At 27.1% G+C, this 115,343-nt stretch carries 117 protein-coding genes, 1 tRNA gene, 3 riboswitches and 1 other annotated feature (1 of these 122 cut by a window edge); of the genes, 15 read left to right on the top strand and 103 right to left on the bottom strand.

The window, feature by feature from the left end:
* The 4 genes in view from J2Z53_RS08350 to J2Z53_RS08335 are tightly spaced (at most 19 nt apart) and all read right to left on the bottom strand, a layout consistent with a single transcriptional unit that may run on beyond the window.
* On the bottom strand, window positions 1–617 hold the 5' portion of the coding sequence (locus tag J2Z53_RS08350; protein ID WP_209797033.1) for an extracellular solute-binding protein. 394 nt of this gene lie to the left of the window's left edge; 617 of the gene's 1,011 nt are visible here — the first part of the coding sequence; the start codon lies at window positions 615–617; the stop codon falls past the left edge of the window.
* A complete protein-coding gene (locus J2Z53_RS08345; protein WP_209797032.1) occupies window positions 601–1,389 on the bottom strand; it encodes a DUF3919 family protein in 789 nt (262 codons plus the stop codon). The genes J2Z53_RS08350 and J2Z53_RS08345 overlap by 17 nt, the downstream gene beginning before the upstream one ends.
* Window positions 1,390–1,408: 19 nt before the next feature.
* Entirely contained in the window at window positions 1,409–2,806 is a 1,398-nt protein-coding gene (locus J2Z53_RS08340) for a sensor histidine kinase (protein ID WP_209797031.1), read from the bottom strand.
* Window positions 2,793–3,470 carry a response regulator transcription factor gene (locus J2Z53_RS08335; protein WP_209797030.1) on the bottom strand — a complete coding sequence of 226 codons (678 nt, stop codon included), beginning with the start codon at window positions 3,468–3,470 and terminating at the stop codon, window positions 2,793–2,795. Before J2Z53_RS08335 ends, J2Z53_RS08340 begins: the two co-directional genes overlap by 14 nt.
* 425 nt (window positions 3,471–3,895) lie before the next feature.
* On the opposite strand from J2Z53_RS08335, the gene J2Z53_RS08330 reads away from it, so the two are divergent.
* Complete coding sequence (locus tag J2Z53_RS08330) at window positions 3,896–6,535, top strand: cation-translocating P-type ATPase (RefSeq protein WP_209797029.1); 2,640 nt, start codon at window positions 3,896–3,898, stop codon at window positions 6,533–6,535.
* 79 nt (window positions 6,536–6,614) lie between these two features.
* Here the strand turns inward: J2Z53_RS08330 and J2Z53_RS08325 are convergent, their stop codons facing one another.
* The 3 genes from J2Z53_RS08325 to J2Z53_RS08315 all read right to left on the bottom strand — a co-directional run bounded on the left by J2Z53_RS08325 (window position 6,615) and on the right by J2Z53_RS08315 (window position 10,002).
* Window positions 6,615–7,991, bottom strand: coding sequence for an aldehyde dehydrogenase (locus J2Z53_RS08325; RefSeq protein WP_209797028.1), 1,377 nt, complete (start codon window positions 7,989–7,991; stop codon window positions 6,615–6,617).
* A 30-nt stretch (window positions 7,992–8,021) separates the two neighbouring features.
* A complete protein-coding gene (locus J2Z53_RS08320; RefSeq protein WP_209797027.1) occupies window positions 8,022–8,738 on the bottom strand; it encodes a DUF3298 and DUF4163 domain-containing protein in 717 nt (238 codons plus the stop codon).
* Window positions 8,739–8,949: 211 nt separating this feature from the next.
* Window positions 8,950–10,002, bottom strand: coding sequence for an anti-sigma-I factor RsgI family protein (locus J2Z53_RS08315; RefSeq protein ID WP_209797026.1), 1,053 nt, complete (start codon window positions 10,000–10,002; stop codon window positions 8,950–8,952).
* 152 nt (window positions 10,003–10,154) lie between these two features.
* On the opposite strand from J2Z53_RS08315, the gene ispF reads away from it, so the two are divergent.
* Window positions 10,155–10,628, top strand: a complete 474-nt coding sequence (ispF, locus tag J2Z53_RS08310) for a 2-C-methyl-D-erythritol 2,4-cyclodiphosphate synthase (protein WP_209797025.1) — start codon at window positions 10,155–10,157, stop codon at window positions 10,626–10,628.
* A 145-nt stretch (window positions 10,629–10,773) separates the two neighbouring features.
* On the opposite strand, the gene J2Z53_RS08305 is transcribed toward ispF, so the two are convergent.
* Window positions 10,774–12,099, bottom strand: coding sequence for a Na+/H+ antiporter NhaC family protein (locus J2Z53_RS08305; protein WP_209797024.1), 1,326 nt, complete (start codon window positions 12,097–12,099; stop codon window positions 10,774–10,776).
* 87 nt (window positions 12,100–12,186) lie between these two features.
* A riboswitch (SAM riboswitch) is annotated at window positions 12,187–12,353 on the bottom strand.
* A 122-nt stretch (window positions 12,354–12,475) separates the two neighbouring features.
* On the bottom strand, window positions 12,476–13,150 hold the full coding sequence (locus J2Z53_RS08300) for a hypothetical protein (protein ID WP_209797023.1): 675 nt from the start codon (window positions 13,148–13,150) through the stop codon (window positions 12,476–12,478).
* Between the two features lie 169 nt (window positions 13,151–13,319).
* Here J2Z53_RS08300 and J2Z53_RS08295 point away from each other — a divergent pair, with 169 nt between their 5' ends.
* Together J2Z53_RS08295 and thrS are read left to right on the top strand one after the other, a co-directional pair.
* The gene (locus J2Z53_RS08295) at window positions 13,320–13,724 is read left to right on the top strand and encodes an HNH endonuclease (RefSeq protein ID WP_209797022.1); all 405 of its coding nucleotides are present in this window, start codon (window positions 13,320–13,322) and stop codon (window positions 13,722–13,724) included.
* A 43-nt stretch (window positions 13,725–13,767) separates the two neighbouring features.
* Window positions 13,768–13,979 (top strand) — a binding site (T-box leader).
* 72 nt (window positions 13,980–14,051) lie between these two features.
* Entirely contained in the window at window positions 14,052–15,983 is a 1,932-nt protein-coding gene (gene thrS, locus J2Z53_RS08290) for a threonine--tRNA ligase (protein WP_209797021.1), read from the top strand.
* A gap of 64 nt (window positions 15,984–16,047) precedes the next feature.
* Here thrS and J2Z53_RS08285 read toward each other — a convergent pair whose 3' ends face one another.
* The 13 genes from J2Z53_RS08285 to J2Z53_RS08225 all read right to left on the bottom strand — a co-directional run bounded on the left by J2Z53_RS08285 (window position 16,048) and on the right by J2Z53_RS08225 (window position 28,574).
* Window positions 16,048–17,421 (bottom strand): PTS fructose transporter subunit IIC, encoded by a 1,374-nt coding sequence (locus J2Z53_RS08285; protein WP_209797020.1) that lies wholly within the window; start codon window positions 17,419–17,421, stop codon window positions 16,048–16,050.
* A 14-nt stretch (window positions 17,422–17,435) separates the two neighbouring features.
* Window positions 17,436–18,281, bottom strand: coding sequence for a class II fructose-bisphosphate aldolase (locus tag J2Z53_RS08280; RefSeq protein WP_209797019.1), 846 nt, complete (start codon window positions 18,279–18,281; stop codon window positions 17,436–17,438).
* Window positions 18,282–18,305: 24 nt separating this feature from the next.
* A complete protein-coding gene (locus J2Z53_RS08275) occupies window positions 18,306–18,755 on the bottom strand; it encodes a PTS sugar transporter subunit IIA (RefSeq protein WP_209797018.1) in 450 nt (149 codons plus the stop codon).
* 20 nt (window positions 18,756–18,775) lie between these two features.
* Window positions 18,776–20,620: a BglG family transcription antiterminator gene (locus J2Z53_RS08270; protein ID WP_209797017.1), complete on the bottom strand. Its 1,845-nt coding sequence runs from the start codon at window positions 20,618–20,620 to the stop codon at window positions 18,776–18,778.
* Between the two features lie 207 nt (window positions 20,621–20,827).
* Entirely contained in the window at window positions 20,828–21,403 is a 576-nt protein-coding gene (locus J2Z53_RS08265) for a 5-formyltetrahydrofolate cyclo-ligase (RefSeq protein WP_234925809.1), read from the bottom strand.
* A 43-nt stretch (window positions 21,404–21,446) separates the two neighbouring features.
* Entirely contained in the window at window positions 21,447–22,115 is a 669-nt protein-coding gene (locus J2Z53_RS08260; protein ID WP_234925808.1) for a response regulator, read from the bottom strand.
* Between the two features lie 50 nt (window positions 22,116–22,165).
* Window positions 22,166–22,498, bottom strand: a complete 333-nt coding sequence (locus tag J2Z53_RS08255; protein WP_209797016.1) for a sensor histidine kinase — start codon at window positions 22,496–22,498, stop codon at window positions 22,166–22,168.
* Window positions 22,499–22,570: 72 nt separating this feature from the next.
* Complete coding sequence (locus J2Z53_RS12960; RefSeq protein ID WP_327786708.1) at window positions 22,571–23,467, bottom strand: Spo0B domain-containing protein; 897 nt, start codon at window positions 23,465–23,467, stop codon at window positions 22,571–22,573.
* A 17-nt stretch (window positions 23,468–23,484) separates the two neighbouring features.
* On the bottom strand, window positions 23,485–23,697 hold the full coding sequence (locus tag J2Z53_RS08245; RefSeq protein WP_209797014.1) for a hypothetical protein: 213 nt from the start codon (window positions 23,695–23,697) through the stop codon (window positions 23,485–23,487).
* Window positions 23,698–23,888: 191 nt separating this feature from the next.
* Entirely contained in the window at window positions 23,889–25,487 is a 1,599-nt protein-coding gene (locus J2Z53_RS08240; RefSeq protein ID WP_209797013.1) for a leucine-rich repeat domain-containing protein, read from the bottom strand.
* A 190-nt stretch (window positions 25,488–25,677) separates the two neighbouring features.
* Window positions 25,678–25,833 carry a hypothetical protein gene (locus tag J2Z53_RS08235; protein ID WP_209797012.1) on the bottom strand — a complete coding sequence of 52 codons (156 nt, stop codon included), beginning with the start codon at window positions 25,831–25,833 and terminating at the stop codon, window positions 25,678–25,680.
* Window positions 25,834–25,905: 72 nt separating this feature from the next.
* Entirely contained in the window at window positions 25,906–27,732 is a 1,827-nt protein-coding gene (gene glmS, locus J2Z53_RS08230) for a glutamine--fructose-6-phosphate transaminase (isomerizing) (protein ID WP_209797011.1), read from the bottom strand.
* Window positions 27,733–28,313: 581 nt separating this feature from the next.
* Window positions 28,314–28,574 carry a GIY-YIG nuclease family protein gene (locus tag J2Z53_RS08225; protein WP_209797010.1) on the bottom strand — a complete coding sequence of 87 codons (261 nt, stop codon included), beginning with the start codon at window positions 28,572–28,574 and terminating at the stop codon, window positions 28,314–28,316.
* A 194-nt stretch (window positions 28,575–28,768) separates the two neighbouring features.
* Here J2Z53_RS08225 and J2Z53_RS08220 point away from each other — a divergent pair, with 194 nt between their 5' ends.
* The 3 genes from J2Z53_RS08220 to J2Z53_RS08210 are packed head-to-tail and all read left to right on the top strand — an operon-like array spanning window position 28,769 to window position 32,836.
* Window positions 28,769–29,224, top strand: coding sequence for a MarR family winged helix-turn-helix transcriptional regulator (locus J2Z53_RS08220; RefSeq protein ID WP_209797009.1), 456 nt, complete (start codon window positions 28,769–28,771; stop codon window positions 29,222–29,224).
* Window positions 29,225–29,238: 14 nt separating this feature from the next.
* On the top strand, window positions 29,239–30,978 hold the full coding sequence (locus J2Z53_RS08215; protein WP_209797008.1) for an ABC transporter ATP-binding protein: 1,740 nt from the start codon (window positions 29,239–29,241) through the stop codon (window positions 30,976–30,978).
* Window positions 30,965–32,836 carry an ABC transporter ATP-binding protein gene (locus tag J2Z53_RS08210; protein ID WP_209797007.1) on the top strand — a complete coding sequence of 624 codons (1,872 nt, stop codon included), beginning with the start codon at window positions 30,965–30,967 and terminating at the stop codon, window positions 32,834–32,836. Before J2Z53_RS08215 ends, J2Z53_RS08210 begins: the two co-directional genes overlap by 14 nt.
* A 92-nt stretch (window positions 32,837–32,928) precedes the next feature.
* Here the strand turns inward: J2Z53_RS08210 and J2Z53_RS08205 are convergent, their stop codons facing one another.
* Window positions 32,929–34,248, bottom strand: coding sequence for a collagen-like protein (locus J2Z53_RS08205; protein WP_209797006.1), 1,320 nt, complete (start codon window positions 34,246–34,248; stop codon window positions 32,929–32,931).
* A 194-nt stretch (window positions 34,249–34,442) separates the two neighbouring features.
* Between J2Z53_RS08205 and J2Z53_RS08200 the strand changes: the two genes are divergently transcribed.
* Window positions 34,443–34,518: transfer RNA gene (locus J2Z53_RS08200), tRNA-Met, on the top strand.
* Between the two features lie 32 nt (window positions 34,519–34,550).
* Here J2Z53_RS08200 and J2Z53_RS08195 read toward each other — a convergent pair.
* Window positions 34,551–35,183: a cyclase family protein gene (locus J2Z53_RS08195; RefSeq protein ID WP_209797005.1), complete on the bottom strand. Its 633-nt coding sequence runs from the start codon at window positions 35,181–35,183 to the stop codon at window positions 34,551–34,553.
* Window positions 35,184–35,315: 132 nt separating this feature from the next.
* Window positions 35,316–35,419: riboswitch (TPP riboswitch) on the top strand.
* A 34-nt stretch (window positions 35,420–35,453) separates the two neighbouring features.
* Here J2Z53_RS08195 and thiT point away from each other — a divergent pair.
* Window positions 35,454–36,152, top strand: a complete 699-nt coding sequence (gene thiT, locus J2Z53_RS08190) for an energy-coupled thiamine transporter ThiT (RefSeq protein WP_209797004.1) — start codon at window positions 35,454–35,456, stop codon at window positions 36,150–36,152.
* Window positions 36,153–36,228: 76 nt separating this feature from the next.
* Here the strand turns inward: thiT and J2Z53_RS08185 are convergent, their stop codons facing one another.
* From J2Z53_RS08185 to cdaA, 47 genes are all read right to left on the bottom strand, one after another.
* Window positions 36,229–36,735 carry a GNAT family N-acetyltransferase gene (locus J2Z53_RS08185; RefSeq protein WP_209797003.1) on the bottom strand — a complete coding sequence of 169 codons (507 nt, stop codon included), beginning with the start codon at window positions 36,733–36,735 and terminating at the stop codon, window positions 36,229–36,231.
* A gap of 308 nt (window positions 36,736–37,043) precedes the next feature.
* Window positions 37,044–38,390: a phosphoglucosamine mutase gene (glmM, locus tag J2Z53_RS08180; protein WP_209797002.1), complete on the bottom strand. Its 1,347-nt coding sequence runs from the start codon at window positions 38,388–38,390 to the stop codon at window positions 37,044–37,046.
* Between the two features lie 97 nt (window positions 38,391–38,487).
* The gene (locus tag J2Z53_RS08175) at window positions 38,488–38,784 is read right to left on the bottom strand and encodes a YerC/YecD family TrpR-related protein (RefSeq protein ID WP_209797001.1); all 297 of its coding nucleotides are present in this window, start codon (window positions 38,782–38,784) and stop codon (window positions 38,488–38,490) included.
* Between the two features lie 87 nt (window positions 38,785–38,871).
* Window positions 38,872–39,699, bottom strand: coding sequence for an AIM24 family protein (locus tag J2Z53_RS08170; RefSeq protein WP_209797000.1), 828 nt, complete (start codon window positions 39,697–39,699; stop codon window positions 38,872–38,874).
* A gap of 124 nt (window positions 39,700–39,823) precedes the next feature.
* A complete protein-coding gene (gene fliN / locus J2Z53_RS08165) occupies window positions 39,824–40,087 on the bottom strand; it encodes a flagellar motor switch protein FliN (RefSeq protein ID WP_209796999.1) in 264 nt (87 codons plus the stop codon).
* Window positions 40,088–40,090: 3 nt separating this feature from the next.
* Window positions 40,091–40,975, bottom strand: coding sequence for a FliM/FliN family flagellar motor switch protein (locus J2Z53_RS08160; RefSeq protein WP_209796998.1), 885 nt, complete (start codon window positions 40,973–40,975; stop codon window positions 40,091–40,093).
* Window positions 40,976–40,990: 15 nt separating this feature from the next.
* Window positions 40,991–41,752 (bottom strand): flagellar hook-basal body complex protein, encoded by a 762-nt coding sequence (locus J2Z53_RS08155; RefSeq protein WP_209796997.1) that lies wholly within the window; start codon window positions 41,750–41,752, stop codon window positions 40,991–40,993.
* A 10-nt stretch (window positions 41,753–41,762) separates the two neighbouring features.
* Window positions 41,763–42,536, bottom strand: a complete 774-nt coding sequence (locus J2Z53_RS08150; protein WP_209796996.1) for a flagellar hook-basal body complex protein — start codon at window positions 42,534–42,536, stop codon at window positions 41,763–41,765.
* A gap of 10 nt (window positions 42,537–42,546) precedes the next feature.
* A complete protein-coding gene (locus J2Z53_RS08145) occupies window positions 42,547–43,254 on the bottom strand; it encodes a sigma-70 family RNA polymerase sigma factor (RefSeq protein WP_209796995.1) in 708 nt (235 codons plus the stop codon).
* A 17-nt stretch (window positions 43,255–43,271) separates the two neighbouring features.
* The gene (gene flhA, locus J2Z53_RS08140; RefSeq protein WP_407927656.1) at window positions 43,272–45,317 is read right to left on the bottom strand and encodes a flagellar biosynthesis protein FlhA; all 2,046 of its coding nucleotides are present in this window, start codon (window positions 45,315–45,317) and stop codon (window positions 43,272–43,274) included.
* Between the two features lie 23 nt (window positions 45,318–45,340).
* Window positions 45,341–46,411 (bottom strand): flagellar biosynthesis protein FlhB, encoded by a 1,071-nt coding sequence (flhB, locus tag J2Z53_RS08135; RefSeq protein ID WP_327786707.1) that lies wholly within the window; start codon window positions 46,409–46,411, stop codon window positions 45,341–45,343.
* A gap of 108 nt (window positions 46,412–46,519) precedes the next feature.
* Window positions 46,520–47,272 (bottom strand): flagellar biosynthetic protein FliR, encoded by a 753-nt coding sequence (locus J2Z53_RS08130; RefSeq protein ID WP_209796993.1) that lies wholly within the window; start codon window positions 47,270–47,272, stop codon window positions 46,520–46,522.
* 1 nt (window position 47,273) lies between these two features.
* Window positions 47,274–47,543, bottom strand: coding sequence for a flagellar biosynthesis protein FliQ (gene fliQ, locus J2Z53_RS08125; RefSeq protein ID WP_209796992.1), 270 nt, complete (start codon window positions 47,541–47,543; stop codon window positions 47,274–47,276).
* 10 nt (window positions 47,544–47,553) lie between these two features.
* Window positions 47,554–48,222, bottom strand: a complete 669-nt coding sequence (fliP, locus tag J2Z53_RS08120; protein WP_209796991.1) for a flagellar type III secretion system pore protein FliP — start codon at window positions 48,220–48,222, stop codon at window positions 47,554–47,556.
* Window positions 48,206–48,595 (bottom strand): flagellar biosynthetic protein FliO, encoded by a 390-nt coding sequence (locus J2Z53_RS08115; RefSeq protein WP_209796990.1) that lies wholly within the window; start codon window positions 48,593–48,595, stop codon window positions 48,206–48,208. Before J2Z53_RS08115 ends, fliP begins: the two co-directional genes overlap by 17 nt.
* Window positions 48,596–48,627: 32 nt before the next feature.
* Window positions 48,628–49,341: an OmpA/MotB family protein gene (locus J2Z53_RS08110; protein WP_209796989.1), complete on the bottom strand. Its 714-nt coding sequence runs from the start codon at window positions 49,339–49,341 to the stop codon at window positions 48,628–48,630.
* On the bottom strand, window positions 49,331–50,146 hold the full coding sequence (locus tag J2Z53_RS08105; protein ID WP_209796988.1) for a motility protein A: 816 nt from the start codon (window positions 50,144–50,146) through the stop codon (window positions 49,331–49,333). Before J2Z53_RS08105 ends, J2Z53_RS08110 begins: the two co-directional genes overlap by 11 nt.
* 16 nt (window positions 50,147–50,162) lie before the next feature.
* Window positions 50,163–51,008: a flagellar hook-basal body complex protein gene (locus J2Z53_RS08100; protein ID WP_209796987.1), complete on the bottom strand. Its 846-nt coding sequence runs from the start codon at window positions 51,006–51,008 to the stop codon at window positions 50,163–50,165.
* 26 nt (window positions 51,009–51,034) lie between these two features.
* Window positions 51,035–51,505 (bottom strand): flagellar hook assembly protein FlgD, encoded by a 471-nt coding sequence (locus J2Z53_RS08095; RefSeq protein WP_209796986.1) that lies wholly within the window; start codon window positions 51,503–51,505, stop codon window positions 51,035–51,037.
* A 10-nt stretch (window positions 51,506–51,515) separates the two neighbouring features.
* Window positions 51,516–52,940, bottom strand: coding sequence for a hypothetical protein (locus J2Z53_RS08090; protein WP_209796985.1), 1,425 nt, complete (start codon window positions 52,938–52,940; stop codon window positions 51,516–51,518).
* Window positions 52,941–52,950: 10 nt separating this feature from the next.
* Window positions 52,951–53,391, bottom strand: a complete 441-nt coding sequence (fliJ, locus tag J2Z53_RS08085; protein ID WP_209796982.1) for a flagellar export protein FliJ — start codon at window positions 53,389–53,391, stop codon at window positions 52,951–52,953.
* Between the two features lie 13 nt (window positions 53,392–53,404).
* Window positions 53,405–54,712, bottom strand: a complete 1,308-nt coding sequence (gene fliI / locus J2Z53_RS08080; protein WP_209796980.1) for a flagellar protein export ATPase FliI — start codon at window positions 54,710–54,712, stop codon at window positions 53,405–53,407.
* Between the two features lie 8 nt (window positions 54,713–54,720).
* Window positions 54,721–55,473 (bottom strand): FliH/SctL family protein, encoded by a 753-nt coding sequence (locus J2Z53_RS08075; protein ID WP_209796978.1) that lies wholly within the window; start codon window positions 55,471–55,473, stop codon window positions 54,721–54,723.
* Window positions 55,466–56,518, bottom strand: a complete 1,053-nt coding sequence (fliG, locus tag J2Z53_RS08070; protein ID WP_327786706.1) for a flagellar motor switch protein FliG — start codon at window positions 56,516–56,518, stop codon at window positions 55,466–55,468. The genes J2Z53_RS08075 and fliG overlap by 8 nt, the downstream gene beginning before the upstream one ends.
* Window positions 56,519–56,530: 12 nt before the next feature.
* Window positions 56,531–58,060 carry a flagellar basal-body MS-ring/collar protein FliF gene (gene fliF, locus J2Z53_RS08065; protein WP_209796975.1) on the bottom strand — a complete coding sequence of 510 codons (1,530 nt, stop codon included), beginning with the start codon at window positions 58,058–58,060 and terminating at the stop codon, window positions 56,531–56,533.
* Between the two features lie 25 nt (window positions 58,061–58,085).
* Window positions 58,086–58,388 carry a flagellar hook-basal body complex protein FliE gene (gene fliE / locus J2Z53_RS08060; protein WP_209796973.1) on the bottom strand — a complete coding sequence of 101 codons (303 nt, stop codon included), beginning with the start codon at window positions 58,386–58,388 and terminating at the stop codon, window positions 58,086–58,088.
* A gap of 12 nt (window positions 58,389–58,400) precedes the next feature.
* Window positions 58,401–58,805 carry a flagellar basal body rod protein FlgC gene (gene flgC / locus J2Z53_RS08055; RefSeq protein WP_209796972.1) on the bottom strand — a complete coding sequence of 135 codons (405 nt, stop codon included), beginning with the start codon at window positions 58,803–58,805 and terminating at the stop codon, window positions 58,401–58,403.
* A gap of 5 nt (window positions 58,806–58,810) precedes the next feature.
* Window positions 58,811–59,134, bottom strand: a complete 324-nt coding sequence (locus tag J2Z53_RS08050) for a flagellar basal body protein (protein WP_209796971.1) — start codon at window positions 59,132–59,134, stop codon at window positions 58,811–58,813.
* A 213-nt stretch (window positions 59,135–59,347) separates the two neighbouring features.
* A riboswitch (cyclic di-GMP riboswitch) is annotated at window positions 59,348–59,431 on the bottom strand.
* A gap of 258 nt (window positions 59,432–59,689) precedes the next feature.
* Window positions 59,690–60,832, bottom strand: a complete 1,143-nt coding sequence (flgL, locus tag J2Z53_RS08045; protein ID WP_209796970.1) for a flagellar hook-associated protein FlgL — start codon at window positions 60,830–60,832, stop codon at window positions 59,690–59,692.
* A gap of 84 nt (window positions 60,833–60,916) precedes the next feature.
* Window positions 60,917–62,080, bottom strand: a complete 1,164-nt coding sequence (flgL, locus tag J2Z53_RS08040; RefSeq protein ID WP_209796969.1) for a flagellar hook-associated protein FlgL — start codon at window positions 62,078–62,080, stop codon at window positions 60,917–60,919.
* Between the two features lie 113 nt (window positions 62,081–62,193).
* On the bottom strand, window positions 62,194–62,517 hold the full coding sequence (locus J2Z53_RS08035; RefSeq protein WP_209796968.1) for a flagellar protein FliT: 324 nt from the start codon (window positions 62,515–62,517) through the stop codon (window positions 62,194–62,196).
* Between the two features lie 14 nt (window positions 62,518–62,531).
* Entirely contained in the window at window positions 62,532–64,022 is a 1,491-nt protein-coding gene (fliD, locus tag J2Z53_RS08030; protein ID WP_209796967.1) for a flagellar filament capping protein FliD, read from the bottom strand.
* Between the two features lie 15 nt (window positions 64,023–64,037).
* Window positions 64,038–64,424 carry a flagellar export chaperone FliS gene (gene fliS / locus J2Z53_RS08025; RefSeq protein ID WP_209796965.1) on the bottom strand — a complete coding sequence of 129 codons (387 nt, stop codon included), beginning with the start codon at window positions 64,422–64,424 and terminating at the stop codon, window positions 64,038–64,040.
* Window positions 64,425–64,434: 10 nt separating this feature from the next.
* The gene (gene csrA / locus J2Z53_RS08020) at window positions 64,435–64,647 is read right to left on the bottom strand and encodes a carbon storage regulator CsrA (protein ID WP_209796964.1); all 213 of its coding nucleotides are present in this window, start codon (window positions 64,645–64,647) and stop codon (window positions 64,435–64,437) included.
* A 1-nt stretch (window position 64,648) separates the two neighbouring features.
* Window positions 64,649–65,026 carry a flagellar assembly protein FliW gene (gene fliW / locus J2Z53_RS08015; protein WP_209796963.1) on the bottom strand — a complete coding sequence of 126 codons (378 nt, stop codon included), beginning with the start codon at window positions 65,024–65,026 and terminating at the stop codon, window positions 64,649–64,651.
* Between the two features lie 10 nt (window positions 65,027–65,036).
* The gene (locus J2Z53_RS08010) at window positions 65,037–65,951 is read right to left on the bottom strand and encodes a flagellin N-terminal helical domain-containing protein (RefSeq protein WP_209796962.1); all 915 of its coding nucleotides are present in this window, start codon (window positions 65,949–65,951) and stop codon (window positions 65,037–65,039) included.
* Window positions 65,952–65,962: 11 nt separating this feature from the next.
* On the bottom strand, window positions 65,963–67,261 hold the full coding sequence (gene flgK / locus J2Z53_RS08005; RefSeq protein WP_209796961.1) for a flagellar hook-associated protein FlgK: 1,299 nt from the start codon (window positions 67,259–67,261) through the stop codon (window positions 65,963–65,965).
* A 9-nt stretch (window positions 67,262–67,270) separates the two neighbouring features.
* Window positions 67,271–67,678 (bottom strand): flagellar protein FlgN, encoded by a 408-nt coding sequence (locus J2Z53_RS08000; RefSeq protein WP_209796960.1) that lies wholly within the window; start codon window positions 67,676–67,678, stop codon window positions 67,271–67,273.
* A gap of 5 nt (window positions 67,679–67,683) precedes the next feature.
* Complete coding sequence (flgM, locus tag J2Z53_RS07995) at window positions 67,684–67,953, bottom strand: flagellar biosynthesis anti-sigma factor FlgM (protein ID WP_209796959.1); 270 nt, start codon at window positions 67,951–67,953, stop codon at window positions 67,684–67,686.
* Between the two features lie 131 nt (window positions 67,954–68,084).
* Window positions 68,085–68,393 (bottom strand): FliM/FliN family flagellar motor switch protein, encoded by a 309-nt coding sequence (locus tag J2Z53_RS07990; protein ID WP_209796958.1) that lies wholly within the window; start codon window positions 68,391–68,393, stop codon window positions 68,085–68,087.
* A gap of 11 nt (window positions 68,394–68,404) precedes the next feature.
* Complete coding sequence (locus J2Z53_RS07985; protein ID WP_209796956.1) at window positions 68,405–68,827, bottom strand: YaaR family protein; 423 nt, start codon at window positions 68,825–68,827, stop codon at window positions 68,405–68,407.
* Complete coding sequence (locus J2Z53_RS07980; protein WP_327786705.1) at window positions 68,817–69,512, bottom strand: transglycosylase SLT domain-containing protein; 696 nt, start codon at window positions 69,510–69,512, stop codon at window positions 68,817–68,819. Before J2Z53_RS07980 ends, J2Z53_RS07985 begins: the two co-directional genes overlap by 11 nt.
* A 179-nt stretch (window positions 69,513–69,691) precedes the next feature.
* Window positions 69,692–70,759, bottom strand: a complete 1,068-nt coding sequence (gene buk, locus J2Z53_RS07975; RefSeq protein WP_209796954.1) for a butyrate kinase — start codon at window positions 70,757–70,759, stop codon at window positions 69,692–69,694.
* 32 nt (window positions 70,760–70,791) lie between these two features.
* Window positions 70,792–71,700, bottom strand: a complete 909-nt coding sequence (gene ptb / locus J2Z53_RS07970; RefSeq protein WP_209796953.1) for a phosphate butyryltransferase — start codon at window positions 71,698–71,700, stop codon at window positions 70,792–70,794.
* Between the two features lie 221 nt (window positions 71,701–71,921).
* Entirely contained in the window at window positions 71,922–73,517 is a 1,596-nt protein-coding gene (locus J2Z53_RS07965) for an NAD(P)/FAD-dependent oxidoreductase (RefSeq protein ID WP_209796952.1), read from the bottom strand.
* Between the two features lie 10 nt (window positions 73,518–73,527).
* Window positions 73,528–74,802: a CdaR family protein gene (locus J2Z53_RS07960; RefSeq protein WP_209796951.1), complete on the bottom strand. Its 1,275-nt coding sequence runs from the start codon at window positions 74,800–74,802 to the stop codon at window positions 73,528–73,530.
* Entirely contained in the window at window positions 74,772–75,626 is an 855-nt protein-coding gene (gene cdaA, locus J2Z53_RS07955) for a diadenylate cyclase CdaA (RefSeq protein ID WP_209796950.1), read from the bottom strand. Before cdaA ends, J2Z53_RS07960 begins: the two co-directional genes overlap by 31 nt.
* 165 nt (window positions 75,627–75,791) lie before the next feature.
* Here cdaA and J2Z53_RS07950 point away from each other — a divergent pair, with 165 nt between their 5' ends.
* Window positions 75,792–76,799: a hypothetical protein gene (locus J2Z53_RS07950; protein WP_209796949.1), complete on the top strand. Its 1,008-nt coding sequence runs from the start codon at window positions 75,792–75,794 to the stop codon at window positions 76,797–76,799.
* Between the two features lie 60 nt (window positions 76,800–76,859).
* A complete protein-coding gene (locus J2Z53_RS07945) occupies window positions 76,860–77,465 on the top strand; it encodes a cell wall hydrolase (RefSeq protein ID WP_209796948.1) in 606 nt (201 codons plus the stop codon).
* Window positions 77,466–77,503: 38 nt separating this feature from the next.
* Here J2Z53_RS07945 and J2Z53_RS07940 read toward each other — a convergent pair whose 3' ends face one another.
* The 11 genes from J2Z53_RS07940 to J2Z53_RS07890 form a co-directional block, all read right to left on the bottom strand.
* Window positions 77,504–78,961, bottom strand: coding sequence for an NADP-dependent glyceraldehyde-3-phosphate dehydrogenase (locus J2Z53_RS07940; protein ID WP_209796946.1), 1,458 nt, complete (start codon window positions 78,959–78,961; stop codon window positions 77,504–77,506).
* 198 nt (window positions 78,962–79,159) lie between these two features.
* A complete protein-coding gene (locus J2Z53_RS07935) occupies window positions 79,160–79,462 on the bottom strand; it encodes a hypothetical protein (protein WP_209796944.1) in 303 nt (100 codons plus the stop codon).
* A 267-nt stretch (window positions 79,463–79,729) separates the two neighbouring features.
* The gene (locus J2Z53_RS07930; RefSeq protein WP_209796943.1) at window positions 79,730–81,280 is read right to left on the bottom strand and encodes a nitrite/sulfite reductase; all 1,551 of its coding nucleotides are present in this window, start codon (window positions 81,278–81,280) and stop codon (window positions 79,730–79,732) included.
* 351 nt (window positions 81,281–81,631) lie between these two features.
* The gene (locus tag J2Z53_RS07925; protein ID WP_209796942.1) at window positions 81,632–82,492 is read right to left on the bottom strand and encodes an ABC transporter ATP-binding protein; all 861 of its coding nucleotides are present in this window, start codon (window positions 82,490–82,492) and stop codon (window positions 81,632–81,634) included.
* Between the two features lie 130 nt (window positions 82,493–82,622).
* Window positions 82,623–83,819 carry a beta-aspartyl-peptidase gene (gene iadA, locus J2Z53_RS07920; RefSeq protein WP_209796941.1) on the bottom strand — a complete coding sequence of 399 codons (1,197 nt, stop codon included), beginning with the start codon at window positions 83,817–83,819 and terminating at the stop codon, window positions 82,623–82,625.
* Window positions 83,820–83,937: 118 nt separating this feature from the next.
* Window positions 83,938–84,585, bottom strand: a complete 648-nt coding sequence (locus J2Z53_RS07915; protein WP_209796940.1) for a biliverdin-producing heme oxygenase — start codon at window positions 84,583–84,585, stop codon at window positions 83,938–83,940.
* A gap of 234 nt (window positions 84,586–84,819) precedes the next feature.
* Window positions 84,820–85,350, bottom strand: a complete 531-nt coding sequence (locus tag J2Z53_RS07910) for a chromate transporter (RefSeq protein WP_209796939.1) — start codon at window positions 85,348–85,350, stop codon at window positions 84,820–84,822.
* Window positions 85,351–85,887, bottom strand: coding sequence for a chromate transporter (locus J2Z53_RS07905; protein ID WP_209796938.1), 537 nt, complete (start codon window positions 85,885–85,887; stop codon window positions 85,351–85,353).
* A 194-nt stretch (window positions 85,888–86,081) separates the two neighbouring features.
* Window positions 86,082–86,762, bottom strand: coding sequence for a fructose-6-phosphate aldolase (gene fsa / locus J2Z53_RS07900; RefSeq protein ID WP_209796937.1), 681 nt, complete (start codon window positions 86,760–86,762; stop codon window positions 86,082–86,084).
* Window positions 86,763–86,781: 19 nt separating this feature from the next.
* The gene (locus J2Z53_RS07895; RefSeq protein ID WP_209796935.1) at window positions 86,782–89,187 is read right to left on the bottom strand and encodes a glycyl radical protein; all 2,406 of its coding nucleotides are present in this window, start codon (window positions 89,185–89,187) and stop codon (window positions 86,782–86,784) included.
* Between the two features lie 15 nt (window positions 89,188–89,202).
* Window positions 89,203–90,105, bottom strand: a complete 903-nt coding sequence (locus tag J2Z53_RS07890; RefSeq protein ID WP_209796934.1) for a glycyl-radical enzyme activating protein — start codon at window positions 90,103–90,105, stop codon at window positions 89,203–89,205.
* Window positions 90,106–90,278: 173 nt separating this feature from the next.
* On the opposite strand from J2Z53_RS07890, the gene J2Z53_RS07885 reads away from it, so the two are divergent.
* Window positions 90,279–91,043: a DeoR/GlpR family DNA-binding transcription regulator gene (locus J2Z53_RS07885; RefSeq protein WP_209796932.1), complete on the top strand. Its 765-nt coding sequence runs from the start codon at window positions 90,279–90,281 to the stop codon at window positions 91,041–91,043.
* 78 nt (window positions 91,044–91,121) lie between these two features.
* On the opposite strand, the gene ptsP is transcribed toward J2Z53_RS07885, so the two are convergent.
* From ptsP to J2Z53_RS07855, 6 genes are all read right to left on the bottom strand, one after another.
* Window positions 91,122–92,741, bottom strand: coding sequence for a phosphoenolpyruvate--protein phosphotransferase (ptsP, locus tag J2Z53_RS07880; protein ID WP_209796930.1), 1,620 nt, complete (start codon window positions 92,739–92,741; stop codon window positions 91,122–91,124).
* 529 nt (window positions 92,742–93,270) lie between these two features.
* Window positions 93,271–94,308 carry a ribonucleotide-diphosphate reductase subunit beta gene (locus J2Z53_RS07875; protein ID WP_209796929.1) on the bottom strand — a complete coding sequence of 346 codons (1,038 nt, stop codon included), beginning with the start codon at window positions 94,306–94,308 and terminating at the stop codon, window positions 93,271–93,273.
* Between the two features lie 20 nt (window positions 94,309–94,328).
* A complete protein-coding gene (locus J2Z53_RS07870) occupies window positions 94,329–96,560 on the bottom strand; it encodes a ribonucleoside-diphosphate reductase subunit alpha (protein ID WP_209796928.1) in 2,232 nt (743 codons plus the stop codon).
* A 349-nt stretch (window positions 96,561–96,909) separates the two neighbouring features.
* Entirely contained in the window at window positions 96,910–97,266 is a 357-nt protein-coding gene (locus tag J2Z53_RS07865) for an arsenate reductase family protein (RefSeq protein WP_209796927.1), read from the bottom strand.
* A 48-nt stretch (window positions 97,267–97,314) separates the two neighbouring features.
* Complete coding sequence (locus J2Z53_RS07860; RefSeq protein WP_209796926.1) at window positions 97,315–99,177, bottom strand: sensor histidine kinase; 1,863 nt, start codon at window positions 99,175–99,177, stop codon at window positions 97,315–97,317.
* A complete protein-coding gene (locus J2Z53_RS07855) occupies window positions 99,155–99,838 on the bottom strand; it encodes a response regulator transcription factor (RefSeq protein WP_209796925.1) in 684 nt (227 codons plus the stop codon). Before J2Z53_RS07855 ends, J2Z53_RS07860 begins: the two co-directional genes overlap by 23 nt.
* 192 nt (window positions 99,839–100,030) lie before the next feature.
* Between J2Z53_RS07855 and J2Z53_RS07850 the strand changes: the two genes are divergently transcribed.
* The 3 genes from J2Z53_RS07850 to J2Z53_RS07840 all read left to right on the top strand — a co-directional run bounded on the left by J2Z53_RS07850 (window position 100,031) and on the right by J2Z53_RS07840 (window position 103,686).
* Entirely contained in the window at window positions 100,031–100,771 is a 741-nt protein-coding gene (locus J2Z53_RS07850; RefSeq protein ID WP_209796923.1) for an ABC transporter ATP-binding protein, read from the top strand.
* Window positions 100,771–102,342, top strand: a complete 1,572-nt coding sequence (locus J2Z53_RS07845; protein WP_209796921.1) for a putative ABC exporter domain-containing protein — start codon at window positions 100,771–100,773, stop codon at window positions 102,340–102,342. Before J2Z53_RS07850 ends, J2Z53_RS07845 begins: the two co-directional genes overlap by 1 nt.
* A 486-nt stretch (window positions 102,343–102,828) precedes the next feature.
* Window positions 102,829–103,686 (top strand): YitT family protein, encoded by an 858-nt coding sequence (locus J2Z53_RS07840; protein ID WP_209796920.1) that lies wholly within the window; start codon window positions 102,829–102,831, stop codon window positions 103,684–103,686.
* A 43-nt stretch (window positions 103,687–103,729) separates the two neighbouring features.
* Here the strand turns inward: J2Z53_RS07840 and J2Z53_RS07835 are convergent, their stop codons facing one another.
* The 15 genes from J2Z53_RS07835 to rpsM all read right to left on the bottom strand — a co-directional run bounded on the left by J2Z53_RS07835 (window position 103,730) and on the right by rpsM (window position 115,337).
* A complete protein-coding gene (locus J2Z53_RS07835) occupies window positions 103,730–104,290 on the bottom strand; it encodes a Fe-S-containing hydro-lyase (RefSeq protein WP_209796918.1) in 561 nt (186 codons plus the stop codon).
* A 15-nt stretch (window positions 104,291–104,305) separates the two neighbouring features.
* Window positions 104,306–105,148, bottom strand: a complete 843-nt coding sequence (locus J2Z53_RS07830) for a fumarate hydratase (protein WP_209796916.1) — start codon at window positions 105,146–105,148, stop codon at window positions 104,306–104,308.
* 163 nt (window positions 105,149–105,311) lie between these two features.
* On the bottom strand, window positions 105,312–105,968 hold the full coding sequence (locus J2Z53_RS07825; protein WP_209796914.1) for an N-acetylmuramoyl-L-alanine amidase: 657 nt from the start codon (window positions 105,966–105,968) through the stop codon (window positions 105,312–105,314).
* Between the two features lie 135 nt (window positions 105,969–106,103).
* Window positions 106,104–107,708 (bottom strand): Na/Pi cotransporter family protein, encoded by a 1,605-nt coding sequence (locus J2Z53_RS07820; RefSeq protein ID WP_209797063.1) that lies wholly within the window; start codon window positions 107,706–107,708, stop codon window positions 106,104–106,106.
* Window positions 107,709–108,022: 314 nt separating this feature from the next.
* Complete coding sequence (rpsI, locus tag J2Z53_RS07815) at window positions 108,023–108,415, bottom strand: 30S ribosomal protein S9 (RefSeq protein ID WP_024615630.1); 393 nt, start codon at window positions 108,413–108,415, stop codon at window positions 108,023–108,025.
* A gap of 29 nt (window positions 108,416–108,444) precedes the next feature.
* On the bottom strand, window positions 108,445–108,879 hold the full coding sequence (gene rplM / locus J2Z53_RS07810; protein ID WP_209796912.1) for a 50S ribosomal protein L13: 435 nt from the start codon (window positions 108,877–108,879) through the stop codon (window positions 108,445–108,447).
* A 161-nt stretch (window positions 108,880–109,040) separates the two neighbouring features.
* Window positions 109,041–109,778, bottom strand: coding sequence for a tRNA pseudouridine(38-40) synthase TruA (truA, locus tag J2Z53_RS07805; RefSeq protein ID WP_209796910.1), 738 nt, complete (start codon window positions 109,776–109,778; stop codon window positions 109,041–109,043).
* Window positions 109,779–109,793: 15 nt separating this feature from the next.
* Window positions 109,794–110,594 carry an energy-coupling factor transporter transmembrane component T family protein gene (locus J2Z53_RS07800; protein WP_209796909.1) on the bottom strand — a complete coding sequence of 267 codons (801 nt, stop codon included), beginning with the start codon at window positions 110,592–110,594 and terminating at the stop codon, window positions 109,794–109,796.
* Window positions 110,595–111,467, bottom strand: coding sequence for an energy-coupling factor transporter ATPase (locus tag J2Z53_RS07795; protein WP_209796907.1), 873 nt, complete (start codon window positions 111,465–111,467; stop codon window positions 110,595–110,597). It abuts the gene before it with no gap.
* Window positions 111,452–112,297: an energy-coupling factor transporter ATPase gene (locus J2Z53_RS07790; RefSeq protein ID WP_209796905.1), complete on the bottom strand. Its 846-nt coding sequence runs from the start codon at window positions 112,295–112,297 to the stop codon at window positions 111,452–111,454. The genes J2Z53_RS07795 and J2Z53_RS07790 overlap by 16 nt, the downstream gene beginning before the upstream one ends.
* Before the next feature lie 225 nt (window positions 112,298–112,522).
* The gene (gene rplQ / locus J2Z53_RS07785) at window positions 112,523–112,864 is read right to left on the bottom strand and encodes a 50S ribosomal protein L17 (protein ID WP_209796904.1); all 342 of its coding nucleotides are present in this window, start codon (window positions 112,862–112,864) and stop codon (window positions 112,523–112,525) included.
* Between the two features lie 12 nt (window positions 112,865–112,876).
* Window positions 112,877–113,824 carry a DNA-directed RNA polymerase subunit alpha gene (locus J2Z53_RS07780; RefSeq protein ID WP_209796903.1) on the bottom strand — a complete coding sequence of 316 codons (948 nt, stop codon included), beginning with the start codon at window positions 113,822–113,824 and terminating at the stop codon, window positions 112,877–112,879.
* A gap of 93 nt (window positions 113,825–113,917) precedes the next feature.
* The gene (gene rpsD / locus J2Z53_RS07775; protein WP_209796901.1) at window positions 113,918–114,538 is read right to left on the bottom strand and encodes a 30S ribosomal protein S4; all 621 of its coding nucleotides are present in this window, start codon (window positions 114,536–114,538) and stop codon (window positions 113,918–113,920) included.
* Window positions 114,539–114,566: 28 nt separating this feature from the next.
* Window positions 114,567–114,956, bottom strand: a complete 390-nt coding sequence (gene rpsK, locus J2Z53_RS07770) for a 30S ribosomal protein S11 (protein ID WP_209796899.1) — start codon at window positions 114,954–114,956, stop codon at window positions 114,567–114,569.
* A 15-nt stretch (window positions 114,957–114,971) separates the two neighbouring features.
* A complete protein-coding gene (rpsM, locus tag J2Z53_RS07765; protein ID WP_209796897.1) occupies window positions 114,972–115,337 on the bottom strand; it encodes a 30S ribosomal protein S13 in 366 nt (121 codons plus the stop codon).
* Window positions 115,338–115,343: the final 6 nt, after the last annotated feature.

Genomic DNA, 115,343 nt, shown 5'->3' with positions numbered 1-115,343 from the left:
TTATACTTTTTTTCTCCTAATGCCTCATTTAGATAAGCTATAAAACTATGTCCAGTACCAGATGTTAATGGATTAGGTAATGCTATTTTTCCTTTAAACTTTGGATTTGTTAAATCTTCAAAGCTTTCAGGTAGAGGTATTTTTTTACTCTTAAATTTTTTGTCCCATATTTCTTTATTTATAACTATTGAAAAAGGATGAACCTCAAAGGCTGCTCCATTTCCATATTCTCCATTTAAAATCTTAGATATATTTTTATCATTAGGTGATGTATATCTTTTTATTATATTATCTTTTGCAAGCCTTTTTAAACTAAGTCCTGTTCCACTTAAAAATATATCTGCTTTAGGTGAAAATTTTTCATCTTCTATTCTAGATACTGCCTCTTGAGTTGGAAGTTGTATATATTCATAAGAGCAATTAGTTTTTTCCTTAAAAAGTTCTAATATAGATTTAGTTTCCTCTCCACGTAAACAAGAGTAAACAACTAAATGTTCATTGCTAAGGTCTGGAACTGAAGGAACTATACTTCTTTTAAGACAAAATACTGATGTAATTAAAACAATACTTATAAGAAACACCACCATTATAGTTTTAAACTTAATTTTTAAATTCATTTATAGCACCTTCCATATAAATTTTTTTACCATTATCATCAGCTAAAAATTGAATAACAATATAATTTTTATATACATCAATAAATACTAAATTATTTGTTTTATTTTCTAAGTCTTTATTTATTTTTATTTTAAGAGTATAAAGTTTTTTATCATTTATATTAGTTTTATTTAATTTAACTCTATCATTCATTGGAATTAACTTAGATAATTCTTTAGCTAAATTTAATTTTTGTTTTTTATTTAAATAAAATTTTTTATCTTTATCTATGCAATATATACTTGATTTATTAGCATTTAAAATATCAATTAAATGCTCATAAGTATTGAAGTAATTAAATAACACTCTATGTAACATATTTATTAAATATGAATTTGCACTGTAAGTATGTCCATCAAAAGTTAATTTGTTATTTAGAGAAAATTTATCAACTTTATTATTGTTATAAAATATCTCTCCATCAACTGTATAAGATGAATTATTACTTTCAACTACTTCATGTTTATTGGAAGATGAATTTTTTATTGTATTAATTAAATCTAAAATATGATCTATTTCAAGTTTACTTGTAATTATTGTTTTTCTATAGAAATCTGTATGTATTATTATTTGCTTTGGTATTGATGTATTTAAAGATTTTACTGCTGAAGCTTCATTTTCTACAATTGTTAACTTATCATAAACAGTATTAAAATTACCTAATAAAACTACAAAAATTATAATTATTATTGTAACTGCACCAGCTATTAAATATTTAATATAATTTTTCATTTGAATATCCTTTCATATATTAATTAGAAGAGTACTTATAAAAAATTATTGTACAGGTTGTACCTGAATATAATTCACTCTCAATTTCAAATGTTCCATGTTGATTTTTCATTATATCTTTGCATATTTTTAGTCCAAATCCTGTACTTGTTTCACTAATTGGATTTTTTGTATCAAATCCAATTCCATCATCTTTTATTTGTATTTCAAATCTATCCTCATACTTAAAAGAATTAATTGTTAATATTTCACAACCACTATATTTTATAGCATTATCTAATACATTTAAAAAAACCTGCTTTGTTTTATTGTAATCTCCATAAACAAAATGAGTAATACAATTATTTTCAACAATTATATGATATTTATCTAACCTATGCTGCAATATAGAAATACATTCACTAACTATTTTATTTAAATTAATGAATTCATTTGTAATTTGAAAAGAATCCTTTTCACTTTTTGCAATAGCTAATATTTCATTTACTAAATCTAAAAGCCTCTCTCCCTCTTGTTTTATAAAATACGAACTTTCATCTATTTGTTCTTTGTCATTTAATTTTGGCATAACATCTGAAAAACCAATTATTGAAGTTAAAGGTGTTTTAAATTCATGAGATATATTATCAAAAAATTCCTTCTGATTTTTGTAAGACTTCTTTATTTCTTTTATATATATATTTATATTTTCACTCATTTCATTAAAGGCATTTGCAAGTACTTCTACTTCATCTCCACTATTTATCAGTACCTTTTCATCATAATTTCCATTAGAAATCCTTTGAGAATAATCAGTAAGCTTAATTAATGGTTTTGTAAGTCTTTTTGCAAACATATAGAATAAAATTATACCTAATATCATAAAAAATAATGCAACAATAAATACAATATAAAAGGCCTTCCTTACTATTGTATAAGTTGATATATCCTTAAAAACAAACCTTACTACTCCACAAACTTTATTTTTATAAAATATTGGTGAAGAAATAAATATGTATGGAACTCCATCTATATTCTTTGTTATATAAGCCTTATTTCCATTAGTTGCTTCATCTATATCTTTATAATATCTTAATATATCCTTATCTGATGTAGTATCATATATTAATTTTTGGTATTCATTAAAAAATTGAACTCTAACATTAAATCTCTCTTTAAGCTCATTGCATATATATGGACCATAATCATCAATAATAGTATTAATATTAGAATCCTTATTTTCATTAATTATATTTTGAATGTATATTTGAGCTGATTTACTTTCTGCAATAAGTGAATTTATGGAACTATTTAATAGATTTGCAGTTAATATTTTAAATGTTATTATACATATAAAAACAATTATAGGAAAAAGAATAAAAATGCTTGTTATAATAATTTTACTCTTTATATTTAATTTAATTTTATTCAAATTCATCTATCTTATATCCTAATCCATATATAGTTTTAATGTATCCTTGACAAGATCCAAGTTTTTTCCTAAGTCTTTGTATTAACATATCAACTGCCCTTGTTGTTCCTTCAAAATCATATCCCCAAACTTTAGTTAAAAGTTCATCTCTTGAAAACACCTTTCCACGATTTTCACATAAATAAGTTAATACCTGAAATTCTTTATAAGTTAGTTCAATTGGTTCCTTATCTATTAAAACTTTTTTTTCTTTTAAAAATAATTTTATTTTACCTAAATTTAGTATCTCTTTTTCAAAATTTTTCTCAATGTTAAATAAACGTTTCTTTATTACATTTATTCTTAAAAGAAGCTCTGTACTATTAAATGGTTTAGTTATATAATCATCTGCTCCTAATTGTAGTCCTAAAAGCTTATCACTTATATTACTTTTTGCTGTTAGCATAATTATTGGAATATCTTTTATCTTTTTTATTTTATGTATAAGATTAAAACCATCTATATCTGGAAGCATGGCATCTAAAATTATTATATCTGGTGAATCCTTTATTATTGTATCTAATGCACAAACTGCATTTTTTGCTAAAAATACTTCATACCCTTCAACTTCTAAAGTAATTTTTAGTAATCTTAAAATACTAAATTCATCATCTACTGCAAGTATTTTCATTTTTCTACACTCCCCTTAATTTATTAAACACACTCTAATAAATTATAACAATAAAACTATTTACATACTGTTTAATTTATTGTTTAATATTTTAATATTTCTTTAAAATATTCATATTTTATTTTTATTTTTTGATTATTTTATCAATTTCTTAAATACATAATAAATATAAAATAATTTATTATATATCCTATTGACATTTTTAGTATATAGATTTATGCTAAGTATAATAACTTAATACCTTAAGAGGGAGTAGTGTTAAATATAACATCAACATTCTCGGTATATATTATGCCTGGTGTTATATACCCTAGTGGTTACGAGACTTTTAATATAAATTATGATTTTTTAAATCATAACTTATATTAAAAGTCTTTTTTGTTATGATAATAAAATTTAATTTGTTTGAAAGGAGTAATTTTTTAATGGAAAAATTTTTTAACAAATCTATTGAAGATGTTCTTCACAATTTTGGAACTACCAAAGATGGTTTAAATGATAATGAAGTAACTCTTTATAGAGAAAAATTTGGTGAAAACATATTAAATGAAAAAAAGAAAAAAAGCACTCTAGAGGTATTTTTTGAACAGTTTAAAGATCTATTAGTTATAATACTTATTATTGCTGGTATTGTTTCTATTGCAACTGGAAATGTAGAAAGCACTATTGTAATATTTGCAGTTATAATTTTAAATGCAATACTTGGTACTGTACAACATGTTAAAGCTGAACAATCTTTAAATAGTTTAAAAGCCCTTTCAGCTCCTAATGCTAAAGTTTTAAGAAATGGAACAAAAATTGAAATTCCTTCTAAAGATGTAGTTCCTGGAGATATTTTAATTCTTGAAGCTGGAGATTTAGTAGTTGCTGATGGAAGAATTATTGAAAACTTTTCTCTTCAAGTAAATGAAAGTGCATTAACTGGTGAATCAGACAGCATTACTAAAACTGACGAAGTAATAAATGAAGATGAACTTGCACTAGGAGATCAAAAAAATATGGTATTCTCTAGTTCTCTTGTTACTTATGGACGTGCATTAGTTGTTGTTACTGCTACTGGTATGAGTTCAGAACTTGGTAAAATTGCTACACTTATGGAACAAACTCAAGAAAAGAAAACTCCTCTTCAAATAAGTTTAGATGATTTTTCAAAAAAACTTGCTATTGTTATACTACTAATTTGTGTTGTTGTTTTTGGATTAAGCGTATATAGAAATACTCCAATACTTGATGCGTTAATGTTTGCTGTTGCCCTTGCAGTTGCTGCAATTCCAGAAGCTTTAAGTTCTATAGTTACAATAGTTTTAGCCCTTGGAACTCAAAAAATGGCTAAGGAACATGCAATAATTAAATCTCTTAAAGCTGTTGAAGGCTTAGGTTCTGTATCAATAATTTGTTCAGATAAAACTGGTACTCTTACTCAAAATAAAATGACAACTAAACAAATTTTTGTTGATGGTAAATTAATAAATTCCGAAGGCTTAGATTTAACAAATGAAGCTGAACAGTATCTTTTAAATAATGCAGTTTTATGTAATGACTCAACTTCAATAGATGGACAAGAAATCGGTGATCCAACAGAAGTTGCATTAGTAAATCTTGCTCACATATACAATTTAAAAGAAACTGCCATAAGAGATGAATTTAAAAGATTAAAGGAAATTCCTTTTGATTCAGATAGAAAACTTATGAGTACAGTTCACGAAATTGATGGAAAAACTATAATGTTTACTAAAGGTGCTTTTGATGTTTTATTAAGTAGAGTTACTTCTATTAAAACTTCAAAAGGTGTTAGAAAAATAACTGAAGATGATAAACAAAATATAATAGATACAAATATGGAACTTTCTCAAAATGGTTTAAGAGTTTTAGCTTTTGCCTATAAGGAACTTCCAGAACTTCGTGATTTAACTTTAGATGATGAAAATAACTATACTTTCTTAGGATTAATATCAATGATTGATCCTCCAAGAGTAGAATCTGCTGAAGCAGTTAAAGATTGTATATCAGCTGGTATTAAACCAATTATGATTACTGGTGACCATAAGATTACAGCTTCTGCAATTGCTAAACAAATAGGAATTCTTCAAGATGGAGATATGGCAGTTACTGGTCTTGAAGTTGATAAAATGAGTGATGAAGAATTAAATAGAAAGCTTGAACACATAGCTGTTTATGCAAGAGTTTCTCCAGAGCATAAAATTAGAATAGTTAATGCTTGGCAAAATAAAGGTAAAATTGTTGCTATGACAGGTGATGGAGTTAATGATGCTCCTGCTTTAAAACAATCTGATATAGGTATTGCAATGGGTATTACAGGAACTGAAGTTTCAAAGGATGCTGCATCTATGATACTTACAGATGATAACTTTGCAACTATAGTAAAGGCTGTTACTAATGGAAGAAATGTTTATGCAAATATAAAAAATTCAATTAAGTTTTTACTTTCTGGTAATGCATCTGGAATAATTGCAGTTCTTTATGCATCACTAATGGCACTTCCAGTACCATTTATGCCAGTACACTTACTATTTATAAATCTTTTAACTGATAGTTTACCTGCTATTGCAATTGGTGTAGAAAAACCTACTAAAGATCTTTTAAAGGATAAGCCAAGAGATAGCAAAGAATCTATTTTAACTAAAGATTTTGTTTTTGATATAGGTCTTGAAGGTTTAATAATTGCAATATTTACATTAGTTGCATTCCATATAGGACTTGAAACTAGTGCTGCTGTTGCAAGTACTATGGCTTTTGCAACTCTTTGCTTAGGTAGATTGTTCCACGGATTTAATTGTCGTAGTAAATCTTCAATATTTAAACTTGGATTAACTACAAATAAATATTCAATATATGCATTTTTAACTGGTGCAGTACTTTTAACTTTAGTATTATTTGTACCACCACTACAAAGATTATTTGCAGTCTCTAAACTTTCACACACTCAAATGGGACTAATTTATCTTTTAGCTTTCTTACCAACTGTTATAATACAAGGTATAAAAGTGTTTAAAGAAGCTTTCTCAAAGGATTCTAAAGAGGAAGAAGAAGTACATCACGCTTAAATAAAAATTAGGCTACTGTCTAAATAATTTTAAATAAATGGGAGGTATATAAATTTACTTTTATATACCTCCTTAATTATTATTTCATAATTTTTCTAACTAAATTTATTCTATCTCCAAAGGGTGCAAACCTAAGTGGAAATTCTATAAATGTTCCTCTCTTTATAACAGTTTTTCTGTGGGTAAATGTATCAAAACTTGCCTTTCCATGATACTCTCCCATTCCACTACATCCAACACCTCCAAAGGGAGCATATTTAGATGCAGCTTGTAATACTGTATCATTAATTGTAACTCCTCCTGAAGTTGTGCTATTAAGAACATATTCTATTTTTTCTTTACTTTCTGAAAAATAATATAAAGCTAATGGCTTATCTCTGTCATTTACAAAATTAATAACATTTTTTAAGTCATCAAATTCTAGTACAGGGAATATAGGTCCAAAAATTTCATCTGTCATAACTTTACTATCTACACTAACATCTGTAAGAATTGTTGGCATCATATATTTTTCTTTTACATTAAATTCTCCACCAAAATAAATATTTCCATCTTTTAAATATCCACTTAATCTTTCAATATCTCTTTCTCTAATAATTCTTGGATACTCATAATTTTTCTTTATATCTTCTCCATATTGATCTTTAATCTCTTTAACTAAAAGCTTTAAGAACTTTTCCTTTATTTTTTTATTTACAAATAAATAATCTGGTGCAACGCAAGTTTGTCCTGAATTTAATAATTTTCCCCATATTATTCTCTTTGCACTTAATTCTAAATTAGCATCTTCATCAATAATACAAGGACTTTTCCCTCCAAGTTCTAATGTTACTGGAATTAGTTTTTTTGAAGCTGCTTCCATTACTATTTTTCCTACCATAACACTTCCTGTAAAGAAAATATAATCAAAATTTAATGTTAATAATTCACTTACTACTTCTTTTCCACCTTCTGGACAAACAACCTTTATATATTCTTCTTCAAAGTTTTCATTTAATATTTTTTCTAGAACTTTTGATGTATTTATTGAGTATTCAGAAGGCTTTATTATAACGCAGTTTCCAGCTGCTATTGCTCCAACCAAAGGAGCTAATATAAGTTGAAATGGATAATTAAATGGACCTATTATTAAAGCTACTCCATAAGGTTCTTTATATATATAAGTTTTACTTGGAAAGTAAATTATTGAACTCTTTTCTCTTTCTCTTTTCATAAACTTTCTTAAATGTTTTAGTTGATAGTTTATTTCATCATATACTATGCCAACTTCTGTTGAATATCCTTCAAAAAAAGACTTACTTAAATCCATCTTTAAAGCTTCAAGAATATCCTCCTCATTTCTTTTTATAACTTCCTTTAATTTTTTTAAATTATCTAATCTAAAATTAATATCCTTTGTTTTTCCTGTTCCATAAAATTCTTTTTGTTTTTGTAATACCTTATCCAATTCCCCCATTTTTTGCTCACCTCTAGTTTTTCTATTTACTTAGATTTTATCATATACTAGGTTTCCATTAAACTTATTTAAAGATATCTTAAACTCTGGAATGCCTGCTGCATATGGTGCTATTTCATATTGTTCATAATAAATAACTAAATTATCATCATTTATATAAAATTTAGTATTATCATCTATTCCTTTAAAAGAATTCCCATCTTCAAAATAATTTTCTTTATTCTTATTTATCTCTTTTCTAATTTCATCATCAATAATCTGTCTATAATTATATCCTTTTTTAAATAACTCATTAAGTTTTAAAACTCTGCCATTATTTTCATCAATAGAATAAGCCTTTCTTGTTGTAATTCCATGAGCACCACCAGTAAACTGATAATAATCTATATAAAAACTTAAAATATTATTTCCTTCTTTAGTTAAATAATATCTTGAATAAAGCTGATATCTATTATTGCATATATATCCACTCTTCTTATAGTCTTCTAAATTTTCTTCAACTTCTTTAATCCATTTGTCAGTCCAATTGTATATTTCATTATTAATATTATTAAACTTTTCTCCTGATATTTTAGGATAACTCACATCAATTTCAATACAACTATCTTTTTTATTTATTTGATTATTTTCAACTAGTACACTTTCATTTACAGTTTTAATATCACTTATCCACAGCTTATGTGCAAAACTTATTGCAACAAAAATTATCCACAATAAAGCTAAAGTCTTTAAAAATCTAATTTTCAAAATATATCCGCCTACCTTTTACAACAAATTTTTTTGAAAAATCTACTTTTTTAATAGTATTCTTCAAAATACAAGAAATTATCTACAGATATATCAACAAGTTTATAACAACTTATCCACAGGGACATGTGGATTATGTTAGTAATATTTTGAATTTAATAAAAAAAATAGGTACTTATAACACTTAAAATGCTATAAATACCTATTTTAATTATTTACTTTTTTCTTCTTTGTTTTGTTTTACATTAAATAGTTTTTGTTCTTTCCCAACATTATTAACCAATATATTTATATTATTATTTGATACAAACTCTCCTGTTTTTTCTAATGTTCCATATTTTAATGGATTTCCAGTAACAGTTACTATAATTCTTCCATCTGGAATCATTTTATTATCTTTAGAATAAATTAATATTTCTTCAAGAGCCTTATCTATCTTTTTATTATTAATTTTTAAATTGTTAAGCATTTCTTCACCCTTAGTTGTTGGTGAATATGAACTTACTACATTACCAAATGAATTAACATCTAATTTTATTTGTGATGTTGTATTTATTAAAATGCTTCTATCTATTTTATAGTATTGTCTAAAAAATCCTCCACCAATTAATATAAGAATAACTGCTGCAATTGCAATATATAACTTATAATCTCTTAAACTTTTTTTTGGTACTGTATTAATTTCTTCTCCTTCAACCATATTAGATTCAATTTTTACTTTTTTAAATTCTCCCATACTAGTTAAAACACAACCACTAAACTTAAGCTTTTTTATAAGTAATCCCCTTAATGAATTTTCTTTTTCTAAATTAATTTCTACTATATCTGTAATTTCTTTATTTTCTTCTTCCTTTTCTTCATCAAATTCTTCGAATTTCATATAATCTTGTATAAGTTTATAATTAGGATTTGAAAATATAATTACATATGAAAGTATATAATCATTCCATTTTTCTATAAAACCTCTTGGCTGCATAGTTTTTTTAGCTAATATATTTGGTGGTAATTTCTTTTTCTCTTGTATATATTCTAATAAATCCACATTTTCTATTATAAAAAAAGTCATACTTAAAATTGTATTCCTATCTTTATAAGTTGGAGTAGCTGAAAACAAATCTTTAAATAAAACCTTATATGAATACAGTTCCTCTTCTAACGAAGATATTTGTTCTGCTCTTAACTTATTTACCTCTTCACTTATTTCTACCAAATTTGGTTGGCTTAAAAATCTATACTTATTTCTATCAAATATCTTCAAATCCATATTTCTCCCCTTTTTTAATACTATTTTTCTCATATGCTATCATTATTCTATTTAATTATACCTAAATATAGTTTTTTTTTAAATGAAATTAGAAATTAATAATTATTTTTGTGGTAAACTTATAAAAGAATTATTTATTAGAGGTGAAAAATATGCGTATTGGTTTAGGTTATGATGTACATCGATTAGTTGAAAATAGAGATTTAATTCTTGGAGGAGTAAATATCCCTTATAATCTTGGACTATTAGGTCACTCTGATGCTGATGTGCTTACACATGCAATAATGGATTCATTATTAGGAGCTACAGCCTTAGGTGATATAGGTAAACATTTTCCTGATACTGATCCAAAATATAAAGGAATTTCTAGTATAAAACTTCTTAAAGAAGTTAGTAAACTTTTAAAAACAAATAATTATGTAATAGGAAATATAGATGCAACTATAATTGCAGAAGCTCCTAAAATGGCTCCTCATATAACAGAAATGAGAAAAAATATATCAAAAGCTTTAGATATAGATTTTGATAAAGTGAATATAAAAGCAACTACTGAAGAAGGCCTTGGCTTTACTGGAAAAGGACTTGGTATTTCTTCTCAATGTATAGCTTTAGTAAACAAAATTTAATTAAATTTCAGGCTATGTTTTGTGTATAAGAGATATTACAGTTATATCTAAAATTAACACTACTTTAAAACATAGCCCTTATTTTAAAAAATTTTATATCTACTTTATTTTTTCATTAAATTTATAAAAATTTTATAATATTACTTTAAGCATTTGTATTATAATTTAATTCCACTATATTTTCTTCTTTATTTCTACTCCAATAAACCACTATGGCAATTAAAGCTGATATTCCCATTAAATATGGGTAATATAAATATTGCATTATTTCAAAAGGTGATATAGCTGCAAGTCCTGCTGCTGAAATAAGTTGAGCACCATAAGGTATTATCCCTTGAAAAACACAAGAAAACATGTCCATAATTCCAGCTACTCTCTTTGGCTCTAAATCAAATTCATTTGATACATCTTTAGCAATAGGTCCAACAGTAACAATTGCTATTGTATTATTTGCAGTGCAAATATCAACTAAGCTTACCAATGCACCAATTCCAAGTTCTGCCCCTCTTCTTGTTCTAAATTTTTTAAGTCCTTTATAAAGTATAAAGTCTATTCCCCCATTATATTTTATAAGTGCAACCATTCCTGATATTAATAAAGAAATTATTATTAACTCACTCATTCCAGAAATACCATCTGCCATACTTTTAAATAAATCTATAACCCCAAAACTTCCAGTAGAAATTCCTATTATTGCTGAAAGTATTATTCCTGAACCTAAGACAAATATAACATTAATACCTAAAAGAGCAGCTACTAAAACTCCTATATAAGGCACAATTTTTATTAAACTATAATTATAATTTCCTAAGTTATAAGTTTCTGTTCCACTTGTTATTAACATAAATATAACTGCTGTTATTATTGCTGCTGGAAGAACTATTTTAAAATTCATCTTAAACTTATCTCTCATATCGCAACCTTGTGTCCTAGTTGCTGCTATTGTTGTATCTGATATTATTGATAAATTATCCCCAAACATAGCCCCACTTACAACAGAACCAACTACTAGTGCTACAGCTATTCCTGTTTTTTCAGATATTCCAAGTGCTATTGGTACAAGTGCAACTATTGTTCCCATAGAAGTTCCAACTGATAAAGCTATAAAACAAGCTACTATAAATATTCCAGATACTAATAGGTTTGGTGGCAATATTGAAAGTCCTAAGTTAACAGTTGAATCAACAGCTCCCATTGATTTTGCTACTGAAGCAAATGCTCCTGCTAATACAAAAATTAAAATCATTAGTATAATGTTAGAATCTCCAGCACCTTTACAGAAAATCTGTAATTTTTCTTCAAATTTAATTTTATTATTCATAATAAGTGCTGTAACTGCTGCAATTAAAAATGGTATTATTACAGAAACAGCATAGAAGTTTTTAGCCACTATTGCAATTCCCACATAAACAACTATAAAAACAACTAATGGTATAAGTGCCCACCAATTTCCTTTCTTTGTTTCATTCATTTCCCTTTCTCCTCCTTATAAATTATAATTAAAAATTAAAAAAAGCTTCTGATAGAAATCAGAAGCTTTATAACACTCTATAAACACAACTTATCTATCAGTTAACACTGCTGGAATTAGCACCACACTAAATAATTAAAAACGACAAATAATCAATGTAATTTAACATTGATTTCTTATAGTCATTCCTACAATAATTATTAGTAGGTTGCCGGGTTTCATAGGGCCAGTCCCTCCACCACTCTTGATAAGACTTTTTTAAATTTTATTGTTACTCATTATATCATTATTAATTTTAACTGTCAACACTTTAAAATCTATTAAAAATGATTTAATATAATTGTTTTTTTAGATTATTTACATAGGTATAATTTTTCTAAAGAGTCTTAGATAATTTATTTAATAAAATTTTTCTAAAAGCTTTAGAAACATCATTGTTAGTTCCTACTTCTGAACACAATTTTCTCCAGTCCTGTATTGATACTCCTATATCATCTTTAAAATTTTGTTCTTTATTAGTCATTTCTATTGATTCAGCAACAAATTCTCCAAGTTCCTTTGCTGATTTAAATATTTTTATATATAGAAATCTAGTATTATCTCCAACCCAAATTTTATTAAATTCCCTACAAAATCTTATTAGCGTTCTAATAATTTCATCATCATCTTTATCCCATAAATTATTTAGAATTCCATATTGCTTTTTCATAAGTTTTAATTCATCTTTATCAATTTTATTATCTGAAAAAATACTATTTATTAAATCAGCAGTTGGTTTAGGTGGAATTTTCATTATTAATTCTTGTGTTCCATAAGCCCAATTATAAAATGCTTTTTGTAAAAATGAATGTTGAATATATCCTAATAATGCTTTAATATTTGGAAAATATGAATATACATTTTCTATTCCATTTTTATTTGAAAATATAAGTGAATGCACATATACAGATTTGCTTGTTGGTAAGTTTTTAGCAAATACGTGTCCTCTTATATTATTGTGTTCGTTTACATTACTAGTCCAAAATTCAAATGAATTATAATTGTCTTTCATACATATCACCTTTCTTTTTTTAATATAATATACTATATAGTATATTATACCACATTCCCTTATATTTACCCCTATTTTTTTTAACTAATTTTTACTAAACATATTTTTTGAAATTGATTTTATTAAATTTTTTATCTATAATTTAAAATGTTAGTAAGGGGGATATTATTTGTATTTTTGTGAAATTTGCAATAAAAAAGCTGACATTCATCATATTGTTCATAGAAGTGAAGGCGGTTTTGATATAAAATTAAATTATATGTATTTATGCGAAGAACATCATAGAGGCAAAAAAGGACCTCACCACTGTTTAGAAACAGATATTATTTATAAAATTAAATTACAAAAAAAATTATACAAATTATTAAATAAAGATTTTTATTCCTTTAAGGAAATCTGTACTATACTTGAAGCTTCATGCAATTTAGTTAAACGTATAGTAAAAGATTTAAAATTATATAAAGAAGGTTACAGGAAAGAAGATATTATCTTTATTCTTATGGGAAAAAATTATTATTCAGAAGAATTATTAGAAAATATAAAACTTCAAAAACTTTCTCAAAGCATTTATTGACATATGAAATTTGTATGATTATAATATAAAATAACTTAAGAAGATAAATACGTTGATGAGAAGAGTATGTTAAATCCTCATTTCCAGAGAGAAAATACATTAGCTGCAAGTATTTTTATATGAGCTTAACAGAAAACTACCTCGGAGTGACTCCAATCCAGTCCGTTATTGTCACGTTACGACAAACCAAAGTGATTCTTAAACTGTTTAAGAATAACTAGAGTGGAACCACGGATATTATACTTCGTCTCTATTTTTAGAGATGAAGTTTTTTTATTTTAGATAATATTTTTTAGTTTATATACACGAAAGAAAGGAGTTTTTTAAATGATTAAAGTTACTTTAAAAGATGGTTCAGTAAAAGAATTTGAAAAAGGCGTATCAGTTTTAGATATAGCAAAAGGTATAAGCGAAGGCCTTGCTAGAAATGCTTTTTGCGGTTTGGTAAATGGAGAGGTTGTTGACTTACGTCACAAGGTTAATGAGGATGCAGAAGTTGGAATTTGTACTTTTGATTCAAAAGAAGGAAAAGATGCATTAAGACATACTGCATCACATGTATTAGCTTATGCAGTTAAAAGATTATTCCCAGATGTTAAAATTGCTATAGGACCTGCAATTGAAGATGGTTTCTATTATGATTTTGATAAAGAGGACTCATTTAGTACTGAAGATTTAGCTAAAATTGAAGCTGAAATGAAAAAAATAATTAAAGAAAATCCTTCAATTGAAAGATTTGAACTTCCAAGAAATGAAGCTTTAGAACTTATGAAGGATGAACCTTACAAGGTTGAGCTTATAAATGACTTAGGAGAAGATGAAGTTATTTCATTCTACAAACTTGGTGATTTCGTAGACCTATGTGCAGGTCCTCATATAATGTCACTTAAACCAATGAAAGCTATAAAACTTTTAAGAAGTGCTGGTGCTTATTGGAGAGGCGACGAAAAGAATAAAATGCTTACTAGAATATATGGTACTGCATTCTTAAAAAATAAAGATTTAGAAGAACATTTAGCTGCTATTGAAGAAGCTAAAAAGAGAGACCACAACAAGCTTGGTAGAGAATTAAAGTTATTTACTACTGATGAAAATGTAGGTCAAGGACTTCCTTTAATAATGCCAAAAGGAGCTAAAATAATTCAAACACTTCAAAGATGGATTGAAGATGAAGAAGAAAAACGTGGTTATGTATTAACTAAAACTCCTTATATGGCAAAGAGCGATCTTTATAAAATTTCAGGACACTGGGATCACTATAAAGATGGAATGTTTGTTTTAGGAGATGAAGAAAAAGACGATGAAGTTTTTGCTTTAAGACCTATGACTTGTCCATTCCAATATGCAATTTATAATTCTGAGCAACACAGTTACAGAGATCTTCCAATAAGATATGCTGAAACTTCTACTCTATTTAGAAATGAAGCATCAGGAGAAATGCATGGACTTATAAGAGTTAGACAATTCACTCTAGCTGATGGTCACTTAATTGTTACTCCAGAACAATTAGAAGAAGAATTTAGAGGCGTTGTAAGCTTAATCGACTATATAATGAATACTTTAGGAATTGCAGATGATATTTCTTATAGATTCTCAAAATGGGATCCAAAAAATAAGGAAAAATATATTGATAATCCAGAAGCTTGGGAAAAAACTCAAGTTATAATGAAAAATATATTAGATCACTTAAAGATAGATTATGTTGAAGCTGATGATGAAGCAGCATTTTATGGACCAAAACTTGATATTCAATTTAAGAATGTTCATGGAAAAGAAGATACAATCATAACTGTTCAAATAGACTTTGCTCTAGCTGAAAGATTTGATATGACTTATATAGATAAAGATGGAGAAAAGAAACGTCCATACATTATCCATAGATCATCAATTGGATGTTATGAAAGAACACTTGCTATGCTTATTGAAAAATTTGCAGGAGCATTCCCAACTTGGCTTGCACCAGTTCAAGCAAAAGTTCTTCCTCTATCAGACAAATACAATGATTACGCTGAAAAAATCGTTAAAGATTTAAGAAATAATGGTGTAAGAGTTGAAGCTGACTATAGAGCTGAAAAACTTGGATATAAAATTAGAGAAGCAAGACTTGAAAGAATTCCATATATTCTAGTTGTTGGTGAAAAAGAAATGAATGATAATGCTGTTTCAGTTAGAAGCAGAAAAAATGATGATGAAGGTTCAATTAACTTTGAAGACTTCAAAGCTAGATTACTTAAAGAAATAGCTGATAAAGCACTTTAATATTAAAAGGTACGTATAAATTTTATACGTACCTTTTTATGTATCAACTTTATAATTTAAAATTCTATTTAGTCTTTTTGGATTGAATTTGAAGTAATACTGTTACAAGTATTGCTGTAGTAAAAGAACCTGCTAATATAGAAATTATAAATCCTGGTAAATTAATTATAGTATTTGGAATTACAGTTAAAAAGAATCCTCCATGAGGTGCCTTTATTCCAACATTTAATAATAAAGCTACTATTGAACCTACAGCTGAACCAGTCATACAAGCTGGTAAAACTGCCTTAGGTTTAGCTATTGCAAAAGGAATAGCTCCTTCTGTTATAAAACTTAATCCTAAAACAAGAGTTGCCTTTCCAGCTTCTCGTTCACTTTTATCCCATAGTTTAGGTCTAACCATAGTTGATATTGCAATTCCTATTGGTGGAACCATTCCACATACCATGGCTGCTCCCATCGGTCCATAAACACCTTCTGCTAATAAACCCACTCCAAATGTATAAACTATTTTTGAGAATGGTCCTCCTAGGTCAAAATATAATAATCCAAAAACAATTCCTAATAATACTGCACTACCACCACTTAAATTTCCTAAAAATTGTGTAACATATTTTGTTACAACTTGAATTGGTGAGCCTATAACATATATCATAAGTAATCCAACTATAAGAGTAGAAAGTACTGGTATTATAAGAATAGGTTTAAGTCCTTGAAGTGATTTTGGTAATTTAATATATTTATTTAATAACAATACTAAATAACCTGCAATTATACCTGATAAAAGACCACCTAAAAAACCTGCTCCTATAGTTGAAGCTATCCATCCACCTACAATTCCTGGTGCAAATCCTTGTTTATCTGCTATTGAATGAGCTATAAATCCACTTAAAACCGCTACCATTAATGCAAACGCTGAATTACCACCTATTTCAAATAATGCCCAAGGTAAACTTCCTTTTTCTTGATAAGCATATATTCCAAATGCAAATGAAAGTGCAATTAATATTCCTCCTGCAACAACTAAAGGTATCATGTATGAAATACCACTCATTATATGCTTATATATTCCTGTTATATTTGCATTTCCTGTAACTTCTGATGTACTTTTTGATTTTACAATATTAGTCCCATTATATGTAAGAGCATCATTAATTACTTCCTTAGTATTTTTTATAGCTTTATTTGCTGGAATTGTCAAAGCTTGTTTACCTGCAAATCTAGATTCATCAATATTTTTATCTACTGCAAATATAACTACATCTGCTGCAGCTATTTCTTCTGCTGTTAGTATATTTTCAGCTCCTGATGCTCCTTGTGTTTCTACTTTAATATCAATATCTAATTCTTTACCTGTTTTTTCTAAAGCTTCTGCTGCCATATATGTATGAGCAATTCCTGTTGGACACGATGTAATAGCAACTATCTTCTTTTTCATTTCAATCCACTCCTTTATTTATTATTGTATTTTGAAGTTTTTAATACATTATAGTAGTGAAGTAAACAATTTTTTATGGCTTCCTCTGATAAATTACATGAATCATAGTAACTTCTATTAGCAAAGTCCTCTTTTAGCGCTTCTCGAGCTGCAACTGTTAAATCTGTAAATATATTAACTTTGCATATTCCTTTTTCTACAGCCTTTGTAATATTTTCATCTCCTGAGCCAGAACCTCCATGAAGCACTAAAGGTATGTCCACAACTTTAGCTATTTCATCTAATCTTTCAAAATCTATTTTAGGAACTCCTTTATATTCTCCATGAGCTGTACCAATTGATACTGCAAGCGAATCAACTCCTGTCATTTCAACAAACTTAAGTGCTTCTTCTGGATCAGTAAGATTTCCCTTATCTTTATCTGCATCTATATAAGACTCTCCTCCACCTACATGTCCAATTTCAGCTTCAACACAAACATTTTTTTTATGAGCAATTTCAACTATTTCTCTTGTAAGTTTAACGTTTTCATCAAATGGTAAACTTGATCCATCAATCATAACTGATGTAAATCCCATTTCAATAGCCTTTTTTACTTTATCCTTTGAAAATCCATGGTCAAAGTGTAAAACTATAGGAACTTCACTTTTTTCTGCATAAAATTTAACTAAATGTACAGCTTCTTCTATACTTAAAGCATCCATATGTACTTCTGCTAAACTAACTAATAATGGTGTTTTATTTTCATTAGCAGCCTTTAAAACTCCTCTTAATGAATTTAAATTCCAAATATTAACTCCTGGTATGGCATAATTATTTTCTTTTGCTTTTAAAAATAACTCTTTACTATTAACTAACATCTCAAACCTCTCCCTTATATAAATTTATTGTAATAATTCAATTATTTCTTTTGGTGTTTTAGCATTTTTCATATTATTTCTGAAATCATCATAAATTAATTTTCTAGCTACTCCTGATATAATTTTTAAATGTAGTGTATTAGTTTCTTCAGTTTTTGGTATTGCAAGTATAATCGCAATATTAGTATTACTTCCATCTAATGATTCCCAATCTATTTTATTGGCTAATCTATATATAAATATAGCTGGCTTTAATATTCCTTCAGCTTTTCCATGTGGAATAGCAAACCCATCATCAAATGCAGTACTTGATTCTTCTTCTCTTTTTAATAAAGCTTCATATAATACACCTTTTTTATTTATAATTCCCATTTCCAATGCCTTTTGATCTACTTTTTTAAATAAATCATCTTTGTTTTCTACATATTCATCTAAGAATACTCTTTCTTCACTTATTAATTGATTAATTTCCATTTTAATTTCTCCTCATTAATTTATTTTAATATTTTTTCCAATGTACTTATTGATGGATTTTTTAACATTTTTTCTATAAATGATTTATCATCTCTTAAATCATTTATCATAGATACAACACCTCTTAATTTTTTATTATCTTTTTTACTAAAAGATAATAAAAATATTACATTTACTTTATTGCCATCAAAACTATTTATTCCTAATTTAGATACTCCAATTATAATTTTAGAATCTCCAAATTCAGTTACTTCTATCTCATGAGGTATTAATATTCCATTTCCTATATATGTTGAATAAATATTTTCTCTACTTATTATGTTATTATAAAAATTTACATTATTTCTTAATTTCATTGCTAATGTTTTAATTGAATCTTTTACATTTTTTTCTTCTAGTATAACTATTTCTTTACAGAGTATATTTTTTAGAATTTTTATATTTTTATCTTCATTTATTAGATTATTTATTTTATTTCTTATTTTTCTGCTATATGATATAGATTTTATAACTTCACATTCCCAATTTTCTTTTAGATTAATATCTGATATTATAAGAGATGGCTTTATATTATCTTCTAAATATATTTTTGCCTCATCCTCACATTCAAATATCAATAGGTTGCCTAAATATGATTTAAATTCTTTATTTATTTTAATGTACAATACTTGGGATTCATAACCATGATCTGAAATTATTATTACATTTATTTTATTGTTTTTATTAACTCTTATTTGACTTGCTGCAATATGTATTGCAAGCAAAGCTATTTCTTGTTCTGGAACATTTATTGAAAATAACTTTTCTAATTTATTAGCTAAGTTAATAGCTATATCATATTCATATACATAATTTTTCTTTGTTTCTTCTAAAATATCTCTATATATATAACAATTAGCATCTATTACATATAAAAGTTTATTTATATGTTTTATTATTCTTTTTTGAAAATACTTATCTTTTTCTAGATTTAATTCAAATTGTAAATCTAATTCTTTTAGTGCTCTATCTATATTTTTTTCATCTTGATCACTTATAATTGTAGGTATATTAAACATAAGAATTTGAGATAATATATAGTCTTTTTCATATTCTTTTATACTTATAATATTTTCATTTATGTAATTAAATATCTTTTCTGCAAATATTATAACTTCTTTATTACAATAGTTTTTAAAAGATTTTATTTCTGAATATTTAATATTAAAATCATACTTATATCGCATAATCATAGTTACTAATCTTAATGATATTATTTTTCCTTGAGTTTCTGTCATAACATTATTTTCTGTTAATACGTTTTCAATAGATTTAAAATTTTTATAAGCTCCATTATAAAAATAAAAATCTAAATCTTTACTATAATTTTCATTTTTCTCGATTAATGATAGCTTTATATAAATATTTCTTAGCTGAAATTCGTTTCCTAATAAATGATAATTGCCTTCTTTATCTTTTATTATTTTTATGTCTATTTTTTCATTATTAAACAATACCTTTAAGTTAGATATTAATTTAAAAACAACTGATTCACTTAAATACAAATTTTCACAAAGTTCAAATATACTATGTGGTTTTTTATACAATAATTTATATGTATTAAATATTCTCATATCTTTTGTATCTGGCATATAAGAATCTAAATAATCCGAAAGCCATCTTTCATTTTTTACTATTAATTTATAACCTTTTGACATTTTAGATTCTATTTCAACATAGTTACTTATAGTTTCATTTATTTCTTTTATGTATGTTCTTAAAGTTCTTGTAGTTATATTTAAATTATTTGCTATATCCCCTCCCTTAGTGTAAGAATTACTATCATTTTTTTCGTAATAAAGCTGTCTTAATATTTTTTTAATCATCTCCATCACCTACTAACTATATAATGCATCTTTTGTAAATCATAATCAAATTATCTTTTTCCACTATGTAGAGGAAATTTTTCTATTATTTAGTAATATAACTAAATAATAAATAAAAAAATATTACTGAAATTTTATAAATTACAGTAATATTTAAGTACAATTATTCATTTATCTATATGAAAAAATCTAATATAATACTACATATCATCTACTTATGTTAATTATTCTCTCTTCTGTTATTATTTTATCTACCTTAACATCATGTTTTTCATTGTTAATTGAATTTAAAATCTGGAATTCATAGGCCAAGGCTATTTTTTCTGCATTAGTCTTATTTTTTTCTAAAAACCTATCATAATACCCTCCTCCATATCCTATTCTATTTCCACTATTATCAAAAGCAACTCCAGGCATAACAAGGAGATCTAACTTATCCACATCAAAATTGTTATTATCCCCAATTGGCTCTAATATTCCATAACTACTTGTGACTAAATTTTCTAAAGAGTCTATTTTTATTAAAAGCATTTCTTTTCCCTTAACTTTTGGTACATATACCTCTTTGCCTTTTTTTAGAGCATCTTCTATTATTACTTTTGTATTTATCTCTGATCCAAATCCAATATAAATGAAAATTCCTCTTGCTTTTTTATATGAATCTTCTTTTTTAAATGATTCAATAATTTTATTATCCATAGAGGTTTTATCTTTATTTTTTATTTTATTACGTTTTCCAATAATACTTTTTCTAATTTCTTTTTTCAATTCCTTAATATTCATAAATACTATCCTATCTTTTCATAATAAAAATTTTTGAGTAAATTTATATTTTAGATAATACATAGTAATGGACTGGTCGTCCTATCTTTCCATATTCAAGAGTTAGCTTTAACTTTTTTTCATTACACATATGTTCTAAGTATCTCCTAACTGTTACTCTAGCAAGTCCTGTTTGTGAAGATAAATCATCTGATGTAAATTTTTTATCTTTATTTAATATAATACAATCCCATATTTTCTTGTATGTATTTTCATTTATTCCTTTAGTTACTTCATAATAATTATTTGTATTCTGTAAATTATTATCTTCCATATGACTATTTAATATATAATTATCTATAATTTTTTGATTAAGTATATCCTTTTCTTTAAACTCTCTAAAGCGATTTCTATATTGTACTAAAGTTTTTTCGAATCTTTTGAAAATAAAAGGTTTTACTAGGTAATCAACTGCTCCCAATTTGAAAGATTCATCTACAGTGCTTAATGAATTATCAGCAGATATAAGTATTACATCTATTTTCAATTCTTCTTTTCTTATCCACTTTAATAAATCTACACCTTTTCCATCAGGTAAAAATATATCTAAAAGTATTAAATCAGGTACTTTTTTCAATATATTTTCTTTTGCTTCATTAATACTACCTGCTTCTGAAATGATTTTAAAACCATCTATTTTCATCAAAAGTTTATTATTTACTTCTCTAACCATTTTTTATCGTCTTCAACTAGCATAACTTTAATCATATTATATCCTCCTTTTTAAATTTCAATTTTCCATTCTGTCATATCATCATCTGAGCTTAAAAATAGCTTTCCATTACAACTTTCAACGATTTCCTTTATTGAATAAAGTCCAAACCCTCTTTCACCTTTTTTAGTTGTAAATCCTCTCTCAAATATTTTTTCTATTATATCTTCTGATATTCTAGAGCCATTATTTCTTACAATTATATTTAAATTTTCATTTTGAGTTATTTCTAATAATATCCATGAATTATTATTTCCTTTAACTTCTTCAATAGAATTTTCAAGAAGATTTCCAACTATACATAATAAATCTTGGACATTTATATTACTAGGTAGTTCTTTCATATATGATCTATTGCTTAACTCAAAATTTATCTTACCTTCAACTGCAGAATTATATTTTGCTAAAATTAATCCTTAAAGTGATGTATTATCTATTTTTCTTAAAATTTTTATTAAATCATCTTGAACCTCAACAGTATGAAATATATACTCTAAAGCCTTGTCTGCTTCATCTAATTGAATAAGTCCTGCAATAATTTGAAGCTTGTTTAAAAATTCATGGTTTTGTGCCCTTAAATCCCAAGTAAGCTCTTTAACTCCTGTAAGTTCTTCTGCCATTTGAGTAACTATTGTTAAATCTTGAAACGTTACAATTGCACCAAGTAAATTATCTTTTTCATCTAATATACTTGAGAAGTTACTCATTATAGTGATTCCCATTGGTAATCTCATTTCTAAATTAGTTATATTCTTTTTCTTACTTAATACTTCCATTAATAGTTCTTTAATCTTAAAATATACTTCACTTTCCTTCTCTATCTTCAATATAGCTTTTGCTCTATCATTTATTAATGTTATATCCCAAAATTCATTTACAGCTATTAATCCATCATAAATATTGTTTATTATCAACTCTTTTTGTTTTAATAATAATGCTATTTCATTAGGCTCTAATCCAAATATTGATTTTTTAATATTTCTTGCTATAAGCTCTGATCCTATAACTGCTAAAACTATTGTAATTATGAAAACTGGTAATATTTTAATCAAAAAGTCTGATAACTCATTTTTCAAATCATTTATAGATATTCCTACACATGCAACCCCTAAAAATTTATTTTCTTTATATATAGGTTCAAATGCAACCAAAAAATTTCCGAATTCATTATTCCATTCTGAAATAATACTTTTTTTATCTTTTAACACTTTATCAATATCCTTACAATTTGATTTTATACCTATCTTAGAATCTGAAGGATGGGTTTGTATTATTCCTTTGCTATTTGTAATTATTATAAATTGCACTTTTATTTTAGATTTTATAACCTCTAAAGTTTTTTTAATTCTTTCTTATTTCCTATATCTAAATAATTACCTATTCTTTTATTTACAGATATTATATTAGCAATCTTTATTAAGCTTTTTGTTTTTTGACTTTTTAATTCATCTTCAACATAATTTATTGAAGCAATGCTTAAAAAACCTAATATTCCTAATACTATTACTACTGTTAATATCCTTATATTCTTGCTTAACTTCATAATAAAAAGACCTGAAGTCTTTAAAATCACATCCTTTTTTAATTATATACCTTTCTAATTTATATTTTGGCAATAATTTAATGTATTTTCAATATTTTTCTCTGATTTTTAATATGAATTTTTAAAAATCAACAAAAAGAAAGACTAAATAAATTAGTCTTTCTAATTTCTATAAATAAATTTTAATTAAACTAAACTCTTTTCTTTAATAATATTCCACCTATTAAAGCTAGTAGTCCACTAACTCCTATAATAGTTGTATTATGCATCTTTCCTGTAGCTGGTAACTTTATAGCTTTATTTTCATTATTTTTTAATTCTTTAAAAGTATTTTTAACTTCTTCTTTATTAGTTTCAGCTTTAACTAATTCTTTCTTCTTTTCTGCCTCAATATCTTTAATTTCTTGTTTATCATTTTCATCTTCTAAATTAAAATTTTCATTTTTAACATCATATTCTTCTCTTACTGATGAAAATTCCTTCTTAGTTTCTTCTTTACCTTGTACTACTTCACTATTTTTATCTTTTTCTGATTTAATTTCTTTTTTAATCTCTACTTTTGATTCTGATTTTTCTTCTTTTGTGCTTATTGCTGGGTCTTCTGTCTTTGGTGATTCAACTACCTTTGATTCTTCATCCTTTTCTACAGGCTTTATAGCTAGCTTTGATTCTTCCTTCTTTTCTGTTGTAGTCGCTGGTACTACTGGCTTAACAACTTCTTTTTCTATCTTTGGAACTATTTCAATTACTTTACTATTTTCAACTTTAGTCTTTTCTTCAACTACCTTTGATATTTCTTCCTTATTTTCTGTAGGATTTACAACAGGTGCCTTATCCTCTTTCTTTTCTACAGATAAATCTTGCTTTATTTCCTTTGATTCTTCAACAACCTTTTTAGACTCTGGCTTCTTTTCAACTAATTTTACAACTGATGATACTTTTTGATTTGAAAAGTTCTTTTGTTTTATTTTTATACCTGCAACTGGTGAAAAATCTGCTATTTTATTATCATTTAATTTTAATCTGTATAATCCTTTTAATCCACTAAGAGCACTAATATCACTTATTTCATTTTCTGCTAAATTTAATACATATATATTAGTTAAATCTTTTAATGGCGTAACATCTTCTATTTTATTTTGTGCAATTTCTACAATTGATAATTCTTTTAAATTCTTCAAAGGTGTTAAATCACTTATATTATTCCCAATTAAATATATTATTCTAATGTTCTTCATATAACTTAATGCTGATATGTCTTCAACCTTATTATATACTAACTGTAAATTTATTAAATTCTTTAAAGATTTTAAAGGTTCAATATTTTCAATCTTATTACAAGATAAATGTAAATACTTAATATTAGTTAATCCACTTAATGGAGTTAAATCATTTATTTTATTAAAATCTAATGATAAACTATATATTTTCTTTAAATTCTTTAACGGACCTAAATCTACTATATTATTTTGATCTAAATTTAATTTTTGTAAATTAACACAGTACTGAAGTCCTTCTAAACTAGTTATATTACATCCTTTTAAATCTAAAGTTTCAAATTTAGCTAATTGTGCTTTAGTTATTTCTTCACCTTTTGATAATCCTAATTTTAATCTTAATTTTTTATTTAAATTTTCATCCTCTATTTTAACTGTGTCTTTTTCTTCTAATCTTACTGTAGTATTAGATACTCCATTTCTTATTTCGTCAGCATATCCCTTAATACTAGGAATAATCATTACACTTAACATAGTAACACTTAATATAATTGCTTTAATTCTTTTATGCATTTTAATCCTCCAATATATCTTAAAGTAATTACTATTTTACATATTAAAAAATTTCAAACAATATTTTGTTCATAAAAATCTTTAAATTCTTTAATATTTTATTCAAATATATTTCATTAATACTTACTTTTTAAATAAAAAAAGCTTATACATTTTTATTAAAAATGTATAAGCTTAAATTCAAAATAATTTATTTTATTATATTTTCTAAATCTTCAACAATCATGTTGATAACTTCGATTTTTGACCTTGCTGAATCATTATCAGGCATCCATTCTAACCCACTATTAAGACTTTCACCTGTTTCTTTATACTCATTTATAAGCTTCATCAATTTTTCTCTCACAAAAAACATCTCCTAACCTATATGGCAATTTTTACTATATAATAATTCTATTATACCACTAAATTTTAGATTTTATTCAACTGTTACTGACTTTGCTAAATTTCTTGGCTTATCTATATCAAACCCTTTAAGGCTTGCAACATAATAAGCTAATAATTGTAATTGTATAGCTGCAAGAATTGGAGCAAACATATCGATAGTTTCAGGAATAAATAATACTCTATCTAAAACTTCTTGAGCCTTTTCCATACATCTAAAAGTTATTCCAAAATTAATTGCTCCTCTTGATTTTATCTCAACAACGTTGCTAATCATTTTATCAATTAGGTTCTTTTGAGTAAGAATTGAAACAACCTTAGTACCATTTTCTATTAAAGCAATTGGTCCGTGTTTTAATTCTCCTCCAGCATAAGCTTCTGAGTGAATATATGATATTTCTTTTAATTTTAATGATCCCTCTAATGCAAGAGCAAAATCCATTCCTCTTCCTAAGAAGAATATATCATCTTCATCTTTTATTTCTTTTGCAATTTCTTTAACGCTTTCTGTATCTTTTAATACCTCTTCAACTTTTTCAGGAATTAATAATAATTCCTTCTTTAATGTATTTATTTCTTCTTTATTTATCTTTCCAAGTAGTTCTCCAAAATAAATTGCTATTGTATGCATAACAACAACTTGTGTAGTGTATGCTTTTGTTGAAGCTACTGATATTTCAGGTCCTGCCATAGTATATATAACATGATTTGCTTCTCTTGAGATTGTACTTCCTACAACATTTGTAACTGCTAAAGTTCTAGCTCCCATTCTGTTGCAATCTCTAAGAACTGCTAAAGTATCAGCTGTTTCTCCTGATTGACTTAGAACAATTACAAGTGATTTATTTGTAACTATTGGATCTCTATATCTAAATTCTGATGCTATATCAACTTCTACTGGTATTCTAGCTAACTTTTCTATTGAAGCTTTTCCCATAAGACATGCATGATATGCAGTTCCACAAGCTACCATATAAATTCTATCAATGTTTTCTAATTCTTCTTTTGATATTTTAAAATCATCAAAAGAAATACCATGTTCCATTGATACTCTAGAAGTCATAGTATCCTTAATGGCTCTTGGTTGCTCATGAATTTCCTTTAACATAAATGAATCAAATCCACCTTTTTCAGCAGCATCTGCATTCCATGTTACTTTAAATACTTCCTTATCTATCTTATTTCCATTTTCATCAAGAAGTTTCACACCATCTTCTGTAATAACAACAAATTCATTATCTTCTAAAAGATAAACATCTTTAGTATAATTTAAAACTGCTGGTATATCTGATGCAATAAAGTTTTCATCTTCTTTTAATCCAACGATTAATGGACTATCCTTTCTTACAGCTACAAGTTTATCAGGTTCATTATTTGAAATAACACCTATTGCAAAACTTCCCTGTAATTCCTTTGAAGCTTTAACTACTGCTTTAAATAAGTCTCCTTCATAGTAGTATTCTATAAGGTTTGGTATAACCTCAGTATCTGTTTCTGAAATAAATTTACATCCCTTACCTTTTAAAAACTCTCTAAGTTCAATATAATTTTCAATAATACCATTATGAACAACAGCAATATCTCCCTTTGAACTTAAATGTGGATGAGAATTAACATTTGATGGTTCTCCATGTGTTGCCCATCTAGTATGTCCAATTCCAATACTTCCTCTCATAGGAGTTTTCTCTAAGCTTTCTTCTAAATTAGCAAGACGTCCTTTTTGCTTTCTAACTTGAATTTTGCCATTTTCTATAACTGCTACTCCAGCTGAATCATATCCTCTGTATTCAAGCTTTGATAATCCTTCTACTAAAAATTTCGTTGCTTGTCCTCTACCAACATATCCTACTATTCCGCACATAAAAATCTTCCTTCCATATATAAATATTTAATTTTCATCTTCATTAAAGTTTTATCCTAGCTAAATTAAAAATAGGCATAATAATCCTAGGACTACAAAAACCTTAAATTGAAGGTTTTAACACCAAGCTAGATTTGTCCTATAAATTGCTTCATAGTTTTGCTAGCTGTTAACGGTAGTGCGATACCGTGGGGCACCCGCCGAAAAGTTTCGATAACTCCCAACCTCGTCAACTTAAGTGAGTCTCCAAATCTTCGATTTGGCTAGACGAACTTACTCAAAAAGAATGCAATAGCTTTCTTTTTAAGTTTCCTTTTAAAATCCCTCCAAATCTTCGATTTGGCTAGGCAAACTTACTCAAAAATAATGCAATAGCTTTCTTTTTAAGTTTCCTCAAAAGCTTTCATTTCATTAGAATAACTTACTTAAGTTCTGGCGCTTTTTATTTTTTTAAAAATTTATTTCTATAATACTCACTTCCTTTTTTATGAAATTTTATACCTATGATTATTTTATCATAATTTTTTTCTTTGTCTACATAATTAAAATACTTTTCATTTGATATTTTGATACAAATTGCATCACTTTTTCCCTTTTTTATTAAAATTATCAATTAACTTAAGTTTGTCTTTTTTATTTAGCTTTTTAATTTTCCACTCTCTTTTCATTGCATCAACTTTATTTTCATACTCTTCAAAATAAACTAATTCTAGTGGTCCTCTCCCTTTAGTATACTTTGCACCTCTGCCTTCTGAATGTGCCTTAAATCTTTCTTCTAAATTATTAGTCCAACCTGTATATAATGAGTTATCCTTGCACTTTATAATATAAACATAATTCATTTATTTCTATCATCCTTTATAAATATTTTTGTTATTTAAATCATAAAAACTTTTTTTAACATATAAACTTTTACATTGTCTAATATAAAAAATAATAAAATAAAATTAAGAAATTTGCTACTTGTTTTTTATTAAAAATAGTACTACAATATTAAAATAATTAGACGACTAATTAATTTAGAAAGGAGTAGCATATGAGTAATAAGATTGATTTTTCTTTCCATAAACTATTAGGGGAAGTAATAAGATTACATTTTTCATTAAGCCATAAAACCTTAGAAAAAGAAGGTTTATATCCAGGACAACCCCCTCTTTTATATGCCTTATATGATAATGATGGCTTAAGTCAAAAAGAGTTAGCAAAGAAGTTAAATTTAAAACCTGCTACTATAACTGTAATGATTAAAAGGTTAGAAAAATCAGGTTTTATAAAAAGGACTTCTGATGAAAATGATCAAAGAATTTCAAGAATACATTTAACTGAAAAAGGAATACATGCTTGTGTTGAACTTAAAGCTATAGTAACTGATATTGATAATGTTTGCTTAGACAACTTTACAGAAAAAGAAATAGACTCTTTAAAGGAGCTATTAAATAAGGTAAAAAACAACTTAAAAAATCATAAAGAAAAGACACAAAATATTACTTAAGGAGTGAGATTTATATGTTGAAATTATTTAAACATTTAAAGCCTTATAGTAAACAATTAATATTTATACTAATACTATTGTTTATCCAAACTATGGCTCAATTATATCTTCCAACATTACTATCTGAAATAGTTGATACAGGTATAATTAAAGGAGATGTTAATTATATACTAAAAATTGGTGGCATTATGATTTGTGTAGCTTTCATAGGAAGTATATGTACAATTTTTGCCAGCTTTATTTCATCTAAAGTTTCAATGGGGCTTGGTAGAGATTTAAGAAGAAAAATATTTACTAGAGCTGAAACTTTTTCACTAAATGAAATTGATACAATTGGTACTGCATCATTAATTACTAGAACTACAAATGATGTTAATCAAATTCAACAAGTTGTTATTATGATTCTAAGAATGATGGTAACTGCCCCACTTACATGTATTGGTGGTATTATAATGGCAATTTCAGTTAATAAGAAACTTTCACTAATACTTTTAGTTTCAATGCCTATTGTTATTATTACCATATTTGTAATAGGAAAAAAAGGTATGCCAATGTTTAAGGCAATGCAAGTTAAACTTGATAAAATAAATAGAATTTTAAGAGAAAATCTTACTGGTATAAGAGTTATAAGAGCTTTTAATAAACAATCTTTTGAAAAGAAAAGATTTGATGAAGCAAATGATGATTTTACTAATAATGCAATAAAAGTAAATAAAATAACTGCATTATTAATGCCATTATTAATGCTTATATTAAATTTAACTTCTGTTGCAATACTTTGGTTTGGTGCAAATAGAATAAACAGCGGTGTTATGGAAGTTGGTAATCTTATGGCATTCTTACAATATGTAATGCAAATAATGTTCTCACTTATAATGGTAAGTATGTTATTTATAATGATACCTAGAGCTTCTGCTTCTGCTGAAAGAATAAATGAAGTTTTAAATATGGAACCTAGTATTAATGATTCTAATAATTTAATAAATGAAAATAATGAAAAAGGATATGTTGAATTTAAAAATGTATCTTACTTCTATCCTGGTGCTGAAAACCCAGCATTAAATAACATTTCTTTCAAAACTAATCCAGGTGAAACTACTGCAATTATTGGTGGTACAGGATCTGGAAAATCTACTATATTAAATCTTATAACAAGATTTTATGATGTTTCAAAGGGTGAAATATTAGTAGATGGAGTTAATATAAAAAATATTTCTCAAGAGAATCTTAGAAATAAAATTGGTTTTGTTCCTCAAAAAGCTGTACTTTTTTCTGGAACAATTGGTGAAAACTTAAGATATGGTAAAGAAGATGCAACAGAAGATGAATTAATTCATGCAGCAAAAATAGCTCAATCCTATGAATTTATAACTGAAAAAGAAAATGGATTTGAATCAATAGTTGAACAAAATGGTAAAAACTTCTCAGGTGGTCAAAAGCAAAGACTTGCTATAGCTCGTGCTTTAGTTAGAAAACCTGAAATTTATCTTTTTGATGATAGTTTTTCTGCACTAGATTTTAAAACAGATGCAAAACTTAGAGCTGCCTTAAAAAGTGAAACTAAAAACTCTGCTGTTATTATAGTAGCTCAAAGAGTAAGTACAATAATGGATGCTGATAGAATATTAGTTTTAGATGAAGGTAACATTGTTGGCATTGGTACTCACAAAGAATTACTTAAAAACTGTGCAATTTATCAAGAAATTGCCTCATCACAACTTTCAGAGGAGGAACTTTCAAATGAGCATAGATAAAAATAATAAAAAAAATAATGGTTTTATGGGTGGAAATCGCGGTGGACATGGAGTTGTAATGGGCGGTGAAAAAGCCAAGAACTTCAAAGGTACAAGCATAAGACTTTTAAAATATTTAAAACCACATAGAATTAAATTAATTGTTGTAATCTTTATGGCTATAATAAGTACAGCATTTACTGTATTTAGTCCAAAATTACTTGGAGAAACTATTAACGTAATACTTGAGGGTATGATCGCTAAATTTAAAGGGATTCCTGGAGCTTCAATTGATTTTTCCAAATTAACACATTACATCTTATTACTTTTATTCTTTTATGTATTAAGTGCTACATTCATGTATTTACAACAATATATAATGGCTGGAGTTGCTCAAAATACTGTAAGGGATATGAGACGTGATGTTGATGAAAAATTAAATAGACTTCCAATGAAATATTTCGACTCTAATTCAAAGGGTGATATATTAAGTAGAGTTACAAATGATGTTGATAATATAAGTAGTACTCTTCAACAAAGTTTAACTCAATTAATTACAGCTGTAATTTCAATGATTGGTATTACAATTATGATGCTTACAATAAGTCCATTGCTAACATTAATATGTATTTTAACTCTTCCCATATGTGTTATTGCAACTAGACCTATAATTGGTAAATCACAAAAGTTCTTTACAGCTCAACAAAGGGAACTTGGTAAGCTTAATGGACACGTTGAAGAAGTTTATACTGGTCATACTGTAGTTAAAGCTTTTGGACATGAAAAGAAAGCTATTAAAGAGTTTGATGAAATCAATGATAAATTATATAATTCATCCTGGAAGGCACAATTTATGTCAGGTTTAATTATGCCTTTAATGAATTTAATAAATAATATAGGCTATGTAATTATTGCTGTTGTTGGTGGTATATTAGTTACAAAAAATAAATTAAGCGTTGGATATATACAATCATTTATTCAATACTCAAGACAGTTTACTCAGATGATTAATCAAACTGCCAATATTGCAAATATTCTTCAATCAACAATGGCTTCAGCAGAAAGAGTATTCGAAATATTAAATGAAGAAGAAGTAGTTAGTGATCCTATTAACCCTTTAACTCTTGATAACCCTAAGGGAAATGTTGATTTTAAACATGTTAAATTTGGTTATGACAAAGATCAAATATTAATGAAAGATATGCAAGTATCTGCTAAGGAAGGTCAAACAATTGCAATTGTTGGTCCAACAGGTGCTGGTAAAACAACTTTAATAAATCTTATGATGAGATTTTATGAATTAAATGGTGGAGAAATAACATTTGATGGAGTTGATATAACAAAATTTAGTCGTGGATATTTAAGAAGCATGTTTGGTATGGTACTTCAAGATACTTGGTTATTTAATGGAAGCATTAAAGATAATATTGGTTATGGTAAAGATGATGCTACCTTTGAAGAAATTGTTAGAGCTGCAAAAGCTGCACATGCAGATCACTTCATAAGAACATTACCTAATGGCTATGACACAATATTAAACGAAGAAGCTTCAAATATATCTCAAGGACAAAAACAATTATTAACTATAGCTAGGGCAATACTTGCTAATCCAAAGGTATTAATATTGGATGAAGCAACAAGTTCAGTTGATACAAGAACAGAAACTTATATTCAAAATGCTATGACAAGACTTATGAAAGGTAGAACAAATTTTGTCATTGCCCATAGACTTTCAACAATTAAGGATGCTGATTTAATATTAGTTATGAATCATGGTACTGTTATAGAACAAGGTACTCATGATGAACTACTTGAAAAAGATGGTTTTTATGCAGATCTTTATAATAGCCAATTTTCTCAAGATGAAATTACCGCTTAATATTTTAGTAAAAAACTCTACTTATATAAGAAAAGAGTGTCGACAAAAATTCGGCACTCTTTTACTTTTATATTAAATTAACTAAAATAACTTTATGCAATTTTAATAATTGAAAAATAAGCTATATTTTCTCCAGCCACTGGAAGCACTAAATTTACTTGATTATTCATAGTAACATATATTACTGTTCCAGCTTCTAATCTCACAATCCTATCAAATACGGCAGTATATGGAAAGCTTATACATCCAAATAAAGGAACAATATTTCCTTCTCCTATTCCATTTATTATTAATGAAGAAAGTGCTGAACATCTAGGAATAATTATACTAAATGTTATTCTATAATCTCCTTCTTCCATTACAGTTAAAGTATCATTTGTATTAGTTATAATTGAAGAATTATTAACTGCTATATCATTAAAAAGTTGTAATCTTCCATTTATCTGTTCAATACTACTTCTCTTAACATAAGAAGCAAATTCAGAAGGATCATTTGCCCCTGTTGGACCGGTTGGTCCCGTTACTCCGGTTGCTCCGGTTGATCCTGTTGGACCAGTTGCTCCGGTTGATCCTGTTACCCCTGTTGCTCCTGTTGATCCGGTTGCTCCTGTTGGTCCCGTTACTCCTGTTGGTCCTGTTACTCCTGTTGCTCCGGTTGGCCCTGTTACTCCGGTTGGTCCTGTTACTCCGGTTGCTCCTGTTACTCCTGTTGGTCCGGTTGGTCCTGTTACTCCTGTTGCTCCGGTTGGCCCTGTTACTCCGGTTACTCCTGTTGCTCCGGTTACTCCAGTTGTACCAGTTGCTCCTGTTGCTCCGGTTGGCCCTGTTACTCCGGTTACTCCTGTTGCTCCGGTTACTCCAGTTGTACCAGTTGCTCCTGTTGCTCCTGTTACTCCGGTTGCTCCGGTTGCTCCTGTTGGACCAACAGCTGAACATAAATCTCTTAGATATAAAAAAGGTTTGCAACGAGTATTGCTAGATCTAAATATTGCAAGTCCATTACTATCTGCTGACACATCTATTAATATTTCATCAATTCTATCGACACAAATATCCCTAAACATTTCTGATAAATCTATAGATATATATCTTCCTTCGTCAAATTCATTTATTCTACTTGTAACACACCTATCAACTATAATGGTTTTCCTTTCATCTAAAATTCTTACACATAATTTAATTAGTATACTTCTTACAAATCTTAAATTATCAAAAAATAAATATAGTCTAATTAAATTTCTATCAATACATGAAAAATTTTTATCTATATCAAATCTCAATAAAAAGCAGCATTTGGTTGAATTACAATTACATCTATTGTTACAATTGCAAACTACTAATCTATCACATACTTCTTTACCATCTCCATTTAAAAACTGTCTTTCTTCACTTGGTGTGATCTTAATCTTCATAGTTACCCTCCTTATTCATCTTAAAGTTAATCCCTTATTACTAATATATAAAAAGACTAATATAAGGTTAACAAAAATATAAAATCACATTATAATGAAGTAGTTTCATAAAAATATAATTTATCTTTATCTTATTAATAAGTTGACAAAAATATTTATTAAGAGTATAGTTAACTCATAGCAAAACATAATATCGCGGGATGGAGCAGTTGGTAGCTCGTCGGGCTCATAACCCGAAGGTCGTAGGTTCAAGTCCTGCTCCCGCAACCATAAAAAAGATAGTTTTTTAAACTATCTTTTTTTTATTCTACAATTCCATATACTCTTGTTGGTGACCCATCCGCGCTTTTTAATTTTAATGGTGATAATATTATTTTAAACTTAGAATTTATTTTATTTAGTGAACATAAATTTTCTATTATTATCTTCCCTTTAGATAATAATATTTTATGATTTATTAGTTCTTCGTTATTTTCTCCATCTACTGATATACAATCTACCCCAATTCCACATAAACTTTCAATATTTCCTAGGAAATTTGCTCCTTCAACACTTAATATAGGATATTCACTAAAATATTCATTTTTATTCCAATATTTTTCCCATCCTGTTTTCAATATTAAATATTCTGCATTTTCTATTTCTTTTATATAATTAATCAAAAACTCTTTATCTATAATTTTTACATTTCTGCAATCAATAATAATAGCCCTACCTATAAATTTTTCTATATTAACTTCATCTAATCCAACCCCATCCTCAAATATATGTTTTGGTAAATCTATATGAGTTCCTGTATGAGTTGTTAGCTTAATTTTTAATACATTATATCCATTTTCTTTTATAGTTGATAAAGTAGTTATTTTTGCTTTTTCTTCTTCTGAATAGGCACTCATTCTATCCTCTATAAAATGAGTTAAATCAAAAACATTCATTTTATCATCTCCTTTAAAACTCTTATTTATTCATAATTCTAATTCTATAATTACTATATAAATAATATCAATTTATTGACACTTTAATATATTAATACTAAAATATATTATATAATATAAAATATTAATTTATAAATGTGCTAGGGGTGCCAAATTGGCTGAGAGATGCTTTGTAAGCATTAACCCTTTAACCTGATCTGGTTAATACCAGCGTAGGAAAGCAATTAAGTTTTCATGCGTCCTTCTAGCACAATATAGGAGGTTTTTTTTATGGAATTTTTTAAAGACTGGGGTGAAAGATTTAGTAAACTATATACTAATCTTCCAGAAAAATTTGAAACTATTATCAAGGATCCTATGGTAATACTTACAATAATTGCTTGTTTAGCTATATTTATCGCTATATTTAAGTTTAAAAAGATTAAACTTAATGCTAGAATTATAACTCATATTGGAATTGCACTAGCTCTTGCAACTATACTTAATGTATTTAGACTTTATAGATTCCCTCAAGGAGGTAGCATTACTTTAGGTTGTATGGTTCCTATATTAATAATTGCATTTGCTTATGGAAAAGAAGTTGGATTTTTAACTGGATTTTTATATGGATTAATAAATTTATTAACAGACCCATTTATAATCCACCCAGTACAAATGTTATTTGACTATCCACTTCCATCATTAGCAATGGGACTAGCTGGTTTAAAAGTCTTTAGAAATAAAAGATTGCTTGGAATATTTGTTGCTTTTTTCACTAAATTCTTATGTCACTTCATTTCAGGAGTTGTATTCTTTGGATCTTATGCTCCAGCTGGAATGGGAGCTGTTTTATATTCATTAATGGTAAATCTACCATTAGTTGGTGCTGAAATGGTTATTTGTATGGTTATAGTAAAATTAATACCAACAGAAAGAATTATTAAAATGATTAATCCAAACTACATAAGTTTTAAACCAATAAATGCTTAATATAAAAAAACTCTCTGAATTACTCAGAGAGTTTTTTATTTTTTTATAATACCATTTTTATAAATCTTAGTTTTACCTAAGCTATTTGTTTAAAAAAATCCATCATAGTTAAATTATATTGAACCTCATTAGATAAATTTTTATCCATTTCAAATCCAATTTTCTCAAAAACCCTTCTTGATCTGTTGTTATCATATTTAACCTTTGCTATAACTTCATTAACTCTCCAGTCAAAAAATGCAGTTTTTAATCCTTGTAAAACTACATTAGGACCTATTCCCTTTCCCCATTCATCCTTATTTCCTATTGCAATTACTATCTCTGCTTTATCTCTTTTGGGAACTAATTTTAAAAAGCCTATTGGTTCTTCTTTCTTATCAATCATAAAAAAACTTCCATTTTGATTAAAAATAGGTGTAAGAACTGGGTTATTAGAATTTTCAATTATATTTTTAATATGTGTACAAATTTGACTATCTTCATTTAAATATCTAGTAATTTCAAAATCATTTAACCAATCAATAATCATTAATGCATCATCTCTAAAAACTTCCTGTCTTAATGATATATTGCTTCTTTTCATTTGTTTCACCTCTTAAATTTATAGTAGCCTTAATTAATTTTCAAAAAAATCAACCTTTTTTATTTTAACTCTTTAGTTAAATTTTGTAATTAATTCAAGCCTAATCCATATAATTTAATAAGGTTTATCTCACTTTATCTTTGTTTACCTGCATTTATCTTATAGCTGTAATTAAAATCAATAAAAATGAATTAAATGTAATTAAATTGATTTTATTTACAAAAAATAATTTTTTATTATATTTTCACACAAAAAAAGACTAATAACAAATGATTATTTCACTTATTAGTAGTCCTTATTATAAAAAATTACTTACATTTTTCTAATATCATATTTGCTAAATTATGAGCTAATTTATCAATTTCTTCTTGATCTTCTCCCTCTAGCATAACTCTAACTAATGGCTCTGTACCTGAAGGTCTTATTAAAACTCTTCCTTTTCCATCCATTAATTTTTCCATTCTTTTTATTTCTTCTATTATTTCTTTATCCTTTAAATAAATATCCTTCATTTCATTAGGAACTTTAGCATTTACTAAAACCTGTGGAAGTTCTTTCATTATTGAACATAATTCACTTAATGGCTTGTTATTTCTCTTAACTATTGATGCAACTTGAAGTGCTGTAACTAATCCGTCCCCTGTTGAATTACATTCTAAGAAGATTATATGTCCTGATTGCTCTCCCCCTAGAACATAACCACCATTTCTCATTTCTTCTAAAACATATCTATCTCCAACTTTAGTTTTTAAAGTTTTAATTCCAAGCTTTTCACAAGCAATATTTAATCCTAAATTACTCATTACTGTAACAACTAAAGTATCATCTTTTAATCTTCCAATATCTTTAAGATGTTTTGCACATAATGTTAATATAAAATCTCCATTTATTAAGTTACCTTTTTCATCTACAGCTAAACATCTATCTGCATCTCCATCAAAGGCGAAACCTAAATCACAACCTTTTTTAACTACATAATCCATTAATTCTTCTGGATGAGTTGATCCACAATTTTCATTAATATTAGTACCATCTGGATTATCGTTTATAACATATACATCAGCCCCTAAATCTCTAAATGCTTTAACTGATGCCTTATAAGATGCTCCATTTGCACAATCTAAAGCTATTTTCATACCTTTTAAACTTGATGATATAGTACTTTTTGCAAACTCAATATAATCATCTAATGCAGAAACTTCAACTATCTCTCTTCCAAGTGAAATTCCTGTTGGACTTGGAACACCTTCAAAATTTGTTTCTATTACTCTTTGTATTTCATCTTCTAATTCGTCTGAAAGTTTGTATCCCTTACTATTAAAGAATTTTATTCCATTATATTCTACAGGATTATGTGATGCTGAAATCATAACTCCTGCATCAGCTCCATATTGTCTAGTTAAATGCGCTACTGCTGGAGTTGGTATAACTCCTAAAATAACAGCTTCTGCTCCAACTGATAATATACCTGCAACTAAAGCAGCTTCTAACATATCTCCTGATATTCTTGTATCCTTTGCAACTAATATCTTTGGCTTATGAGCTGCTTCTGTTAATACATATGCTCCTGCTCTTCCAAGATTATATGCAAGTTCTGCTGTAAGTTCAGTATTTGCAACTCCTCTTACTCCATCAGTTCCAAACATTCTACCCATAAAATTTTACCTCTTTCTTCTATTTCGTTTTACATTTAAAATTCTAACTTTTTCAACTACTATATAGTATAATATTTTATTTATTTATTGACAACTTTTAAAGGTTAATCCTGTCTAAAACAAGATTATATCCATCACTTCCATAATTTAAACATCTATTAACTCTGCTTATTGTAGCCGTACTTGCTCCTGTAATCTCAGCAATCTCAGTATATGTTTTCTTTTCCTTTAAAAGTCTAGCTACATACATTCTTTGAGCTAGAGCCTTAACTTCTGTTATTGTTGCAACATCCTCAAAAAACTTATAGCACTCCTCTTTATTTTCTAATTTTAAAATAGCTTCAAAAAGAACATCCATTTCTTTGCTCTTTATCTTTGAATTAACTGAGTTCATAATAAAATCCTCCATGATATATTCTATTAACATTATATCATTTTTACTTTATTAATTCATTTGTTTATCATACAACTGTAACATTCATTACTTTTCATTAAAATCTTCATCTTTAAAATTTTCCTTCACATTAAGTTCTCTCATTTTATCATATATCACTTTAGTTGGAACAAGCCATACATCACCAGTTCCTCTATAAACATTAAGAAGTCCTTCTCCACTTGTTGTGCTTCCAATTATTGTTGTAGCTGACTTTTCAACTGAAAATTCAATATCTCCACTTCTAAGTATTGCAAAACTTCCATCAACTTTTAATGTATCATTATTTAACTTACATCTAAAAATCTCATCTTCTGGAACAGGAAGTTCTAATGCAACTATTCCAGATCCATATATTTTAGTTTGGAATAATCCTTCCTTTCCAAAAAGCATTGATGAAATATTTTTTTGACTAATTGGAGAAAGTTCAACTCCTTCCTCACAAGCTAAAAAAAGACCATCATCAACAACTATCCAATCATCTTCAAGCTCGATAAGGGCATAATGTTTAAATGAAGGTTCTAAAAATATTTCTCCTTTACCTGAATAAATAGGTTTAAACATTTCTTCACCTGTTAATTTACTTGAAATAAATTTTTTAGATAATCCAAGAACTCCTCCCGTTTTATTAATTATGTCAATATCACCTTTCATATAACTTAAGGCTCCACTTTCTATTTTAACTTTACTATCATCTAATAATATTCTTATTTGCTTAAGCTTAATTCCAGATTTATTAATTGTATTTAAATCAAAAGCTGTGTCTACTTCAGTCGCTCCTTTTAATTCATCATATTCTAAAACTTGAAACCTTGAATCATTTGTCATTTGTGCAATCATTGTTAACTTATTTTCAAATTTTAAGCTTGTCCTCATAATAAAACCCCTTATCATTTTTAATAATATGTATAAAAAAAGATATATCTAAATTATAGACATATCTTCCTTAATTATTCAATAAATTACTAATTATGTATAGCTCTTAAAAATTATTTATGATTTATTTTAATGTTTTAACTAAGTTTTCTGAATCTAAAACTTTAGTTATTCTAATTCCAAAGTTTTGTTTAGAAACTACAACTTTTCCATATGCTATTTTTTTACCATTTGCAAGTATTTCTACCTCTGCATCTTCTAAAGTATCTAATTCAATTATAGATCCTTTTCCAAGGGACAAAACCTCATTTAATGACATTTTTGTTCTTCCTAATACTGCAGTTATTTCTATCGGTATATCTAATATTCTAGCTATATTATCTATCATATTTTATCTCTCCCTACTAATAATATCAGTTATTTGAACACCTTTTTTAGATCCCACTATTCCAGACTTTGCTTTATATGTATCTGCTCCACCTATACTGACTATAATATCATCATTAATTTGTTGATTTAAAAGAACCACATCCCCTTCTTGAAGCTTTAATAAATCACTTATATTTATATTTATAGTTCCAAGTTTAGCCTGTATATCCATATTAACATTTTTTACATATTCAAAAATTTCATTAGAAAAAATATCATTTAAATTTTCTTCTTCTTCTGAAGTAACATTTATATTTACTAAAGTATTTATAACAGATTCCATACTTTTATAAGGTGTACAAAATTTCATTTTACCAATATTTTTATTATTAACTATCGCTCCAATTATTGATTCAAATACAATATCTTTACCTGTAAGTCTTTGATATTGAGCTGGAGTTGTATATATATTTGTTATTTCTACATTATTATATTCATATGGTAAATATATTCTTTGTAATAAACCTTGTAATAAATATCTTATAAGTTCTAAATCTATACTTGTAGGTTCTCTATCAGTATTATTAACTATACCACTTCCACCTAGAAGCAAATCTACTAAACTAAGTACAACACTTTTATCTATAAATAAAGTTAAATTTTGAACATTAGAATCAATATTATATTCAATTATAATATCATCCTTTTTTGTCATTTCTAAAAAATCATCATAACTAACTTGATTACTTGTTTCTAACTGAAACTTAAATCCTTCTTTTTTTGTTTCATAGCTTATTTGTAAGTTTGAAGTTTTGCAAAATTCTTCGCTCATCATTACTAGATGTCTTATATTTTCTATAGAAAACTTTTCACTTTTCTTAAAATCATATAATCGTACATCATTCATATTTTATCCTCTTTCTTATCTTGATTGTAAGTTATTTATCATAGACCACATGTCATCTGCTACCTTAAAACTTTTACTAGTTAATTGAAATGCTCTTTGAGTTGTCATTAAATCAGTCATTTCCTCTACTAAATTAACATTTGACATTTCAGTATATCCCTGCATAATATTACGATTTTTCTCTATGCTTATTTTTGTTCCTTTTTTAGGATAATATAAATTATCACCAATTGATAAAAAATCCATATTTCCATCAGATTTATATGTATTAATATTTGCAACCTTTTTATCATTAACAAATACTTCTCCTAATTCATTAATAATAAAATTATTATCTTTAAGCCCTATATTAGAATAATTATTATTTCCGATAAACTGCATATCTAATATGTTTCCATTGCTATCTACTAATTTCCCACTAGAATCTACATTAAATTGTCCATTTCTAGTATAAGCATATGTATTATCATTTTTAATTACCCTAAATAAACCTTTTCCGTCTATAGCTAAATTGCTATTTTTATCAGTTTTAATTAAACTACCTTGATTAAAACATCTAACTCCTTCAGTTGCCCTAGAGCCTGTTCCTATGTTTGTCTTTTTATCATTTATAGGAAAGGAATCTCCTTTCATACTTTTTCTAATTAAATCTTCAAATTTAGTATCTAACCTTTTATAACCTACAGTATTAACATTTACAATATTATTGGATATTATATCTATATTATCTTGAGTAGCTCCCATACCATTTCTAGCAATATTAATTATATCAAACATATAAATTCACCTACCTAACATTTCCTATTTCATTAGCTATTTTACTTAAGGTAGAATCCATTATTTGAACTACTTTTTGATTTGCTTCAAAAGCTCTTAAATTGCTCATTAATGATGTTGTAGCATCAATAATATCAACATTTGATCTTTCTTTATGACAATTTTGTATTTTATAATTAGTGCCTTTAATTGGATTTTCACCTTCTATTAAGTTTTGTCCAGCTTTTCTTAAAGTTTTATAATCTTTAAAATCTACTATATTAAACTTATAACTTATCTTTGAATCTAATAAAATATTATTATTTTTATCCATTGTTATTTTAGCGTTTCCAACCCTTATTGGTTCTACATTATTATTATTTTGATTTATTCCAATAACTTGATATCCTGAACTATTAACTAAATATCCATCCCTATCTATTCTAAAGCCACCATCTCTAGAATATTTTGTATTTCCCTTTTCATCTCTTATAGTAAAAAAACCTTTTCCCTCTATTGAAAAATCTGTATCATTATTTGTTTCAACAATTAATCCTTGAGAGTAATCAGTATTTATATTATCAACTCTAACTCCAGGATTTAAAGTTCCTAAATTTTGTCTTCTACCTTTTCCATTTACATATCTATCTTTATTGCTTAATACCATATCATCAAAAGCTTTTGATATAACACGCTCACTTTTATACCCTGTTGTTTTTATATTTGCTATATTATTACTTAATACTTCTTGCTTTGCTTGCAAGTTAAGCATAGCAGATATTGATGAATACATTCCTCTTAGCATATTAGTCCTCCTAATTTATGTTATAATTCATTTTCTTTATTATATTTCTTAAATTAACAATTGCCTTACTATGTAATTGAGATACTCTAGATTCTGATATTTCTAATATTCTTCCTATTTCTTTTAAGGTAAGTTCTTCATAATAGTATAAAGATAAAATTAATTTATATCGTTCCTTTAAACTATCTATAGCCTTTGCTAAAATTTCTATTTTTTCTTCATCTTCAATAATGCTTGATGGAGTTTTCTTTTCATCATCTTTTATAGTATCAATTAAATTAATATTAGTATCTCCTTCAAAAATAATACTGTCTAAAGAGGTAATACTCATTTTATAAATACTATTTTCAATTTTCTTTATTTCATCTAAATTTATATTTAAATACTTAGAAACTTCAATATCAGTTGGCTCTCTAAATAATTTATTTTGCAAATTAAAAACTGCATCATTATAATTATTTATTTTAGTAACATCATTTCTTGATATAGGTGATTGTCTTCTTATTTCATCTATTATTGAAGCTCTTATTTTTAAACTAGCATAACTTGAAAATTTACAGCCCTTAGTATCATCAAAAGTATTAAATGCCTCCAAAAGACCAATAGTTCCATAACTTACCAAATCTTCATACTCTATTCCAATACTATTATTTTTATATTTAGCTGCAATATATCTAACAAGGTTAATATTTTCTAATATGTATTTTTCCTTATCCATTTTAAGTTACCTCCTAGTTAAATATTTACTACTGCACTTGCCCTTATTTGAATATCATTTGGAATTTCATTAAGTGATAATATTGATACATTAGGAAATACCATTTCCACAAGTTTTCTAAAGGGAGCTCTTATTTTAGGAGATACTAAAATTACTGGTATATTATTATAAAAATCTACACTTTCTATAATTTCTTTAATACTTGTAAATATTTTATTTGTGCTTTCAGGGTCTACTGCTGGATAAGTTCCATTCATAGACTTTTGAAGATTGTTTGATATTAAGTTTTCAACATCACTAGATAATGTAGCTACTGTTATATAATTATTTTCATCTACAAGTCCATTACAAATACTTTTATTTAATGCCATTCTTACATACTCTGTTAAAAGTTCAATATCTTTAGTGTTTACTGCATTATCTGCTAAAGTTTCTAAAATAGTTACTCTATCTTTAATTGAAACTTTTTCTCTAAGTAAATTTTGAAATACCTTTTGTACTTCTCCTAATGTCATTAAATCTGGTATTAATTCATCTACAACTACACTATACTTTTCTTTAGTTGCATCCATTATAGCTTTTACTTCTTCTCTTCCTATAAGTTCATAAGCTTTATCTTTTATAATTTCTAATAAATGCGTAACTAATATAGTTGATGGATCTACTATTGTATATCCTCTAAGTTCTGCTTCTTCAACCTTATCACTACTTATCCATTTAGCCTCTAATCCAAAACTTGGTTCCACAGCTTTTATTCCTTCTATATCTAATCCTAACCCCATAGGATCCATACATAAAATCATTGTTGGCATTAATGCATAAGTTGCTACTTTATTACCTCTTATTTTTATACAATACTCATTTGGTTCTAATTGAAGATTGTCCCTTATCCTAATAGGTTGTAATATTATTCCCATATCAATTGCACATTGTCTTCTTATTGAGGATATTCTTTGCAGTAAATCTCCTCCATTACTTTCATCTGCAAGAGGAATAAGACCATATCCTATTTCAACTTCTAAAACTTCTACATTAATAAGTTCAGTAACATCCTCAACATCATTTGCTGCAACCTGCTCTTCAGTTCCTTCTTCTAATTTATTTTCTTCTTCCTTAGCTTTATTTTCATTATTTCTTAAAACAAATCCAATTAAAAGAAGTCCAACACCTAAAGTAAAAAACGTTAATGTTGGCAGCCCCGGCATAAGTCCTAAAATAAATAAAACTATTCCAGTCATCATCATTGCTTTTGGTATAGATGTAAGCTGCTGACCAGCTAAACTTGCAAAACTTTCATCACTATCAGCTCTAGTAACAAGTATACCTGCTGATGTAGATATTAATAATGCTGGTATTTGACTAACAAGACCATCCCCTATAGTTAGTCTTACATAGGTTTGAGTTGCTTGTACAAAATCCATATTAAGCATTACAACGCCAATAATTATTCCTCCAATAATATTAATTATTGTAATAATTATCCCTGCAATGGCATCACCTTTAACAAACTTAGATGCACCATCCATAGAACCATAAAAATCTGCCTCTTGTTGAAGTTCTCTTCTTCTTCTTTTTGCAGTAGCTTCATCAATCATACCTGCATTTAAATCTGCATCAATACTCATTTGTTTCCCTGGCATAGCATCTAATGTAAATCTTGCTGATACTTCTGAAACTCTACCTGAACCATTAGTTATAACTACAAATTGAATTATTATAATAATTAAGAAAATAATTATTCCAACAACATAATTTCCTCTAACAACAAAACTACCAAAAGATTCAATTACATTTCCTGCATAACCTTCTCCTAAAATAAGCCTCGTTGAGGAAATATTTAATCCTAGCCTAAAAAGAGTTGTTATTAATAATATAGTTGGAAATATTGATAGTTGAAGTATATTAGTTGAAAAAAGTGTCATTAATAAAATCAACACTGATAAACTAATATTTAATACTAATAACATGTCTAATATAAATGGAGGTAGTGGTATTATAATCATTAAAATTATTCCAATAACTCCAAATCCAACAGCTATTTCAAATCTATTTTTTTTACTCATATTTACCATATTTTTTAGTTCCTCTACCTATTTTTCTTGTATCTATTCTTTATCTTGTATACAGCTACTAAAACTTCAGCAACTGCTGAGTACATTTCTTCTGGTACTTCTTCATTAACCTCTACTTCTTTATATATAAATCTAGCAAGAGGTTTATTTTCTATTATTGGTATATCATTTTCTTTAGCTATTTTTCTTATATTCATAGCAAGAACATCAGCACCCTTTGCAAGTACTACTGGTGCAGAATCAATCTCCCTATCATATCTAAGTGCAATAGATAAATGAGTTGGATTTGTTACTACAACTGTTGCATCTTTTGTGCTTTGTATCATTCTTGCATTTGCCATTTCCCTTTGCTTTTGTTTTATTTGACCCTTTACTTGTGGGTCACCTTCTGCTTGTTTAAATTCATCTTTTATTTCTTGCTTACTCATTTTCATCTTTTTATTATGATCATAAAATTGGTATGCAAAATCTAAAACTCCAATTACAACTGCTATTAATATAGCTATGTAAAATAATTTTTTTACTATTAGAAATATTACATATATAAGGTTTGGAAAATAAATATCTCCTGTTCTTAATATTTCTCCATAATTATTTTTAACAAAAGAATATCCTATATAACTTAGTATTATTAATAAAAGTGTATTTTTTAATAAGCTAACAAAAGCTTTTTGCGAGAACATATTTTTAAATCCGTTAATTGGATTTATTTTTGAAAATTTAGGTTTTATTGCTTCTTTTGTGAATAATAATCCTGTTTGCATTACATTTGCTATAACTCCGATACACAATATAATAAGTCCAATTGGTAAAAATATTTTAAGAAAAATAACTATACCATTATTAAGTAATGTTTTGACTATTTCTTTATTAAAATCTGTATTAAAATCAAGTCTTAAAAATGATGCTATTAATGTTTTTAATTCCCCTATTGCAAAATTAGACATATAAAATATAGACATTACAGAACCTATTAGTGTTAATGCATTTATAGCTTCCTTACTTTTTGCAACATTACCTTTTTTCCGCTCATCCTTCTTTTTTTTAGGGGTGGCTTTTTCGGTTTTTTCAGATATATTATTCACCTCCAAATCTTTATTTTTAAATTTTATACTAACTTTTAAACTAATGTTTGTTTTAGCTAAAACTATAATCTAATCTCAATAAGGCTTTAACCTAAAACACAGGCTTTTTTAAAACAAAATTATACTAGTTATATTAAATCCAAATGTTCCATCTAAAACATCTATTAACCCTTTAAACATCTCATGCATTCCACTTATTATAAATGGTAGCATGCTTAAAAAGAATACTAATCCAACTAGCATCTTTAAAGGCATTCCTATTATCATTACATTTAATCCTGAAATACTTCTTGATATTATTCCAGTTATTAAATCTGTTATTATAAGAACAACTATTATTGGTATTGCAAGCTTAATTCCCAAACTAAAATAGCTTAAAAATATCTTTAAAATATAACTTAAATTATTTTTTAATATACATTTACCAATTGGTATTATTTCAAAACTTTTTTGAATAGATACTATTAAAATATGATGTATGTTTAAACTAAAAAACAATACTAATCCTAAAAAATACATTATATTTTCTATAATTGTAGAATTGCTATGAACATTTGGATCATATATACTTGCCATAGATAACCCCAATTGATTATCTATAAGTTTTCCTGCTAACCTTAAACTATAAAAACATATATTAACTATGTATCCTAAAACTAATCCATTAATTGTTTCTAAAAATCCTATATTTATTAATTGAAATATATTTTTAACATCAATATTTGAATCTACATTAAGTCCAATTATTATAGATAAAAATATTGAAAAATAAATCTTAAAACTCTTTGGTGTTCCACTTGGGAATATAATATTAATAGCAATAAAAAAAGCAGTTATTCTAATAAAAATATAAATAAACATATTACTTATTTATAGTAGCTATAATATTAAATAGCTCATTTGTTAACATTATAAGTTTATTAAACATCCATGGACCACCTATAATCAAAACTAATATAATAGCAATAAGTTTAGGTACAAAAGTTAAAGTTTGCTCTTGAATTTGCGTTGTTGCTTGAAATATACTTATTATCAATCCTACAATCAATGCTATTCCCAAAACAGGACCTGCTACCATAATACCTGTTGATAATGCTTTTTTTACTATTGTCATTATTGCCATTTCACTCATAGCCTTTCTCCTATCCTGTAAAACTTTGTATTAAAGATTTCACCAGTAACCCCCATCCGTCAACCATTACAAATAATAATAATTTAAATGGAAGGGATACCATTGCCGGTGGAAGCATAAACATTCCCATAGACATAAGAACACTTGATACTATTAAATCTATAACTAAAAATGGTATATAAATAATAAATCCTATTTGAAATGCCGTTTTTAATTCACTTATAGCAAATGCGGGTACTATTATTGTTAACGGTAAATCTTCTTTATTTTTTACAACTATTTTTTTTGGTGAATTATTTATAAATAACTCTAAATCTTTATCTCTTGTTTGTTTTAATAAAAATCCTACTATTGGTTTTTTTGCCTCTTTCACTGCCTTTGTTAAATTAATTTCTTTTTTTATGTATGGTTGTACCGAATTATCCACAACATCATTAAATACTGGGGTCATTATGAACATAGTTATACACAATGCAAGTCCAATAAGTATTTGATTGGGGATTATTTGCTGAGCACCTAATGCTGATTTAATAAATGAAAATGTAATTATTACTCTCACAAAACTTGTCATCATAAAAATTATTGCTGTTATGAACATAAGCGCTGTCATTAAAAAAAACACTTTAAGTATTGGTGCCATATGAGCATTACTTGTAATAATTTTATTTAATATATCCATTATATTTTTCCTTAATACTTTTTATAATCTCTTTATCTAAAATATCTTTAAAGTTTATTTTAGATAAATTTATAGAATTTTGTTTTTGGGCTTTTTTACTCATTACTTCATTCATTTCATCTTCATTTAATTCTTTTATCTTTTCTGTATTATGTGCTGAGGCTATTAACACGCATCCAGTGGAACCTGTCTTTATAAAATAGAGACTTAAATCTTTATTTAAATTAAATTTTTCAATAACTTGAACATATATACCTGAATTTATTTTATTTATGTTTTTTTTGCTAAGTCTTATAGAAATAACTAATAATAATAATCCAATTGGTATAAATACAATACAATTTATTAAATACTGCATGATTGTTTTATCCATATTTTCTTAAATTCCTCCTTTTTTAACTTCTCTTATTTCTGTAATTCATTAGCACTTACTTTTTTAACATTTCTTTGTTGCATAATTACAATATCAACTCTTCTATTGACTGCTCTATTTTTAGCATTACTATTTGCTACTAATGGCCTATATTCTCCATAGCCATTTGCAGAAAATCTCTTAGGACTAATTTTTTTCACTTCAATAAAATATTGAAGAACAGTTACTGCTCTAGCTGTGGATAGCTCCCAGTTTGAATCATATTTACTATTATGTATTGGAACATTATCAGTATGACCTTGTACACTAATTTCATTAGTTATTTTAGGAATTATGTTACTTATTACATCTAATATTTTAGTACTATCTTTTTTAAGTTCTGCTCTTCCTGAATCAAATAAAATGCTATCACTAAGTTGAAGAACTACTCCAGAATCTTCTTCTCTAACTTTAATAACTTTCTCTAAATCATTTTTCTTTATTATTTCATTTACTTTATCTACAAGATTTTCATATTCTGTTTTAATTGCTGCTTCAGCATTTCCTCCACCAGTTGCCTGATTAGTTGATTTTCCTAACATTGTGTTTTCAAAAGCAGCCGCAATAAGTCTAAGTTTCTTGTTATCAGTTGTGGAAAAGGAATATAATAATATAAAAAATGTTAAAAGCAAAGTTATTGTATCAGCATATGTATCCATCCAACCATTTGAATTAACATCATCTGTCTTTCTTTTTTTACGCAGCATTCATCTCTACCTTCTTATTTCTATTTTTTTCATTCATATATTTTTTCTTTTCTTTTTCTGTTAAAAAACTCATTAATTTTTCTTCTAAAACTCTTGTTGTTTCAGAATTTTTAATACATAAAATACCTACTAAAATCATTTCTTTATTTTCAGCTTCTTTTTCAGCTTTATTTTGTAGGTTAAAGCCTAAAGGATTTAATATTAAATTAGCTAATAAAGCACCATAGAAAGTTGTAATAAGTGCTTTTGCCATTCCACTTGCTATAACATCTGGATTATCAAGTTTTGCAAGCATCTGAATAAGCCCAATAAGAGTACCTAACATACCAAATGCAGGAGCATATGATCCCCATGTCTTAAATATTTTAGCTCCTTTATTATATCTATTTTCAAGTTCCATTATTTTATTGTTCATTACTTCTTCTATTAATTTGTCATCAATTCCATCAATAACTAATTCTAAACCACATTTTAGAAAGTCATCCTTAATTCCTTCAATCTCATTTTCTAAACTAAGTAATCCATCTCTTCTTGCCTTTATAGATAAGTCTTTAAACATATCAATTGTTTTAATCTTTGACATAGAAGGATTTTTAAATAACCTTGAATTCATGCTAAGAAATAACTTAATATCATCTAATGGAAATGTAATTAATACTGCTGCAAAAGAACCTCCTACAGTTATAACTATTGATATAAAATCATAAAATGCATTTATCCCAACAGATCCTTGAGATATAGCAAAAATCATAAACCCTATTCCTAGTAATATCCCAATAGGTGTTAATATATCTTGTTTTTTCATATCTTTAACCTCTTATTTATCTTTTAAGATTTAATATTTCTTGTAATAATTCATCACTAGTTGTTATTACTTTACCTGATGCTTGAAAAGCTCTTGTTGCAACTATCATATCTGTAAACTCTTCTGATAAATCAATATTAGCCATCTCTATAGCTCCTTGATTTATAAGTCCAATTTTTGCTGACTTTTCTCCAGTGTTATACATAGGCTTTCCTGAGTTTGCAGTTTCTGAATAAATATTTCCATTTTTAGCTTCTAATCCAGCATCATTTTGAAATACTGCAAGTTTAAGTGTTTGAAGATTTTCTACTTTAGTTCCATCTTCTAAAAGATATGTTAAATTACCTTCTGTTGAAATATTAAAAGAAACAACTTTCTTTTTTACACCATCAGGTGTTGTCCCATATTCCTTTGGAATTGTAATAGGTTCATTCTTTGTATTTAATACTTTATATCCTTTAGATGTTACTAAATTTCCGTTAGCATCTAAAGAAAAAGAACCATCTCTAGTATATCCTTCAACAATTACATCTTTTTTCTTATCCATTTGAATTACAAAAAATCCATCTCCATCTATTGCTAAATCTGTAGGTCTTCCTGTAGTTTGAATAGCACCTTGAGTCATATATTTTTCTACACTTGCTACTTTAACTCCAATACCAACTTGTCCAGGATTAACTCCACCTACATTGTTTCCTGGTGCACTTGAATATATTATTGTTTGATTTAATGCATCACTAAACCTAACTCCAGATTTTTTAAAAGCAGTAGTCCCTGAATTTGCAACATTATTTCCTACTACATCCATCTTAGTTTGATTAGCTTTCATACCACTTATTCCAGAATACATTGATTTTAACATTTGTATATCCTCCCTATAATCTTATGTTATTTACTTGAATTTACTTTTACTAATTCAGAATACTTAAACTTTTTTATTTCTTTAGTATTATCTAAGGAAACTTCTAAAAATACTGTATTATTTTCCACAGACACACTTTTTATATCCCCAACAAATTTTTTAATACTTCCATTTTCTGTTGAAGAATTTACCTCTACATTTTTCCCAATTAATGATGATGCTGTTTGAAGTGAACTATTAATTAAAATTCCATTATTCATATTTATTAAATTTTTTATAGAATCATTTAAACTCATCATTTGTTCTAAGGAAGAAAATTGTGATAACTGAGTAATATATTGTGATGGATCTTGAGTGTTTAATGGATCTTGATTAGTCATTTGACCTACTAGCATTTTAAGAAATATTTCTTTATTAATTTCTTTTCCTTTTTCAACTATTTTTGTTCCATTTTCAGTTCTATTATTACCTATATCTTTTACACTAGTTATTTTCATACTTATTCTCCTATATTAATAAATTGATATTTGTATCTTCTACAAAAGTATTCTCTAATTCACTATCATTTTCTTTAATAAAAGTCTTTTCTCTTTTTTCTTCTCTATTATTTTCATTAGATTGTCTATTATTATCTTCATTAAAACTATTTTCAAAGTTACCTAATTTAACTTCAACACTCACATCTCTACTATCTAACTTCATATTAATAAGATGATTTTTTATTTCATTTAAATTATCCTTAATCATAAGTAAAGTATCTTTATTAGTTACATTAATAAGGTAATTACTTTTATCTAAAGTCTTTATAACACTTATTTTCATAGTTCCTAATTCTTTAGGATTCATAATTACATTTATTTTTTCTAACTTATGATTTTTAAGATAATTTATTCCCTTAACAACATCATTTTTAATAAATTCTCTCCTAACAACAATAGTTCTATTATCATTTGATATGTTATTTAAATTGTTGTTTTCTATGCTCGTTATATTGGAATTTACCACATTTTTATCTAGATTATTATTAGGTTTTATTTCTAAAACATTATCTATTTTGCTTTTCAAATCTTCCTTTTTATAATCCAAGTTATTTAAATCATTATTTGTTACATTAACATTATTAAAGGTTTTATTATTTATAATTTCCCTATCTTCTTCTAAATGACCATTTTGATTTAATGGTGTTAAATTATTTCCTTTAGTAGTTTCCTCTGTATTTAAATTCAAATTGTTATATTTACTAAATTTATTTTTATCTAATGCTATATAATTTAATATATCCATATCATCTTTGGAAACTTTAACTATATTTCTACTAACCATTAAATCCTTATTATAATTTAATAATTTAGTATTAGCCTTTGCTTCATTAAAAATATTTAAAATATAATCTTTTAAATTATTTAAGCTAATATCGCCTTGTTTATTTTTAGAGATTTCTTTAAAATCTTCTATACTTTTATTACCTATATTTATTAATTCACTAATTTTTTTAATATCACTATTTTCTATTAGTTCAAATATCTTTTCTATTTTATCTAGTTTATATGTACTAATATTTTTAACATTAAATATGCTTTTTAAATCATTACTTTTATTAGCTTTTATATTATTTAAACAACTCTTTATTGTGTTTATGGCATCTATAACTTTTTTAGAATCTTCTTTAACAGCTTCAGTAATGCTTTTACTTTCTTCTTCCTGTGAAATAGTTCCATTAATTATGTTAAGTTTATTTAATAATAAAGATAGGATTTCATTTAATTTGTCATCTATGTTTTCATCTTCATCAGGTTTACCCTTATTAAGAATATTTATATTATCTAAAGCTTTTTCATCTAAAATAGATATAAATTCATCTTTACTTTTCGAATCTTTTTCAATTTCATTACTTTTATAATTAACTTTCATTTGTAATATGTCTATTTTCATAATCTAACTCCTAAACAATTTGAGCTCTATTTCTTAAAAATGCATACATTCCAAACTCATCATTTGCTATTTGTTCCTTATGTTCCTCTTCTTTTACAAAGGCTTTATGCTTATTTTCCTTAAGCTTCTCTAATGACTTTCTTTCTATTTGTCTATTTAAAAGTTCTAATTTAACTTCCTTTAATAAATTATTTTTATCCTTTAAATCTTCATTAGTTTCTTCAATTGACCTTGATAAAGAATATAAATAATTAGAAGCTATTTTTCTTGAAATTGTATCCTCACACTTTATATTATCTGAATACTTTTCATAATTAGCTTTAAGATTTTCTAGTTTTCTTTCTATAAACCTTTTTTCATTTTGCACTTTTGAATATTTAATTTTACTTTCATCTTCATTTTTAATTTTTATATCCAATACCTTTTGAAGTTTAAACCTAAAGTTGTTCAATGCTAATTACCTCTTATCTAAATATATTTTTTAAATTACTTATATTTTCATCAAAAGTATTACTTTCATTTACTCCCTGTTTTAAATAGTTATTAATGTCATCTATAAATTCTATAGATTTATCAATTTTAGGATTTGATCCATTTTCATAGGCTCCTATATTAATTAAATCTTCAGCCTCTTTATACGTAGCTATTAAATCTCTAGCATAAGATGCAAAAGCTTTATGTTCAGCATCACATATATCATTCATAAGACGACTTACACTATTTGATATATCTATTGCTGGATAATGATTTTTGTGAGCTAAATCTCTTGATAAAACTATATGCCCATCTAATATTCCTCTTACAGCATCTGCAATAGGTTCATTAAAATCATCCCCATCAACTAAAACAGTATAAAATGCTGTTATTGAACCTTTATCTGATAATCCACTTCTCTCCATTAATCTTGGCAGTTCAGCAAAAACAGATGGAGTATATCCTTTTTGTGCTGGTGGCTCTCCTATAGCTAATCCAATTTCTCTTTGTGCCATTGCAAACCTTGTAACAGAATCCATCATAAGTATTACTTTTTTACCTTGATCTCTAAAATATTCTGCAATAGATGTTGCAGTTAATGCTCCCTTTAATCTAACTAAAGGTGGCTTATCTGATGTTGCACAAACTACAACTGATTTTTTCATTCCTTCTTCCCCTAAATCTCTCTCTATGAAATCCAGAACTTCTCTACCTCTTTCTCCTATTAATGCAATAACATTAACTTCAGCCTCGGCAGACCTTGCTATCATTCCAAGAGTTGTACTTTTACCAACACCACTTCCTGCAAAAATACCAATTCTTTGCCCTTCACCACATGTAATAAATCCATCAATAGCTTTTATACCTGTTGGCATAACATTTTTAATTCTCTTTCTTTTCATAGGATCAGGTGGAGCCTTAAATAAACTACATAGTTCTCCCCCTAATATTTTGCTGCCATCTATTGGATTGCCTAAAGGGTCAATTACTTTTCCTAAAAGTTTATCACTACACCTAACACTACAAGGCTTCCCACTTGCTATTACTTTGCATCCTGGACCAATTCCAACTAACTCTCCTAAAGGCATAAGTATTATTTGAGATTCCTTAAATCCAACAACTTCACAGTTTATTGGAGTATTACTTACATTGTAGATAGTACAAAGTTCACCAACAGATGCCTTTAATCCTGATACTTCAATAGTAAGACCTATTACTTTTTCTACCTTCCCTTCTGATATAAATGGAGTTATATTTGAAATTTTTCTTAGTTCTTTATGAAAGTCTAAAGATATCATATACCCTCCTATAGCAGTTCACTTCTTACTTTATCTAATACAACATCTAGTCCTACAGTTAACTTTCCATTTCCTATGTCTATCTGTGCATTTCCTTTTTCTATATTATTATCTGGAATAACAAATACTTTTTGATTTGATTTTGATTCATTAATCATTTTATCTATACTTATTTGTAATTTTTCTATGTAATTAGGATTAACTTTTATTATCAAGTCTTTTTTAAGGCTATATTCTTCAATTATTTTTATAAGCATCTTATTCATAGAATCACTTTCTTCAAATTTCTCTTTAAGAACTTGTTCTGCAATTTTAATAGAAATGCTTAATATTTCATGTTTCTTTTCTTCAATATATTTAGCTACACTTTCATTTATTTTAAGTAATGTATTATATCCATCTTCCTTAATCTTTTCACTTTCAGAAATAGCTTTTTCTATATTTTCTTCATAAGCTTCCTTATAACCATCTTCATAGCCATTTTTTAATCCTTGATTGTAGCCCTCTTCATATGCCTTTTTCTCAATAGCCTTAACCTTTTCATTTGCTTCCTTAATTATGTTGTCTTTTTTCTTTTCTGTTTCAAGAATTATATTTTCATATTGTTTTTTTGCTTCTATGATTTTATTTTCTATATTTTCTTTTTCTAAAAGAATCTTTTGTTCAGCACTTAAAAAACCATTTTCTTCAGATTCCTTTAAAATCACCTTACCTTTTACTTCAACATTTTCACTTCTTAATACACCAGTAAATCTAGACAAGGGTTTCTTCCTCCCCTTTTCTACTACTTATAACACCATCTTTTTCAAGTTTTCTAACTATATTTACAATTTTTCTCTTAGCATCATCAACCTGTGATACTTTAACCTTTCCAAGTAATTCAATTTCTTCCTTAAGTTCCTCTGCTGCTCTAGTAGATTGGTTTTCTAATATAATATTTATTATCCTATCATTAGCATCTTTTAATGCTATTGATAAATCTTTTACATTTACATACTTTAATACCTTTTGTACTGAAATTTTATCAAGGTTTACTATATCTTCAAAAGTAAACATATGAGCTTTAATTTCATTAGCTAATGTATTATTTTCATTTTCTAAGTAATTAATAATATTCTTTTCTGTTTTTCCATCAACTTTAGGAAGTATATTTAGAAGATTATCAACACCTGTTGATTCATCCACATTACCATTTTTCTTAGAATTAAGCTTTTTAGTTAAAACATTGTCCACAGCTCTTATTACAATAGGTGATATTTTAGAAATTGTTCCAAGCTTCAGTGCAACTTCCCTTTGCAAGTTTTCATCTAATCCAGATAATATTTCAGCAGACTTTTCTGGTTGAATGTAAGCAAGTATTATTGCAATAGTTTGTGGGCTTTCTCCTATAAGGCATGCTTTTATTGTTTTAGCATCAGATTTTCTTGCTGTAGTGAATACTTTATTATAGGCATCATATTTTATACCTTCCATAAGCTTATTAGCCTTATTTTCATCAAATGCACCTCTTAACAAAGAATTTGCATACTCAATTCCACCCTCTATAGAGAAATTTTTGCTTTTTCTTTCATTTAAAAATTCCTTTAATATCATTTTTCTTTCTTCAGCTGTAACATTATTTATATTAGCTATCTCTACACCTATCTTTTGTATTTGCTTATCTGATAATTTTTTTAATATGTTAGAGGATATATCAGCACCTAATGTCATAAGTAAAACAGCAGCTTTTTTAGGACCACTAATATTTTCTAAGCTTAAACTTTTAAAATCATATGGTTTTTGATTTTTTTCTTCGTTCTTGTACACTTAATACCTCCTCTACTCATTTAGCCATCTCTTTATTAATTCACTTACTTCATCTGGATTATTTGAGGCTAACTTTTTAACTTCTTCTTCAATATTTTCTTCAGAATCATCATTATCTAATTCACTTTCTCTCTCTTTTGTTTTTAATAAATTAGCAAAGTATTCTGTTTCCTTTGACATATCTTCCTCATCTTCTATGTCCGCTTTCTTACCTTTTTTCTTAAATATTATAAATCCTCCAACTAAAAGCATTGTAAGTACTACTGCTATTGCTATCTTCATAGGAGTTATATTTAATTTTTTTTCTTTTCCATCATTAATATCATCTACTTTTCCCTTAGCAAAGTTCATTCCAACAACAGATATACTATCTCCTCTTTTTGTATCCATACCAATTGCAGACTCTACCATATCTTCTACATTTCTCATTACATCATTAGTAATATTTCCATCAATTGCAATGGAAGCGGTTATACGTTTCACATCCCCTGGAGGCGCAAATGTTTTTGTCTCACTCTTTCCTATTTCATACTTAATTGACTCTTCTTTGGATTTATTATCTTGAGATTTTGCATTTGCAGTATTATTCATATTGTTATCTACTGGTGATCCTTTAGTATCTTCATCAGTAGTTGAATTTTCACTCTTTGTAGAAGATGAAATAACTTTTTTAGGATCTAATTTAAGTTCATTTTTTTCTACAGTTTTAGAATTTAAAGTAGCATTTATACCAACTTCAACCTTACCTTCTCCAAAAATAGGTTCAAGCATTGATTTTACTCTCTTTTTTAATTCCTCACTTAATTGCTTTTCAGCATTTTTTGTTCCTGTTAAGCCAGCTACATTAGCAATTTTTCCTGACTCATCATATATTCCCTCTGATAATAAGTCCATATTTTGATCTATTACCTCTACATTTTTTTTAGGAATATTAATTCCACTAGCTGAAACTAATGCTATTATGGATTTTATTTGGCTTTTATCTAACGTTCCACCATCTTTTAAAGAAATATAAACAGCAGCTTTTCCATCTTTACCTTTTCCATTAAATACTGACTGTTCTCCTTGGGTTATATGTACTCTTGCATTATTTACACCAGGAAATGTTTTTATAGTTTTTTCCAGTTCTCCTTGTATCATCCTAGTCTTTTCTATTTTGAATTCTTCATCTGTCATAGAAAGATTTGAGCCTTTGTCCATTAATTCAAATCCCTTTGACCCATTACTTATCTTTGGAGATAATTCTATTCTTAACTTATCTACTTGATCTTTAGGTACAAGAATTGAATCTCCCTCTATTTTTGTATCAACTTTTTTATCTTCTAAAGACTTTGTGACATTTGCAGCATCTACAGAATCTAATCCTGAAAATAATACTTTATATTTATTTTTCCTACTATAATTTATAGTAAAAATTATTGCTAATATTAATGTTACTATTCCAATACCTATGGCAACCTTAGTGCCAACTTTTAAATTTTTAACTTTTTCTAATAAATTTTTAGAAAAACCTTTTATTTTATCTATTAAATTATTTTGCATACTATCTTCCTTTTGTTAAAGACTTTTATAATTGCATTCTATTTATTTCTTGATAGGCTTCAACAACCTTGTTTCTAGTTTCTATAAGTAGTTGCATTGATATTTGCGCCTCTTGCATTGATAACATAACATCATGCATATTAACATTTTCACCTTTAATTAAGCCTTCAGCTTTATTATCTGCATTTACTTGAAGCTCATTTACTTTATTTATTGCATCTCCTAGCACTTTAGAAAAACTTCCACTATTTTCTTTAGTTTCTACTACTTTTTGTGCATCAAAGTTATTCACTAATGAATTTAACTCTCCTACTGCTCCTATATTCATTTTATCCCCCTATTACTTACCAATTTCTAAAGCCTTAGAAATCATATTTTTTTGTGCATTTAAAGAATCAACATTAGATTCATAAGATCTAGATGCTGTTATTAAATCAGACATCTCAACTAATAAATCAACATTAGGATATTCTACATATCCATCCTTATCAGCATCAGGATGATTTGGATTATAAACTTTTTTAAGTGGTGATTTATCATTTTCTAATTTAACTGCCTTAACACCTAACATTCCTAACTTTCTATCATAATTTTCAGAAAAAACAGCTATCTTTCTTACATATGCACCACCATTTTTAGTTCTAGTTGTTCTTGAATTTGCAATATTTGATGATATTACATCTAATCTTAATCTTTCAGCACTTAATCCACTAGCACTTATTCTCATTCCACTGAATATACTCATTTTTATTACCTTCCACTTATTGCACTTTTAGCCATAGCTAATTTAATGTTTGTAATGCTTATCAAACTATTATACATAAGAGTATTTGCAGCTTGATCTACCTTTTCACTTTCTAAATCTACATTATTTCCATCTGCTCTCATACTTGTTGATTTATCTTCTTTAACTTCAATAGCATTTTTTTTATTTGTTTCATATAAACTTTCTTCAAATGTAACGTATTTTCTTTTATATCCTGGTGTATTAACATTTGCAATATTATTTGCTATTGTCTCTCCTCTTAACTTAGCAACATCTAAGCTTGTTTTTATTAATCCATAAAGCTCCATACCTTCCTCCTTATTAATACTTATAAAATTTTAATTATTAAGATATATTTTTATCGTTATTTGAGTATATTTATATTAGTTTATCGTTAATAACTAAAACTTCTATAAATTTAATCTTTTTAACAACAAAAAAACCACTTACAAAGTAAGCAGCCTAAAATCAAAAAAAATACAACAAAATAAAAATAAGATAATTTTTCTTATTTTACTTTATAGTGCAACTGGCTGGCATAATATTTGATCTTAGCCCCTATAGCTTTGCGTCATTAGGTTTCCCTAATTTTGCTAATTATTAAATTATACTATATTTTATATTATATACTATTTAATTACATTTTTCTACATATTATTTAAATTTAATACACTCTCTCTTCATATATATAACATATTATTATTTTTATGTTCATTTTGGTAACTTTTGGTTTAATTTTTTATAATTTATTTTGCTATACTAATTAAAAAAATAATATCTTATTACTTATAATCTCATCATATTATTTGATATATAAAAAGGATAAAGCAAATTTGCTTTATCCTTTTTTAAATTCTATAATATTATCTTAAAAGTTGCATTACACCTTCTGGTTGATTCTTAGCTTGTGCTGCCATTGCTTGAGATGCTTGTGTTAATAAATTGAATTTTGATAATGTCATCATTTCCTTTGCAACATCAACGTCTCTTATTCTTGATTCAGCTGCTGTTAAGTTTTCACTTGAAGTGCTTAAGTTTGATTGCGCACTTTCTAATCTGTTTTGTATTGCTCCGAAGTTAGCTCTTGAAGTATTTACTGTTTCTAAAGCCTTATCTAAAGTAGTTATCATTTTTTGTGCTGCTTTAGTTCCAGCTTCTCCATCTACTTTCATTGCATCTATATCAGTTTGTTCTATTCCTAATGATTTTGTACCTAAATTATTAATTTTAACTGTTAATTGTTGTCCTTCATTAGCTCCAACTTGTAATTTAATTTCTTTACCATTAATATCTTTTTCTTCTACTTTTCCTATCTTTACTTTTGAACCTACTGTAGCTGTATCTATCTCAGAAGTTGATTTTATTGTAAATTCCTTTCCTCCAGCTTTAAAATCCATTATAGTTCCTGCAGCAATTTTTGCATTTTTGCTTGTATATTTATATGTATCTGAACCAACCTTTATGCTTAATTCCTTAGATCCACTATTAACTGTTACTTCAATATCACCAGCACTCATTTCATCTACATTTAATCCTACTACAGAATAAGCTGCTTCTTCTGTAAATATTTTCTTCTTACCTATTGATGTTTCTCCATTTAATAAATTTTTACCATTAAATTGAGTTGATCCTGCTATTCTATCAATTTCACTATGTAATTGAGTTAACTCTTCAACAATCTTAGCTCTATCTGATCCTGAATTTGTTTCATTTGATGCTTGTACTGAAAGTTCTCTCATTCTTTGAGTGATGTTTCCGATTTCTTCTGTTGCACCTTCTGCTGTTTGAATCATTGATACACCATCTTGAGTGTTTCTTGATGCTTGGTCTAATCCTCTAATTTGGCTTCTCATCTTTTCTGATATTGCTAGTCCTGCTGCATCATCTCCAGCTTTATTAATTCTTAATCCTGAAGATATCTTTCCCATTGCTGTTCCAGCTAAAGCTGTATTTTTGCTCATTGCATTTAATGCTGTCATAGCATTCATATTTGTATTAATTCTCATAATTTTTACTCTCCTTAGTATTTAAAATTTGACATCCTTGTCCGTACTTTATATTTTACTTAAATAACTATTTTTCTATATTGATTATCTTAAAAGTTGCATTACGCCTTCTGGTTGGTTCTTAGCTTGTGCTGCCATTGCTTGAGATGCTTGTGTTAATAAGTTGAATTTTGATAATGTCATCATTTCCTTTGCAACATCAACGTCTCTTATTCTTGATTCAGCTGCTGTTAAGTTTTCACTTGAAGTGCTTAAGTTTGATTGTGCACTTTCTAATCTGTTTTGTATTGCTCCAAAGTTAGCTCTTGAAGTGTTTACTTTTTCTAAAGCTTTATCTAAAGTAGTTATCATTTTTTGTGCTGCATCAGTTCCAGCTGATCCATCAGCTTTCATTGCATCTATATCTTTTTGTTCTATTCCTAATGATTTTGTTCCTAAATTATTAATTTTAACTGTTAATTGTTGTCCTTCGTTAGCTCCAACTTGTAAATTAATTTCTTTTCCAAGTATATCAGTTTTTTTAGACTCTATAATTTCACCATTATCAGCTGATGTTTTTGCCTTGCTTACTTCAATTTTAATAGAATTGTTACTTGTATCTTTTAATATTACTTCTTTATTTGCATCAAAAGTTCCTTGTACAGACATATCAAAATCTGTCCCAGTAAAGGTTTTTCCATTTGCTACTACAGTAATATTAGTTTGTTTAGCAGATTTTCCATTTGCAATTGTTATTTTTACATCTGCTGTCTTCGTAGCTTCACTTAAATCTAATCCTTTTATAACATAATCTGCTTTAGGAACAAAAGTTTCTTTTTCACCAATCTTTGTTTCTCCATTTAATAAATTCTTACCATTAAACTGAGTTGAACCTGCTATTCTATCAATTTCACTATGTAATTGAGTTAACTCTTCAACAATCTTCGCTCTATCTGATCCTGAGTTTGTTTCATTAGATGCTTGTACTGAAAGTTCTCTCATTCTTTGAGTGATGTTTCCGATTTCTTCTGTTGCACCTTCTGCTGTTTGAATCATTGATACACCATCTTGAGTGTTTCTTGATGCTTGGTCTAATCCTCTAATTTGGCTTCTCATCTTTTCTGATATTGCTAGTCCTGCTGCATCATCTCCAGCTTTATTAATTCTTAATCCTGAAGATATCTTTCCCATTGCTGTTCCAGCTAAAGCTGTATTTTTGCTCATTGCATTTAATGCTGTCATAGCATTCATGTTTGTATTAATTCTCATAATTTTTACTCTCCTTAGTATTAAAAAATTTTTTCGACATCCTTGTCTTTTTTATAAGCAATATTTACCTAAAATATAACCTATTATACATATCGGTAAATAGAATTATTACTTTATACTCTTTTTGAAAAAATATTTAATTTATTTTTATTCATATTTGCATAGACAGTATTTACATTTTTTTTGATTTTATATGAATTTAATTCTTTTCTAACTTCTATAATTTTATTTCCTAATAATTTTTTTATTTCATTATCTATTTTTATTATTTCAGAATTTTTATAATGATTCTTAAAGCTTTCTAAATCTTCATTTCTTAAACTATCAATAATTTCTTGTCTTTTTTCTATGTTATACTCTAATTTCTCATTATCTATATCATCTTCATTTAAAATTTTTAGAATCTCTAAAGAAATATTTTTATATAAATTTATCATATTAAAATCCTCTATTATTTCATAAGATAACTTAACTGTGCATTAATTTTAGTCATATTTGATTCTAAAAGTGCAAACTTTTTATAAAGTTTATCTTCTTTCTTTTGCATCTTTGCCTTTAGTTCTTTTATATGTATTTCTTGTTTTCTTATTTGTTCTGAATAAAGATTATTTACTGCTGTAGATGAATTATTCATTCCAGCTTTCTTTACAAATAATCCTGAAGAACTTCCAGCATAATTGTAGGTTATATCTTTAATATTAGAAAAAGCCTCTGTTGCAGTTTTAAATACACTTTCTCCATTTTTCTCTAATGCCTCTTTAAATTTATCTTCATCAAGATTTAATTGACCTTGATTGTTATAATTAGAACTTGGTTTTATTCCAATATCAATTAATGTGAATCCAGTACTTTCTATAATACCTGATACTGATGTTCTAATTTTATCCATAAATTGGCGCATCTCTTTATCATTTCTTAAAATACCTTTTTTAGCTTTATCTTCCCACTTTTTAATTTGCTCTTCACTCATATCATCTCTTTGTGCTTGTGTAAGAGGTTTATAATTTCTTTCCTTCTTCTCTGTTATTGAATCATAAATACCTTTAATAACTTTATTATATTCATCAACAAAACCTTTCATCTTCTCTACTGCACTTGAGGTGTCAGTTTTTGAAGTCAGTGAAATATTCTCTTTACTTACTCCATTTACACTATATGTAATATTGTCTATAGTGAAAGTATTGCTTTCCTTTTCTATGGTTCTTATTTCTTTACCTTCTATGTCAAAAACTTTTATAAGGTTATTACTTCCATTTACAGTTCCAATATTTCCAACTAATTTATCTCCATCTTTCAGTTCTAATTTTTCAAATAATTCCCCTTCAAATGTTAGCTTAGAATTTACTCCTGTTTTATTAGTTTTTATAATGAATTTTTCAGTCATTTCACTAAAGGAAGCTTGTACTTCATTTTTAGGAAATTTACTATTAATAACTTTTATTACATCACTAATATTTTTTGCATCCTTTAAATCAATATCTATACCATTTATTTTTATTTTAGTGTCAGTAAGTCCTAAATCAGATAGTTTTGTATCTATAGTTAAGTTAGACTTAGAACTTTGCAGTTCTGCCACTTTAGCTATCTTATCTATCTTAAAATTATAATTAATGCTATCAGCATCTAATCCAGCTGTTGCACTTATTATTGAACTATCAGAACTATTTATAGCCATTGTACTATATACTTTACTAACCATCATTGAATCTTTAGAACCTACTGAAAAATATTTATCATATAAACCTTTAACATCTTTAATAACATTTCTATACTTTTCTTGTTTCCATTCATTTATTTGACGCTTTTGTTCTTCGCTATCTATTTTAGCTTGATCCTTTACAACCATCCCCTTAACCATTTGGTCAATGTCCATGCCTGTTGCCATACCTGTTATTCTATTTGTATTGCTTGTTTGATTATTGGCTGAATTTATTTGTGGCATTTTTCATCCTCCCTTTTATAATCCCTTTGCCTTCTTGCTTATTTCATACCAAGTGTTTCTAACCTCTTCAATAAGGGGTAGTACTTCATCTATTATATTTATATCCTTTTTAAGATTTGCTTCTTCTAACTTATCTTTTATAAATTCATATACTTTAAAAAGATTTTCGAAATCTTCTCCTAAACTTCTATCTAAAGTTGCCATAAGTTCTGTAAATATATCTTGTACTCTTACTAACTCCTTATGTGCTTTTTCTATATTTTTATTTTGGATAGCCATTTTTGCTATTTTTGTATATTTAACTGCTCCATCAACTAACATTAAAAGAAGTTGATCTTTAGATGCCATGTTTACAGTATTACTTTTATATGCATTATATGGATTATTACTACTGCTATACATTTTAGTCCTCCTATTTTAGCTCTTTTAATAAATCTAAATTACCCCTAACAGCCTTCTTATTTTCTTCCTTTACTCTCTCATATACTTCTTTTCTAAGGATAGTAACATCCTTTGGTGCTTCAATAGCTATTTTTACACTGCCGTCTTCTATTTTAGTTATTTTAATTTCTATATCATCACCAATTAATATAGATTCATCTTTTTTTCTTGTAACTACTAACATATTAATTTCTCCTAACTAAAGGATGTTTAGTATTATATTTATCCCCTTGTATTATAAATTGTCTACCAAGTTTATTTTTAATATTAATAACTAAAGGTGCCTTTAAATTAATAGTGCTACTTTCTAAAGTTTTTCCTAAAGTTATAATAGTTAAAATTAAAACATCCTTAGGGTTTTCTATTTGTAACTCTTTAATAGTTTCATCATTTAAATCAATTTCATACTCATTATAAATTTCAAAAGGATTAATAGTTGCAAAACTTACTTCATTATCTAAAGATTCAACAATTTTAAATCTATTATTATTTTCTAAATCTTTAATTTCAAATTCATTAATATTTTCAAATCCTGGAATTCCCTTTTCAAATACTACTTTCATAAAATATCTCCTATCTTAAATAATCTAATAAAGTACCTTGAATTAATTTTGCTCCAACTTGTAAGCTTGCCATATATACCATTTGTGCTTCCTTTAAATGTATAAATTCCTTTGAAAAATCTACATCTTGCATATTTGAGTAATTTTTTTTCATAGATAAAATATTTTCATCATTTGTCTCTTTTACTTTATCTATTGTATTAGTTCTAGCCCCAACAATTGATCTGTTGTTTAATATATCATTCATATAATTATCTATTTTAGTAGATAATTTTCCTATCTTTTCAGTATCTACAGTATCCCCATTTAAAGCTTCACTTAACTCTTCAAATAAATTTAATCCTTCTTCTCCTCCAGTTACTTCATTAACTGTAAGATTATAGCTTATATTAAGTCCACTAGAAATTGCACTAGTTAGCTTTTTATTTAAATCTCCATTATCTTTATTTGCTATTGTTAATGAAACAACTCCATTTTCATCTACCTTAGTGTTTATAGGTTTATCATCTGTAAGTTGTCCACCAAAAATATACTTTCCAGCATATGTTGTGTTTAAACTTTCTCCTATTTGTTTAATTTTTTCATTAACCTCTGCTCTAACAGCTGCTATCTCGTTTTTACCAAAAGCTCCACTTATAGATGTTAACTTAGTTTTAATATCACTACTTAAATTAGCTATTCTATCTAAAGATTCATCTGTAATATCAAGCCAACCTGTAATTTCATCACAGTTATAATTATATTTTTCAGTATTTTGTATTTCATTTTGTATATTTAGTATCTTTACTGTTTTAAATGGATCATCAGATATTCTGTTAACCTGTTTTTCTGTATTTAATTTTTCATTTATAACATCCATATTTTGAAGATTATTTTGAACATCTCTTAAATAGCTGCTCATAATACTGTTATTTGTTATTCTCATATATTATCCCCCTACTTAATTAACCCATTTACTACTACATTTAATAATGAATCTATAGTTGAAATTACCTTTGCACTTGCATTATAAGCATGCTGTAATTGAACTAAATTTACTATTTCTTCATCCATAGAAACACCTGAAATACTCATTCTTGATTTATCTATACTGTGTAAAAGCTTACTGTTATTAAATTCTTGCTTTTTAGCTATTTGAGATGATTGTCCTAATTCTTGAATAGTACCATTATAATAATTTCCTACAGTAATATCTTCCCCATCTATATTTACCTTTTTATTTTGTATATCATATAATTCTAATGCTTTACTAGATGTCATTTCTAATTTAGATACATCTTTTATAATATTAGGATTTACATCAATTAGCTTTCCATTTTTTCCTGCTACAAATATATTTTCCTTACCTTTATAAACATTATTTATATTTGCTGTTATAGCATTAGATAGTGTTCTTAATTTATTTTGATATTTTTCTATTTCAGCTTTCATAGCTTTCGTTCCACTTAGTTCACCACTTAAGCTTTTTTCTTTTATTTTAGATTTTAAAACTTCTAAATCATTAGCTTGAACCTTAGCATCCTTACCTTCCACATCAAACACAGCTTTAACTGAATCATCATTTACATCTATTTTAAAGCTTAATTCATCCATAAGATTATCTCTTTGGTCTAATAAATCATTTGGTGATTTATTAGCTCCTTGAATTAACTTTATATTTTTATCTAATTCTTTTATTTGTAAGATTTTATTATTTATATCTGAAACAATACTCTCTGTTTGAGAATTTAATTGTTCATTTAATGTTTCAAGTTTAGAATTAACACTATTAATATTATTACTTAAAAATTTTGCCTTCTCTATTGCCACATTTTTTGCTCCAACACTATTTGGATCTTTAGATAATTCATTTAAAGAATTAAAAAAATCATTAATAGATGCTGATATTGAATTTTTTGATGGCTCATCAAAGATGTTTTCCATATTTCTATAATAATCAGACTTTATATTTACTTCTCCATACTTATGACTTTCACTTCTAAATTGAAAATCATAAAAAGAATTTCTTATTCTTGTTACATCATTAACAGTTACCCCTGTCCCAAGTTGACCTGGACCGTGATGACTATTATAACCAATTGAAGTATATGGTCTGCTTGTAGTTTGTTCTACTCTTTGTCTTGTATACCCTGGTGTATTTAAATTACTTATATTGTGTGATGTTGTTTGTATTGCTGTTTTACTTGCAATCATTCCTGATTTTGCTGTTTGTAAAGTTCCTAATAAACCTGTCATAATAATCTCCTATCTTACATTTCCATACGAATTATACGTACCTATATTTTTTGAAGGCTTTATAACATCTATCATTTTATTTGTAAAAAATAACCTCTGCTTTATAAGAGTTGAGTTAGTATCATTTTGTAACTCTATATCTCTAAGTAGCCCCTTAACTTCTTCATAAACATCTTTAAGATGTTTATCATAGCTATTTTCAATTATTTCTTTAAAATTATTATCTTTTATTAAGTCTCTTCTTTTAATTTCAATAGTTGCTAAATTTTTTCCTATCAATTCTATATCCTCATTTACTTTATCTAAAGCTACTACTTCATCAGATAAAATTAAATTATACTGCTTATCTAATAAATTCATTAATTCTTGTAAGATTCTTTTTTCTTCAAAAATTATTAATTTTAAGCTAGAATCCATTTAAATTACTCTCCTTTAATACTTTCAAGCATTTTTTTAGCTATTTTTTTGCTATCAATTTTGTAAGTTCCATTATTTATTCTATTTTTTATATCATTAATCTTATCTAAATTAATATTTTCATTATCATTTACTATTTTATTTAAATATTTAGCAGCATCAGATATTTCTACTTTATCTTTCATTTCTCTTTTTGTTACAGTTTTATTTTCATAATTCTTTTGTTTTTTATATACATTTATCATATTATTTCTTCTAATAGAATCTATCTTCATATTATGCCCCCAACTTTTTTATTCATCTATTATTAATTATCGGCTAATTAAATAATTAATTTAGTCCTTTTTTATATTTAACAAAAAATAATAGGTGCAGACTATATTTTAACCACACCTATATCTTTAGTTTAATTCTTTTTTAAAGAACTTAATCTTACACTAATTTTATTTCCAAATTTAAGACTTTCTCCATCAGCTATCATTTTGTCATTAATGTTAATATCTAAATCCTCATCTATAGTTTTTTCAAGTTCTATTACATCTCCTTCTTTAAGAGATAATATTTCCTTTATACTTTTTTTGCAGCTCCCTATAGTTACGCTTATATCTAATTTAGAATTTAATAAAATTCCTTTATCTTCAAATTTCTCTACTTCTTTTTTTTGTAAAGTGTCAAATTCTACTTCGTATAAATCTTCCTTTTTTCCTTCAATCATAAAATTCTCCTTTATCTATATAAATCTACTAAAAGTCCTTGTATATTATCTATTGTAGAACTTATATCTAAATTTTCCTTTTCTTCTTCAAGTACCTTAGCAGTTAAAGATTCTAATTTTTCATTTATAGTTTCAACTGTTGAATAATACTTATTTTCAAAAAAACCAATATTTTTATTAAGTGTATATGTATATTGAACAATAGTTTCTAAATACTTTTTAATTGTATTTTTATAACTTTTTACATCAGCGTAATTTTTACTTACAATTAATCTAGTACCTTTTTTCTTAATTTCTTTTATGTAATTTTCAAGCTGCTCTTTGCTTGAAGACTTATATGATTTCATAAAGCTACCTGAGAAATCATTTTTTGTTGCACTGGATTTTTCTTTAATATTTATAGCTTTTTTTGTATTTATTCCATTAATTTTCATCATGCAATCCTTTATAATAATTCATTACTTTTTTAACATAATTTTGAGTTTCCTTTGGCATTTTATATATATCATCTATGGATCTAACTCCTCTATTTGCCATTCTAGTAGGACCTCCATTATAAGCCATTAATGCCATTTTAACATCTCCGTTATATCTTTTTATGTATTCTTTAATATGTCTTACTCCACCATCTATATTTTGTTCAATATTAAGAGGATCAACTATACCTAAACTTTTGCAATTTTCAGGCATAAGCTGCATAAGTCCCTTTGCCCCAGCCCATGAAACAGTATTTGGATTAAAATCAGATTCTACTTTAATTATTGCCTTAATTAATTTTTTATCTACACCATATTTTTCACCACAAGTATTTATAGCATTTTTTATTCTATCTTTTTTGCTTAAATTACTAATATTAATGTCATCTAAATTTATATTTTTAGAAAAACTATTATTGTTAATGTTTATACCATTTAATTTACAACTATTTAAAGATCCAATAATATCCTCTATAGATACTTTATCCTCTGGATTAGTAACAGTTTTATTTCTATCGCTTATAGCACTTAATAAACTTATCATTACAGTTTCAAAAATATTACTTCTTGATTCTCCATTAGAATTTCCAAATCCACTTAAACTATTTATAAATAAACCCATATCATTTATTCCATTTATCACTATATCACCTCAAAACCTTTATAAACTTATTATACGGAATTTCTTTATATAACTTAATACTTTTAATTGAACAAAAAAGATGACTTCTATTAATAGAAATCATCTTTTAATTTAATATACTATATTTTAAACTATCCATTACAAAAGATTCAATTTATTTTTTAAACCCTTATATCTTATTAGTAAATCTTAGCTTCTTCTTTTCCACTTAATACTCTAATTGCACCTTGTGCTAATGCAAGTAATTCATCTTCTCCTGGATAAGCCTTAACTTCTGTTATCCAACCTACTCTCTTAGTTATGTCATTAACAACTTTTTCTGAATAAGCTATTCCACCAGTTAAAAGAATTTTATCTACCTTTCCTTCTAATACAGTAGCCATTTCTCCTATTGTTTTAGATATTTGATATATAAATGCATCATATATTAGTTTAGCTTCTTCATCACCTTCACTAACTTTCTTTAATACATCTCTAGCATCATTAGTATCAAGGTAAGCAACAAAGCCTCCTCTTCCTAATATCTTTTTATATACTTCAGCTTCTGTATATTTTCCACTAAAGCACATTTTTACTAAATCTCCAACTGGAACACTTCCTGATCTTTCTGGTGAGAATGGACCATCTCCATCTAAAGCATTGTTAACATCAACAATTCTTCCTAATTTATGAGCTCCTATTGAAACTCCACCACCCATATGAGCTACTATAAGGTTTAACTTATCATATTCTGTATTATTTTCTCTTGCAAATCTTCTTGCAACAGCTTTTTGATTTAATGGATGACATTTACTCTTTCTTGGTAATTCTGGTATACCTGAAATTCTTGCAACTGGTTCTAATTCATCTACAACAATTGGATCTACTATAAATGCTGGTACATTAACTTTTTTTGCTATTTCATTAGCTAATATAGCACCTAAGTTTGCAGCATGTTGTCCTTGAACACCTTTCTTTGAATCTTCTATAAGAGCTTCTGTTACTTTATAAGTACCACCTGGAATTGGTTTAAGCATTCCACCTCTTCCAACAACAGCATCTAATTCATTGATATCAAAATTCTTTTCCTTTAATATTTCTAAAATAATATCTTTTCTAAAATCTAATTGATCAAATATTGTAGCATATTTTGCTATTTCATCTGATGAATGTCTTAAAGTAGTTTCTAAAACTTCCTTTTCATCTTCATAAATTCCTATTTTTGTTGAAGTTGAGCCTGGGTTTATAATTAATAATTTATATGACATAACTTTAATTACCTCCTAAATATCCTAATCTATTACTTTAGTGACTCAGCAACTAAAGCTGCTAATGCAATTGAATTAACTTTTGTTTCAAAAGAATCTGCTCTTGATGTTAATATAACTGGAGCTGATGTTCCAACTAATAATCCACCATTTTTTGATTTTGCTGTGTAAGTTAAACACTTATACATAACATTTGCAGTTTCTATATTTGGAAGCATTATAATATCTGCCTTTCCTGCAACTGGTCCTGATACTTTTTTATGATGTGCTGCTTCTTCTGAAATAGCATTATCAAGAGCTAAAGGTCCATCAACTATACATCCCTTTATTTGTCCTCTATTATTCATCTTTGATAATAATGCAGCATCTAATGTAGCTGGCATATCTGGATTTACAACTTCAACTGCACAAACTGGAGCTACTTTTGGCATAGCAAGTCCACAAGCATGAGCTACTGCAACTGAATTATCTATAATTTGTTTCTTAGCTTTTAAATCTGGGTATGTGTTAAATGCAGCATCTGTTAAATATATTAATCTATCTATTCCTTCAACTTCAAAAACAGCAACATGAGACATAAGTTTTCCTGTTCTTAATCCTACTTCTTTATTTAAAACACTTCTTAAAAATGTTGCAGTATCAACTAACCCCTTCATAACCATATCTGCTTTTCCACTTGAAACAAGTTGAACTGCAAAAAGTGCTGCTTTCTTAGAATCTTTTTCATCCATTATTTCATATCCTGATAAATCCATTTCTATCTTATCAGCAATTTTTTTAATTTCATCTTTATCTCCAACTAATATAGCTTCAGCAATTCCTTGTTCCTTTGCTGATTTTATAGCTTCTAATACTGGCTCATCTTGAGCAACTGCTACTGCTACTTTCTTTGGTTTAAGTTCTTTAACCTTTGATAACAACTCATCAAAATTTTTACTCATTTATAACGCACCTCTTATATCTATATTTTAAAATAATTATTTTCATATACTTAGAATACATTATTATTTATTGTTAATTTTTTATCGTTAATTTTATAACAATTTAACAGTTATATTGTATCAGATTTTTCATATAAAAGGCAAGTTGTCAGAAAATTCTTTTACAAAAAAAAGGTGGATAAATCCACCTTTAATGTAAACATAATTTTAATTTTCTATTATTATAATGTATATTCCTCCATTATTCTCTCTGAAGCTTTTATTCCGTCAACAGCTGCAGATATTATTCCTCCTGCAAAACCAGCGCCTTCCCCTGTTGGATATAATCCTTTTACTGATACACTTTGAAGTTTTTCATTTCTTAAAATTCTAACTGGTGCTGATGTTCTCGTTTCTATCCCTGTTAAAATTCCATCATACATATCATATCCATCTATTCTCTTTCCAAAAACTAATATACCTTCTTTCAATGTGTCTACTACAGCCTTTGGTAAACATTCCTTAAGTTCTCTAAATTCAAATCCTGGTTTATATGTAGGAATAACGCTTCCTAACTTTGTTGATTTTTTATCATTTAGAAAATCTCCAATAAGTTGAACTGGTGCTTTATAATTTCCACCACCTAATTTAAATGCAAGACTTTCATAGTGTCTTTGAAATTCCATTCCTGCTAATGGATGCTCTCCTTTAAAATCATCTGGCCCAACTGTTACAACTAATGCAGAATTTGCATTTTCTAAGTCTCTAGCATGATAACTCATTCCATTTGAAACAAGTCTTCCTTCCTCTGAGGCTGCACCAACTACAACTCCTCCTGGGCACATACAGAAAGAATACACTCCTCTGTTTTCCTTTTTGCTTTGATAAGTTAATCTATAGTCAGCAGCTTTTAACTTTGGATGATTTGCATACTTTCCATATTGACTTTTATTTATTATATCCTGTGGATGTTCTATTCTAACTCCTATTGCAAAAGGCTTTTGTTCCATTAATACTTTATTGTTATATAACATCTCATAAGTATCTCTTGAGCTATGTCCTATTGCTAAGATTAAGCATTCACATGGTATTTCTTTACCATTTATAATTATACTTTTTAACTCACCATCTTCTACATTTATTTTTTCAAGTTTTGAATTAAAATGAACTTCTCCACCTAATTTTTTTATTTTTTCTCTTATATTTTTAACTACGCCTTTTAATATATCTGTTCCTACATGAGGTTTTCCAACATAGGTTATTTCTTCAGGTGCTCCATTTTCTACAAACTCTTCTAACACAAACGTACACCTTTTATCTTTTATTCTTGTTGTTAACTTTCCATCTGAAAAGGCTCCTGCACCACCTTCTCCAAACTGAACATTTGAATTTAAATTTAATTCCCCAGTATCCCAAAACTTTTCCACAGTTTCAGTTCTTTTGTCCACATCTTCTCCTCTTTCAAAGACTATTGGTTTATAACCATGCTTTGCTAAAGTTAAGCTTGCAAATATTCCAGCTGGTCCAAATCCAATAACAACTGGTCTTGATTTTAATTTTTTATTTCCATATATGAATTTTTCTTCTTTATTTTCATCTTCTAATTTTACATTATTGTTATTGATTTTTTTTACTATGCTTTTCTCATTGTCACATGTTATATCAACACAATAATTAAATTTAATGTCATCTTTTTTTCTTGCATCTATACTTTCTTTTATTATTTTTAATGAATGTATGTCTTCTTCTTTTATTCTTAACTTTTTTGCTACCTTCTTTTTAATTAAAGAATTATCCTCCTCAATACTTAGAATAATATTATTTATTCTTATTGCCATAAAATTTCTCCTATACTGATTTTTTATTTGAAGTATTTTTGTTATCTTTTTGATTTTCTTTTTTCTTTAAAGTAAATTTTACTGTACTTGTATTTGATATTGATATATCTGAATTAGAACTTATCATTTTAACATTTGCTTGTTCTTCAAAATCTCCTTCATCCTTAAACTTACTCAAATCAAATTTACATGTAAAATCACTGGCCTTTAAATTGTCTATATCTTTTTTATTTCCTTGTATATTAAATTTAATTGATTTTGTTTCATTAGAAAGCTCTAAATTACTATTAAGGCCTGTATAACTAACTGGCACTTCTAATTCCTTTGATGCTTCACTGTCTCCTATCTTCTCTACATTAATTTTTACTGTTATATAATTATTACCATCACTTACCTTAACTCCATTTGGTAAAATTATCTTTACGTTTTTTTCTATACTGCTAGTAATATTTGATAAATCTATACTTTCAGTCTTTAATGAATTTACAGAATCTACGGCCTTTTGATCTCCTACTATTTGAACAGATGTTTTTGATGGATTTGTGCTAACTAATTTATATCCATTTGGAACTGAACCAGTAAATTCAGTTGTAACATCAACAGATTTTCCATTATTAACTGCTATGCTAATAGTACCTACATTTTTACTTAATGTAACTCCATCAACTACATTACCATATGAATCTACTGGTTTAAGTGGAAATTCTTTAGTCAAATTTTCACTAACACCTTCTAAGTTCCCAACCAAAGCAACATTAGCTACTTTATCTACAGCACTTTGTGGCCCTGAAACTTCAACTTTTTCAGAATTGAATTGTTCTTTTTGTTTGTATACTCCTTTAGCATAATCTACATTAACTTGTGATATTGTATTAAATTGCTTAGTTATTAATTTTTCAAGTTTAACTTTAATTACTAAATTACCATTATTTTTTATATTTAATTCACTTGGATAATTTTTAACTTGAACTGGTATATTATTTACTCCTTGTTTTAATGCATATTCTCCAAGATTAGCTGAGAGTGAAAATTGACTTTTTGTTGCTGCATAAATATATTTTGAATATCCTTCAAGGTCTAAATCTACAGTAAAAGTTTGATTAGGAGCTAATGCTAAACCATCTTCTTTTAAAGCAGAGGTATTTGTTATATTAACTGGCACTCCTTTTAAAGTATATTCTCTTGTTGTGTTCTGAATATTAGTTACATAAAGCCATAATCCAAAAGATAACAACACACATACTAATTTTATAATTAATGTTTGATTTGAATTCCCCTTATCCATGCTTTCACCTTCTCCCCAGCTGATTTTACCTTTTTATTTTCTCTATCTTGCATTATACTTAATAAAGTTTTCTTTAGTTTTTCTTTGTCATAATTTCTTGTAAGTCTTCCACCCATAGCTAGTGATATTGTTCCTGTTTCTTCTGAAACAATTATTACTAAAGCATCTGAATTTTCTGATAGACCTATACCAGCTCTATGTCTAGTACCCAATTTCTTATTTATACCATTGTTATTTGTTAAAGGTAATACACATCCAGAAGCATAAATTCTATCTTTTCTTATAATTGTTGCACCATCATGAAGTGGTGTATTTACAACGAATATATTTTCTAAAAGGGCTGCACTTATTTCTGCATCTATTATCGTTCCTGATCCTAAAACTTCTCCAAGTCCTGTTCCTTGTTCTATTGCAATTAAAGCACCTGTTTTTGTTTCTGCTAGATCCTCTACTGCTGTTACTATTTCATCAATTATAGTTTCTCTTTCTTTAGAATCACTAATGTTATGTGTTTCATCAAATGCACTTCGTCCTAAATGTTCAAGTGCACGTCTAATTTCTGGCTGAAATATAATTACTACAGAAAGAACTCCTATTGTTAGTGTCTTACTTAAAATAAAATAAAGCATATCTAACTTTAATACATAACTTATAGGAATTAGTACAATAATAAATAAAATTCCTTTTAAAAGTTGTTCTGCTCTAGTTTCTTTTATAAGCATATATCCTTTATAAAAAATATATGAAACAACTAAAATATCTAATATTGAAGAAAATGATATATGCTTTATTGAATTTACTGCTTCAATAAAAAAATCCTGCATTAGTTTCACCCCTTATTTATTGTGTCTTTTCTAAATTATACACCAAATACTTATTCCTTAATATAATAGTATATTACTTTTTATTATTCTTAATAATATTTTAAAACCTTTAGCAATATAATTTATAAGATTACTTTATTTAAACTATGAAAAGGAGGAGTATTCATGGAAATTTATAAAGAAAATTTAAATAAATTTATTCATTATTTAAAACCTAAAAAAAAGTTATTAATCGTATCATTTTTAATCATTTTGGTTCCAATCCTACTTCTTATTATAACCAAATTTACACCATCTAGTAGAAGTATTAGAAGTATTAATAAACTCTCTAAAGAAACTTATTCTATAAATTCTAATTTGCAAAAATTAATTACAGATGAAGGAATAGATTCTGAAGCTGTAAAAAATGAACTACCTAAATATATTAGTAATTTAGAAGATACAAATGAAAAATTAAATAAGTTAGAAGTACCTCCTACAGTTAACACTATAAAAGAAAAATTTAATGAAACATTAAAACTTAATTCTTCACTTTATAATGAGTGTTTATCCCTATATATGACACCATCTAGTTCAAATCTTTCAAATAAACTAAAAAAATATAGAAAAACATTAGATGACTTTAATAATATAAGAAATGATCTATCTAACCTTAGAATAGAAGATATAATATCTAATGAATCTCTTAATTTTTTTGATAAAACTTATAAATATTTTGATACATTAATTCAAGTTAATATGATGAAAGATATTTCTAATGAAAAAAAATACGAATATATATTAAAAGTTGACAATATAGTAGTTAAACTTAAACAAATAGATGAAGATTTAAAACCAGCCTTAGATAATATAAAAGAAACTAATAGAAATTTTAATACATTAATTAATGATGTATCTAATAAAAAATCTATTATTGATAATATTAAAAATGACTTTTATATGATAAGTGTTCCTGAAGAAGCTAATTTAGTTCATTCAAAATTGCTTGAAACAATTAACTTATATGACTTATATATATCTTCTATGGATGAAACACTACATCTTGATATAGAATCTAAAGAAAACAAATACAAATTAGAAGAAGATTATAAAAATACCTTTTCAAAATATTCAGATTTTATAACATCATTAAGTAAATTGTGTAATGACTTAGAGTATTTTAAAGAAAAATAGTATAGAATTATCCTCCTTTGGTAATAATAATATTGACTGGGTTGTAAAAAGGAGGTTTTTATGAAAAAATTTATAAGTCTTTTTTTACTTTCTATGATGTTAATGTCATCTGTAGAAGCCAATGCTTCAATGCTTAGCTTATTTGACTATATTTCCCTAACTGAAAATATAGAAGATCTAGATAACACTAAAAATAATGATAAAACTAACTCTAAAAGTGAAGCAAATAAAAAAGAAAAATCAGCAAAAAATAATAAAAATAATATAGAAGTTTTTAATCAAAAAGGTGCTCAACTTAAAATATCAAAAGCAGATATTGATTTAATGGCTAAACTTGTCTACTGTGAGAGTAGAGGTGAACCTTTTAAAGGAAAGGTTGCTGTTGCATCTGTAGTTTTAAACAGAGTAATGAGTCCTAAATTTCCAAATACTATAACTGATGTAATTTTTCAGAAGAATGCATTTTCATGTGTTCAAAATGGAAAATTAATAGCCCAGCCTAATGAATCTTGTTATGATGCTGTTTATGAAGCCATAAGAGGTAAAGATCCTACAAATGAAGCTTTATTTTTTTATAATCCAGCAATTTCAACTTGCTCTTGGATGAAAGCAACAGCAAAAAAAGATTCTAAAAGAATAGGAAATCACACTTTTTTTAAGCAATAGAAAAAGGCTCCATAAGTTTGGAGCCTTTTATATTTTTATTATTTTAAATTTATAACTGTTGCTTTTGGTCTTGACATAGCTTCTATTGAATAAGCAACACCTTGAGTTCCCATACCAGATGATTTAACTCCTAAGAATGGGAAGTGGTCTGGTCCTCTTTCTGTTTTGTTATTTACTTGAACAGTTCCAACCTCTAATCTATTTGCTACATAAAAAGCTTTATTTATATCTTTAGTAAATACTGATGATTGAAGTCCATATTCAGATTCATTAGCAATTTTTATTGCATCATCAATAGCACTTACTCTTATTATTGGAAGAACTGGTCCAAAAGGCTCCTCCCAAGCAATCCTCATATCCACTGTTACATTATCAAATAATGTTGGCATTATAGTATTTCCTTCTCTATTTCCACCTAATAAAAGTTTAGCTCCTTTTTCCTTTGCATCTTCTATTAATCCTTCAACAAAGTCACATGCCTTACTGCTTATTAAAGGTCCAACTGTAAAATCTCCATCTAATGGATTTCCTACTGTTACCTTTTCCATTTCCTTTAGTATTTTTTCACTTAACTTATCCCCAATTGAATCCATTACTAAAACTCTTTTTACTGCTGTACATCTTTGTCCTGAATATGAAAAAGCACCTGCTACAATATTTTTAGCTGCTAAATCTAAATCTGCATCTTCTAAAACTATAGCTGCATCTTTTCCACCAAGTTCCATTAAAAGTGGTTTCATTTCTGTAATTCTTGAAATTCTTCTTCCAACTTCACTACTTCCAGTAAAGTTTACGAAATCTATTTCCTTATGTGTAACTACATAATCTCCAATTTCGCTACCCTTTCCTGTAATTGTATTTATAACTCCACTTGGTATTCCTGCTTCATTAAATGCTTTAGCTAAATATAATCCACATATACTACCTTGTGTTGCAGGTTTAAATACAACAGTATTTCCTGCCATTAATGCTGGTGCAATTTTTGATCCTGCTAAGTTTACTGGATAATTAAAAGGAGATATTGCAAGTACAACTCCAAGAGGTTCTCTTGTAACTATTGATATCTTATCATTTTTAAATCCTGGAAATGAGTCTCCTGGTATTGATTCTCCTTTAATATTTTCAGCAGTATCAGCTGTAAATCTAATTAAATCTGCTGTTCTTTTTATTTCTGACATGGCACTTTTTTTATCTTTAGCTATTTCAAGCATCATTATTTCTGCCATCTCTTCTACTCTTTCTTCTAATAAATCAGCCACATTATGCAATAATTTTGATTTTTCATTAGTAGGAACTTCTCTCCACTTCTTTTGTTCTTCTCTTGCTATACTTATAGCTTCATCTACAGATTCCTTACTCATAGCTTCAACAAAGCCTACTGTTTCTCCATTTGCTGGTGATTTTATTTCTATTAATCTATCTTTATCTTTTACTATCCATTTTCCATCTAATAAGTTTGAATAAATTTTTTTACCGTCTATCTCTTGAAAAAACATATTCCACCTCCGTCAATAATTTATTTTTGTTGATATTTATTATTAATTATAATATACTTTTATACATTTTTCCACTTAATTCGTATAAATCTACTAAGAATTAAAATTTTCTTCATATTTATATTATTTCAAAACATCTTAATTTTTATAGCAAAAAATAGATGAGTTATATTTACTAACTCATCCATGTATAGACAATTATTTTATTTTTTTCTTTATTCCATCTCTCAAATATTCTAAATGTTCAATATTAACTCCATTATTCTTTAAATTATTTATTCTTTCTGTAGCTCTATTTATAGATTCTTTTGCTTCCTTAAAATCCTTCTGTTTTATACAAGTACTTGTATACTCTAAAATATAATCTATCTTCATAACTTCCTTAGCTAAATCCTCTTTATCATTATTTACTAAATTTAAAATTATATCATATACCTTTTTAGAAGACTTCTCTCTTGCAATATATAAAAAATCATTATTCTTGCTTGTTTTCTTTGCCATATTATTTCTCCTTCTTAATAAAGTATTTTTACTATATTTTAAAACACTTCAAATTATTTTTAAATATAAATATTTAAAACTTTTATGTTTATCTTTTATAACATAAAAAATAACCAAAAATCAATTAGGTATTTATAAATTCCACTTATTTTATATAAAAAAGACCTTTTCATTAACTGAAAAAGTCTTTTCTATCAAAATAAATATAATTAACTAAAACTTTAATGTTTAATATATTTTAATTAAAAATCAAAATTAACTAAAATTTTAAACTAAATATTTTGAAACTAAATTTTTAAATTCTTCCTTATTTTCTTTATACCAATTTCTAAATTCTATATTTTTATTTTCTAAGACTTTATATAAATCATAAATAAAGTTTGGTATTTCTGTCTCTACTATATCTCCATATATTTCACCAATATGACTATTATCTATTTCAAAATCGCCATCTACTTGAAGCTCAAAACAACTCTTTAATTCATTATTTACTCTCTTTGATTTTCCTGAAAAACCAATAGCTCCAATCTCATGTACTCCACAAGAATTTGTACAACCTGATATATGAATTAAAGGTAGTATATCTTTTTCTATGTTTTCATTTGAAAGTTTATCTAAAATATTAGTTAATAATTCTTGACTATTTCTTAATCCCATTTGACATATTGGCACACCAATGCAACTTACTGATTGCATTACTTTTAGTTCTCCACCACGATTTTGAGTTAAATCTAAAATTTCTTCTGCTTCATTTCCATTTAGATTTCTTATATACATACCTTCTTTCATAGTAAGTCTAAAATCTACATCATCCATCTTTTCTGTAGCATCTAAGATAGCTCTAAGATCTTTAATCATTAATTTCCCTCCAACTGGATGGAAATAAACACTATAAAGTCCATCTTGTTTTTGTTCTACTAATCTTGCATGTTTTCTAGAAGTTTTTATTCCTTCTTTTTTAATTTCTTTTTCTTTTACATCTATTTTTAAATTTTTATTTGATATAGCTTCTTCTAAATGCTTTTTATAACATTTTAAGAATTCTTCTTCTCCCATTCTTTCAACTATATATCTTATACGTGCTTTATTCTTATTATTGTAATCACCTTCAGCAATAAATAAATTTGTCATTGCTTCAACATGATATAAAACATCTTCTCCCTTTATAAGTTCATCATATTCTACTGCAATTCTTGGATTTCTTCCAAGTCCACCACCTAAATAAACTTTAAATAATTTCTCTCCATCCTTATTTACTGCTAAAAATCCTAAATCAGTTACTGTACAATGTGGTTCATCTTTTTTATTAGTAGCCATAGCTATCTTTATCTTTCTAGGTAGTTTATATGTATACACTCTCTCCATAATGTATTTATTTATTTCTTCTGCATATGGTGTTACATCAAATGCTTCTCCCTTTTCCACTCCTGAAAGTGGTGACATTGCAACATTTCTTGGAAAGTTTCCACCTGATCCTCTTGTATATATACCATAATCAATAGCTTCTTCCATTAAATCACAAACATCATCTATTCCTAGTCCATGTAATTGGATAGACTGTCTTGTTGTTGGGTGAATCCAAGTTAAATTGTATCTACTAGCCCACTCATATATTTTATTAAAATCTTCCTTTGTAACTTTTCCTGAAGGGGTTTTTAATCTTATCGCAAATTCTTTTCCACCTCTATGAGCGTATACTCCCATTCCTCCAGATATTCCTCTAAATTGTGCAACATTAAGTTCTTTATTTAGAAACTTATGTCCATTTTCTCTAAACTCTATAATTTCTTCCTTTAATACATCATTTAATTTTTTCAATTATAATCACCTCTTCATTTATTTTACTATGTTAAATTTATATGATAAAAGATTTTTTTCTTATATTTATTATAACTAAATACCTATATACTAATTAATTATAATCTTTTGTTTAAATATATCAAGTGTTATTATACTTCTAATTAATAAATAAGTTTTTAATAAAGATTAACCTTTAAATAAATAATGATGCAAAAATATTTTAATAAATAAAAAATAAGACTAACTTATACATTCCATTATAAGCTAGCCTTATTCTTAAAATTTTTAAGCTACAATTAATTTTATAAAATCATATTATATTAAATTCTTATTAAAACATATACAAAAATAATATATATAAAATTTAATTTATTTATAGTAATTAAGTGTACTTTTTATAATGTTTTCTTCTTCTAATAACATATCATCTATTTCATAGTCTGCTAAAAATCTAATTAATCTATTTATATCACCATTATATAAAAATTCAATGTAATTCTTATCTCTCTTTACCCCTTCTCCTCCAAGAATTCTTATATCACTTTCAATATTATCATTTGTTTTTATAATAATCTTTTTGTTAAAAAAACGTCTAAGAATTTTTATATTTTTTATGCCTATAACTTTTCCTTTTCTAATAACTACTACCTTATCACAATATTTTTGAAGATCATTTAAATTATTACTCGATAAAACTATAGTAGTTCCTTTATTATTTTCCTCTAATATTATTTCAAATATTACTTTCTTTACATCTTCTTCAATATTAGCAATAGGTTCATCTAAAATAATCATTTTAGGGCTTTTTATAATAGCATTAATAATTGCTACCTTTTTTCTATTGCCAAAGGATAATTCATCTATTCTTTTATTTTTATTTATCTGAAACCTTCTACATAAATCATTAATTCTATCTTCTAAAGTTCCTTCTTTATCTTTAAAAATATCCTTTACTTTTAAGTTTTTAGAGAAAACCACATCATTTGGTACATATCCAACTATTTCTTTAATTTCTTTAGCCTTATCTTTAGAATCTAATCCAAAGACACTAATATTACCACTTGATGGAGAAGAAAAATTAAGCACCATCTCCATTAATATTGATTTCCCTGATCCATTAGGACCTGCTATTCCTACTATTTCCCCTTTATTAACATTAAAACTAATATCTCTAATTATCTTTTTACCATTATGATATTTAGTTAAGGAGTTAATTATTAAAGCTTCCATACGCCCCTCCCATATCATTTATTAAATTCCCACAATTCCATCAAATTCAATAATAAAAATGGTCATTAAATAGAACTTTATCTAATTTAACGACCTAATTATCTTATACTAATTATACATTATTTTCCTTTTAATCAAAAGACTTTTTAATAGCATTTTCAAAAGTTCCTATTATTTTTGCCTTTCCTCCATCAACCATAATTTTTCCCATAGCTATAACTTTATCAATTGATAAGTCCTTTTCATTAACTATAACTATATCAGCATCTTTTCCTTTTTCAATTCTTCCTTTGTTATTTAACTTAAGAATATCTGCTACATTTGATGTTACTACTTTTAATGCATCTTCCATTGATATACATTCATTTATTATTGCTTCTTTTACTGATTCATAAAGGGATTTTACACTGCATATTCCAAGACCCTTTAGCTTTCCGTATTCATCAAATATAGGCATACTTCCATTTCCATCTGATGTAAAAGTTATTCTTTCTATTGGTAATCCTTTATCTAAAAGATATTTTAATGCCTTTGACGCTGTCAATTCTCCCTTTTCCAAATTATTAGGATCTGAACTTGTTGTTAAGTCAATATATCCTCCCCTTTTTATCCATTCTGCCCCTGCATCTAAAAGTTCCTTTGTTCTGCTCATATGAGTTGGTAATACTTGAGTAGCTGGTATTTCTGATTCATCCAACATCTTAAATAAGAAATCTAATCTTCTAGCTCCTCCACCTAAATGAATATTAACAACTCCAGACTTATTTGAAAGAAGTCCTCCAACTCTAGCCTCTGCAACTAAATTTATAAACTGATCTAATCTTGGCTGAGAACTTCTATTGTCTGATAGAGCAATTTCTCCAACTCCTATAATTTCATCTACAAGCATTAAATCTCCCTTTATACTTTCTGTCATAGTTTTTACAGGAACATCATAGGAACCTGTATAACATGTTGCTGTAATTCCTTCTTCCTTTAATCCCTTAACTTTAGCAACTAATGATCTCATATTCCTACAAACTCCATCAGTTCCAATACAGCCATTAACAGTTGTAATTCCAGCTGTAGTTAAATTACTTAATTGCAATTCTGGTGTCCTAGTCTTGAATCCACCTTCTCCACCTCCACCAATTAAATGCACATGGCCATCAATAAATCCTGGGAAGGCACATTTATTATTACCATCTATAATTTCAATATCTATAAAGTCCTTTGGAATATTTATGTTATCATATATTCCTTCTATTTTATCTCCTACTAAAACTATATCTTTTCTGCCTAAACTTCTTGGAGAATATAATTTAATATTTTTTATAACTTTAATCATTTTATTTCCTCCTAAAAATTAATTAATATATTTATAAATTCCCAAATTTTCATTATTATATTTACTTCTATAAAAAAAGACTATATTCCTTCAGTAGGAATATAGTCTTTCCATAATTTTATTTGTTATAAAGTTTAATTTCTAATTCATTTGAAATAGCTATATTATATACATATGAATTAGATACTTCATTAATAAACTTTTCTTCAAGTTTTGTATCAAAATTAACTTCGTTTAGCATTCCATGGTATTCCATAACAAATGCTCTCATATCTTCTGCACCTTCAAAAATTTCATCATAAACATAATAGTTTAATCCTTCTGGTTCAATTCCATATGCTTCTCTAAGCATTTTATATATACTTCTTCCTCCAAAAAGATCTGCTAGATATCTACTATATGCATGTGCTATTAATAATTCTGGTTGTTTTTCACTAACTTCATTAATTCTATCAATATATGCCTTTGTTGAAGCTAGTAATTTCATTTCGCTAAGCTTCTCTCCTAATAAGAATTTTAAATCCTTATAAATTTCTTCTGTACGATAAACCTTCTTAATAGCAAATTTATTAACAACAGGATTTTCTCTGTATTTTTCTAAGTTAAATTCTATAGTTTTATATATTTCATATATGTTGAATAAATATTCTGCATAACTTTCCTTTGAAGCCTTTCCATCCATAAGTCTTTTCAAAAAACCTGTTTTCTCAGCTGAATCATGTAAAATTTGATTATTATTTTTTATTTCTTTCATAAAAGAATTCATAAAAACACCTTCTTAAATATTTTATTTTAATGTCCATCGACTATTTGTATCTTGTTTATGGATAAATAATAATCTATTAAAATAAAACATTCAACATCATTATTTCTCCTATTTCTCTTGAATTCTCTATAAAAAGTCTATATTTCTAATGTTTAGTCCTGTTTTCTCTTATTATTTAATAATAATTATCTTTTAATAATATATTTACACGGTATTTAAGAATATGTTTTTTTATTAAAAATTGCCATAAAATATAATTCCTAAAATTCCTGCTATTATTATTGATATTATAGGGTGAACCTTTTTAGATAATAATAAAGCTCCTATAATTACAGTTATTATTATAGCTTTAAAATCTACATAAGCTTCTTTAGCTAAATCTATAAATGCCTGAATTATTAATGCTATAAGAACTGGCCTCATACCAAGTAGTGCACCTTTTAAAATTTTTGACTCTTTAAATTTTTCCATAGCCTTTGATGCTATAGATACTAATATAAAAGATGTTGTTACAACTCCTAAAGTAGCTCCTACACTACCTAAAACTCCAGATACTTTATATCCAACAAATGTTGCTGAATTTATAGCTACTGGTCCTGGGGTCATTTGAGAAATACCTATTATATCCATAAAAACCTTATTATCTATCCAATGATGATTTAAAATTATTTCACTTTGTATAAATGGTATCATGGCATATCCGCCACCAAAACTAAAGGTTCCTATTTTTAGGAAGGTTAAAAATAATTGTATTATTAAACTCATTTACTTCACCTTCTTCCTTAAAAATGCAGCCCCATATATAGCAGCAACTATAATTACTATAATAGGATTAATTTTAAAAATAACTAAAGCTATTAATGCTAAAACTATTGTTATTCCATTTCTTATATTTTTATCTATACCTTTAGCTAAACTTATAACACCTGTTAAAACTAATACTGGAACAGCTGCTGATATTCCTTTAAATACAAGGTTAACATAATAATTCTCTCTAAATTTCATAAAAAAAGTAGCTACTATTAGTATTATTAAAAATGAAGGGAGTGCAACTCCAAGAAGGGCTATTACACCACCCAAAACTCCTGCTATCTTATAACCAATAAAAATAGAACAATTTATAGACATTGCACCTGGAAAACTTTGAGATACAACTAACATATCCATAAACTCTTCTTTACTTACCCATTTTTGTTTATTTACTACTTCCTCTTCAATAATAGGAATCATGGCATATCCCCCACCAAAGGTGAAAGCTCCTATCTTAAAGAAAGCTATAAACATTTTTAAAACTTTATCCACAACTTTTCCTCCATATTACTTTAGATATACACATATTTTATCACAACTTAACAATTAAAATACAAATAAAGAAGTCATCTTAACAATTATAATAATAAAAAAAGGCAAAGTATAAAACTTCTAAGAAATAATATTCCTATCTATTTATTACTTTGCCTTTTTATTAAATATATCACTTTTTATTTATATGTTAACTATTTTACATCTGTTGTTAATTTTCCTTCTCCATAAACCTTTTCCCAATCATTAATAAATTGATCTACACTCCAATCTGTCAAAGGATGTTCTAACATTTTATCCATTATATCAGGATTAACAGTTACTGAATGAACTCCATTTCTTGATAAATCTTGAACTTGTTGAACATTTTTAAAGGAAGCTGCTAAAACTTTGCAATCTAAATTGTATAGTTTAAGTTCTTCTATAATATCCTTAACTACTTCTACTCCATTTCCACTTATATTATCAATTCTATTTACATAAGGAGCTACAAATTTTGCACCACTTACAGCTGCCATAAGTGCTTGTTGTGCTGTAAATATTGCAGTTGCTGTAATATTTATTCCTTCTTTACTTAATACTCTTATAGCTTTAATACCTTCTTTTGTAACAGGAATCTTCACATAAAAGTTTCCTCCTATTGTTTCATTAAGATATTTAGCTTCCTTTATCATATCCTCTGCACTTTTTCCTATAACTTGTGCATGAAGCATTGTATCTTCTCCAATAATTTCTCTAATTTCCTTTAGTAATCCTATAAAATCTCTATTTTCCTTTGATATTATTGTTGGATTTGTTGTTACTCCTGTTATTGGATATATATCAAAAGCCTTTCTTATAGCATTTAAATTAGCTGTATCTAACATATATATCATAAATATTTCCCCCTAAAAATTATAATTTTTCTTCTGTTCTCTTTATAATATCTTCTTGTGTTGTTGGATCTAATGTTATAAATTGTGCACAATAACCTGCAACTCTAACAATTACATCTCTATATTTTTCTGGATCCTTTTGTGCTGCCCTTAAAGTTTCTGTTGAAATAATATTAAATTGAATATGCCATCCCTTCATTAAAACAAAGGATCTTATTAAGGCAACAAACTTTTCAAACTGTTCCTCTCCCTTTAATAACTCTGGTGAAAACTTTTGATTTAAAAGTTGTCCTCCTGTCATTAAAATTGTTGGTAGCTTTGTTATTGATTTTAATACAGATGTTGGTCCATTTGTATCTGTTCCCTGTACTGGTGATGATCCTTCAGCAGCTGGTGTCCAAGCCATTCTTCCATCTGGTGTTGCACCTGTTACTGTTCCCATTGGTACATTTGAAGAAATTCCTGAAGTTGATAATCCATATTTGCAACCAATAGGACCTTTTCCATATCTTGTTGTTCTGTATTTTTTAATTTCTTTTATATAAGTATCATAAGCTTCCTTTGCAATATTATCTACATAGTCTATATCATTTCCATACTTAGGTGCTTCAAGTAATATCTTTTTAATTACTTCCCCATTTTCTCCACTAAAATTATTTTTTAGAGCTTCCATTACTTCTTTTGTACTTAAATATTTATTTTCATAAACTACACTCTTTAATGCTGCAAAAGAATTTGCTACATTTGAAAGTCCAACTTGAAGTCCTGCAATAAAATCATATACTGAGCCACCTTCTTTAATTGTCTTTCCTCTTCCTATACAGTCATCTACTAATGATGAACAAAGTATATCTGGGAATTCTTCTAAATGAGTGTCTGCAAGTTTATCTAATGCAACTGTTAGCTTTGTATAATAAGCTATATTTTTCTCCCACGCCTTCCAAAGTTCCTCAAAGGTATTAAAGTCAGTTAATTTTCCATTACCTGATAAAAGTGTTTTTCCTGTTCTCTTATCATATCCATCATTTAAAGTAAGCTCTAAAGCCTTTATCATATTTAAGAATGTCATTCCTGTACATCTATATCCCCACTTACCTGGAACAGCTACTTCAACACATCCAACCATTGTATAATTATATGCATCTTTAAAATCTACTCCCTTATTTAAAAGAGCTGGCACTATAATTTCATCAGTATGAAGAGCTGGCATACCAAATCCAGTTGCTATAACATTTGCACATTCACGAAGAAATCTTTCTGGACTATTTGCATGTAATCTAGCTGAAAGATTTGGTTGAGTAAGCTTTGCTTCTGCAACACTTTCTAATATAAGATAACTTAATTCATTTACAGCATCTGTTCCATCAAAATTTGAACCACCTATTGTTACATTTTGATATGTTGGATAACCTGCCCCATAACCTGCATGAGAAGTTGGTCTAACCTTTAATATTGAATATAATTTTACCCATAAGCATTCTAAAAGTTCCTTAGCTTCTTCCCTATTTATAATTCCATTTTCAATATCATGTTTGTAGAACTTATAAAGATATTGATCCACTCTTCCTAAAGATGCTGAATGTCCATTACTTTCAATTTGAATAACTAAATGAATAAACCAGATCATTTGAACTGCTTCATAAAATGTTCTTGGAGTTTCCTTTGGAACTCTTTCACAAACTTTAGCTATTTCTAATAATTCTTCTTTTCTCTTTTCATCCTTTTCAATTTGTGCAAGTTCTATTGCAAGTTTTGAATATCTTTCTGCAAACTTAATTACTGCCTCATTTGTAATAATTACTGATTCTAAAAATCCTTTTTTTCTTAAAGCATCATTTTCACTTATATCTAAACTATTTAGTTTTTCTCTTGCCTCTTCAATAATTCCACTTAAACCAATATTTAATGCCTTTTCAAAATCAGGAACTATATGTCCATCTCCTGATGTCATATTCCCTTCTCCATGGATAACCTTTACATTAATTGCATCTTCTATTTCCTTTGGCATAACAGCAAAACATTTATCTCTTAAAGTTTTACCCTTCCAATATTGAACTATTTCTAAAAGTTCATCTATATCTTCCTCTGGCAGATGAAAATTATCTCCATCTCTTTTATCAAAATTTCCTTTTTCCTTTATTTCATCTTCCATCCATTGTACTGCATATTCTGGAAAAACAGGAGCTGTTCTTTCATTAGATGCTTGATTACCAACAATTAACTCACCATCTTTAATATAAATTGTCATATTTTCTAATGTCTTTTCAACAGCTTTTGCTCTTTTTATATAAATTGGTTCTGCTTCATTTTCCTTGTAAGCCTCTGTTACATATCTAGCTCTTTCTATACATACCATAGGCGTTTGTGATAATACTGATTCTCTTAACTTTTTAACTCTCTCACTTTTAATCTCATAATTTTTCATAATAAAGCTTCCTCCTTATCCTCCAATAACACATTTTAATCCACTGTTTTCTAAAATATCTTTTAAATATTCCACATCACTTTCTTTAAGATTGTTTAAAGATTTTAATTCATAATCCCTTTGAAGCTGATTATATTTTTCCTTTCCTAAAGAATGATATGGTAATAAATGAACTTCTTTAATATTATTTTTATTTGCTATATATGAAACTCTTTTAATATTTTCTCTACTATCATTACAGCCTGGTATAACAGGAACTCTAATTATTATATTGTTATGAATTTTACTTAGTTTTTCTAAATTTTCTAATATTAATTTATTTGATACCCCAGTAAGTTTTTTATGCTCACTATCACAGGTATTTTTAATATCAAACATAACTAAATCACATAAGTTTGCTATTTCTTTTAGAGCTTCAAAATTTCCAAAGCCACTTGTTTCAATTGCTGTATTTATATAATTTTCTCTACATTCTCTTAAAAGTTCTTTAGTAAATTCTTTATTTACTAATACTTCTCCTCCTGAAACTGTAACCCCTCCACCAGACTCTTTATAAAAAACTAAATCTTTATATACTTCATTAAATACTTCATTAACATCTCTTTCTTTACCAACAAAATTTAAAGCTGACATTGGACACATTTTTATACAAAGACCACATAAGTTGCATTTTTCCTTATTTATTACTATCTTTCCATTTTCAAAGGTTAACGCACCATTTTTACAGTTCTTTACACATCTTAAACATTTAATACATTTATTTAAGTTGTAATAAATTTCATTTTCTTTTCTTTGGGTTTCTGGATTGGCACACCATATACACTTTAATGGACACCCTTTTAAAAAGACTACTGTTCTAATTCCAGGACCATCATGAGTTGCATATCTTTCAATTTCACAGACAACTGCTTTGGTCATTTTAACCACCCTCTTAATCCTATTCTCGTTTATTATCATTTATTACTGTTTGATTATATTTTATCTTCATTTATTACTATTGTCAATAAATTTTGTTTTTATTTGTTTTCATTTATTCTCGTTTTGGTTATAATAATATAAAAAGATTGATTATAGATTAGAGGTATAAATAAATGTTTATGGAAGAAAGACTTAATGAAATATTAGAATTATTAAAAAAGGATAATAAAGTTCTTGTTAAAGATTTAAGTATTAAATTTAATGTTACAGAAAGTATGATTAGAAAAGATTTAAATAAACTTGAAAAGGAAGGATTAGTTGAAAGAACTTATGGCGGTGCCATACTTCCAAGGGGAATTGCTGAAACTACAAGTATTTCAAATAGATTAATTAAAAATATTGATACAAAAAAAGAAATTGCCCTTAAAGCATTTAATTCAATAGAAGATAAAGATACTATATTTTTAGATATATCTAGTACAAATTATTTATTAGCAGAGCTATTATCAAAAAGTACTAAAAAAATTACTTTAGTAACTAATATGGTTGAAATATCTTCTTTATTTAATAGTGCTGATTTAAATATAGATTTAATCTGTATAGGTGGATTATATAATAAAGCTCTTGGTGGCGTTACTGGCTCAGAGGCAATTGAGAGTATTTCAAAGTATAGATTTAATAAAGCTTTTATAGGAAGCTGTGGAATAAATATTTTTGATAAAAGCATTTGTAACTTCGATTTAGAAGAAGGTAACACAAAAAAAGCAATTATAGCTTCTTCAAATAAGGTTTATCTATTAATTGAAAATAAAAAATTCCATTTTGATGGCACTTACAAATTTGCTTCCCTTTCTCAAATAGACTATATAATAACTGAAATGCTTCCAGATAACAAAATAATAAAACTTATGAATAAGTTAAATATTTCAATAATATAAATTTTATAAAGCAAAAGCGTGGAATAAATTCCACGCTTAAGTTATTTTGGGCTATTTGTGTTATTTATAAAAAATATCTTATTTTTGTTCTAAGATTATTTTTTTAGCAGTTAATATTGATGATGCACTCATTGAGAACTCATCTAATCCATATTCAACTAGTGTTGGAATAGCAGCTTCGTCTCCTGCCATTTCTCCACACATTCCTACCCACTTACCATGTTTGTGAGCTCCATCTATTGTCATCTTTATTAATCTAAGTACAGCTGGGTGCATTGGATTATAAAGGTATGATACTTTTTCACTCATTCTATCTGCTGCTAATGTATATTGAATTAAGTCATTTGTTCCTATTGAGAAGAAATCAACTTCTTTAGCTAATTCATCAGCCATTACTGCTGCAGCTGGGATTTCTACCATGATACCCCATTGGATTGAATCTGAGAATTTAATTCCTTCAGCTTTAAGTTCAGCCTTACATTCTTCAACTACTTCTTTAGCAGATCTGAATTCTTGAATTCCTGAAATCATTGGGAACATTACTGCAAGGTTTCCATATACAGAAGCTCTTAATAATGCTCTTAATTGAACTTTAAATATTTCTTTTCTATCTAAGCAAAGTCTAATTGCTCTATATCCTAAGAATGGATTCATTTCTTGTGGTAATGGTAAGTATGGTAATGTCTTATCTCCACCGATATCAAGTGTTCTTATAACAACTTGTTTTCCATTCATATTTTCTAAAAAATATTTGTATGCTTCATATTGCTCTTCTTCTGTTGGAGCATTATCTCTATCCATATATAAGAACTCAGTTCTAAATAATCCGATTCCATCTCCACCATTAGCTAAAACACCATCAACATCTTGTGCTTTACCAATATTTCCGCAAACTTCTATTCTCTTACCTGATTTAGTTACAGTTTTAACTTCAATAAGTTTCTTAAGTTCTTCTTGTTCTTTTAAGAATTTATCTCTTTTAGCTTCATATTCTTTAACTGTAACTTCATCTGGATTAATTATTGCAATTCCTTCAATACCATCTACGATTATTGAATCTCCAGTTTTAACTGAAGTTGTTATATCTTTTAATCCAACTATTGCAGGAATTTCTAATGTTCTAGCCATAATAGCTGAGTGAGAAGTTCTTCCTCCAATGTTAGTTAAGAAAGCTACAACTTTACTTCTATCTAATTGAGCTGTATCTGATGGAGTTAAATCATGAGCAACAACTATAGTATTTTCTTCAGTTATTGCAAAAGCATCTCCGCCTTTTCCAGCTAAGTTTGAAATTATTCTCTTTGAAACGTCTTTGATGTCTGCTGCTCTTTCTCTCATGTAAGCATCTTCCATTGATTCAAATATAGCAACAAAAGTATTTGTTACATTTTCAACAGCTTTCATTGAATTTATACTATTGTTTTCTATTTCCATAGTCATAGCACCTGTAAATTCTGGGTCATCTAATAAAGTAATGTGCGCTTCAAACACAGCAGCCTTTTCTTCTCCCATTTCAACAGCAGCTTTAGATTTGATTTTTTCTAATTGCTCTCTTGAAGCATCTAGTGCCTTTTGTAATTTTTCTTTTTCTGCAACTACATCTGTAATTTTTTCATCAGTTATAACTATTTCTTCATGCTCTTGTAAGAATACTTTACCTATTGCGTATCCCTTTGAAGCAGCAATACCTTTTTTCATAATAAAATCCTCCTTAATTATGTTACTTTCAATAAATTAAGTAAAATAAAAAATTGTTATTAAATAACAAATTCATGATAACTTTTACATATTAAGTACAACCCTCATTAATTATAGCATAATTTATTTAATTTTTGACTACTTTATATAGTTTTTTTATTAATTAATCATTCATTTTTTAATAATTTCTAATTATTTTTTGTAATATATTGAAATTAATTACTTATTTAATATTTTTTGTAATTTATTTAATTAATTTGTACATACTCAAATTATTTCTAATAATTTATTATTTTGTATATTTTTAAAACTTTATTTTTATTGATTATGATTTATTTTATAAAAAAGCAAAACTATAAACTATTAAAAAATATAACAATATAATATTAAATTTGTAATGATTCATAATGTTTATTGTTTTGCTTTTTATATATATTTTTTAATTACACTAATTTATAAATATTAATATTCATTTTTATTATAGGTAACATAAATAAATATATTCCTAGTATTTTAAATTAAAATATTATTAAAGGTCATCTATAAGCGTAGCTGCTTTTGCATAAGCTGTTGATTTAGCTTCAAAGAAATCTGTTTTTACAGAATTTGCATCTGCTTGCCTATCTACCCACTCAGCTGGATTTTCATCATGACCTTCATATAGTTTTTCTAATCCTATTGCTGTTAATCTCATATTTCCTAAATATTTTATATACTCTTCAATAAGTTTTTTATTAATTCCTTGTATACTATCGCCTATAACATAATGTCCCCAAGCTATTTCATTTTCAACTCCGATTTTAACCATATCTCTTAGCTCATTTTTTAATTCTTCAGTAAATATTTCCGGCTCCTCTTTTTGTAATTCTTTTATTATATTTCTAAAAAGCCAAAGGTGGGTATTTTCATCTCTATTTATATATCTTATTTCCTGTGCTGAACCTGGCATCTTGCCGTTTCTCTCCAAATTATAGAAAAACATAAATCCAGAATAAAAATAAATTCCTTCCAATATATAATTTGCCATTATAGTTCTTAATAAATTATGCTTTGTTGGATCTTCTAAAAATGTATTATATTGATCTCCTATAAATTTATTTCTCTCTAAAAGAATTTTATCATCCTTCCATTGATATAAGATTTCATTTCTCTTTTCTGGAGAACATATTGTATCTAACATATAACTATAACTTTGTGAATGAACCGCTTCTTGAAATGCTTGGATTGTAAGACAAAGGTTAACTTCACTTGCTGTTATATAATTATTTATATTAGAAAGGTTAGCTGTTTGAATCGAATCTAAAAATATTAAAAATGAAAGTATCTTATCATAAGCTATTCTTTCTGTTTCTTCTAATTTTTTATAATCTTTTAAATCTTGTGCTAAGTTTATTTCTTCTGGTATCCAGAAGTTATTCATTCCTTGTCTATACCAATCTGATACCCAAGTATATTTCATATTATTAAAATCATTAAGATTTGTAGTATTTCCATTTATCATCCTCTTTTTTGAAGTTTCTGTATCTCCAAATTCATTAAATAGAGGCTTTTTATTTATATCTAACATATATTATTTTCCTCCTAATCTTAAGCAGAACAACTTTCACAATCACTAACTGCTAGTGATTTACTTCTAACATAATAAATTGACTTAACCCCTGATTTGCAAGCTTCTATATAAAGGTTCATAATCTGTCTCATTGTATAGTTAGTTGTTATATAAAGGTTAAATGATTGACCTTGGTCTATATGTCTTTGTCTTACCCCATTCATATTTATACACCACTTTTGGTCTATGTTATAAGCTGAATTATAATACCAATAAGTTTCTTCTGAAAGTCCAGGTGCTGTCTTTGGAACTATGCTTCCCTTTTTCTCTTCAAGCCAAAATCTTGATATAACAGGGTCTACCCCTTCTGACGTTCCAGCTAAAGTTGCAGTTGACCCGTTTGGAGCTATTGCCATAAGGTATCCATTTCTCATTCCATATTTTTTTACATCATCCTTTAAGTCATTCCATCTTTTAGAATCATATCCTCTAATTTTAAAGTAATCGCCACTTTCCCAATCTGATCCTTCAAATACTTTATAACTTCCCTTTTCCTTTGCAATTTTCATACTTGCTTTTATTGCATAGTAATTTATGTTTTCATAAACTTTATCTACAAATTCTTTATGTTCATTTGCTGTAAAGTGTATTCTATTATTTACAAGCATATGATGATAACCAGATGTTCCAAGTCCTACTCCTCTGTACTTTTTGTTTGTTACTTCTGCATATGGAACTGAATAGTAATTTAAATCTATAACATTGTCCATAGCTCTTATTTGAGTTTCAACAACATATTCAATTTCTTTTTCATTTATTACATCAACATTTCCAAGAACTATTGATGAAAGATTACATACAACAAAGTCTCCTGCTTTAATCTTTTCAACAACAACCGATTCCCCATCTTCATCAGTTATTTCTGCTTTTTGTATATCCATAGCACTCATATTTTGCATTATTTCTGTACAAAGATTTGATGAATAAATAATTCCCTTATGCTTATTTGGATTCATCTTATTTGCAGTATCTCTATAAAAAGCAAATGGTGTTCCAGTTTCTGCTGCACTTTTTATAATAAGCCTTACTATATCTTTTACTTTCATAACACGTTTATCAATTCTTTCATCATTTACACAATCATAATATCTTTTTTCCCATTCATCTCCATAAAAATCTTCTAATGAATAACCTTTTACTTGTTTTATCTCATGAGGACACATCATATACCAATTGGCATCTATATCTTCCTCTGCAAGCTTCCAAAAAAGATTTGGATAGCATAGACCTGGAAATACATCATGAGCTTTTTTTCTATCATCACCATTATTTGTTCTTATTTGAAGAAATTCTGGTATATCCTTATGCCATACATCAAGCCATATTGCAACTGAACCATTTCTTACTCCTAATTGATCAACAGCAATTGCAGTATCATTAAATAACTTCACCCAAGGTATAACTCCACCAGATGCTCCTTTAAATCCTCTTATAGGTGAACCAAGGGCTCTTATTTTACCAATATATATACCCATTCCTCCACCAAACTTTGATACTTCTGAAAAGTTATCAAGGGATTTATATATTCCTTTTAAACTATCATTTACAGTATCTATAAAACAAGAACTTAGTTGATAAAATGGCTTTCTTGCATTTGCCATTGTAGGGGTTGCCATTGTAGCTTTAAGAGAACTTAATACATCATAAAATCTCTTAGCCCAATAAATTCTATTTTCTTTCTTTTCAGGAATTGCTAGATGCATTGCTATTCCCATAAACATTTGTTGAGGTAATTCTAAAACTTTTCTATTAAAATCTTCAACAAGATACCTACTACTTAATAATTTTATTCCACTATAAGTAAATAGGAAATCTCTTTCTGGCTTAAGCTCTTTTTCTAACTCTTTTATTTCTTCTTTTGAATAATTATCTAATATATATTTTCCATATAAGTTTTGTTCTGTTAAGCTACTTATAAATTTATATAAATTATTATAAGGGTTTTCATTTTCTTCTAATCCCCTATTTAATTTCACTTCATCATAAAGCTTATAAACATATAATCTAGCAGCTATACTTTGCCAATCTGGTTCCATATCTGTAGTAAGCTCTAAGGATACCTGAATTAACGAATCTCTTATCTCTATATAATCCATTCCAGGTCTTATAATTAAATCTAACTTTTCTTTTAATCTATCTATATTGTATATTCCCGATCTATCTTTAATTGACTCTAGCCCTAACTTACAAAGCTCTTCTATTTTATTCACCTAAGTTACCTCCAACAATATATAGTATATCTATATTGCATTTTCACCAAACCAATACAATATATTGACTTAGTATATTATAATTTTTCTAATGTAATGTGTAAAATTTTATAAAGGTTAATATAGTATTATATTAAGGCTTTTCTTTTATAAAGCTTTGAATATCTCTTCTTTTTAATAACTTTTATCCTTTGACAATTTCAACTAAGAGATATTCATTGTTTGTATGATTAATATATACCTTTATTTTATTTATAATCTTAAAATACGAAATTAAAAGGACCAAGCTCTATTAAATATAGTTCTTAATCCTTTAAATTTTTATAAAAAATCTTTTATTTTATACTATTTACTTTAAATTACTTTCCCACTCAGCTTCTTTAAAGCCTACTAATACTTTAGAATCACATATAATTAAAGGTCTTTTAACCATCATTCCATCTGATGCTAAAATATTTAAAAGTTCATCTTCTGATAACTCTTTAATTTTATCCTTCATACCTTTTTCTCTATAAAGAGCTCCATTAGTATTAAAGAATTTTTTTATCTCTAATCCACTTCTATCTAACCATAACTTTAACTCTTCCTTTGTTGGATTTTCAAGTTTTATATCTCTATCTATAAAATCTATATTATTTTCTTCTAACCATTTTTTTGCCTTTCTGCAAGTTGTGCATTTAGGATATTCTAAAAATAAGCAACTCATTCTCTCACCTCTAATAATTATTAATTAATATTTATTATTATAACATTGTTATTTTAAAGTTTCATCTATTTTTAATACATCTTCGTCATTAAATGGTAAGAATACATATATTTTAAATAAATCTCCTTCTCTTTTTATTCTAGTTGTTCCTCCATGAAGATCTACTATGCTTTTAGTTATTGCAAGACCAAGACCTGACCCCTCAACTGAAGATGTTCTTGATTTATCTCCTCTTGCAAATCTTTCAAACATTTCAGCTTCATCAAAATCCATTTCATAGTTTGCCACATTTTTAAATGAAACTAAAACTCCATTTTCTTCTTTTATAATATTAGCATATACTCTTGTGTCTTCTAGTGAATATTTAAGTGCATTTATTACTATATTTTCAATAACTCTAGATATCATTATTCCATCTAAATCCATTATTATTTCTTCTTCAGGGCACTCAACTTTAAATTCTATTCCTTTTTCTTCATAAAGAGAAGAATATTCTCCAATAGCTTGATATATAAGTGATACAATATCAATTTTTTCTTTATTTAATTGTAACTTTCCAGAATTTATTTTTGAAACCTCAAATAAATCTTCAATAAGGGTTTTTAATTTATTTGATTTTTGTTCTAATATTTTTAAGTAATCTTTTCGTTCATCTTCTGAGATTCTATTGTCTTGAAGTATATTTACATAATTTATTATTGATGTTAATGGTGTCTTTAAATCATGAGACACATTGGAAATTAATTCTGTTTTTAATCTTTCATTTTGAAGTGCTTCTTCAACAGCTATATTATATCCTTCTTTCATTTTGTTAATATTCTCAATAAGTTCTCTAATTTCAACTCCACCAATTTCTTTTATTGTATGTTCAAAATTACCATCATTTATTATTTTCAAGTCATCTTTAACCATTCCAATTTCAATATTTCTCTTAATTGAATACATAACTCCTATCATTGGAAGTAATACCAAAAGGAAACTTCCTTTAAATGGATATAGTTCAAAAAAGTTAACTATAATATTCTTTCCAGTTCCACCTAAGGCTAAAATATATAAATAAATTACATAAAATATAATACTAGTTATTATTGCTATAATCATAGCCTTTCTTGGCCCTTTATATTTAAATACATGCTTAAATATATATATTATATCTTTTATTATATTTCCTCGTACTATAACCTTACCCTTTTTACTTAAAAATACGTAAATAACCTTGCATATTAAAAATATATCAACAACAATCAAAAATATAAAAAAGCAAAACTCTTTTATATAGTCATTTACTTCACCTTCATATTTATTTTCAGGTGCATAGTAAATTTCTTCAAAATTTTTCAGTACATTTTCAGAATAATTGTCATCTCCATCTTCAACAACTTGATTATATATATTTACATTATTACAACTATAAGTAATTATACCCTCGCCTTTATATTTTTCATCAATTATCTTATATAAATTTTCTCCTTGAATTTTTTTAATTCCTTGGAAAAATGGATCATTAGTAAATATGTCATCATTAAATTTATTTCTTATAATAAAGTAAATATTTTTAGGTAACTTTTCCTTTTTAACTGATTGTTGTGAATAGAAACTATTTTCATATATATCTTTTCTTAAAGCATCTTTTCCTTTTTCAGTTGAATATAAAAATTTATTTAGTCCATCTGTCCTATTGTATAAATCTTTACTTAATAATTTACTATCATTTTTTAATGAATTTTTATAAAAAGCATCTCTATCAAATACAGCATCCATTACACCAGTTCCCGAATGTGCCTCTGGACTATTTATATATTTAACTGAAATATCAACACATAAAATTGTTATTAAAATTGCTATTATTATTTCTACAAGCCATATATTATTAAAGTATTTTTTCATTTTATTTTTCAATCTTATATCCAATTCCCCATACCACCTTTATATATTCAGGCTCTTTAGTATTAATCTCAATTTTTTCTCTTATTCTTCTTATGTGAACTGTAACTGTATTTTCACTTTTATAAAATGGTTCTTCCCAAACCTTCTCATATATCTCTTTAATTGAAAATACTCTTCCAAGATTTGAAGCTAGAAGTACAAGTATCTTATATTCTGTGGCTGTTACTTTTATTTCTTCTCCTCTTACTGTAACTTTTTTTGCTACAGTATCTATTTCAAGGTCCCTAACCTTTATAAAGTCTTTATTTTCCATAGATAATGGTTTTTCATATCTCCTAAGTTGTGATTTTACTCTTGCTACAAGTTCTAAATGATTAAAAGGCTTTGTTATATAGTCATCAGCTCCTACATTTAAGCCTAAAATTTTATCTGAATCTTCCCCTTTTGCTGATAGCATTATTATAGGAATATTATTATTTTCTCTAATTTTTAGACATGTCTTTATTCCATCTAACTTTGGCATCATTATGTCAAGAACTATGAGATGGATATTTTTTTCTTCTAATATTTCTAGAGCCTCAAGTCCATTTCCTGCATTAAAGACTTTTAAGTTTTCTCCTCTTAAATATATGTTTATAGCATCTCTTATTTCTTTTTCATCATCTACCACTAAAATATTAAACATAATTGTAGACACTCCTTTCCTTATATTTATATTATCGTAAATTCAATATAATTAACATCTACCTTTGTTACGAAATTATTAAAACTTAAGCTTTACTTAAATATAATTTTTATGATTTACAGGGAAATTATGTTATTATATCATACTATTATACTACTTAATTATATTCAATAATAAAAGGGGGTAAGCTTAATGCTTAAAATTATTAATCTAACGAAAAAGTTTAAAAAGGTACCTATTTTAAAAAACATTAACTTTAATTTAAACAAGGGGGAAGTTTGTGTACTAGCAGGTCCTAACGGTGCTGGAAAATCAACTACAATTAAATCAATAGCTGGACTTTTAAGATATGATGGAGAAATTTTTATAGATAATAATCTTAACAAAAGTATAGCAGGTAAGAAATCCTTTTCTTATGTTCCTGAACTTCCTGGATTGTATCCATTGCTTACAGTAAAAGAACATATTCATTTCATAGCTAAAGCTTATGGAATTGGGGATTATGAAGAATATGCAAATTATTTATTTAATATTTTTGATCTTGATGATAAATTAGATAAACTTGGCTCTGAACTATCAAAGGGTATGCAACAAAAGGTTAGTTTATGTGTATCTTTAATTACAAAACCAAAACTTCTTTTATTAGATGAACCAATGATAGGATTAGATCCTAAAGCTATTAAGGAATTAAAAAACCTTATATTAAAACTAAAGAATCAGGGAACTACTATATTAATAAGCACTCACCTTCTTTCATCAGTAGAAGATCTATGGGATAGAGTTTTACTTATGAAAACTGGTGAAATAGTTTTAGATAAAACAAAAATAGAACTTGAGGAAGAACTTATGAAAAGTGGTGAAAATTTAGAAGATATTTTCTTTAAATATACTGATTCTAAAAATAATACTAACTTAGAGGAAGGTGTTATTTAATGAGTTCATTTTTATATCTAATAAAAAGAAATACAATAAATTATTTTAAAAGTTTTAAATCAAAACCAACTAAAGCTATTCCTTATATATTTTTTATTATTATTTTAGGAATGTCAATTTTCCCATTATTTTTAGGAGAAAGGTCTGAAAGTAAACTTTCTCCTGATTTATTTATAGGTATAGTAACAATTATATCTTTAATATTATTTTTGATATCTATATACTCAGGTATAAGTAAAAAAGGATTTTCTTATTCAATGGCTGATGTAAATTTACTTTTTACTGCTCCTATAAGTAATATTAAAATTTTAGTTTATGGATTCTTAAAAGAAATTGCTTCTGGTTTTATATTTTCATTTTTTATTTTATTTCAAATTCCAATGTTAATTAATAAGTTTGGATTTACTATTGAAGGTTTCTTTATTTTAATTTTACTAATTATATTGTTTTCCTTTAGTTCAAGTGCTTTATCCTTAATGGTGTATGGAATATTTTTTTATTTCCCTAAAATAAAAAAATTGTCTAAAAATATATTTTTATCAATAATTCTTATGATTATTTTATATTTTGCTTTAGAAATATATAAAAGTCATGATTACTTTAATTCGTTTATAAATTTATCAACCTCTCCTATTTGGGATTATATACCTTTAATTGGTTTTAGTAAAAGTATGGCTTCTTCAATATTTAGCGGTTTTTCTTTTAAGATTATTTACCCTATTTTAGGATTTATTATTTTTATAATTATATTTATATATGTACTTTGTAAGTTAAAATTAGACTTTTATGAAGATGTAATTTCTTCTGCTGAAGCAAGAGAAGCTGCAACTCAATACAAAAATAGTGGTTATGATGCAAAACAACTTGATTATAGTAAATTAAAACATAAACCTTGGACAAGAAAACATGTTACTGATAATTATTCTTCTAAATTTTCTAAAGCTATTTTTAGAAGACAGCTTCTTGAATATAAGAAAACTGGATTTTATTTTCTAAATATAACTACAGCAGTATTTGTTTCACTTGCTGTTTTATGGGGATTATTTTTAAAATCAGATTTATTTGTTTTCTTTTGTTTATCCGTATATCTACTTGTATTATTTTCATCAGGTTCAAAGTGGACACTGGAATTTAATAATCCAGCAATATTTTTGATACCAGATAGCAGCAAAAGAAAACTGTTTTACTCAACGTTAACTACAATTATCAAGTCCTCAATAGATGGAATACTTATGTTTTTAGTACTAGGCTTTTTAATTAATGAAAATATTGTAGAGATTATATTTTGTATTATCACTTACATTACATTTATATTTTTAAGTACTTATGGTGGAGTATTTAGTTATAAGCTATTTGATAGAGTTTCTAATAATACTACTAAAGCTTTAATTAAATTTCTTAGCTTATTTATTTATATACTTCCATCAATATTAATTGGAACTTTTATAGGTATTAATTTTAAGGAATTAGGAAATTACCCTATTTATGTAGGAATTTCTCTATATAACATTTTAATGTCCTTTATATTAATGCATTTTTCTAAAGGTATATTTGATACTATAGAGCTTTAATTAAAAGCACAATGAAAAATAAATTTCATTGTGCTTTTATTTGCTCTTTATTTGTGTTTCTGTATTTATATTACTCTTATTAGTATTTTCTTTATTAAGGATTAATTTATTCACCAAAATTCCTAAACATACAATAATAAGTATAGCTAATATTACTTTTTTTACTTTTAAACTTCCAGGTAACTTAAAGTTAAACATATTATAAATTATCCCTCTTTTCTTCATTTATATTATAATTTATTCCTCTTTTCTTAGCTTATATTATAATTATCCTTTATTAATATTTATATGTCCATAAAATATAATTGTATTAAGTAGGTATTTATACCATTTTAGAGTTATTAATAATATCAATGATACTATTTAATGTATTACTGTAATTTACCGAGATTTTGCTTAAATATCTATTATTTAAGCATTAACTTTATTCCAAATTTTATATATAATAAACGAAGATATTATATAAATATAATTTAGGAGATTATGATGATTAAACTACTAAAAAGCAAAACTTTTATTTTAGATGTTATTATTATTTTTGCTGGTTGTATTATTGCTTCTCTTGGAGTTAACTTATTTTTAACTCATGCTAAATTATTAAGTGGTGGAGCAACTGGTGTAGCACTTATTTTTCAATATTTATTTAATGTACCAGCTGGAGCTGTAGTATTTATTCTTAATATACCTTTATTTATATTAAGTTATAAAAAACTTAGTAAGTGTTTTACACTTTATTCTGCAATTGGTATGTCATCTTTGTCCTTAGCACTTATTATAACAAAACCCTTATCTACAGCAATCGTAATAAATGATAATTTACTTTACTGTGTTTATGGTGGTGTTCTATGCGGTATTGGTTATGGACTTGTTTTCTTAAGAAATGGTTCTACCGGTGGAACTGATATAATAACTATGTTAATTAGGAAAAAATATTCAAACTTTGAAATTGGTAAACTTGGTTTTATATTAAACTGTATTATTGTTATTGTTGGTGCAGTTGTTTTTGGAATTCCAAGAGCTCTTTATACAATGCTTTCTATTTTTACTCAAGGAATTGTTTTAGATAGAGTTCTTCAAGGATTTAATAGTAGAAAGCTTTTACTTATAATAACAAATAAAAGTCAAGACATAATAGACTTTGTAATTAAAGATATGCATAGAGGTGTAACCTCAATTCCAATAGAAGGTGAATACACTCATAGAAAAGCTAAAATGCTTTATTGTATAGTTTCAACTCGTGAAATGTTATCATTAAAAAATAAAATCTACACAGTTGACCCTATGGCATTTATTACTATAGTTGATACATCAGAAGTTAAAGGAAAAGGCTTTAAAAATGTATAAAATAGAAGGTATAAATCCTTTTTAGGATTTATACCTTTTATTTTTATTTATTTAACATATTTTTATATTCTTCTCTTCCCTTTTCATATAGATTATTTCCTTCTGAATCTATTACTACTATTAAAGGAAGATCCTTAACTTCTAATCTTCTAATTGCTTCTGAACCTAAATCTTCATATAATATAACTTCTGATGCTGTAATACATTTTCCTATAAGGGCTGCTGCTCCTCCAATAGCACCAAAATAAACTGCATTGTTTTTCTTCATTGAATTTATAACTTCTTTATTTCTTTTACCCTTTCCTATCATACCCTTTAACCCTAAATCCAAAAGTTTAGGTGAGTAAGCATCCATTCTATAGCTTGTTGTTGGTCCAGCTGACCCTATTACTTGTCCTGGTTTTGCTGGTGTTGGGCCAACATAATATATAGTTTCATCCTTTACACTTATAGGAAGTTCTCCTCCCTTATCTAAAATATCTATTAATCTTTTATGAGCTGCATCCCTTGCTGTATATAATTTTCCTGATAAAAGCACTGAATCTCCACATTTTAAATCTTTAACTTTTTCTTCAGTAAGTGGTGTTGTAATCCTTTTAATCAAAATAACACATCCCCTTTATATAACCTTTTGTTTATGTCTTGTAGCATGACAATTTATATTAACAGCAACAGGTAAAGTTGCTATATGTGTTGGATATACTTCAATATTTACTCCTAAAGCAGTTGTTAATCCTCCAAAACCTTGTGGACCTATTCCTAACTTATTAATCTTTTGAAGTAATTCTTCCTCAAGTTGCCCATAAAACTTATTTTTGTTAGGTTCATTAAGTGATCTTGTTAAAGCTTTTTTTGCTAAAAACGCGGCTTTATCAAATGTACCTCCAATTCCAACTCCCACAACCATTGGTGGACATGGATTAGGTCCTGCTTCTTCAACAGTTTTTAAAATAAATTCCTTTACTCCTTCTAATCCATCTGATGGTTTAAGCATTGCTATCCTACTCATATTTTCAGAGCCTGCTCCTTTAGGTGCTACTGTTATTTTCACCTTATCCCCTTTAACAATTTTATAATAAATAACAGCAGGAGTATTATCTTTTGTATTGACCCTCTCTATTGGATCTGATACAACAGATTTTCTTAGATATCCTTCTTTATACCCTCTTCTAACACCTTCATTAATTGCATCTTCTAAATCTCCATCAATAAAATGAACATCCTGTCCAACTTCTACAAAAACACAAGTTATTCCAGTATCTTGGCACATAGGTAAATTTTCAGCCTCAGCTATGTTGTCGTTTTCAATTATCTTTTCTAAAATTTCTTTTGCAATTGGATATTGTTCATTATTCTTATAATCCATAAGTTTATCTTTAATATCACAACCTATGTAATAATTTGAATCAATACATAAATCTCTAACAACATCCCTCACTTCATTTACACTAATTTCTCTCATAAAATCCATCTCCTCTCATATTAAGTTTATAAATTTATCATTCAAATTACAACAACTGACAATGTTTCTTAAAAAATTGTTTATATAATGATAAAAAGGAGTAACATTTTAAACATCACTCCTTTTTTCTGAGAAATATATCAGATTATTTTAATATAATCTACTAATTCTTTTGTGAAAAATATTTATTTATTCCTTTTTTTATTTCTAAAACAATTTTATTTTGATAGTCTTCATTCTGTAACTTTTCTTCTTCTTCGTAGTTAGATAAGAATCCACACTCAACTATTATACTTGCTCCATTATACTCATCTCTAAGTATTTTATATGATTTTTTAGCATCTTTGGCTAATCTATTATTATTAGGTTGAAGTGTTTCTTTAACAGCTTCTTGAATATTTTCAGCTAATATTTTACTATTTTCATTACTTGAATACCATACTTGCGTTCCTTTACTATTACTACTACTAAACATATTCTGATGTATTGATATAAATACATCACACTCTGTTTCTTTTTTCTTTTCACATCTAATTTCTAAATCTTCTTTTTTACTATTAGCTAGTGCTATATCATTTTCTCTTGTCATATAAACAGTATATCCTTCTTTTTTAAGAGCATCTTTTAACTTTAAACTTATTGCTAAGTTAATATCTTTTTCTATTACTCCACCTTTTGATTTAGCTCCACCATCATATCCTCCATGTCCTGGATCAATTAATATTCTATATTCTTTATTCATTTCTGCCCCACTTGCTTTAATTGTGCATCCTATAGTAAAAAACGTCATAGTTATTATTAGACATTTAAAAAATTTCATAGTTTATCCTCCTAAAAATACTTATAGGTTTATTATTTGAATAAGAAATTTATTTATTCTTTTTGAAATTTAAAAATTCTATCTAAAAAAATAAAAAATAGGAAATAGATAAATCTAATTCCTATTTTTTATTAACTATAATGTATTATTTTCTATTACGATCTCAGCAATATTTGTAGCATGATCTCCTATTCTTTCAAAATTTGAAATTAAATCTAAAAATATTGTTCCTGCATAAGCGTTGCACTTACCATCATATAATCTCTTTATATGTTTATCTCTATAATTTTTTTGAGATACATCAATTCGCTCTTCTACAGAATTAATACTACTTGCCTTATTAACATCTCTATTTTCATAGCTTTCAATAGCCAATTGTAGTGCTATTTTTGTGTAATTATATATCTCATATAACTCATCTACAGCATCTTGACTATATTGTAATTTTTTATTTGATTTTTGAACTGCAAGGTCTGCAATATTTTCTGCATGATCTCCTATTCTCTCAATATCAGTTACTATATGAAATGTTGATGAAACTATACTACTTTCTTTATCTGATAATTCACATTTTGATAATTTAACTAAATAAGTAGTTATTGCTTCTTCTAAAACATTTATTATTTCTTCATTATCATATACTTTTTTTATTAAAGCTTCATCTTGTTCCATAAATGCCTTCATAGATAACTCAAGATTTTGTTCTGCTTTGTTAGCCATTCTTATAGTTTCTTTTATAACTTGTCCAGCTGCAATTACTGGAGTCTCAAGTAATCTGTCATCAATATATTTAGGTCCAACCTTTTCAATTTCATCTTCTCCTGGAACTAATTTATTAACTATTAATATTAAATAGTTTCTAAGAGGTAATAATACTATTGTATTTGCAATATTAAATACTGTATGTGAATTTGCAATTTGTCTTTCAACATCCCCAGGACTCATATATTGAACTAATTGACCAAGCATACCTAAGAATGGTATAAACATTACCGTTCCTCCAACATTAAATATCAAATGGAGAAAAGCTGCTTTATGTGCTGTTTTATTTGTACCAACGCTTGCAAGCATAGCTGTTATACATGTACCAATATTACATCCAAATAATATAGGTAATGCCGCACTTATATCAATTGCTCCAGCTGTTGCAAGAGCTATAAGTATACCTGTTGTTGCTGATGAACTTTGAAGTATTGCAGTAATGGCTGCTCCAGCTACTATGCCTATAAACATATTATCACTAATAGACATTACTAAATGCTCAAACATTGGTGATGCTGCTAATGGCTTCATCGCATCACTCATCATACCCATACCAGTAAATAAAATACCAAAACCTAATATTATGTTTCCAATTTCTCTTCTCTTTTTTACTTTAGCAACCATAACCATAGTTGCACCTATAAATACAAATATTGGAGCTACATCATCAAGTTTAAAAGCAACTAACTGAGCTGTAATTGTTGTACCTATATTTGCTCCCATTATTATTCCAGCTGCTTGAGCTAAATTCATAAGGCCAGCATTAACAAATCCTACAACCATTACTGTTGTAGCACTACTACTTTGTATTACTGCTGTAACTGCAGCACCAACTAAAACTGCAACAATTGGATTTGATGTGACTTTTTCAAGAATCTTTTTTAAACCTTCTCCAGCTGCATTTTCTAGACCATCTCCCATTAACTTCATTCCATAAAGAAATAGTCCAAGTCCACCCATTAAAGTTATAATTGTCATCACTATAGAATTCAACTTTTTTCCTCCATGTTCAAAAAATTTATTTAACAAATTTATCGTTTTTTTTTAATTTTATATTCCAATTGTACATTATTTATTAATATTTGTTAATGTTTATTCCTACTTTTTAACCTACTTTTAATATAGCCTTACTTTTTATTCCAAATATATTTTATAAAATAAATTTTAATTATAAATAAAACTTTAATTTATTTTAACAGTAACTTTTATAGAACAACATTTTAAATTAATTATTTTAAGCAAAAAAGGAGAAGAGTATAAAACTCTTCTCCTTCGTATAGTGACTCCAAATATTATCTCTTTGAGAATTGTGGAGCTCTTCTTGCTTTCTTAAGACCGTATTTCTTTCTTTCAACCATTCTTGGGTCTCTAGTTAAGAATCCAGCTTTCTTTAATTCTGACTTTAAAGCTTCATCTGATTTAACTAATGCTCTAGCTATTCCGTGTCTGATTGCTCCAGCTTGACCTGTGAATCCTCCACCATGAACATTAACTAATACGTCAAATTTATCTTTAGTTCCTGTTAAAACTAAAGGTTGGTTAACGATAACTCTTAAAGTTTCTAAACCAAAAAAGTTTTCTATTTCTCTCTTATTGATAACTACTTTACCATTTCCTGGTACTAGTCTTACTCTTGCAACTGATTTCTTTCTTCTACCAGTTCCCATGTATTGAACTTTTGCCATTTTAAATCCTCCTCCCGAACTTCAGCTTATTAGTACTTTAATTCTAGTACTTCTGGTTTTTGAGCTTCATGTCCGTGTTCTGAACCTCTTACTACATTTAATTTCTTTAACATTTTTCTTCCTAAAACACCACTTGGAAGCATTCTTCTAACTGCTTCTTCGAAAGCAAATTCTGGTTTCTTGTCTAAAACTTCTCTGTATGGGATTTCCTTTAATCCACCAACGTATAAGCTGTGCTTTCTCATCATTTTTTGATCTAACTTCTTACCAGTTAAAACAACTTTTTCAGCATTGATTACGATAACGAAATCTCCGCAGTCAACATTAGGTGTAAATGTTGGCTTATTTTTTCCTCTTAATATTGAAGCAACTTGGCTAGCAACTCTTCCTAGTGGCTTACCAGCAGCATCAACAACATACCATTTTCTTTCAACTTCTTGTGCTTTTGCAATGTATGATTTCATCTATGTTTCCCTCCTTGAACTTACGATGTGCAATATCTACATATTGCATTTATGTCAAGATACTAGCTTACTAGATCTTATGTACATAAATATTCTAACAAACATATATCATTATAATACACGCTTACGGGCGTGTCAATGTATTTTAAATATTTTTTTCATTAATAATAAACTTTTTCTAAAATTAGGCCATTTGGTGGAACACAAAAGCCTGAATTCTCTCTTTTTCCTTTATTTATTATATCCTCAATCTCTTCAGACTTTAGTTTACCATTACCTACTTCAATTAAAGTTCCTACTATTATTCTTACCATATTATACAAAAAACCATCAGCTGTAACTAAAATTTTTAAAATATCATTTTCTTTTTCTATATGTAAATCAGTTATTGTTCTAACTGATGTTTTAACTGAGCTTCCACTACTTTTAAAGGCACTAAAGTCATGTTTACCTATAAAGTATTTACACGCCTCTTCCATAGCCTTTATATCTAATATATCCCTTACATGATATGAATAATTTCTATATAAGGCAACTTTCTCTATTCTATTATTAATCGTATAACTGTAAGTTTTCCCTTTACTATTATATCTTGCATGAAATTCCTCTGGAACCTCTTCTGATTTAATTATAGCAATATCATCTGGAAGCTTAGTATTTATAGCTTCCCTAAACCTTTCTGGTGGAACACTACTGTCTGTTAAAAAGTTTGCAACCATACCCTTTGCATGAACTCCAGAATCTGTTCTTGAACTTCCTATTAGGGATACTTCCTTTTTAACTATTTTCTCTATTGCCTTCTCTATTGTTTCTTGAATTGTATTCTTACTACTCTTTTGTTTTTGCCATCCTAAATAATTAGTTCCATCATATTCAATGGTTAGCTTTATATTTTTCATAATATCACCTAAAAATTAAAGTATTCTAATAACTATACTAGCTATAAATAATATTGAAAATATAATCCAAGCTATTAAATCATTTTTAGTAAACTTTAATTGTTTCATTCTAGTTCTTCCTGAACCACCTCTATAACATCTAGCTTCCATTGCCATAGCAAGTTCATCAGCTCTTCTAAATGAACTTATAAATAGTGGCACTAAAAGAGGTACTAAACTCTTAGCTTTTTGTATAATTCCACCTGACTCAAAATCAGCTCCCCTTGCTTTTTGAGCTTTCATAATCTTATCAGTTTCATCCATAAGTGTTGGAATAAATCTTAAGGCTATTGTCATCATCATAGCAAGCTCGTGAGCCATTTCCTTACCAATAGGCTTAAGAAGGCTCTCAATACCATCTGTAAGTTCTATAGGTGATGTTGTTAAAGTAAGCATAGATGTTCCAATAACTAAAAATAATAACCTAAAAATCATAAATATAGCTGTTCTAACACCTTCAACATATATTTTTAAAAATCCAAAATGAAATAATAATGTACTTTCAGTTCCTTTAATCATAAAAATATTTAATACTGATGTAAATACTAATAAAATTACAATAGGTTTTAACCCTTTTAATATATATCTTGGTGGAACCTTTGAATTTATTACTATTGCTGCAACAAATGCAACTACTAATATATATCCAACAAACTTATCTATTATAAATAAAGATACAATAAATAATAAAGATATTAAAATTTTTGTTCTAGGGTCTAATTTATGAATAAATGTATTACCTGGTATATATTGTCCTATAGTTATATCCTTTATCACCTATCTATCCCCCTTACTCTCTAATTTATTTTTAAACACCCTAATTAGTTCTTGTTTACACTGCTCTATTGTATATACATCCTTTACATTAAACCCCTTTTTCTTAAGTTCTCTCATAAGATAGGTTACCTGTGGTACTCCAAGACCTATTTCTTCTAATGTATCTACTTCTTTAAAAACTTCAGAAGGAGTTCCTTGAAGTGCAACCTTCCCTTTATTCATAACAATAACTCTCTCAGCAATTTTAGCTACATCTTCCATACTATGACTTACTAAAATTATTGTCATATTATATTTTTTATGAAGAATTCTTATTTGATTTAATATATCATCTCTACCTTTTGGATCTAAGCCAGCTGTTGGCTCATCTAGTATTAAAGTTTTAGGTTCCATAGCAACAACCCCTGCTATTGCTACTCTTCTTTTTTGCCCTCCACTTAAATCAAATGGAGACTTATCCTTATAAATTTCATAATCAAGTCCTACCATTTCCATAGACTTTATTACACGTTTATGTATTTCCTCTTCATCTAATCCAAGATTCCTTGGACCATAAGAAATATCCTTTTCTATTGTTTCCTCAAAAAGTTGATATTCTGGATATTGAAATACTAATCCTACCTTTTTTCTAACATAAGAAATATTAACTCCTTCTTTTGTTATATCTTCTCCATCAACTATTATATGACCTGAAGTAGCCTCCAGTAATCCATTCATATGTTGTATTAAAGTTGATTTTCCTGAACCTGTATGACCTATCAAAGCAATAAATTCTCCATCTTTTATGTCTATATTAACGTCATCTAATGCTTTCTTTTCAAAAGGACCATCAGGCATATATATGTGTGTTAAATTTTCTATTTTAATTGACATAACGCTTCCACCATTTCATCCACATTTATTATTTTACTATCTAAGTTTATTCCTTCTTTTCTTAGTTCATAACTAAGTTCAGTTACTTGAGGCACATCTAAACCTATTTTTTTCATAAGTTCTACTTGAGAAAAAACATCTTTAGGTGTTCCTTCTAATATTAATTTTCCATCATCCATTACAACTATTCTATCAGCCTCTGCTGCTTCATCCATATAGTGAGTTATAAGAACTATTGTAATTCCATATTCTTTATTAATTTCTTTAATATTATTTATTACCTCTTTTCTTCCTGATGGGTCAAGCATTGCTGTTGGCTCATCAAATATTATACATTGAGGTTGCATTGCAAGTATTCCAGCTATAGCAACTCTTTGCTTTTGTCCTCCTGATAAAAGATGTGGTGCATGCCTTTTATATTCAATCATTCCAACTTTTTTTAAACTATCATCTACACGTTTTCTTATTTCCTTTGGATCTATCCCTAAATTTTCAGGCCCAAAAGCAACATCTTCTTCTACAATAGTTGCAACCATTTGATTATCTGGATTTTGAAATACCATCCCAGCCTTTGTTCTTACATCCCAAACATTATTTTCATCTTTAGTATTAAGTCCATCAACATAAACAAACCCTTCACTAGGTACTAAAAGTGCATTCATTTGTTTAGCTAGAGTTGATTTTCCTGATCCATTATGTCCTAATACAACTAAAAACTCACCTTTTTTTACTGATAAGTTCACTCCATTAATAGCATACTTTTCTATACCTTCTTCATGTGATGTATATTTAAACACTAAATTCTCACATTTAATCATTTCTTGACTCATCTATTCCTCCACAATTATTGATTAATTAACTCCTTTTATACTTAAATAAACAATATTCTATATACAAAAGTAATCTTCAATTTATATGCACATTAACATTATTATATATCATAAATCACAACTTTCAACTATATTCTGAATATTTAAATCATTACTTTTCTATATAAATTATTATTTTATATAACAAAACGGGGATCAAGATTTCTCTTAATCCCCCTCAAATAATTATACTAATTCAAGTATAACCATTTCTGCTCCGTCTCCTCTTCTAGGACCTTTTTTATACATTCTTGTATATCCACCGTTTCTTTCAGTGTATTGTGGAGCTATATTATCAAATAAATGCTTAACTACAGCTTCTTCTTGTACAAAAGATAAAACTTGTCTTCTAGCATGAAGATCTCCTCTCTTAGCAAGAGTGATCATTTTTTCAGCTATACTTCTAGTTTCTTTAGCTCTAGTTTCAGTTGTTTCAATCTTACCATGCTTTAAGAAACTAGTTACTAGGTTTCTTAGCATAGCTCTTCTTTGGTCTGTAGGACGACCTAACTTACGATTAACTGCCATGGATTTACCTCCTTACTCGTCGCTTAATTTTAAGCTTAAGCCTAATTCTTTAAGCTTCTTTTCAACTTCTTCTAAGGATTTCTTTCCTAGATTTCTTACCTTCATCATATCATCCATTGATCTATTAGCAAGTTCTTGAACTGTATTAATTCCAGCTCTTTTTAAACAGTTATATGATCTAACTGATAAGTCAAGCTCTTCAACAGTCATTTCTAGTACTTTTTCCTTTTTATCTTCTTCTTTTTCAATCATAATTTCAACATCATTAGTTTCATCAGTTAATGACATGAATAATTTGAAATGTTCTATTAGGATTTTTGCTGATAAGCTTATAGCTTCATCAATCTTAATAGTTCCATCAGTCCAAATTTCAAGTGTTAACTTATCATAGTCAGTAATTTGACCAACTCTAGTATTTTCTACTTTGAAGTTAACTCTCTTAACTGGTGTATATATTGAATCAACAGCTATTGCAGATATTGGTAGGTCTTCACTCTTATTTTTATTTTGAGTAACATATCCTCTACCTCTATTAACAGTTAATTCCATATAAAGTCTTCCGTCATCATCTAAAGTTGCAATATGTAAATCTTTATTAACAACTTCAACATCTCCATCAGTCTTTATATCTGCTGCTGTAACAACACCAGGTCCCTTTGCATCTATATATATAGTCTTTGGACCTTCACCATTCATTTTTAAAGCTAAAGATTTAATGTTAAGGATTATTTCAGTAACATCTTCTTTAACTCCTTGTATTGTAGAAAATTCATGAAGAACCCCATCAATTTTAACTGAAGTAGTTGCAACTCCAGGTAATGATGATAATAATATTCTTCTTAGGGCATTTCCTAATGTAATACCATATCCTCTTTCTAATGGTTCTACAACGTACTTACCATAAGTACCGTCTTCATTTGCCTCTACACATTCAATTATTGGCTTTTCGATTTCTAACATACGAACCCTCCTTATTTTTAAAATGGCAACCTTATTCTGAGGGCAACTGATTCTATATTTGCTATAAGTTTATCTATATAACAAATACTACAATTATTTGCTGTATAACTCGACGATAAGAGTTTCATTAACTGGTACGTCAATGTCTTCTCTTACTGGTTCAGCAACTACTTTGCCTTCGTAGTTTTCAACGTTAGCTTCTAACCATTTTGGTAAAGTCTTTGGATTTTCAACGAAAGTCTTAAACTTTTCGCTTCCTCTGCTCTTTTCAGCAACAGTTATTACATCGTTAACTGATACCTTAAATGAAGGAATGTCAACTCTCTTACCATTTACTAAGAAATGTCCGTGGTTAACTAATTGTCTTGCTTCATTTCTTGAAGCACCATATCCTAATCTATAAACAACGTTATCTAATCTTAATTCTAATAACATTAATAAGTTTTCACCAGTGATACCCTTCATGTGTTCAGCCTTTTCATAATATGATCTGAATTGACTTTCTAACACTCCGTATATTCTTCTAGCTTTTTGCTTTTCTCTAAGTTGTACACCATAGTTAGATAATTTTTTTCTAGCTGCTCCGTGTTGTCCTGGTGCATAACTTCTTCTTGTGAAAGCACATTTATCTGTATAACATCTATCCCCTTTAAGGAATAATTTCATACCTTCTCTTCTACATAATCTACATGTAGCTCCAGTATATCTTGCCATTAATTACACCTCCTGTATGAATCAAATACTAGACTCTTCTTCTTTTTGGTGGTCTACATCCATTGTGTGGGATTGGAGTAACATCTTTAATTAAAGTTACTTCTAATCCTGCTGCTTGTAAAGATCTTATAGCTGCTTCTCTTCCAGCTCCTGGTCCCTTTACATATACTTCAATGCTCTTTAAACCATGTTCCATTGCTGCCTTACTTGCAGTTTCTGCTGCCATTTGAGCTGCAAATGGAGTACTCTTTCTTGATCCTCTGAAACCTAGAGCTCCAGCACTTGACCATGATAACGCATTTCCTTGTGCGTCTGTTAAAGTAACTATTGAATTGTTAAAAGTTGACTTGATGTGTGCAGCACCATGCTCAACATTTTTTCTATCTTTTTTTCTTCTAGTCTTTTTAACCTTTGCCATTGCTTTCCCTCCTAACTACTTCTTCTTATTTGCGATAGTCTTCTTAGGACCTTTTCTTGTTCTCGCATTAGTTTTAGTTTTTTGTCCTCTTACTGGAAGACCTTTTCTATGTCTAATTCCTCTATAACATCCGATTTCTACTAATCTCTTGATGTTTAAAGCTACTTCTCTTCTTAAGTCACCTTCTATTGTAAGTTCCTTAATATAAGTTCTTAGTGCGTTTACTTCATCTTCAGTTAAATCCTTAACTCTTGTATCAGGATTTATACCTGTAACGTCTAATATCTTATGTGAAGTAGGTAATCCTATTCCATAAATATAAGTTAAACCTATTTCAACTCTTTTTTCTCTTGGTAGGTCTACACCTGCTATTCTTGCCATTAAAAT

This window comes from Clostridium moniliforme (genome assembly GCF_017873235.1).
GTDB classification, from domain to species: Bacteria; Bacillota; Clostridia; order Clostridiales; family Clostridiaceae; genus Clostridium; species Clostridium moniliforme.
The sequence above is the reverse complement of the archived record's forward strand: the minus strand, read 5'-3'. Positions and strand labels throughout refer to the sequence as shown.

Bases quoted from the DNA above. Each gene is read 5' to 3' on its own strand.
- glmS (WP_209797011.1), bottom strand. From the start codon at position 27,732: ATGTGCGGAATAGTAGGATATGTTGGTAGAGGACAAGCAACGAAATTT.
- J2Z53_RS07990 (WP_209796958.1), bottom strand. From the start codon at position 68,393: ATGATTGAAGGAAAAAAGGAAGATTTATACGAAGTAGAATTTGACACT.
- glmM (WP_209797002.1), bottom strand. From the start codon at position 38,390: ATGGGTAGAATGTTTGGAACTGATGGAGTAAGAGGAGTTGCAAATACT.
- rpsM (WP_209796897.1), bottom strand. From the start codon at position 115,337: ATGGCAAGAATAGCAGGTGTAGACCTACCAAGAGAAAAAAGAGTTGAA.
- flgC (WP_209796972.1), bottom strand. From the start codon at position 58,805: ATGAGTATATTCAGTGGAATGAGAATAAGTGCTAGTGGATTAAGTGCT.
- J2Z53_RS08035 (WP_209796968.1), bottom strand. From the start codon at position 62,517: ATGATAAATTTATATAAAAATATTTCTTTAGAGATTCTAAAAATTTTA.
- J2Z53_RS08280 (WP_209797019.1), bottom strand. From the start codon at position 18,281: ATGTTAGTTAATAGTAAAGAGTTATTTTTAAAAGCAAAAGAAAATAAT.
- J2Z53_RS07850 (WP_209796923.1), top strand. From the start codon at position 100,031: ATGCTTAAAATTATTAATCTAACGAAAAAGTTTAAAAAGGTACCTATT.
- J2Z53_RS08255 (WP_209797016.1), bottom strand. From the start codon at position 22,498: ATGAAAGAACTACCTAGTAATATAAATGTCCAAGATTTATTATGTATA.
- J2Z53_RS08245 (WP_209797014.1), bottom strand. From the start codon at position 23,697: ATGAAGTTAAGCAAGAATATAAGGATATTAACAGTAGTAATAGTATTA.
- fliW (WP_209796963.1), bottom strand. From the start codon at position 65,026: ATGAAAGTAGTATTTGAAAAGGGAATTCCAGGATTTGAAAATATTAAT.
- J2Z53_RS08170 (WP_209797000.1), bottom strand. From the start codon at position 39,699: ATGAGGACAAGCTTAAAATTTGAAAATAAGTTAACAATGATTGCACAA.
- ptsP (WP_209796930.1), bottom strand. From the start codon at position 92,741: ATGAAAAAAGGTATTGCTGCTTCAAAGGGATACGCAATAGGTAAAGTA.
- J2Z53_RS08000 (WP_209796960.1), bottom strand. From the start codon at position 67,678: ATGGATTCTAGCTTAAAATTAATAATTTTTGAAGAAAAAAGAATCTTA.
- J2Z53_RS07950 (WP_209796949.1), top strand. From the start codon at position 75,792: ATGGAAATTTATAAAGAAAATTTAAATAAATTTATTCATTATTTAAAA.
- J2Z53_RS08265 (WP_234925809.1), bottom strand. From the start codon at position 21,403: ATGAATATTAAGGAATTGAAAAAAGAAATTAGAAAAAGTATTATTGGA.
- J2Z53_RS08345 (WP_209797032.1), bottom strand. From the start codon at position 1,389: ATGAAAAATTATATTAAATATTTAATAGCTGGTGCAGTTACAATAATA.
- J2Z53_RS08090 (WP_209796985.1), bottom strand. From the start codon at position 52,940: ATGAAAATAGACATATTACAAATGAAAGTTAATTATAAAAGTAATGAA.
- J2Z53_RS08285 (WP_209797020.1), bottom strand. From the start codon at position 17,421: ATGAAAAAGAAGATAGTTGCTATTACATCGTGTCCAACAGGAATTGCT.
- J2Z53_RS07895 (WP_209796935.1), bottom strand. From the start codon at position 89,187: ATGAAAAATTATGAGATTAAAAGTGAGAGAGTTAAAAAGTTAAGAGAA.
- fliD (WP_209796967.1), bottom strand. From the start codon at position 64,022: ATGCCACAAATAAATTCAGCCAATAATCAAACAAGCAATACAAATAGA.
- J2Z53_RS07885 (WP_209796932.1), top strand. From the start codon at position 90,279: ATGTTTATGGAAGAAAGACTTAATGAAATATTAGAATTATTAAAAAAG.
- J2Z53_RS07910 (WP_209796939.1), bottom strand. From the start codon at position 85,350: ATGAGTTTAATAATACAATTATTTTTAACCTTCCTAAAAATAGGAACC.
- J2Z53_RS08275 (WP_209797018.1), bottom strand. From the start codon at position 18,755: ATGGAAATTAATCAATTAATAAGTGAAGAAAGAGTATTCTTAGATGAA.
- thrS (WP_209797021.1), top strand. From the start codon at position 14,052: ATGATTAAAGTTACTTTAAAAGATGGTTCAGTAAAAGAATTTGAAAAA.
- J2Z53_RS08225 (WP_209797010.1), bottom strand. From the start codon at position 28,574: ATGAATTATGTTTATATTATAAAGTGCAAGGATAACTCATTATATACA.
- fliP (WP_209796991.1), bottom strand. From the start codon at position 48,222: ATGGATATATTAAATAAAATTATTACAAGTAATGCTCATATGGCACCA.
- rplQ (WP_209796904.1), bottom strand. From the start codon at position 112,864: ATGGCAGTTAATCGTAAGTTAGGTCGTCCTACAGACCAAAGAAGAGCT.
- rplM (WP_209796912.1), bottom strand. From the start codon at position 108,879: ATGAAATCATACATTGCAAAAGCACAAGAAGTTGAAAGAAAATGGTAT.
- J2Z53_RS08205 (WP_209797006.1), bottom strand. From the start codon at position 34,248: ATGAAGATTAAGATCACACCAAGTGAAGAAAGACAGTTTTTAAATGGA.
- J2Z53_RS07855 (WP_209796925.1), bottom strand. From the start codon at position 99,838: ATGTTTAATATTTTAGTGGTAGATGATGAAAAAGAAATAAGAGATGCT.
- fliQ (WP_209796992.1), bottom strand. From the start codon at position 47,543: ATGAGTGAAATGGCAATAATGACAATAGTAAAAAAAGCATTATCAACA.
- J2Z53_RS08340 (WP_209797031.1), bottom strand. From the start codon at position 2,806: ATGAATTTGAATAAAATTAAATTAAATATAAAGAGTAAAATTATTATA.
- J2Z53_RS08175 (WP_209797001.1), bottom strand. From the start codon at position 38,784: ATGAACTCAGTTAATTCAAAGATAAAGAGCAAAGAAATGGATGTTCTT.
- J2Z53_RS07940 (WP_209796946.1), bottom strand. From the start codon at position 78,961: ATGTTTTTTCAAGAGATAGACGGTAAAAAAATTTATTCAAACTTATTA.
- J2Z53_RS08240 (WP_209797013.1), bottom strand. From the start codon at position 25,487: ATGCATAAAAGAATTAAAGCAATTATATTAAGTGTTACTATGTTAAGT.
- J2Z53_RS08100 (WP_209796987.1), bottom strand. From the start codon at position 51,008: ATGTTAAAATCAATGTATTCTGGAATAAGTGGTATGAAAGCTAATCAA.
- flgM (WP_209796959.1), bottom strand. From the start codon at position 67,953: ATGAAGATAGATTCTATTAGAAGAAATAATATGATAAATGTATATAAA.
- iadA (WP_209796941.1), bottom strand. From the start codon at position 83,819: ATGATTAAAGTTATAAAAAATATTAAATTATATTCTCCAAGAAGTTTA.
- J2Z53_RS08145 (WP_209796995.1), bottom strand. From the start codon at position 43,254: ATGGATAAGGAAAAATACATATTAGAAAATATTAACCTTGTTAGATAT.
- J2Z53_RS08220 (WP_209797009.1), top strand. From the start codon at position 28,769: ATGAGTAATAAGATTGATTTTTCTTTCCATAAACTATTAGGGGAAGTA.
- J2Z53_RS08270 (WP_209797017.1), bottom strand. From the start codon at position 20,620: ATGATTAAAAAAATATTAAGACAGCTTTATTACGAAAAAAATGATAGT.
- J2Z53_RS08195 (WP_209797005.1), bottom strand. From the start codon at position 35,183: ATGAATGTTTTTGATTTAACTCATTTTATAGAGGATAGAATGAGTGCC.
- flgL (WP_209796970.1), bottom strand. From the start codon at position 60,832: ATGAGAATTAATACAAATATGAATGCTATGACAGCATTAAATGCAATG.
- J2Z53_RS08010 (WP_209796962.1), bottom strand. From the start codon at position 65,951: ATGAGAATAACAAATAACAGTATTATGAGCAGCTATTTAAGAGATGTT.
- thiT (WP_209797004.1), top strand. From the start codon at position 35,454: ATGGAATTTTTTAAAGACTGGGGTGAAAGATTTAGTAAACTATATACT.
- truA (WP_209796910.1), bottom strand. From the start codon at position 109,778: ATGAAAAATATAAAGCTAACCATTGAATATGATGGAACTAATTATTTA.
- J2Z53_RS07925 (WP_209796942.1), bottom strand. From the start codon at position 82,492: ATGGAAGCTTTAATAATTAACTCCTTAACTAAATATCATAATGGTAAA.
- J2Z53_RS08095 (WP_209796986.1), bottom strand. From the start codon at position 51,505: ATGAAAATAACTAGTGTAAAAGATATAGGTAATAATAGAACTGAAAAT.
- J2Z53_RS07820 (WP_209797063.1), bottom strand. From the start codon at position 107,708: ATGACAATTATAACTTTAATGGGTGGACTTGGACTATTTCTTTATGGA.
- ispF (WP_209797025.1), top strand. From the start codon at position 10,155: ATGCGTATTGGTTTAGGTTATGATGTACATCGATTAGTTGAAAATAGA.
- J2Z53_RS07935 (WP_209796944.1), bottom strand. From the start codon at position 79,462: ATGGCAAAGAAAACAAGCAAGAATAATGATTTTTTATATATTGCAAGA.
- J2Z53_RS07780 (WP_209796903.1), bottom strand. From the start codon at position 113,824: ATGTTAGAAATCGAAAAGCCAATAATTGAATGTGTAGAGGCAAATGAA.
- fliS (WP_209796965.1), bottom strand. From the start codon at position 64,424: ATGTATAGCAGTAGTAATAATCCATATAATGCATATAAAAGTAATACT.
- J2Z53_RS07960 (WP_209796951.1), bottom strand. From the start codon at position 74,802: ATGGATAAGGGGAATTCAAATCAAACATTAATTATAAAATTAGTATGT.
- buk (WP_209796954.1), bottom strand. From the start codon at position 70,759: ATGTCATATAAATTATTAATTATAAACCCAGGCTCAACTTCAACAAAA.
- J2Z53_RS07945 (WP_209796948.1), top strand. From the start codon at position 76,860: ATGAAAAAATTTATAAGTCTTTTTTTACTTTCTATGATGTTAATGTCA.
- J2Z53_RS08155 (WP_209796997.1), bottom strand. From the start codon at position 41,752: ATGTTTGATATAATTAATATTGCTAGAAATGGTATGGGAGCTACTCAA.
- csrA (WP_209796964.1), bottom strand. From the start codon at position 64,647: ATGTTAGTAGTTACAAGAAAAAAAGATGAATCTATATTAATTGGTGAT.
- J2Z53_RS07890 (WP_209796934.1), bottom strand. From the start codon at position 90,105: ATGACCAAAGCAGTTGTCTGTGAAATTGAAAGATATGCAACTCATGAT.
- rpsI (WP_024615630.1), bottom strand. From the start codon at position 108,415: ATGGCAAAAGTTCAATACATGGGAACTGGTAGAAGAAAGAAATCAGTT.
- fliF (WP_209796975.1), bottom strand. From the start codon at position 58,060: ATGCAAAATAATTTAATAGATAAAATAAAAGGTTTTTCTAAAAATTTA.
- J2Z53_RS07795 (WP_209796907.1), bottom strand. From the start codon at position 111,467: ATGTCAATTAAAATAGAAAATTTAACACACATATATATGCCTGATGGT.
- J2Z53_RS07830 (WP_209796916.1), bottom strand. From the start codon at position 105,148: ATGAGAGAAATTAGTGTAAATGAAGTGAGGGATGTTGTTAGAGATTTA.
- rpsD (WP_209796901.1), bottom strand. From the start codon at position 114,538: ATGGCAAGATATACTGGAGCTACATGTAGATTATGTAGAAGAGAAGGT.
- J2Z53_RS08325 (WP_209797028.1), bottom strand. From the start codon at position 7,991: ATGGGGGAATTGGATAAGGTATTACAAAAACAAAAAGAATTTTATGGA.
- J2Z53_RS08050 (WP_209796971.1), bottom strand. From the start codon at position 59,134: ATGGAGCTTTATGGATTAATAAAAACAAGCTTAGATGTTGCTAAGTTA.
- J2Z53_RS08305 (WP_209797024.1), bottom strand. From the start codon at position 12,099: ATGAATGAAACAAAGAAAGGAAATTGGTGGGCACTTATACCATTAGTT.
- J2Z53_RS07865 (WP_209796927.1), bottom strand. From the start codon at position 97,266: ATGAGTTGCTTATTTTTAGAATATCCTAAATGCACAACTTGCAGAAAG.
- J2Z53_RS07965 (WP_209796952.1), bottom strand. From the start codon at position 73,517: ATGGCAATAAGAATAAATAATATTATTCTAAGTATTGAGGAGGATAAT.
- J2Z53_RS07790 (WP_209796905.1), bottom strand. From the start codon at position 112,297: ATGAGTCAAGAAATGATTAAATGTGAGAATTTAGTGTTTAAATATACA.
- cdaA (WP_209796950.1), bottom strand. From the start codon at position 75,626: ATGCAGGATTTTTTTATTGAAGCAGTAAATTCAATAAAGCATATATCA.
- J2Z53_RS07845 (WP_209796921.1), top strand. From the start codon at position 100,771: ATGAGTTCATTTTTATATCTAATAAAAAGAAATACAATAAATTATTTT.
- J2Z53_RS08315 (WP_209797026.1), bottom strand. From the start codon at position 10,002: ATGGATTTGAAGATATTTGATAGAAATAAGTATAGATTTTTAAGCCAA.
- flgK (WP_209796961.1), bottom strand. From the start codon at position 67,261: ATGACAGGTTTATTAGGAACTTTACAAACAGCAAAATCAGGAATGATT.
- J2Z53_RS07985 (WP_209796956.1), bottom strand. From the start codon at position 68,827: ATGAAAATTAATGGAATAAATACAAAAAAAGCTATAAATATTAAAGAA.
- fliI (WP_209796980.1), bottom strand. From the start codon at position 54,712: ATGATATCTTTAGACTTTCATAAAGAACTAAGAAAAATTTCAAATATA.
- fliN (WP_209796999.1), bottom strand. From the start codon at position 40,087: ATGATAGATAATATAGCTAGAATATTAGATATACCGATAGAAATAACT.
- J2Z53_RS08215 (WP_209797008.1), top strand. From the start codon at position 29,239: ATGTTGAAATTATTTAAACATTTAAAGCCTTATAGTAAACAATTAATA.
- J2Z53_RS08160 (WP_209796998.1), bottom strand. From the start codon at position 40,975: ATGAATGATGTACGATTATATGATTTTAAGAAAAGTGAAAAGTTTTCT.
- J2Z53_RS08300 (WP_209797023.1), bottom strand. From the start codon at position 13,150: ATGAAAGACAATTATAATTCATTTGAATTTTGGACTAGTAATGTAAAC.
- J2Z53_RS07825 (WP_209796914.1), bottom strand. From the start codon at position 105,968: ATGAAATTTTTTAAATGTCTAATAATAACTATGACGTTTTTTACTATA.
- fsa (WP_209796937.1), bottom strand. From the start codon at position 86,762: ATGATATATATGTTAGATACAGCTAATTTAAATGCTATAAGAAAGGCT.
- J2Z53_RS08110 (WP_209796989.1), bottom strand. From the start codon at position 49,341: ATGCTGCGTAAAAAAAGAAAGACAGATGATGTTAATTCAAATGGTTGG.
- J2Z53_RS08335 (WP_209797030.1), bottom strand. From the start codon at position 3,470: ATGAAAATACTTGCAGTAGATGATGAATTTAGTATTTTAAGATTACTA.
- J2Z53_RS08330 (WP_209797029.1), top strand. From the start codon at position 3,896: ATGGAAAAATTTTTTAACAAATCTATTGAAGATGTTCTTCACAATTTT.
- ptb (WP_209796953.1), bottom strand. From the start codon at position 71,700: ATGAGTAAAAATTTTGATGAGTTGTTATCAAAGGTTAAAGAACTTAAA.
- fliE (WP_209796973.1), bottom strand. From the start codon at position 58,388: ATGAATATAGGAGCAGTAGGAGAGTTAAATTCATTAGTGAATAACTTT.
- flgL (WP_209796969.1), bottom strand. From the start codon at position 62,080: ATGAGAATTAATACAAACATGAATGCTATGACAGCATTAAATGCAATG.
- J2Z53_RS08260 (WP_234925808.1), bottom strand. From the start codon at position 22,115: ATGGTTAGAGAAGTAAATAATAAACTTTTGATGAAAATAGATGGTTTT.
- J2Z53_RS08150 (WP_209796996.1), bottom strand. From the start codon at position 42,536: ATGCTAAGAGGAATGTATTCATCAATATCTGCTATGCTTAACTTGCAA.
- J2Z53_RS08185 (WP_209797003.1), bottom strand. From the start codon at position 36,735: ATGAAAAGAAGCAATATATCATTAAGACAGGAAGTTTTTAGAGATGAT.
- J2Z53_RS08115 (WP_209796990.1), bottom strand. From the start codon at position 48,595: ATGGATAAAACAATCATGCAGTATTTAATAAATTGTATTGTATTTATA.
- J2Z53_RS08105 (WP_209796988.1), bottom strand. From the start codon at position 50,146: ATGAAAAAACAAGATATATTAACACCTATTGGGATATTACTAGGAATA.
- J2Z53_RS07915 (WP_209796940.1), bottom strand. From the start codon at position 84,585: ATGAATTCTTTTATGAAAGAAATAAAAAATAATAATCAAATTTTACAT.
- flhA (WP_407927656.1), bottom strand. From the start codon at position 45,317: ATGAGTAAAAAAAATAGATTTGAAATAGCTGTTGGATTTGGAGTTATT.
- J2Z53_RS07840 (WP_209796920.1), top strand. From the start codon at position 102,829: ATGATTAAACTACTAAAAAGCAAAACTTTTATTTTAGATGTTATTATT.
- J2Z53_RS08210 (WP_209797007.1), top strand. From the start codon at position 30,965: ATGAGCATAGATAAAAATAATAAAAAAAATAATGGTTTTATGGGTGGA.
- J2Z53_RS08130 (WP_209796993.1), bottom strand. From the start codon at position 47,272: ATGTTTATTTATATTTTTATTAGAATAACTGCTTTTTTTATTGCTATT.
- rpsK (WP_209796899.1), bottom strand. From the start codon at position 114,956: ATGGCAAAGGTTAAAAAGACTAGAAGAAAAAAAGATAGAAAAAATGTT.
- J2Z53_RS07875 (WP_209796929.1), bottom strand. From the start codon at position 94,308: ATGTTAGATATAAATAAAAAGCCTCTATTTAATGAATTTGGAGATACA.